This is a genomic window from Ferrimonas sp., assembly GCF_048263965.1.
Classification (GTDB): Bacteria; Pseudomonadota; Gammaproteobacteria; order Enterobacterales; family Shewanellaceae; genus Ferrimonas.
In genome coordinates this window covers 1-100,666 of record NZ_JBLXDO010000014.1, presented here as the reverse complement: position 1 = coordinate 100,666, position 100,666 = coordinate 1, and the positions used below count along the sequence as shown (strand labels likewise).

General features: G+C 61.1%; 102 protein-coding genes and 1 pseudogene. 37 read left to right on the top strand and 66 right to left on the bottom strand.

Translation table 11 applies throughout. From position 1 onward, the window contains the following. Window positions 1-350 precede the first annotated feature (350 nt). Entirely contained in the window at window positions 351-1,136 is a 786-nt protein-coding gene (murI, locus tag ACN0RV_RS13330; RefSeq protein ID WP_417348197.1) for a glutamate racemase, read from the bottom strand. 133 nt (window positions 1,137-1,269) lie between these two features. Between murI and trmA the strand changes: the two genes are divergently transcribed. Continuing rightward, window positions 1,270-2,370: a tRNA (uridine(54)-C5)-methyltransferase TrmA gene (gene trmA, locus ACN0RV_RS13325; protein ID WP_417348195.1), complete on the top strand. Its 1,101-nt coding sequence runs from the start codon at window positions 1,270-1,272 to the stop codon at window positions 2,368-2,370. A gap of 34 nt (window positions 2,371-2,404) precedes the next feature. On the opposite strand, the gene fabR is transcribed toward trmA, so the two are convergent. Beyond that, window positions 2,405-3,040 carry an HTH-type transcriptional repressor FabR gene (fabR, locus tag ACN0RV_RS13320; RefSeq protein ID WP_417348194.1) on the bottom strand — a complete coding sequence of 212 codons (636 nt, stop codon included), beginning with the start codon at window positions 3,038-3,040 and terminating at the stop codon, window positions 2,405-2,407. 144 nt (window positions 3,041-3,184) lie between these two features. On the opposite strand from fabR, the gene ACN0RV_RS13315 reads away from it, so the two are divergent. The 4 genes from ACN0RV_RS13315 (at window position 3,185) to mnmH (ending at window position 7,424) form a co-directional block, all read left to right on the top strand. Continuing rightward, on the top strand, window positions 3,185-4,291 hold the full coding sequence (locus tag ACN0RV_RS13315) for a fatty acid desaturase (protein ID WP_417348193.1): 1,107 nt from the start codon (window positions 3,185-3,187) through the stop codon (window positions 4,289-4,291). A gap of 8 nt (window positions 4,292-4,299) precedes the next feature. Continuing rightward, on the top strand, window positions 4,300-5,163 hold the full coding sequence (locus tag ACN0RV_RS13310; RefSeq protein WP_417348191.1) for an alpha/beta fold hydrolase: 864 nt from the start codon (window positions 4,300-4,302) through the stop codon (window positions 5,161-5,163). 129 nt (window positions 5,164-5,292) lie between these two features. Continuing rightward, entirely contained in the window at window positions 5,293-6,330 is a 1,038-nt protein-coding gene (gene selD / locus ACN0RV_RS13305; RefSeq protein WP_417348189.1) for a selenide, water dikinase SelD, read from the top strand. Then, window positions 6,330-7,424, top strand: a complete 1,095-nt coding sequence (gene mnmH / locus ACN0RV_RS13300; RefSeq protein ID WP_417348187.1) for a tRNA 2-selenouridine(34) synthase MnmH — start codon at window positions 6,330-6,332, stop codon at window positions 7,422-7,424. The genes selD and mnmH overlap by 1 nt, the downstream gene beginning before the upstream one ends. Window positions 7,425-7,449: 25 nt before the next feature. On the opposite strand, the gene cysQ is transcribed toward mnmH, so the two are convergent. The 14 genes from cysQ to gspC all read right to left on the bottom strand — a co-directional run bounded on the left by cysQ (window position 7,450) and on the right by gspC (window position 20,408). Further along, window positions 7,450-8,265 (bottom strand): 3'(2'),5'-bisphosphate nucleotidase CysQ, encoded by an 816-nt coding sequence (cysQ, locus tag ACN0RV_RS13295; RefSeq protein WP_417348185.1) that lies wholly within the window; start codon window positions 8,263-8,265, stop codon window positions 7,450-7,452. A 25-nt stretch (window positions 8,266-8,290) separates the two neighbouring features. Next, window positions 8,291-8,842, bottom strand: coding sequence for an ADP compounds hydrolase NudE (gene nudE, locus ACN0RV_RS13290; protein ID WP_417348183.1), 552 nt, complete (start codon window positions 8,840-8,842; stop codon window positions 8,291-8,293). A 104-nt stretch (window positions 8,843-8,946) separates the two neighbouring features. Further along, window positions 8,947-9,702, bottom strand: a complete 756-nt coding sequence (locus tag ACN0RV_RS13285) for a type II secretion system protein N (protein ID WP_417348181.1) — start codon at window positions 9,700-9,702, stop codon at window positions 8,947-8,949. Window position 9,703: 1 nt separating this feature from the next. After that, the gene (gene gspM / locus ACN0RV_RS13280) at window positions 9,704-10,183 is read right to left on the bottom strand and encodes a type II secretion system protein GspM (protein ID WP_417348180.1); all 480 of its coding nucleotides are present in this window, start codon (window positions 10,181-10,183) and stop codon (window positions 9,704-9,706) included. Then, window positions 10,183-11,379: a type II secretion system protein GspL gene (gspL, locus tag ACN0RV_RS13275; RefSeq protein ID WP_417348178.1), complete on the bottom strand. Its 1,197-nt coding sequence runs from the start codon at window positions 11,377-11,379 to the stop codon at window positions 10,183-10,185. The genes gspM and gspL overlap by 1 nt, the downstream gene beginning before the upstream one ends. Then, on the bottom strand, window positions 11,376-12,371 hold the full coding sequence (gspK, locus tag ACN0RV_RS13270; RefSeq protein ID WP_417348176.1) for a type II secretion system minor pseudopilin GspK: 996 nt from the start codon (window positions 12,369-12,371) through the stop codon (window positions 11,376-11,378). The genes gspL and gspK overlap by 4 nt, the downstream gene beginning before the upstream one ends. Further along, window positions 12,371-13,150 (bottom strand): type II secretion system minor pseudopilin GspJ, encoded by a 780-nt coding sequence (gene gspJ, locus ACN0RV_RS13265; RefSeq protein ID WP_417348174.1) that lies wholly within the window; start codon window positions 13,148-13,150, stop codon window positions 12,371-12,373. Before gspJ ends, gspK begins: the two co-directional genes overlap by 1 nt. Then, the gene (gene gspI, locus ACN0RV_RS13260) at window positions 13,131-13,499 is read right to left on the bottom strand and encodes a type II secretion system minor pseudopilin GspI (RefSeq protein ID WP_417348172.1); all 369 of its coding nucleotides are present in this window, start codon (window positions 13,497-13,499) and stop codon (window positions 13,131-13,133) included. Before gspI ends, gspJ begins: the two co-directional genes overlap by 20 nt. Next, entirely contained in the window at window positions 13,496-14,080 is a 585-nt protein-coding gene (gspH, locus tag ACN0RV_RS13255) for a type II secretion system minor pseudopilin GspH (RefSeq protein ID WP_417348171.1), read from the bottom strand. The genes gspI and gspH overlap by 4 nt, the downstream gene beginning before the upstream one ends. Further along, window positions 14,080-14,517: a type II secretion system major pseudopilin GspG gene (gene gspG, locus ACN0RV_RS13250; RefSeq protein WP_417348169.1), complete on the bottom strand. Its 438-nt coding sequence runs from the start codon at window positions 14,515-14,517 to the stop codon at window positions 14,080-14,082. The genes gspH and gspG overlap by 1 nt, the downstream gene beginning before the upstream one ends. A 21-nt stretch (window positions 14,518-14,538) precedes the next feature. Next, complete coding sequence (gspF, locus tag ACN0RV_RS13245; protein ID WP_417348168.1) at window positions 14,539-15,762, bottom strand: type II secretion system inner membrane protein GspF; 1,224 nt, start codon at window positions 15,760-15,762, stop codon at window positions 14,539-14,541. A 3-nt stretch (window positions 15,763-15,765) separates the two neighbouring features. Then, window positions 15,766-17,313, bottom strand: coding sequence for a type II secretion system ATPase GspE (gene gspE, locus ACN0RV_RS13240; RefSeq protein WP_417348167.1), 1,548 nt, complete (start codon window positions 17,311-17,313; stop codon window positions 15,766-15,768). 3 nt (window positions 17,314-17,316) lie between these two features. Next, the gene (gene gspD / locus ACN0RV_RS13235; RefSeq protein ID WP_417348166.1) at window positions 17,317-19,461 is read right to left on the bottom strand and encodes a type II secretion system secretin GspD; all 2,145 of its coding nucleotides are present in this window, start codon (window positions 19,459-19,461) and stop codon (window positions 17,317-17,319) included. Between the two features lie 20 nt (window positions 19,462-19,481). Further along, window positions 19,482-20,408 (bottom strand): type II secretion system protein GspC, encoded by a 927-nt coding sequence (gene gspC, locus ACN0RV_RS13230; protein ID WP_417348164.1) that lies wholly within the window; start codon window positions 20,406-20,408, stop codon window positions 19,482-19,484. 253 nt (window positions 20,409-20,661) lie between these two features. Between gspC and hslR the strand changes: the two genes are divergently transcribed. From hslR to ACN0RV_RS13210, 4 genes are all read left to right on the top strand, one after another. Further along, entirely contained in the window at window positions 20,662-21,066 is a 405-nt protein-coding gene (hslR, locus tag ACN0RV_RS13225; RefSeq protein WP_417348162.1) for a ribosome-associated heat shock protein Hsp15, read from the top strand. 14 nt (window positions 21,067-21,080) lie between these two features. Then, window positions 21,081-21,941 (top strand): Hsp33 family molecular chaperone HslO, encoded by an 861-nt coding sequence (hslO, locus tag ACN0RV_RS13220; RefSeq protein WP_417348160.1) that lies wholly within the window; start codon window positions 21,081-21,083, stop codon window positions 21,939-21,941. Window positions 21,942-22,133: 192 nt separating this feature from the next. Next, window positions 22,134-23,675, top strand: coding sequence for a phosphoenolpyruvate carboxykinase (locus ACN0RV_RS13215; RefSeq protein WP_417348159.1), 1,542 nt, complete (start codon window positions 22,134-22,136; stop codon window positions 23,673-23,675). Window positions 23,676-24,069: 394 nt separating this feature from the next. Next, on the top strand, window positions 24,070-25,863 hold the full coding sequence (locus ACN0RV_RS13210; protein ID WP_417348157.1) for a S8 family peptidase: 1,794 nt from the start codon (window positions 24,070-24,072) through the stop codon (window positions 25,861-25,863). Between the two features lie 61 nt (window positions 25,864-25,924). On the opposite strand, the gene ACN0RV_RS13205 is transcribed toward ACN0RV_RS13210, so the two are convergent. The 4 genes from ACN0RV_RS13205 to greB are packed head-to-tail and all read right to left on the bottom strand — an operon-like array spanning window position 25,925 to window position 29,243. After that, entirely contained in the window at window positions 25,925-26,737 is an 813-nt protein-coding gene (locus tag ACN0RV_RS13205) for a hypothetical protein (RefSeq protein WP_417348155.1), read from the bottom strand. Continuing rightward, window positions 26,719-28,023, bottom strand: a complete 1,305-nt coding sequence (envZ, locus tag ACN0RV_RS13200) for a two-component system sensor histidine kinase EnvZ (RefSeq protein ID WP_417348153.1) — start codon at window positions 28,021-28,023, stop codon at window positions 26,719-26,721. The genes ACN0RV_RS13205 and envZ overlap by 19 nt, the downstream gene beginning before the upstream one ends. Continuing rightward, window positions 28,024-28,749 (bottom strand): two-component system response regulator OmpR, encoded by a 726-nt coding sequence (ompR, locus tag ACN0RV_RS13195; RefSeq protein WP_417348151.1) that lies wholly within the window; start codon window positions 28,747-28,749, stop codon window positions 28,024-28,026. A gap of 11 nt (window positions 28,750-28,760) precedes the next feature. Beyond that, complete coding sequence (gene greB / locus ACN0RV_RS13190) at window positions 28,761-29,243, bottom strand: transcription elongation factor GreB (protein ID WP_417348150.1); 483 nt, start codon at window positions 29,241-29,243, stop codon at window positions 28,761-28,763. 97 nt (window positions 29,244-29,340) lie between these two features. Between greB and ACN0RV_RS13185 the strand changes: the two genes are divergently transcribed. Beyond that, window positions 29,341-31,671, top strand: coding sequence for a Tex family protein (locus tag ACN0RV_RS13185; RefSeq protein WP_417348148.1), 2,331 nt, complete (start codon window positions 29,341-29,343; stop codon window positions 31,669-31,671). Here ACN0RV_RS13185 and ACN0RV_RS13180 read toward each other — a convergent pair. Continuing rightward, window positions 31,661-32,116 carry a hypothetical protein gene (locus ACN0RV_RS13180; protein ID WP_417348147.1) on the bottom strand — a complete coding sequence of 152 codons (456 nt, stop codon included), beginning with the start codon at window positions 32,114-32,116 and terminating at the stop codon, window positions 31,661-31,663. The genes ACN0RV_RS13185 and ACN0RV_RS13180 overlap by 11 nt on opposite strands. Window positions 32,117-32,189: 73 nt before the next feature. Next, window positions 32,190-32,978: a pimeloyl-ACP methyl ester esterase BioH gene (bioH, locus tag ACN0RV_RS13175; protein ID WP_417348145.1), complete on the bottom strand. Its 789-nt coding sequence runs from the start codon at window positions 32,976-32,978 to the stop codon at window positions 32,190-32,192. Here bioH and ACN0RV_RS13170 point away from each other — a divergent pair. After that, the gene (locus ACN0RV_RS13170) at window positions 32,977-33,699 is read left to right on the top strand and encodes a phosphoribosyltransferase family protein (RefSeq protein WP_417348143.1); all 723 of its coding nucleotides are present in this window, start codon (window positions 32,977-32,979) and stop codon (window positions 33,697-33,699) included. The genes bioH and ACN0RV_RS13170 overlap by 2 nt on opposite strands. Before the next feature lie 6 nt (window positions 33,700-33,705). On the opposite strand, the gene ACN0RV_RS13165 is transcribed toward ACN0RV_RS13170, so the two are convergent. Further along, window positions 33,706-36,192 carry a M14 family zinc carboxypeptidase gene (locus tag ACN0RV_RS13165; RefSeq protein ID WP_417348142.1) on the bottom strand — a complete coding sequence of 829 codons (2,487 nt, stop codon included), beginning with the start codon at window positions 36,190-36,192 and terminating at the stop codon, window positions 33,706-33,708. A gap of 175 nt (window positions 36,193-36,367) precedes the next feature. Between ACN0RV_RS13165 and nfuA the strand changes: the two genes are divergently transcribed. Further along, on the top strand, window positions 36,368-36,946 hold the full coding sequence (gene nfuA / locus ACN0RV_RS13160; RefSeq protein WP_417348140.1) for a Fe-S biogenesis protein NfuA: 579 nt from the start codon (window positions 36,368-36,370) through the stop codon (window positions 36,944-36,946). A gap of 44 nt (window positions 36,947-36,990) precedes the next feature. On the opposite strand, the gene ACN0RV_RS13155 is transcribed toward nfuA, so the two are convergent. After that, window positions 36,991-38,319 carry an MATE family efflux transporter gene (locus ACN0RV_RS13155; RefSeq protein ID WP_417348138.1) on the bottom strand — a complete coding sequence of 443 codons (1,329 nt, stop codon included), beginning with the start codon at window positions 38,317-38,319 and terminating at the stop codon, window positions 36,991-36,993. A gap of 18 nt (window positions 38,320-38,337) precedes the next feature. On the opposite strand from ACN0RV_RS13155, the gene ACN0RV_RS13150 reads away from it, so the two are divergent. Beyond that, window positions 38,338-39,387, top strand: a complete 1,050-nt coding sequence (locus tag ACN0RV_RS13150; RefSeq protein ID WP_417348136.1) for a polysaccharide deacetylase family protein — start codon at window positions 38,338-38,340, stop codon at window positions 39,385-39,387. Here the strand turns inward: ACN0RV_RS13150 and ACN0RV_RS13145 are convergent. From ACN0RV_RS13145 to ACN0RV_RS13120, 6 genes are all read right to left on the bottom strand, one after another. After that, window positions 39,377-40,363, bottom strand: a complete 987-nt coding sequence (locus tag ACN0RV_RS13145; RefSeq protein WP_417348134.1) for an alpha/beta hydrolase — start codon at window positions 40,361-40,363, stop codon at window positions 39,377-39,379. The two genes, ACN0RV_RS13150 and ACN0RV_RS13145, sit on opposite strands and share 11 nt — an antisense overlap. Before the next feature lie 65 nt (window positions 40,364-40,428). Then, on the bottom strand, window positions 40,429-41,052 hold the full coding sequence (locus tag ACN0RV_RS13140) for an SCO family protein (RefSeq protein WP_417348132.1): 624 nt from the start codon (window positions 41,050-41,052) through the stop codon (window positions 40,429-40,431). Next, window positions 41,049-41,954: a heme o synthase gene (gene cyoE, locus ACN0RV_RS13135; RefSeq protein ID WP_417348131.1), complete on the bottom strand. Its 906-nt coding sequence runs from the start codon at window positions 41,952-41,954 to the stop codon at window positions 41,049-41,051. The genes ACN0RV_RS13140 and cyoE overlap by 4 nt, the downstream gene beginning before the upstream one ends. Then, window positions 41,948-42,934 carry a COX15/CtaA family protein gene (locus tag ACN0RV_RS13130; protein ID WP_417348129.1) on the bottom strand — a complete coding sequence of 329 codons (987 nt, stop codon included), beginning with the start codon at window positions 42,932-42,934 and terminating at the stop codon, window positions 41,948-41,950. The genes cyoE and ACN0RV_RS13130 overlap by 7 nt, the downstream gene beginning before the upstream one ends. A gap of 8 nt (window positions 42,935-42,942) precedes the next feature. After that, window positions 42,943-43,476, bottom strand: coding sequence for a hypothetical protein (locus tag ACN0RV_RS13125; RefSeq protein ID WP_417348127.1), 534 nt, complete (start codon window positions 43,474-43,476; stop codon window positions 42,943-42,945). 48 nt (window positions 43,477-43,524) lie between these two features. Continuing rightward, window positions 43,525-44,244 carry an SURF1 family protein gene (locus ACN0RV_RS13120; protein WP_417348125.1) on the bottom strand — a complete coding sequence of 240 codons (720 nt, stop codon included), beginning with the start codon at window positions 44,242-44,244 and terminating at the stop codon, window positions 43,525-43,527. A gap of 40 nt (window positions 44,245-44,284) precedes the next feature. On the opposite strand from ACN0RV_RS13120, the gene ACN0RV_RS13115 reads away from it, so the two are divergent. After that, the gene (locus ACN0RV_RS13115; RefSeq protein ID WP_028109386.1) at window positions 44,285-44,500 is read left to right on the top strand and encodes a DUF2909 domain-containing protein; all 216 of its coding nucleotides are present in this window, start codon (window positions 44,285-44,287) and stop codon (window positions 44,498-44,500) included. 13 nt (window positions 44,501-44,513) lie between these two features. Here ACN0RV_RS13115 and ACN0RV_RS13110 read toward each other — a convergent pair whose 3' ends face one another. From ACN0RV_RS13110 to lexA, 6 genes and pseudogenes are all read right to left on the bottom strand, one after another. After that, a complete protein-coding gene (locus ACN0RV_RS13110; RefSeq protein ID WP_035385268.1) occupies window positions 44,514-45,386 on the bottom strand; it encodes a cytochrome c oxidase subunit 3 in 873 nt (290 codons plus the stop codon). 4 nt (window positions 45,387-45,390) lie between these two features. Continuing rightward, window positions 45,391-45,939 (bottom strand): cytochrome c oxidase assembly protein, encoded by a 549-nt coding sequence (locus ACN0RV_RS13105; protein WP_417348122.1) that lies wholly within the window; start codon window positions 45,937-45,939, stop codon window positions 45,391-45,393. Beyond that, complete coding sequence (gene ctaD, locus ACN0RV_RS13100; protein ID WP_417348121.1) at window positions 45,939-47,552, bottom strand: cytochrome c oxidase subunit I; 1,614 nt, start codon at window positions 47,550-47,552, stop codon at window positions 45,939-45,941. The genes ACN0RV_RS13105 and ctaD overlap by 1 nt, the downstream gene beginning before the upstream one ends. Window positions 47,553-47,577: 25 nt before the next feature. Continuing rightward, window positions 47,578-48,690, bottom strand: a pseudogene (gene coxB / locus ACN0RV_RS13095) (cytochrome c oxidase subunit II); the annotation flags it as partial. Window positions 48,691-49,077: 387 nt separating this feature from the next. Continuing rightward, on the bottom strand, window positions 49,078-49,527 hold the full coding sequence (locus ACN0RV_RS13090; RefSeq protein WP_417348119.1) for a SulA-like leucine-rich domain-containing protein: 450 nt from the start codon (window positions 49,525-49,527) through the stop codon (window positions 49,078-49,080). Further along, on the bottom strand, window positions 49,527-50,147 hold the full coding sequence (gene lexA, locus ACN0RV_RS13085; protein WP_028109381.1) for a transcriptional repressor LexA: 621 nt from the start codon (window positions 50,145-50,147) through the stop codon (window positions 49,527-49,529). The genes ACN0RV_RS13090 and lexA overlap by 1 nt, the downstream gene beginning before the upstream one ends. 211 nt (window positions 50,148-50,358) lie before the next feature. Between lexA and plsB the strand changes: the two genes are divergently transcribed. From plsB to ACN0RV_RS13065, 4 genes are read left to right on the top strand one after another with little or no spacing between them, the layout of a single operon-like run. Further along, a complete protein-coding gene (gene plsB / locus ACN0RV_RS13080; protein ID WP_417348203.1) occupies window positions 50,359-52,743 on the top strand; it encodes a glycerol-3-phosphate 1-O-acyltransferase PlsB in 2,385 nt (794 codons plus the stop codon). Between the two features lie 56 nt (window positions 52,744-52,799). Then, window positions 52,800-54,035: an aromatic amino acid transporter gene (locus ACN0RV_RS13075; RefSeq protein ID WP_417348117.1), complete on the top strand. Its 1,236-nt coding sequence runs from the start codon at window positions 52,800-52,802 to the stop codon at window positions 54,033-54,035. 2 nt (window positions 54,036-54,037) lie between these two features. After that, window positions 54,038-54,781 carry a tRNA-uridine aminocarboxypropyltransferase gene (locus tag ACN0RV_RS13070; protein WP_417348115.1) on the top strand — a complete coding sequence of 248 codons (744 nt, stop codon included), beginning with the start codon at window positions 54,038-54,040 and terminating at the stop codon, window positions 54,779-54,781. Then, window positions 54,765-55,667, top strand: a complete 903-nt coding sequence (locus tag ACN0RV_RS13065) for a LysR family transcriptional regulator (protein ID WP_417348114.1) — start codon at window positions 54,765-54,767, stop codon at window positions 55,665-55,667. The genes ACN0RV_RS13070 and ACN0RV_RS13065 overlap by 17 nt, the downstream gene beginning before the upstream one ends. On the opposite strand, the gene ACN0RV_RS13060 is transcribed toward ACN0RV_RS13065, so the two are convergent. Then, window positions 55,626-56,813 (bottom strand): adenosylhomocysteinase, encoded by a 1,188-nt coding sequence (locus ACN0RV_RS13060; protein ID WP_417348112.1) that lies wholly within the window; start codon window positions 56,811-56,813, stop codon window positions 55,626-55,628. The two genes, ACN0RV_RS13065 and ACN0RV_RS13060, sit on opposite strands and share 42 nt — an antisense overlap. Before the next feature lie 151 nt (window positions 56,814-56,964). Here ACN0RV_RS13060 and ACN0RV_RS13055 point away from each other — a divergent pair, with 151 nt between their 5' ends. Together ACN0RV_RS13055 and ACN0RV_RS13050 are read left to right on the top strand one after the other, a co-directional pair. Continuing rightward, complete coding sequence (locus tag ACN0RV_RS13055; protein WP_417348110.1) at window positions 56,965-57,291, top strand: hypothetical protein; 327 nt, start codon at window positions 56,965-56,967, stop codon at window positions 57,289-57,291. A gap of 51 nt (window positions 57,292-57,342) precedes the next feature. Then, window positions 57,343-57,768: a DUF2057 family protein gene (locus ACN0RV_RS13050; protein WP_417348108.1), complete on the top strand. Its 426-nt coding sequence runs from the start codon at window positions 57,343-57,345 to the stop codon at window positions 57,766-57,768. A 147-nt stretch (window positions 57,769-57,915) separates the two neighbouring features. Here ACN0RV_RS13050 and ACN0RV_RS13045 read toward each other — a convergent pair whose 3' ends face one another. The 7 genes from ACN0RV_RS13045 to ACN0RV_RS13015 form a co-directional block, all read right to left on the bottom strand. Continuing rightward, window positions 57,916-58,308: a MerR family transcriptional regulator gene (locus tag ACN0RV_RS13045; RefSeq protein WP_417348106.1), complete on the bottom strand. Its 393-nt coding sequence runs from the start codon at window positions 58,306-58,308 to the stop codon at window positions 57,916-57,918. Beyond that, entirely contained in the window at window positions 58,305-61,445 is a 3,141-nt protein-coding gene (locus ACN0RV_RS13040; RefSeq protein WP_417348105.1) for an efflux RND transporter permease subunit, read from the bottom strand. Before ACN0RV_RS13040 ends, ACN0RV_RS13045 begins: the two co-directional genes overlap by 4 nt. A gap of 8 nt (window positions 61,446-61,453) precedes the next feature. After that, the gene (locus ACN0RV_RS13035; RefSeq protein WP_417348103.1) at window positions 61,454-63,088 is read right to left on the bottom strand and encodes an efflux RND transporter periplasmic adaptor subunit; all 1,635 of its coding nucleotides are present in this window, start codon (window positions 63,086-63,088) and stop codon (window positions 61,454-61,456) included. Between the two features lie 134 nt (window positions 63,089-63,222). After that, window positions 63,223-63,576 (bottom strand): hypothetical protein, encoded by a 354-nt coding sequence (locus ACN0RV_RS13030; protein ID WP_417348101.1) that lies wholly within the window; start codon window positions 63,574-63,576, stop codon window positions 63,223-63,225. A 155-nt stretch (window positions 63,577-63,731) separates the two neighbouring features. Beyond that, entirely contained in the window at window positions 63,732-64,400 is a 669-nt protein-coding gene (locus tag ACN0RV_RS13025) for a heavy metal-binding domain-containing protein (RefSeq protein WP_417348099.1), read from the bottom strand. 55 nt (window positions 64,401-64,455) lie between these two features. Further along, window positions 64,456-64,806: a hypothetical protein gene (locus ACN0RV_RS13020; protein WP_417348097.1), complete on the bottom strand. Its 351-nt coding sequence runs from the start codon at window positions 64,804-64,806 to the stop codon at window positions 64,456-64,458. Between the two features lie 101 nt (window positions 64,807-64,907). Continuing rightward, entirely contained in the window at window positions 64,908-65,471 is a 564-nt protein-coding gene (locus ACN0RV_RS13015) for a chorismate--pyruvate lyase family protein (protein ID WP_417348096.1), read from the bottom strand. Between the two features lie 272 nt (window positions 65,472-65,743). Here ACN0RV_RS13015 and ACN0RV_RS13010 point away from each other — a divergent pair, with 272 nt between their 5' ends. Next, window positions 65,744-66,166, top strand: coding sequence for a flagellar basal body-associated protein FliL (locus ACN0RV_RS13010; protein WP_417348094.1), 423 nt, complete (start codon window positions 65,744-65,746; stop codon window positions 66,164-66,166). A gap of 36 nt (window positions 66,167-66,202) precedes the next feature. On the opposite strand, the gene glpG is transcribed toward ACN0RV_RS13010, so the two are convergent. From glpG to ACN0RV_RS12985, 5 genes are all read right to left on the bottom strand, one after another. After that, entirely contained in the window at window positions 66,203-67,042 is an 840-nt protein-coding gene (gene glpG, locus ACN0RV_RS13005; protein WP_417348092.1) for a rhomboid family intramembrane serine protease GlpG, read from the bottom strand. Further along, window positions 67,039-67,359, bottom strand: a complete 321-nt coding sequence (gene glpE, locus ACN0RV_RS13000) for a thiosulfate sulfurtransferase GlpE (RefSeq protein ID WP_417348090.1) — start codon at window positions 67,357-67,359, stop codon at window positions 67,039-67,041. The genes glpG and glpE overlap by 4 nt, the downstream gene beginning before the upstream one ends. Window positions 67,360-67,493: 134 nt before the next feature. Next, complete coding sequence (gene tdh, locus ACN0RV_RS12995) at window positions 67,494-68,519, bottom strand: L-threonine 3-dehydrogenase (protein ID WP_417348201.1); 1,026 nt, start codon at window positions 68,517-68,519, stop codon at window positions 67,494-67,496. 8 nt (window positions 68,520-68,527) lie between these two features. Then, complete coding sequence (locus tag ACN0RV_RS12990) at window positions 68,528-69,724, bottom strand: glycine C-acetyltransferase (protein ID WP_417348088.1); 1,197 nt, start codon at window positions 69,722-69,724, stop codon at window positions 68,528-68,530. 244 nt (window positions 69,725-69,968) lie between these two features. Beyond that, the gene (locus tag ACN0RV_RS12985) at window positions 69,969-70,628 is read right to left on the bottom strand and encodes a TetR/AcrR family transcriptional regulator (RefSeq protein WP_417348086.1); all 660 of its coding nucleotides are present in this window, start codon (window positions 70,626-70,628) and stop codon (window positions 69,969-69,971) included. A 107-nt stretch (window positions 70,629-70,735) separates the two neighbouring features. Here ACN0RV_RS12985 and waaA point away from each other — a divergent pair, with 107 nt between their 5' ends. Next, on the top strand, window positions 70,736-72,001 hold the full coding sequence (gene waaA, locus ACN0RV_RS12980) for a lipid IV(A) 3-deoxy-D-manno-octulosonic acid transferase (protein ID WP_417348084.1): 1,266 nt from the start codon (window positions 70,736-70,738) through the stop codon (window positions 71,999-72,001). Here the strand turns inward: waaA and ACN0RV_RS12975 are convergent. After that, a complete protein-coding gene (locus ACN0RV_RS12975) occupies window positions 71,981-72,727 on the bottom strand; it encodes a 3-deoxy-D-manno-octulosonic acid kinase (protein WP_417348082.1) in 747 nt (248 codons plus the stop codon). The genes waaA and ACN0RV_RS12975 overlap by 21 nt on opposite strands. A gap of 106 nt (window positions 72,728-72,833) precedes the next feature. Here ACN0RV_RS12975 and ACN0RV_RS12970 point away from each other — a divergent pair, with 106 nt between their 5' ends. The 3 genes from ACN0RV_RS12970 to hldE all read left to right on the top strand — a co-directional run bounded on the left by ACN0RV_RS12970 (window position 72,834) and on the right by hldE (window position 76,414). Next, window positions 72,834-73,889: a glycosyltransferase family 9 protein gene (locus tag ACN0RV_RS12970; protein WP_417348080.1), complete on the top strand. Its 1,056-nt coding sequence runs from the start codon at window positions 72,834-72,836 to the stop codon at window positions 73,887-73,889. 33 nt (window positions 73,890-73,922) lie between these two features. Continuing rightward, window positions 73,923-74,921 (top strand): NAD-dependent epimerase, encoded by a 999-nt coding sequence (locus ACN0RV_RS12965; RefSeq protein WP_417348078.1) that lies wholly within the window; start codon window positions 73,923-73,925, stop codon window positions 74,919-74,921. A 65-nt stretch (window positions 74,922-74,986) separates the two neighbouring features. Then, the gene (gene hldE / locus ACN0RV_RS12960) at window positions 74,987-76,414 is read left to right on the top strand and encodes a bifunctional D-glycero-beta-D-manno-heptose-7-phosphate kinase/D-glycero-beta-D-manno-heptose 1-phosphate adenylyltransferase HldE (protein WP_417348076.1); all 1,428 of its coding nucleotides are present in this window, start codon (window positions 74,987-74,989) and stop codon (window positions 76,412-76,414) included. Window positions 76,415-76,477: 63 nt separating this feature from the next. Here the strand turns inward: hldE and lpcA are convergent, their stop codons facing one another. The 3 genes from lpcA to ACN0RV_RS12945 all read right to left on the bottom strand — a co-directional run bounded on the left by lpcA (window position 76,478) and on the right by ACN0RV_RS12945 (window position 79,154). Next, the gene (lpcA, locus tag ACN0RV_RS12955) at window positions 76,478-77,053 is read right to left on the bottom strand and encodes a D-sedoheptulose 7-phosphate isomerase (protein WP_417348074.1); all 576 of its coding nucleotides are present in this window, start codon (window positions 77,051-77,053) and stop codon (window positions 76,478-76,480) included. Between the two features lie 74 nt (window positions 77,054-77,127). Beyond that, window positions 77,128-78,162, bottom strand: a complete 1,035-nt coding sequence (locus ACN0RV_RS12950; RefSeq protein WP_417348072.1) for a glycosyltransferase family 4 protein — start codon at window positions 78,160-78,162, stop codon at window positions 77,128-77,130. Between the two features lie 47 nt (window positions 78,163-78,209). Further along, window positions 78,210-79,154, bottom strand: coding sequence for a polysaccharide pyruvyl transferase family protein (locus ACN0RV_RS12945; protein WP_417348071.1), 945 nt, complete (start codon window positions 79,152-79,154; stop codon window positions 78,210-78,212). Between the two features lie 168 nt (window positions 79,155-79,322). Between ACN0RV_RS12945 and ACN0RV_RS12940 the strand changes: the two genes are divergently transcribed. Then, window positions 79,323-80,417 (top strand): glycosyltransferase family 4 protein, encoded by a 1,095-nt coding sequence (locus tag ACN0RV_RS12940; RefSeq protein ID WP_417348069.1) that lies wholly within the window; start codon window positions 79,323-79,325, stop codon window positions 80,415-80,417. Window positions 80,418-80,471: 54 nt separating this feature from the next. Here ACN0RV_RS12940 and ACN0RV_RS12935 read toward each other — a convergent pair whose 3' ends face one another. From ACN0RV_RS12935 to rfaD, 3 genes are read right to left on the bottom strand one after another with little or no spacing between them, the layout of a single operon-like run. After that, window positions 80,472-81,236 (bottom strand): glycosyltransferase family 2 protein, encoded by a 765-nt coding sequence (locus ACN0RV_RS12935; protein WP_417348067.1) that lies wholly within the window; start codon window positions 81,234-81,236, stop codon window positions 80,472-80,474. Beyond that, the gene (gene waaF, locus ACN0RV_RS12930) at window positions 81,233-82,255 is read right to left on the bottom strand and encodes a lipopolysaccharide heptosyltransferase II (protein WP_417348066.1); all 1,023 of its coding nucleotides are present in this window, start codon (window positions 82,253-82,255) and stop codon (window positions 81,233-81,235) included. The genes ACN0RV_RS12935 and waaF overlap by 4 nt, the downstream gene beginning before the upstream one ends. A gap of 10 nt (window positions 82,256-82,265) precedes the next feature. Continuing rightward, window positions 82,266-83,207, bottom strand: a complete 942-nt coding sequence (gene rfaD, locus ACN0RV_RS12925) for an ADP-glyceromanno-heptose 6-epimerase (protein ID WP_417348064.1) — start codon at window positions 83,205-83,207, stop codon at window positions 82,266-82,268. Here rfaD and ACN0RV_RS12920 point away from each other — a divergent pair. Together ACN0RV_RS12920 and coaD are read left to right on the top strand one after the other, a co-directional pair. After that, window positions 83,206-83,397 carry a hypothetical protein gene (locus ACN0RV_RS12920; protein WP_417348062.1) on the top strand — a complete coding sequence of 64 codons (192 nt, stop codon included), beginning with the start codon at window positions 83,206-83,208 and terminating at the stop codon, window positions 83,395-83,397. The genes rfaD and ACN0RV_RS12920 overlap by 2 nt on opposite strands. A 39-nt stretch (window positions 83,398-83,436) precedes the next feature. Further along, entirely contained in the window at window positions 83,437-83,925 is a 489-nt protein-coding gene (gene coaD, locus ACN0RV_RS12915; RefSeq protein ID WP_417348061.1) for a pantetheine-phosphate adenylyltransferase, read from the top strand. Window positions 83,926-83,941: 16 nt separating this feature from the next. Here the strand turns inward: coaD and mutM are convergent, their stop codons facing one another. The 5 genes from mutM to radC all read right to left on the bottom strand — a co-directional run bounded on the left by mutM (window position 83,942) and on the right by radC (window position 86,505). After that, the gene (gene mutM / locus ACN0RV_RS12910) at window positions 83,942-84,754 is read right to left on the bottom strand and encodes a bifunctional DNA-formamidopyrimidine glycosylase/DNA-(apurinic or apyrimidinic site) lyase (RefSeq protein WP_417348059.1); all 813 of its coding nucleotides are present in this window, start codon (window positions 84,752-84,754) and stop codon (window positions 83,942-83,944) included. Further along, complete coding sequence (locus ACN0RV_RS12905) at window positions 84,747-85,199, bottom strand: hypothetical protein (protein WP_417348057.1); 453 nt, start codon at window positions 85,197-85,199, stop codon at window positions 84,747-84,749. Before ACN0RV_RS12905 ends, mutM begins: the two co-directional genes overlap by 8 nt. Before the next feature lie 98 nt (window positions 85,200-85,297). Further along, window positions 85,298-85,468 (bottom strand): 50S ribosomal protein L33, encoded by a 171-nt coding sequence (rpmG, locus tag ACN0RV_RS12900; RefSeq protein ID WP_028109347.1) that lies wholly within the window; start codon window positions 85,466-85,468, stop codon window positions 85,298-85,300. 11 nt (window positions 85,469-85,479) lie between these two features. Further along, complete coding sequence (gene rpmB, locus ACN0RV_RS12895) at window positions 85,480-85,716, bottom strand: 50S ribosomal protein L28 (protein WP_028109346.1); 237 nt, start codon at window positions 85,714-85,716, stop codon at window positions 85,480-85,482. A gap of 114 nt (window positions 85,717-85,830) precedes the next feature. Then, a complete protein-coding gene (gene radC / locus ACN0RV_RS12890; protein WP_417348054.1) occupies window positions 85,831-86,505 on the bottom strand; it encodes a RadC family protein in 675 nt (224 codons plus the stop codon). 103 nt (window positions 86,506-86,608) lie between these two features. Between radC and coaBC the strand changes: the two genes are divergently transcribed. From coaBC to slmA, 3 genes are read left to right on the top strand one after another with little or no spacing between them, the layout of a single operon-like run. Beyond that, a complete protein-coding gene (gene coaBC, locus ACN0RV_RS12885) occupies window positions 86,609-87,814 on the top strand; it encodes a bifunctional phosphopantothenoylcysteine decarboxylase/phosphopantothenate--cysteine ligase CoaBC (RefSeq protein ID WP_417348199.1) in 1,206 nt (401 codons plus the stop codon). A gap of 9 nt (window positions 87,815-87,823) precedes the next feature. Next, window positions 87,824-88,282 (top strand): dUTP diphosphatase, encoded by a 459-nt coding sequence (gene dut / locus ACN0RV_RS12880; RefSeq protein ID WP_286341098.1) that lies wholly within the window; start codon window positions 87,824-87,826, stop codon window positions 88,280-88,282. Window positions 88,283-88,298: 16 nt separating this feature from the next. Continuing rightward, window positions 88,299-88,892, top strand: a complete 594-nt coding sequence (gene slmA, locus ACN0RV_RS12875; protein WP_417348052.1) for a nucleoid occlusion factor SlmA — start codon at window positions 88,299-88,301, stop codon at window positions 88,890-88,892. A gap of 72 nt (window positions 88,893-88,964) precedes the next feature. Here the strand turns inward: slmA and pyrE are convergent, their stop codons facing one another. Beyond that, complete coding sequence (gene pyrE / locus ACN0RV_RS12870; protein WP_286341096.1) at window positions 88,965-89,606, bottom strand: orotate phosphoribosyltransferase; 642 nt, start codon at window positions 89,604-89,606, stop codon at window positions 88,965-88,967. Window positions 89,607-89,673: 67 nt separating this feature from the next. Further along, a complete protein-coding gene (rph, locus tag ACN0RV_RS12865) occupies window positions 89,674-90,393 on the bottom strand; it encodes a ribonuclease PH (protein WP_417348050.1) in 720 nt (239 codons plus the stop codon). 148 nt (window positions 90,394-90,541) lie between these two features. Between rph and ACN0RV_RS12860 the strand changes: the two genes are divergently transcribed. The 4 genes from ACN0RV_RS12860 to ACN0RV_RS12845 all read left to right on the top strand — a co-directional run bounded on the left by ACN0RV_RS12860 (window position 90,542) and on the right by ACN0RV_RS12845 (window position 97,016). Further along, the gene (locus ACN0RV_RS12860) at window positions 90,542-92,173 is read left to right on the top strand and encodes a mechanosensitive ion channel family protein (protein WP_417348048.1); all 1,632 of its coding nucleotides are present in this window, start codon (window positions 90,542-90,544) and stop codon (window positions 92,171-92,173) included. A 90-nt stretch (window positions 92,174-92,263) separates the two neighbouring features. Continuing rightward, complete coding sequence (locus tag ACN0RV_RS12855; RefSeq protein WP_417348046.1) at window positions 92,264-93,127, top strand: YicC/YloC family endoribonuclease; 864 nt, start codon at window positions 92,264-92,266, stop codon at window positions 93,125-93,127. A 138-nt stretch (window positions 93,128-93,265) separates the two neighbouring features. After that, window positions 93,266-94,138 (top strand): glycoside hydrolase family 18 protein, encoded by an 873-nt coding sequence (locus ACN0RV_RS12850; RefSeq protein ID WP_417348044.1) that lies wholly within the window; start codon window positions 93,266-93,268, stop codon window positions 94,136-94,138. Between the two features lie 847 nt (window positions 94,139-94,985). Continuing rightward, complete coding sequence (locus tag ACN0RV_RS12845) at window positions 94,986-97,016, top strand: methyl-accepting chemotaxis protein (protein ID WP_417348042.1); 2,031 nt, start codon at window positions 94,986-94,988, stop codon at window positions 97,014-97,016. Window positions 97,017-97,101: 85 nt separating this feature from the next. Here the strand turns inward: ACN0RV_RS12845 and ACN0RV_RS12840 are convergent, their stop codons facing one another. After that, the gene (locus tag ACN0RV_RS12840) at window positions 97,102-98,040 is read right to left on the bottom strand and encodes a hypothetical protein (protein WP_417348041.1); all 939 of its coding nucleotides are present in this window, start codon (window positions 98,038-98,040) and stop codon (window positions 97,102-97,104) included. Between the two features lie 109 nt (window positions 98,041-98,149). On the opposite strand from ACN0RV_RS12840, the gene ACN0RV_RS12835 reads away from it, so the two are divergent. Further along, window positions 98,150-99,154 (top strand): adenosine deaminase, encoded by a 1,005-nt coding sequence (locus ACN0RV_RS12835; protein ID WP_417348039.1) that lies wholly within the window; start codon window positions 98,150-98,152, stop codon window positions 99,152-99,154. Window positions 99,155-99,200: 46 nt separating this feature from the next. Here ACN0RV_RS12835 and ACN0RV_RS12830 read toward each other — a convergent pair whose 3' ends face one another. Then, complete coding sequence (locus ACN0RV_RS12830; RefSeq protein WP_417348037.1) at window positions 99,201-99,683, bottom strand: Dps family protein; 483 nt, start codon at window positions 99,681-99,683, stop codon at window positions 99,201-99,203. A 91-nt stretch (window positions 99,684-99,774) separates the two neighbouring features. After that, complete coding sequence (locus ACN0RV_RS12825; protein ID WP_417348035.1) at window positions 99,775-99,996, bottom strand: (2Fe-2S)-binding protein; 222 nt, start codon at window positions 99,994-99,996, stop codon at window positions 99,775-99,777. Between the two features lie 255 nt (window positions 99,997-100,251). On the opposite strand from ACN0RV_RS12825, the gene ACN0RV_RS12820 reads away from it, so the two are divergent. Further along, the gene (locus ACN0RV_RS12820; RefSeq protein WP_417348033.1) at window positions 100,252-100,590 is read left to right on the top strand and encodes a nitrite reductase (NAD(P)H) small subunit; all 339 of its coding nucleotides are present in this window, start codon (window positions 100,252-100,254) and stop codon (window positions 100,588-100,590) included. Window positions 100,591-100,666 lie beyond the last annotated feature (76 nt).

The window sequence follows — 100,666 nt, the reverse complement described above, 5'->3', positions numbered from 1 at the left end:
CGAAAATTCCGACTCAATGAATTACTGAATTAACTTGTTATAGTCACTCAGTGCAACATTGATATATGAGATATCAATCCTGCGCGAGTGCCCACACAGATTGTCTGACTAATTGTTAAAGAGCAGTGCAACGTTGTTTTCGTTGCTGAGGCTGCGCATTCTACGCTTTCCTCATCCCCCGTCAAGCCCTATTTTCAAAGGTTTTTCCGGGTGTCGATGTTTTGCTCAGCGCGGTGTTTGATGACCCGCTTTGCCCCGTCGACAGGAAGCGCATTATAGGGGGAGAATTTTCTGGCGCAACCCCTTTTTGGATCAAAAAGATCCTTTGCGATCTTTTCCATCAATCCGGCTTAGGAAGCAGCGACCTTAGTCGATAAAACCAGCCCTCGGGCCTTGAGACCGGCCGACAGCTCATTTGAGGGGCCGAATCCTGTATAGAAGTAGCTGCCTGGTTCGGTTCCTGGCGTAACTTCCGACTCACTGATCAAGGTACCGACGCGCCGGGCGATGGCACTGCCTGAATCCACCAGCCTCACCCGGGGGCCCAGGATCCGGCCAATCTCCTCATTAAGCAGAGGGAAGTGAGTGCAACCCAGTACCACCACATCCAGAGAGGGCTCTAGGGTCAACGGAGCCAGCACCGCCTGCAAGGCCACACTGTCACACCCCCTCCCCGCCAGTTTGTCTTCGGCCAGCCGAACCAGATCGCTGCTGCCCAGACGAATCACCCGGCAATGAGGTGCAAAGTCCTGGATCAGACCATCGGTATAGCTGCGACACACAGTGCCGGGCGTCGCGAGAAGTGCAATGGTCCCTGTATAGGACAACGCGGCCGCAGGCTTGATGGCTGGCACCACACCGATGACCGGAATGGACAGGGCACTGCGCAGGGCAGGCAGAGTCAGGGTACTGGCAGTATTGCAGGCCACCACCACCAGGGCAGGCTTCAGCTCTCGCACCAGGGTGGTAATGAGTTCCACACAGCCGTCGATCAACTCCTGTTCGGGTAACTCCCCATAGGGGAACCTGGCATCGTCCGCCAGATAGTGGACAGGCCACTTAGGGAAAGCGTCACGGACATGCTCCAGAATGGAGAGACCACCGACACCCGAATCAAACAGAAGAATGGAGCTCATCGACAGGGAACTGTTGCTATACCGGAATAGGCGTTGATTCTCACACAGAGCCCGCCATTTACCAAGGGGACTGGACTTAAGCTTTGGCTTGGTTAGAATTCCCCCTCTCTAAATCCAGACACCGGAGTACTACATGGATCTGAAAGCCCTTGATCCGGCGAACTACGAAAAGCAGTTAGCCGAAAAATGCGAGCGTATGAGGTCGATGTTCGCCCCATTCAATGCTCCGGAACTGGAAGTGTTTCCATCTGAGCCCCAACACTACCGCATGCGCGCAGAGTTTCGCGTCTGGCATGACGACGACGATCTCTACTACATCATGTTTGACCAGGCGCAGGGAGAGAAGGTGCGCACCGATCAGTTCCTGCCGGCCAGTGAACTGATCAACCAGTTCATGCCCAAACTGATGGAAGCCCTGCGCCCCAATGAGCATCTGCGCCGCAAGATGTTCCAGGTGGACTTTCTCTCCACCCTCAGCGGCGAGTTGCTGATCTCCCTGCTTTACCATCGCCAGCTCGACGAAGCCTGGGTGGAAGGAATCAGGGAACTTCGCGACAGCTGGCGCGCAGAAGGCCATAAGGTGGACTTCATCGGACGGGCGCGCAAACAGAAGTGGTGCCTGGACCGGGAGTTTGTGGATGAAACCCTGCAGGTGCATGATCGCCAGATGCACTATCGCCAGATTGAGAACAGTTTCACCCAACCCAACGGCAAGGTGGCAGAGAAGATGTTGGAGTGGGCGGTTGATTGCACCCGCAACAGCACAGGTGACCTGCTGGAGCTCTACTGCGGCAACGGCAACTTCTCCCTGGCCCTGGCGCAGAACTTTAACCAGGTACTGGCCACCGAGCTGGCCAAGCCCTCGGTCGAAGCGGCCCAGCACAACATCGCCGCCAACAACATCGACAATGTCACCATCATTCGCATGTCCGCCGAGGACTTCACCGATGCCATGAATGGGGTGCGTGAGTTTAACCGACTGCGGGGCATCGACCTTAAGAGCTACAACTGCAACACCATCTTCGTGGATCCACCTCGGGCCGGATTGGATAAGGAGACCGAGAAGATGGTGCAGGGTTACGAGAAGATTCTCTACATCTCCTGCAACCCGGACACCCTGCTGGACAATCTGCAGACCCTGGGACAAACCCACAAGGTCACCCGCCTGGCCCTGTTCGACCAGTTCCCATACACCCACCATATGGAAGCGGGTGTACTGCTGGAGCGTAAGTGACAAATAGAAAAAGACCGCCAACCGGCGGTCTTTTTTATTTTGGCAGGTTTTCCAGTTCCGGTTCCCGGCCACTGCGCTGCAGCGCCTCCGAACCCTTGGCAATCATCTTCAGCTGCACGATGAGACGCTCGGCCAGAGCCTGACGCTCCTTCTTATTCAGATCCAAAGCTTCGGCACCACTGGCAAACACCAAGGTCACCAGGGCTTCCGCCTGGGCATAGGCCAGATCCGGGCGACGACAGGTCTTCGCCTGCAGGTAGTCACTGAGCTCATCAATAAAGTGTCGGATCTCCCGGGTCACCGCCGCACGAAACGCCGCCGAGGTCCCGGAGCGCTCCCGCAGCAGCAAACGGAATACGTTGGGGTTGCTGTCGATGAACTCCATAAAGGTCTCTATGGACGCACGGATGACACTGCCCCCCTCTTCGGCCCTCTGGCGCCCTTTGCGCATCAGTTGCCTCAGGGTCAAGCCACCCTCATCCACCATAGTCAGGCCGAGCTCTTCCATATCTTTGAAGTGGCGGTAGAAAGACGTAGGGGCAATGCCAGCTTCCCTGGCCACCTCTCGCAAACTCAGGTTGGAGATGCTGCGTTCTGCGCTCAGCTGATTAAACGCAGCATCCAGAAGGGCGCGACGTGTGCGCTCCTTTTGCTGTGCTCGAATCCCCATTACTTACTACCCTTAATTAGAAACTTATGCATTCTAACTTGAATAGAGACAAAGCTCACCTGCGAGCTGGATCAACCATGGCTTGCGTTATTGGACAAAGATCACCAAAATAGCGCACAGATGTACGCTCAAAGAGACGCAAGGATGAATTCTAAGCCACCACTGATTCTCATCAATACCCTGATCTTCAGCCTCACCGCCCTGGCGGCCGTGACTCTGGCCCCACTCCACGGGATCCTGGTGGGGTACCAAACAGAAACCCTGGTTCTGGCCTTACTGTTCTGGGCCTGGAATGGCCTGTCCATCACCGCCGGTTACCACAGACTCTGGTCCCATAAGGCCTACTCCGCCCACCCTGCCGTTCAATGGTTTCTCGCCATCGGTGGCGCCATGGCCCTGCAGAACAGCATTCTTCACTGGGCCTCCGATCACCGTCGCCACCACAAGTTCGTGGATGACGACAACAAGGATCCCTACAGCGCCAGCCGAGGCTTCTGGTACAGCCACATTGGCTGGATGCTCAGGAACTACCAGGGCGAGCCGGATTACACCAATGCCCGCGACCTGCAGAAGAACCCCATCGTCATGTTCCAGCATCGCCACTACGCCATGCTGGTCCTGGTCACCAATGTGATCACGCCACTGCTGGCCGGCGCCTTGATTGGCGACATCTGGGGCACCTTCCTGATGGCAGGGGTGGTGCGCCTGGTCGCCATGCACCACGGCACCTTTTTCATCAATTCTCTGGCCCACATCTGGGGCAGCCAGCCCTACAGTGATAAGCAGTCCAGTCGGGACAACGGCGTGCTGGCCCTGTTCACTTTTGGCGAGGGCTACCACAACTTCCACCACACCTTCGAACATGACTGGCGTAACGGCATCCGCTGGTTCCACTTCGATCCTACCAAGTGGCTCATTGCCCTGTTTGCCAAGTTCAAACTGGCCAACGGATTGAGAGAGGTGCCCACAGAGCGGATCGAAACCGCCAAGCTGCAGATGCAGCTGAAGCGAAGCCAGGCGATGGCTCAGGATCGCGGCCTCTCCGACGAATGGCTGCAGCAACTTGAGCAGCAGTATCAGAGTGTTGCCGAGCGGATGGGCGACTACTATCAAGCCAAGCAGGCACTGCTGAAGCAGACCCGGGCGCAACTGGATGCCTCGGCCAAAACGAGGCTGAAGGAGCTCAAGCTGTGTTTGAGGGAGCAGCAGCAGCAGTGGCTGGAGCTGCGCCAACAGTTGGCTAACGCCTAGGGACTGATATGACTCGGCTGAGGGAGTGGCAAGCACAGGGCGACTGGTTTCAGCATCAGGAACATCGACTCTTCTTCCTGGACCAGGGCGAAGGAGAAACGCTGCTGCTGATCCATGGCTTCCCCTCGGCCAGTTGGGATTGGCATAAACTCCTGCCGGAACTGAGTCAGCGCTACCGGGTGGTGTTGATGGATCTGTTGGGCTTCGGCTTCAGCAGCAAGCCCCACCCTCATGACTACCACATCGCCGACCAGGCTCAGATCCTTGAGGCCCTGCTCAGTCAGTTGGGTATCCAGCGCTGCCATCTGCTGGCCCACGACTATGGGGATACCGTCGCTCAGGAGTTGCTTGCCCGGGATCCCCAACGCTATCTCAGCTGTGTCTTCCTCAATGGCGGTCTGTTTGCCGATGCGCACCGGCCGCTGATGATTCAAAAGGTACTGGCCTCTTCGCTGGGGCCCCTGCTGGTTCCGTTCCTGGGGCAGCGGCGCTTCCGTGCCAGCTTAAGGCGGATCTGGGGCGCTCACCCCCTGGAGGATGGCAAGGTCAACACCCTATGGCGGTTGCTCAGCCACAACAATGGCCAGCGCGTGATCCCGGCCCTGCTGCACTACATGACCGAGCGCCGTCAGTTCAGTGAGCGCTGGAGCCGCCCCCTGACTCATCCCCCCTGCCCGCTGATGCTGATCGATGGCACCCAGGATCCCATCTCAGGCCGCAGCCTGGTTCAGGCCTATCGGGAGCGGGTCCCCGAACCCAGGATCGAGGCCCTCGACGATGTCGGCCACTATCCACAGCTGGAAGCCCCACAGCAGGTGTTACAGCATTACCTGGCTTTTCGTAACCAGATTCAGGCCAGAGAGAGTGAGTGACCACTCACCGACTCTACTCATCCCTGCCAGGAAAATTCCGGGTTTTGCCTGTCATGCAGCCCCAAACCCCACTCCCTTGGGGTATTATCTTGCCCCTGACTAAAAGATTCACAAGCAACAGAGCCCCAGATGAGCAATGCGATCAAACTGACGGAGTACAGCCACGGCGCCGGCTGCGGCTGTAAAATCTCCCCTAAGGTACTGGATACCCTGCTGACCAGCCAATTGACCCCCCTGGACGATGCCCGTCTTGTTGTGGGTAACGCCAGCCGGGATGACGCCGCCGTTTATGACCTGGATGGCACCACCGGCATCATCAGCACCACCGACTTCTTTATGCCCATCGTCGACGACCCCTTTACCTTCGGTCGCATTGCCGCCACCAACGCCATCAGCGACATCTACGCCATGGGTGGTACGCCCATGATGGCCATCGCCATCTTCGGCTGGCCCGTAAATCTGCTGCCGGCAGAGGTGGGACAACAGGTGATCGAAGGGGGACGGGCCGCCTGTCGTGATGCGGGTATCCTGCTGGCCGGTGGACACTCCATCGATGCCCCGGAACCCATCTTCGGCCTGGCGGTCACCGGTCAGGTGCCTCTGTCTCAGCTCAAACGCAACGATACCGCCAGTTCGGGCAGCAAGCTCTATCTGACCAAGCCCCTGGGCATCGGCATCCTCACCACCGCCCAGAAACAGAAAAAACTGGCGGATGCGCATGACCAGATTGCCGTAGACGCCATGTGCCAGCTGAACAAAGTGGGGGCACAGCTGGCCCGGATCGAGGGTGTCAGTGCCATGACCGACGTCACCGGTTTTGGCCTGGCTGGGCACCTCACCGAGATCTGTGAAGGCGCCGGCCTGAGCGCCACCCTCGAGATGGACAAGTTGCCCCTGCTGGACCAGGTGGATCATTATCTGGCCCAGGGGTGCATCCCCGGCGGTGCAGGCCGCAACTTCGACAGCTACGGCCATAAGCTGACCGAGCTGGATACCCGCACCCGCACCCTACTGTGTGACCCCCAGACCTCAGGAGGCCTGCTGGTGGCCGTAGAGCCTCACGCCTGCCAACAGGTGGAAGAGATTCTCCACGCCGCCGGACTGGGGGTTCACCCTATCGGCGAGCTCCAGGCTCCCCAAGCCGGCCCCATGGTCAAGGTGGTGTGATGAAGAGCCTCAGTGCCGACCATTATCGGGAGCTGCTGCTGTCCGAACGCCCGCTGATCGATCTGCGCGCTCCTGTAGAGTTCGCCAAGGGCGCCTTTCCCAACAGCGTCAATCTGCCGCTGATGAACGATCAGGAGCGAGCGGCCGTCGGCACCTGCTATAAGCGCGAGGGGCAGATGGCCGCCATCGAACTGGGTCATAAGCTGGTTCAGGGCAAGGTGAAGGTGCAGCGTCAACAGGCCTGGAAAGCCTTCCTCGACAGCCACCCCGATGCCATCCTCTACTGCTTTCGCGGCGGACTGCGTTCCGAGTTGAGCCAGCAGTGGATCGCCGAAGTGGGCCATGAGCGCCCCTTTATCGAGGGCGGCTACAAGGGGATGCGCACCTTCCTGATGGAACAGACCGACAGCATCACCGCCACCACCCCCATGTGGATCATCGGCGGCATGACCGGCTGTGGTAAGACCGACTTCCTGAAGCTGCGCCAGGATATGGTGGATCTGGAGGGGCTGGCCAACCACAGGGGGTCCAGCTTCGGCCGCCAGGTTACCGAACAACCGAGCCAGATCGACTTTGAAAATGCTCTGGCAGTGCAACTGATGCGCCACCAGCAGGCGGAAAACCGTCACCTGGTGCTGGAGGATGAGAGCCGGTTGATCGGCCGGGTGTCATTGCCTCTCGAGATGCATGAGCGCATGCAGAGTGCACCTCTGGTGCTACTGGAGGTCAGTCAGCAGGATCGCATCGAGCGGATTCTTCGCGACTATGTCATCAACATTGCCGCCGACTTCATGGCGCGGGACGGTGAAGAGCAGGGGTTCCTGAACTTTAGAGAGCACCTGCTCAGCGCCATGGATCGCATCAGGAAACGTCTGGGAGATGAGCGTCACCGGGAGCTGCGCGCCACCATGGAGCAGGGGTTTGACGACCAGCAGCATGGCAACATGGATGCCCACCGCCACTGGATCGATGCCCTGCTCAGCCAGTACTACGATCCCATGTATCGCCACCAGCTGGAGAAGCGCCGGGAGAGGGTGGCCTTCAGCGGTGACCACCAGGCGGTTCACCAATGGCTGGACCAGCAAGCAAAATAACAAAACGGCCCCGAGGGGCCGTTTTTTATTGCGGGTTCTGCAGAATCTGGTGCCAGGGCAGAGCCGGCGCTCCCAATACCAGATAGTTGGGGTTCTCCAGGCTCTCCCGCTCATTATAGGAGAGGGGGTTCAGCTCGATATCCAGGATACGTCCGCCCGCCTGTTCGACGATGCATTGCGAGGCGCCGGTATCCCACTCACCGGTAGGCCCCAATCGCAGATACAGATCCGCTTCACCCTCGGCCACCATGCAGCTCTTGAGCGAAGCGCTGCCAAAGGGAACAAAGCGATAGTTGCGACCCGGCTCCAGCAGCTTGGTCACCGCATCCAGTCGCTGGCGGCGGCTGACCGCAATCACCATCTCCTGCTCCGCCTCACTGGCTTGCCGACTGTGGATGGGGGTATCCCGACCATCCTGACGCTTAAAGGCCCCCTTGCCGTCCACCGCAAAGTAGCAGGCCCGGGAGATGGGCGCATACACCACCCCCAGGATCGGCTTGTGGTTCTCCACCAGGGCGATGTTCACCGCGAAATCACCGCTGCCGGCGATAAACTCCTGAGTCCCATCCAGTGGATCGATGAGCCAGTACCTGTGCCAATTCTGGCGGTCTGCCAGGGGAATGTCTGCGTCCTCTTCGGACAGGATGGGGATCTCCGGCGCCAACCTGGTCAGTGCCGAAACGATCAGATCGTGAGCCGCCAGGTCCGCCGTGGTCACCGGGGTGTTGTCGGACTTGGTGATCTCCTGAAACTGGCCCTCTTCGTAGATCTCGCGGATCCGTTCCCCCGCCTGGCGGGCAATCTCTATGGCGGGTTCCAACAGGGTGCTAATGCTTTCCAAAACCTCTACCTACTGCGGTCGTACTTCAATTAAGTTTCAGCGCTTTCCTTGCCAAAAACAAGGCGCTGATGGCTCTGGACTCGTTAAAGTCGGGCCGAGCCAGCAGGCCATCCAGATCCTCAATGGGCCAGGGCACCAACTCCAGGGGCTCCGGCTCATCACCTTCCAGCTTACTGGGCGACAGTCCCTGCGCCAGTAAGATCTGCATCTTGCTAGAAAAATACCCGGGTGCCAGGGCCACCTCCATCAGGTGAGTCAGGCTGTCAGCCCGAAAGCCCGCCTCCTCCTGAAGCTCCCGATTGGCCGCCTCGACGGCACTCTCGCCGGGGTCGATCAGGCCCTTTACGAAACCCAGCTCGTAGGTCTCTGTGCCTACGGCGTACTCCTTCACCAGCAGCACGGTGTGTTCGTCCAACATCGGCACCACCATGACCGCACCGCGGTTGCCGCCCTGCATGCGCTCATACACCCGCTCCTCACCATTACTGAACTGCAGGTGGACCTGTTCCACCCGGAAAAGCAGGCTGCTGGCCACCAATTCAGTGTTAAGGATCTGGGGTTTCTGTTTCGAGCTCATAGGGTCCTGAGTAGTCTGACTGGAGTGGAACTAGAATACACATTCACACACCGATTTGATATCGGTCACAAAACAAAAGGGGCGCCTGAGCGCCCCTTTCCGATTCAGAAACCCGGCACGCGTCCGGAGTATCGAAGTGGGTAGACACCGTTGCCATCTGGCTGACCGAGAAATGCCAGAGACTTGGCCATGGCGTCCGGCTGATCGGCGGTCGCCCTGATGCCGGCGTTCACCTCTACCTGCATATTGTCCTTGAGCAGGGCAGTCCCCGCCACACCGATGCGGTTGTCCTGCTCGGTCATGGTCAGCTGCAGATTGCCCTGACTGCAGCTGAGGGTGCCTGCCAGGTTGCCCAATGGGAAGGCGCCAAACTGGTTGTTTACATCCAGCTGCTGCACCGTAATGCGACCGTTGAGGCTGTCACACCAGGGCTCGCCCTGACTGCCTTGCAACAGATTCAGCTTGACCTCACCGGCCACCTTGGTTCGAAACGGCAGACGACGATTGCCCACCAGCACTGAGATTGGGCTCTCCAGGCGAAGCCCATCCACCTCCAGGCCGGAGAAGCCATAACGCACTGTCCCGCGACCCTGTACATCACCGGAGACTGACACCACGGCTTCCACCTGGCCGCCAATCAATGCCCACCAGGGATCCAGATCCCAGGTGAGGTTTTCCAGCCGGCGGCCTGCCACCGTCATGGTGTCAGCACGGCCAGCCCACAAGGTGCCCTCCAGGCCAGACACCTGCACACCTTTCGGCTTGGGAGAAAATTGCCACACCAGAGACACCGGCACGGTCACCGCCAGAAACACCAGGTAGAGTACCAGTGCACCCAGACCAAACTTCAGATAACGCATCTTAACCCTTAATCAGCTGTAACCGTCTTACTTCCACTCTACCTGCGGTGTCCGCCGCAGCCAGGTCCACGGCCTCGACCCGAACCCCCTGCTCCGACAGGTAGGCCAGCCAGTTGAGCAACCCTTCGAAGCTGCTCTCGGTCAGCCAGACCTGCAGTTTGTCCCCCTGAGGCTGCATCCGATCAATGCTCAGGGCAAACTGCTTGGCACTCTCGGTAGCCAGTTGGCTGAGGCTGCCGGTGGCCATGTTGTTGCCGGAACCACCCTGGCCCAGGCTCAGGTAGCGATTGGCATCCGCCTTCAGGCTGGCCTGACGGCTCAGTTCGCTGTTGAGGCCCTGCTCCGCTTTGGCCACGGCGCCACTCAGAGGCTGCCAGATAAGCCAGTAGAAGCCACCGATCAGGATGAAGGGGGCCGCCAGAGTCAGCATCTGTCGTTCACGGGGGTTAAGTTTGTGCCACCAGGCTTTCAGGGCATCCATCATTTCACCTTCACCGTCAGGGCGCCACTGACCCCCTGTTCCTCGTTGTTCATGGCACCGGTATCCACCTGGAAGCGGCCGCCGGCGGCTTTCTGGAACTGCTCAAACTGGGCAAAATTGGCCGCCCGGACCTGCAGTCGCAGTTCTCCACGATCGGCGTTGTAGCGCAGTGACACCGGCTTGAGTTCAGGGATCGCCGCAAAGGCGGGCTGCAGTTGGCTGAGCATGGAAAGCAGTTCCCCCTGACCTCCGCCGCCGCCCAGGCCGCGGACCTTACCGGCCAGACGCTGAGCAGGGTGAATGGCCGGATTGACTCTCTCACCGGGGAACAGACGCTTATAGATGGCGTCGGACTCGGCCCGAACCTGCTGGCGCTTGGTGTCGATCTGATACCACTGCATCCCTTGGTACACCAGGGTCAATACCAGGGCGATGCCAGCCATGATGGCGACCTTGCCCCAGATCTTCCACACCTTGCCCAACTCGCGCTTGGGGGCATAGACTCCGCTGAGCAGATTGCACCGTGACTGGGCCATCCCCTGAGCCAGAACCTGCATCGGCAGTTCCAGAGACTGAGGCTGCCACTGGACCCCCTCCAGCATCAGGTCCACCGGAGAGAAATGCGCCAGGCTAACCTCACCCTCTTCCGCCTTGTCGGCCAGGATGATGGGCAGCCAGTCTGCATCAACACTGGACCCTTCCAGGCCAAAGCGACACAGCCACTGGGCTTCCAGTTGCACCAAGGCACCGTCGCAGCCCGCGGGCTGCGGCAGCGCCAGTACATCAGGCACCATCCGCGCCGCCTGAAGGTTGGCATCCTTCAACCACTGGCGCCACAGTCCCATCTGCTCATGGCTGACCACGGCCACGGCCAACTGATCGCCATCGCGGCGACCGGTGACAAAGTGCAGCTTATCCACCTCCTGGGCCAGTTCATCCTCCAGCATGAAGGGCAGCCCCTTCAGTGCCTGGCGGGCCATCTTGGCAGGCAGATTCACCTGAGTCAGGGTCAGGGCGCTGGAATCCACCAGCACCTCCACGGGTCGGCCGCCCGCCCGCTCCGTCAGGCTGGAGAGGGCCTCTGCGCCGGGCAATACCCCGGAACTGATGACACTCTTCTGCTCTTCGGACCAGGTGATCCAGCTAATGGGTGTGTCGGCTCTCTCGCCCAGACGCACCACCAATCGTTCGCTCACTGTTGGCCTCCATACTGTCGGGTCAGCGCCACAAAACGGGTGCCTCCCGACCGCTGTAAAACTGTTTCGAGCCGGAACAAGGTGTTGTCCACCTTGGCCGCCGCACGCAGGCGAAAATGCTTGCTGTCTACCACAAAGCTGCTCTTGGCCTTGTCGTCCAGCTTCACGCCCTGAACCAGGGACTCCTGCCAAAAATCATTAATCTCGTCCCAGCCGTCCGCCGGACGGTTGGCGATCAAATCTTCCACCTGCCCCTGGCTCAACTTGCCGTCGAACATCCCCACCAGCAGGGACGCCCGCTCTACCGGGACGGTGTTGACGTTCACCACCTGGGTGGTATCACCCGGGATCACGCAGACATACTCTTTGAGGACCTCATACATCGGCTGACTGATCCCCAACACGGCCCGCATCTCGCTGTGATGCCACAGAGGCTGGTTCGCGGCCCGGTAGGGTACCTCCCGCGCCTCATAGTCCGGATCTTCTGCGCCATAGCTGCCCTCGGCGCGGTCATCTTCATCGATGTAGTCGTGCAGCCTCTCGGTGGCCATCTCCGCCAGATAGAGGTCCATCCCCAGGTCCTCCAGCAACGCCTGGAACTGTTTCTGCACCAGCGGCTTCTGGTTGGGGTTCTCGTTTTTTTCAGCCTGGGTCAGCTCCTGCCCCAGGGCATTAAGGTTGAAGCAGCTGCGCATATCATCGATATGACCAATCAGCTGACCGCCCTCTACCGGGTAGATGACATCTGTGGTGGCCCAATACTGCTGAAGGTGCACCGTACCGTCGGCATCTTCCATATCCTGCTTCAGGGCACGCTTGGCCAGCTCCTCCACCGACAGGGCAAACCAGTAGGCCTGGGTCATCTGGTGGTGGTTGACGGTGCGCCTCACCGCCAGGCGACTGCGCTCATTGAAGCTGGCGGCGATGGTGGTCATCACCGCCAACACCAACAGTACCGTCAGCAGGGCCACCCCTTTCTGTCTGGAGGCCATCAGTTGCCCTCCTGAGGCGTGCCGCCTTCGACACCACCGGTGCCATTGTTACCGCCGCTGCCGCTGTTGCCGCTGTTGCCGCTATTACCGTTATTACCGTTATTGCCGCCGTTGTTGCCACCGTTATTGCCCGAGCCATTACCGTCGTCAGCCTCTGGCTTGGCGCTGCCCACGCCATCGGGCAGCAGGAAACGGCGTTCGACCTCACCGAAATCTTCCAGCTCCAGTTTCACCGACACCGCGCGGGCCAGGGGGCTGCCCTCCAGCTTGGTTTGCCACTTGCCGTCCACATAGAAGGCCAGTTTGAAGTCCAGCACCCTGTCCAGCAACATCAGCTCCTCGGGATCGGTATCCACCACGGGATCCGGGTAGATATGGTGCAGCCGCTGCAGCTCATTCTTCTGTATCCGGTAGCCCACCTGCTGCAGGCTTCCCCGCGGCAGCTGTCCCCTGGGATTGAGCCACCCCAGGCGGAAAAAACTGATGCCGTCGGCGTCCGAGTCCAGCCAGCCATCGCCAAACTGATAGTTGGAGTCACTGGGTTTGCTGCCCGCGCCCCGCACAGGCCGCATCACCAGCTGACTGAAATCCCGCTCCATCATCGACATCGCCCGCTGCACCTGTTTCAGGCGCAGATGGTGAGTCTCGCTGGTCTCACTGATGTTCAATATGTTGGAAAGCACCGCGGCGGTGGCCACCCCCAAGAGGGCGAAGATCGCCATCGCCAGCATCATCTCCAGCAAGGTAAAGCCAGACGCCTTAGTCCGGTTTGGCCACATAGGTGGTTACCTCACTGATTACATTGTCAAAATCGTCATCCAGGCTCACCTTGACCCGGATGGCGCGAAATTCGGCGTCACTGGTTTTCACCACTTCCTGACGCCAGTGCCACTGGCGTCCGGCCAGCTCAACCCGGCCCTTCTTGCTGTTGCCCAGTTCGGGGAACTCCGATTCCAGCCGGGCGTCCACCAGGCGGTTATGGGCCACATAGTCCGCAAAGGTCTTCTCTCGCAGGATAGGCACGGCACTGAGCTGCTCACCGGCGCTATTGACCACGGCCACGGCGGCCAAAGCAAACACCGCCAGGGCCACCATCACCTCCAGCAGGGTAAAGCCGCGCTGCCTCATGACTCCTCCCCGGTGCGGCGGATGTCGCCTATGGCGTTGCCTTCCAGCTCAATCACCAGGGTTGGGCGGGCGCTGACCTCTTGAAACTGCAGGGTAAAAGGGGTGATCTCCCCGGAGGGAAGCAGGATCAGCTGAGGCTCCGGCGTCTTGCGCTTCTCCTCATCACTCTTCTCAAACAGGGAGCGGTCCAGACCAAACTCGCTCTCCTCATCTTCGTCTGACTGCTTCAGGGGCATCCCCTCCACAGACAGAGTCAGAATCACGCCCTCAGGCATGCGGCGCTCCCGGTAGAGTCGGTCCCCCACCAGCAGCTCCCAGTCATTCTTATCCAGGTTGAATCGGGTAAACAGGTAGTGGTCATCCTCCACCACCAGCCCCAGCTCCTGGCCGGAGATCACCGACTCCTCCAGAGCCATGGACACCACGGCGGCAAACTCATTGGCCGCCTTGTCCAGGGTCTCCTGGCGGGGGTCGCCCCCCACCGTCAGGGTGACCGACATCGCCGCCACCCCGATAAGCAACAGCACCAGCATGATCTCCAGCAGGGTAAATCCTGCCTGGCGCCGCGCCCGTTTCATCATTACTGGTATTCCGTCAGGTTCCAGTTACAGATGTCATCATCGGTGCCCAGCTGGAAGTCGGGACCGGAAGAACAGAGATCGTAACGGCCCTTTTCGCCCGGGCTCAGCAGCACATAGTCGTTACCCCAGGGGTCCTGTGGCAGACGCTTGATGTAGCCGCCCTCACGGTAGTTGCGAGGCTCGGGGGAGTAGTTGGGACGGTTCACCAGGGCGACCACCCCCTGCTCAGTGGTGGGGTAGATGTTGTTGTCCAGGCGATACATGTCCATGGCGCCCTCCAGAGTCACGATGTCCGCCACCGCTTTCTGGATATCCGCCTTGTCTTTGGAACCCATCAGGTTGGGGGCGATCAGGGAGGCCATAATGCCGATGATCACCAGTACCACCATCACTTCCAACAGGGTAAAGCCGCGCTGGCGGTTATGTTTTTTACTCATGTCTAACCTCAAAAGGCGTTATCAGATAAAGGTATTCATTGCCATCATGGGCTGCATGATGGCGACAACAATAAAGAGCACCACGCCGGCCATGGTCACCACGATCAGCGGTTGCAACACCGCCATGGCCACGCTGACCAGGGTCTCAAACTCACGATCCTGGTTGTCCGCCGCCCGAGACAGCATGTTGTCCAGTTCTCCGGACTTTTCGCCGGAGGCGATCATGTGCAGCATCATTGGCGGAAACAGGCCGGTATGCTGCAGGGACGCCCTTAAGCTGGCCCCCTCACGTACCTTGGTGGTGGCTTCCGCCACCGCCTCCCGAACCCGCAGGTTCAGCAGCACGTCCGAGGCGATCCCCATCGCCTCCAGCAGGGGAACCCCGGAGGAGGAGAGGGTGCTCAGGGTGCGGGCAAAGCGGGCGGTATTCAGCCCACGGGCCACCTTGCCGATCACCGGCATGTGCAGCACCGAGTTGTGCCACTTCAGCTTAAACTCACGGTTGCGCTGAGCCTGCTTGAACAGCACCAGAGCCACAACCACAGCCCCTACAATGTAGAGACCCCAGGCCTGCAAAAATTCCGATGCGTCGATCAAAAACTGGGTGGTCCAGGGCAGAGATTGTCCCATGGAGCTGAACTGATCCACCACCTGGGGCACCACGGCCACCAGCAGGAAGGAGACCACGCCTATGGCCACCAGCGTCAGGATGATGGGGTAGACCATCGCCTGGATCAGCTTGGAGTTCAGCTCCTGCTGACGCTCCTTGTAGTCCGCCAGTCGCTCCAGCACCACCTCGAGGTGGCCCGATTTCTCCCCTGAGGCCACCATGGCCACATAGAGTTCATCGAAGATGTGGGGAAACTCCTTCATGGACTCTGCCAGGGAGTAACCCTCCACCACTTTGGAGCGTACCGCCATCACCATACCCTTGGTGCGGGGCTTCTCGCTCTGCTCCGCCACCGCCTTGAGGGCTTCCTCGATGGGCAGGCCGCCGGCCACCAGGGTGGCCAGCTGGCGGGTCAGCAACGCCAACTCTGTGGTGGAGATTCTGGGTTTGAACAGAGACAGGGAGAACCCCTGACTGTCACTGCGCTTCTCCTGGGCTGCCGCCTCCTGGAGATCCAGGGGCACCAGCTGCTTCTCCCGAAGCAGGCTGCGGGCCTGGCGGGGGGTGTCCGCTTCGATCACCCCCTTGACCTGACGCCCCTTGCTGTTGAGCGCTTTGTATTCGAAGGCCGCCATGGATTACTCCTCCCGGGTCACCCGGAGCACTTCCTCCAGGGTGGTGCGACCTTCCAGAACCTTGCCACAGCCATCGGCACGAATGGAGGGTACGTTGTGGCGCACATACTTCTCAATGGCCAGCTCGCCCCTGCCACCGTGAATCAGTTCGCGGATCTGATCGTCCACCACCAGCAGCTCATGGATGCCGGTTCGGCCACGATAGCCACTGTGGTTACAGGCGTCACACCCACAGGCTCGGTAGATGGTCACAGGCTGGGACAGGCCCAGCAGCTCCATCTCACGGGCGTCGGTCTGGTGGGGGATCTTGCACTCGTCACACAGGGTTCGTACCAGGCGCTGGGCCAGCACCCCAAGCAGGGAGGAGGAGACCAGGAAGGGTTCCACCCCCATGTCCTGCAAACGGGTGATGGCACCGGCTGCGGTATTGGTGTGCAGAGTGGAGAGCACCAGGTGACCGGTCAGGGAGGCCTGAACCGCAATGGAGCCGGTCTCCAGATCTCGAATCTCACCCACCATCACCACATCGGGATCCTGACGCAGGATGGCACGCAAACCCCGGGCAAAGGTCATGTCCACCTTGGTGTTGACCTGGGTCTGACCTATGCCTTCAATCTCATATTCGATGGGGTCTTCAACGGTCAGGATATTGCGGTCGCGGCTGTTGATCTCGGTCAGGCCAGCGTACAGGGTGGTGGATTTACCTGAACCTGTGGGGCCGGTCACCAGCAAAATGCCGTGGGGCTTGCGGATCAGGGCATCGAACTCTTTTCGGATGGAGGCGCTCATTCCCAGTTGACGCAGGTTGAGCATCGCCTGGTTCTTATCCAGCAGACGCAGCACCACCCGTTCACCACGGGAGCCTGGCATGGTGGACACCCGCACATCCACGGCTCGGCCACCGATGCGCAGGGAGATACGGCCATCCTGGGGGACCCGCTTCTCGGCGATATCCAGACGGGCCATTACCTTGATACGGGATACCAGCAGGGAGCTGATCTTACGCTGCTGCTTGAGCACTTCGCGCAGCACCCCATCCACCCGGAAACGCACTACCAGCTCTCGCTCATAGGTTTCCACGTGGATATCCGAGGCCCCCACCTTGATCGCCTCGGACAACAGGGCGTTGATCAGGCGGATGATGGGGGCATCATCCTCTGCATCCAGAAGATCTTCTGTCTCCGGCAGTTCATCCGCCAAAGAGGTCAGGTCATCGTCCTTGCCGATGTCTTCCATCAGCTGCTGAGCTTCCGAGCTGTCCTGTTGATACACCTCGGTCAGTTTCAGGTCGAAGGTGCTCTGATCCAGGGGTTGCAGGCTCACCTGGCCACCGGCCAGGCGACGGGCTTCCAGCAACGCCTTGGGCGGGCAATTGGGGCCGTAGCTGAGCACCAGCTCGCCGCTGTCGGCATCGCTCAATACCAGACTGAAACGCCGGGCAAAGGCGAAGGGCAGGCGATGTTCGGGGCCTTGATGCTCCTCCTCCATCGCCTCCAGGTCCGCTTCCTGAGCTGCCTGCTCCAGAGCCTCGGTGTGAGTCACTTCGGCCATGGATTACTCCTCCACCGGCGGAACGCCGTTGGTCTTATCCTTCTTGAGACGATCCATCTGATCGTTCATCCAGCTGGAATCATCGCGGATGGGCGTCTCCATATCATTGCCCTTCTGGTAGTTCTCCAGAATCTGCAGGGCTTCCGGGGTCAGGTTGTTGGGCTGAACCCACTCGGGCAGCACGGGCACCGAGGTGTTGGGCATCAGGGCCACACCTTCCTCATCCTGAGCCAGCTGGGCGGCACGGATGTAGTTGTACTTGCGACCGGACAGACCGTTCATGGTCACCCCATCACGGATGATGGTCGGCTTGATGAAGATCATCAGGTTACGCTTGGTCTTCTTTGAGGAGGTGGAGGTGAACAGGGCTCCCAGGTAGGGGATGTCACCCAGCAGAGGGATCTTGGAGACACTCTCCTGAACATCCTCGTTGAGCAGGCCGCCCAGAACAATGGTCTCGCCGGAGTCCGCCAGAACCGTGGTCTTCAGTTCACGCTTGCCGAAGGTGACGTCCACCGAGGTGCGGCCGTTGACGTTGGAGGTCTCCTGAACGATCTCCATCTGTACCGCGTCCCCTTCGTTGATCTGGGGCTTGACGGTCAGCTTGATGCCCACCTCTTTACGATCCACAGTCTGGAAGGGGTTGTCGTTGCCGGAACTGGCGGCGGCACCGGTGATCACCGGCACTTCGTCACCCACAATGAAGCTGGCTTCCTGGTTGTCCAGGGTGGTGATACTTGGGGTGGCCAGTACGTTGGAGTTGGAATCGGACGCCACCGCCTGCAGCAGGGCACCGAAGTCACCCATCTGCACACCCCAGGCCATGCCGTTGATCTTGGCCAGGGCACCGGCCAGGGTGGAGATGTCTCCGGGAGTGTCCGGGTTCTCGGTACAGGTATCACCGGTACAGACCTTGCTGCCCTCAGTCTCCTGGGCATCCCACAGGCCGGCAGCGATCTCGCCGATGGTCACACCGTTGCCGTTGTTGAACTGGGTCAGGGCACCGGACTCGTGGTACATCTGCACGCCGAAGCTGATGTCGTCACCCTCGGCGATCTCAACGATGATCGCCTCAACCAGGACCTGGGCACGGCGGATATCCAGCTGACGGATAACGCTCTCGATCTCCTGCATCTGATCCGGCTTGGCGTTGATCACCAGGGCGTTGGAGTCGGCGTGGGCCATGATGGTGATGCCCTGATTCGGCTTACCCCGGCTGCCACCCTTGGCGGCGTCCTCGGCCTGCTCCAGGCTTTCGGCGAAACCGGACAACACCTCCTGCAGCTCCTCGGCCTGGGCATACTTGAGGTAGAACACCCGGGTGTTACCGGAGTTGCGCATATCCTGATCCAGGGAGTGCACCAGCTGCACCGCGCGCTTACGGGCCTTCTCGTCACCGGAGATCACCACGGAGTTGGTGCGCTCGTCCGCCACCACCTTGGGCACGGAGCCGGCCGCGGTGGACTGCTGGGCACCACTGCGGTACAGGGCGTCGATGATGCGAACCATCTCGGCCGCAGAGGCGTACTGAAGTTTCACCACCTGAACCTTGGTGTCACCCTGCAGGTCGACCCGCTTGACGATCTCCACCAGCTTGTTCACCGTCGCCGCGCGACCGGTGATCATCAGCACGTTGGAGGGGTCGTAGTTCACCACGTTGCCGCCGTCACTGTTGTCGTTCAGCTGGCGCAGCAGAGGAGCCAACTGCTTGGCCTCGACGTTGTACAGGGGAACGATGCGGGTCACCATCTCGTCACCGGCACCGGGCTTGTTCTCATCGGCAACCCGGATGGCGGCATTCTTGGCATCTTTGCCTTTCACCACCTTGATGACATTGCCATCCATCTCCACCACGGCGTAGCCATAGACCTCAAGCACCGACAGGAAGAACTGGTAGTACTGATCGTCATTGAGCAGGTCATAGCTGCGGACGTTGATCTTACCCCGCACCGTAGGGTCGACGATGATGGTCTTCTGCAGGTTCTTACCAACGATGTTGATAAACTCCTGGATGTCGGTGCCCTTGAAGTTGGCGGCATACTGGGCGGCCATCGCTGGCATTCCCATGGCCAGTACAGACGCTCCGGCAATCAGGCCAGCGGCAATCCGGTTGCGAATCCAGGGCATCCGGCGTGTTTGTGTCTTCATTCTCATCCCCATAGCCATGATCAGTTTTGGTTTGGCAGGCTAAACATGATTTCCGTAAGTTGACCTTCCCTCTCCACCATCACCGACATTTCGGTCAGCTCCGGCAACTCAGCGAGTACCTGCATCGCCTCGGACATCTGGGTCAGGTCGTAGCCATTGATGGCCACTGCGAGATCGCCGGCCTTCAGCCCGGCTTGGGTAAACAGAGCCCGGTCTTTGCCTGGGTTCAGTCGATATCCCTTCAGTCCCCCCTCCTGGGTTTTCACTGGACTGATAGAGAGGTAATCGGTCAGTTTGCCCGGATCGCTCAGCAATGCGCTGCGAGCTTCATCCAGCTGACGGGAAACGGCCTGGTTTTCCCGCAGATCCTGCTGTTGTGGTTCAGTTGGAGTCTGCTTTAACCGTTTCGTTTCATCGGTGATGGTTTTGCTGTACTCAATGCCATCCAGCATCACAGTTTCGTAACGGCCGCGATTGACGATGATGGCCCGATCCGCGTAAACCTCATGCAAGCTGGCTGAGGTGCCTTTGATCTTGTCGCCGATGCCGTAGGTTTCCTGGCTGCCAGCGCTTTCGATGATGGCAATCCCCCGCTCCTGCTCCGAACTGGCCACCAGGCCGGTCAGCAAGATTCTCAGGGTGGTCTTGGGGGCGTCGGTGATCAGGTTGGTTTCCACCACAGGCTTCTTGGTGGCCTGAGTTTTCTCCGCCTTGCCGAACAGATTCAACGACTGGACCTGGCTCATGTCCCGCCCCTGGGTCTGGGTACCCTGTTGGGTCTGGGGACGCCAGGCCTGCTGGGGGCCACTCTCCTTGGGCACCATCATCCAGGTCAGCTGCGACGCGAGATAGATGGCGTAAACCGCCAACAGGACAGTCAGGACGCGAGCGATGGCCGCTTGAGGCAGTTTGGCAAGGCCATTGAGTCCCTGCTGCAGATAATCCATAAATTCAGTGCTCTTTACTCTTAGTGCCGGCAGCGTATCGAGTTAGAAATAATAAAAAAATTCGTGAAGTTCATGCTAACCCACCACCAAGGGCGCAACAACCCTTAACCATACTCGGTGGTAGCCTGGCTGTCATGGTCAAATTTGGCTAGTTATGCTACCCTTGGCGGCCCCATCACGCTGTGAGGCTCCCCCAGTTTTTGATCTTCATAGTCCGCGCGACCTCTCGCTTTAGATAGTAGAACATCGAATCATGTCCAAAAAACAATCTCATACCGAATTGACCTCAGTCCGCATCGATAAGTGGTTGTGGGCAGCAAGGTTCTACAAGACCCGGCCTCTTGCTCAGGAGATGGTCAGCGGCGGCAAGGTCCACTATAACGGTCAGAGATGCAAGCCGAGTCGACTGATTGCCATTGGCGGAACCATCACCCTGTGGCAGGGCAATGATGAGCGGGAGGTGGTGATTCAGGGCCTGTCTGAAAAGCGCCTCTCTGCCCCACTGGCGCAAGAGATGTATCAGGAAACGGAAGAGAGCTTGAAAAAGCGCGAAGCCGCCTCCACATCACGGAGACTCGAGGCTGCGGGTCAACCCCTCACCTCCTCACGGCCGGACAAGAAACAACGCCGCCAGATCATGAAGCTGAAGCAGCAGTAAGCAAAGAGACCATCATGAGCCAAGACAAGTTATATCGTTACCTGTTTGACCAAGCCGATGTGCGCGGCGAGATCGTACAACTGGAACAGAGCTACCAGCAGATGCTGGCAGGCAAAGAGTACCCCGATGCGGTAGCCCGCCTGTTGGGCGAGACCCTGGCAGCCACCTCTTTGCTGACCGCCATCCTCAAGTTCGAGGGTGAGATCGCCGTGCAGCTGCAGGGCACCGGCCCCGTCAACCTGGTGGCCATCAATGGCAACCACAACCAACAGCTGCGCGGTATTGCCCGCTGGGAAGGCACGCCCGAAGGCGACCTGAAACAGCTGGTGGGTCAGGGGCACCTGGTGATCACCATCACCCCGGATAAGGGTGAGCGTTATCAGGGTATTGTCGCCCTGGACCAGGATACCCTGGCGGGTTGCCTGGAGCAGTACTTTGCCCAATCCGAACAGTTGAAGACCCGCCTGTGGCTGCACGCCGACAATCAGCACGCCGCTGGCATGCTGCTGCAGATCCTGCCTGAGAGCGCCAAGGAGCAGGAGGTGGAATTTGAGCACCTGGAGTCTCTGACCGGCACCATCAAGGCCGAAGAGCTGTTCTCCCTGGACGCGGAAGAGGTGCTGCATCGCCTCTATCACCAGGAGAAGGTGCGCCTGTTCGATCCTGCCGAGGTCAGCTTCAAATGCGGCTGCTCCCGGGAACGCAGCCTGTCCGCCCTGTCCACTCTGCCCAAAGAGGAGCTGGAGAGCGTACTGGAGGAGCAGGGCCAGATCGCCATCAACTGCGACTACTGCGGCGCCGGTTACCGCTTTGACCGCATCGACATGGAAGCCCTGTGGGCCGGCTCCTCCGCCAGCTCCAGCCAGAGTCACTGATAGCCATCATCAATCAGTAGATAAGGGCGGCCACTGTGCCGCCCTTTGATCTTCATCACAAATATCGATTTTTTGCCCCATCGACGCTACACTCCCCCCGTTGAACACAAACTGTTCACACCCTACAGACCCCCTCTATAAATAGAAATCAGGCGGACGGCAGGAGCCCCGACGCCAAGGAGTCAAAACAGTATGACTACATGCAGGATGCGTGTACTGAGCAACCTCTCCACCGCCGAGCTGGTCGAGCATGCCCTCGACCGTGGCGAAGGCACCCTGGCCGACAACGGCGCCCTCTGCGTCGAAACCGGTCAGCGCACCGGCCGCTCCCCCAACGACCGCTTCATCGTCAAAGAACCCTCCACCGCCAGCGAAATCGACTGGGGAAAGATCAACAAACCCTTCGATGCCGACCAATTTGATGCCCTGTGGTCCCAGGTTGAAGCCTACCTGGCTGAAAAGGAGTGCTTCCAATCCGAATTGGAGGTGGGCGCCGACCCCGAGCACTATCTGCCGGTTCGGGTGACCACAGAAACCGCCTGGCAACAGCTGTTTGCCCGCAACCTGTTTATCGTTCCCAAACGCTACAACCAGGGCAACAAGACGGAATGGCAGATCTATAACGCCCCCGGCTTCCAGTGCGTCCCCGAACGGGATGGCACCAACTCCGACGGGGCGGTGATCATCAACTTCGCCCAGCGCAAGGTGCTGCTGGCGGGCATGCGCTACGCCGGCGAGATGAAAAAGTCGATGTTCTCCGTTCAGAACTTCCTGCTTCCCGCCAAGGGCGTACTGCCGATGCACTGCTCCGCCAACGTGGGAGAGATGGGTGACACCACCCTGTTCTTCGGCCTGTCCGGCACCGGCAAGACCACCCTGTCTGCCGATCCCAAGCGCGCCCTGATTGGTGACGATGAGCATGGCTGGGCTCCCGGCGGCGTATTCAATGTCGAGGGCGGTTGCTACGCCAAATGCATCGATCTGTCCGCCAAGAATGAGCCGGTGATCTGGAACGCCATCCACTTCGGTACCGTGCTGGAGAATGTGGTGCTCAATGGAGAGCGCACCCCGGACTACCACGATGACAGCCTGACCCAGAACAGCCGGGCCGCCTACCCGCTGGAGCACATTGTCCGCCGCATCGAAGCCAACCGGGGGGCCGAACCCCATGCGGTGGTGTTTCTCACCTGCGATGTGTCCGGCGTCCTGCCTCCGGTCTCCTGCCTGAGTAAGGAGGCGGCGGCCTACCACTTCCTCTCTGGCTACACCGCCAAAGTGGGCTCCACTGAGATGGGCAGTGCCGCGGGCATTCAGTCCACCTTCTCCACCTGCTTCGGCGCGCCCTTCTTCCCCCGCCCTGCCGGCGTCTACGCGGAGCTGCTGATGAAGCGCATCGAAAGTTTCGATACCAAGGTGTATCTGGTGAATACCGGCTGGACCGGCGGCCCCTATGGCGTTGGCCAGCGTTTCGATATCCCCACCACCCGGGCCATCATCGATGCCATCGTTTCCGGTGAGTTGGCCGACGCCAAGACTCGGCACCTGCCCCAGCTGAACCTGGAGGTGCCCCTGGCCATCGCGGGCGTCGACAGCAAACTGCTCAACCCCAGAGACACCTGGAAAGACGGTCAGGAGTACGATCGCTACGCCGCCAAACTGGCCGCCGAGTTCAAAGAGAACTTCGGCAAGTACGAGGTCTCCGAAGGAGTACGGCAGGCAGGGCCTCAGGGATAAACCTGAGCCAGCTTCAAAAAAGACAAGGGCCGCCAATATGTTAGCGGCCCTTTTGCATTTCTATTCAAACCAAAAATAATTCACCGGTCGGTGAATTATTTCGACGCACATTCGTCCTGGACAATCTCCTACGGAAAAACGCGGAAACCCGCTCTTCGACCCGGAATAGCCAAGCCCAAAATTTCCTTTGCAAACCCCAACTTAGTGAAATTGCGACTCTTTATGCCTTCCCAGGAACCAAGATAAAAACAAGTTAAGAATGTAATGTAATTGTTACTGGGTGTTGCCTTTTTAAGCGAAAAGCAATTGAGAGTTATTTCCGGTGGTGATAGGTTCAGCAAAGTCAGCGTATGGAAGGCGTTGATAATAAAGCAATCACAATTAGGAAATAACAATGATTCAAGGAAAAGACTTTACCAAGTTGGCGCTGTGCGTTGCCCTGGGCTCCGCCGTCGCCGCTCCGGCCATGGCCTGGGAGCCTGCCGGACAAGGTGGATTCAAGAGCTTCAATCTGATGCTGGAAGATCAGAGTGCAACCGGGCCTCAGACCCGATTTATCGTTCGCTACAAACAAGAGAGCAACGCGCCCTTTCTGTTCTCCTTCATGGACAACGGCAACCAGACCAGCCTGATGAAAGAGAAGGCCCGCTCCATGGCCGCCCAACTGGGCAATGATATGCGCTTCGTTCGCAGCATGGCCCTGGCCAAGCACCATGTGTTTGCCATGAAGGGCGCCATGAGTAAACAGGAAGCCAAGCAGGTGATGGAAACCATGCTGGCCGCAGACAGCAACATCGACTCCATCGAACTGGACCAGATGCTGCGCCCCATGGCCACCCCCAACGATCCCCGCTACGGCGATCAGTGGCACTACTTCGAGTCTGCCGCCGGCATGAACCTGCCCACCGCCTGGGACAGCGTGACCGGTGCAGGTACCGTGGTCGCGGTCCTGGATACCGGTTATCGCCCCCATGCCGATCTGAATGGCAATATCCTGCCTGGCTACGACATGATCAACGACACCTTCGTTTCCGTAGACGGTGATGGCCGCGACAGCGATGCCACAGATCCCGGTGACCATGTCCAGGCCGGTGAGTGCGGCAACGGCTACCCCGAGCAGGATCAGGGCAGCTCCTGGCACGGCACCCACGTCGCCGGTACCGTGGCTGCGGTGGCCAACAACAACACTGGCGTGGCCGGTGTGGCCTACGGCGCCAAGATCGTTCCCGTGCGTGTTCTGGGTAAGTGCGGTGGTTACACCTCTGACATCGCCGACGGCATCATCTGGGCCTCCGGCGGCAGCGTGCCCGGTGCACCTGCCAATGCCAACCCGGCCGACGTGATCAACATGAGCCTGGGTGGTGGCGGCAGCTGCTCCTCCACCACACAGAACGCCATCAACACCGCTCGCTCCAACGGTGCGACCGTGGTGGTGGCCGCCGGTAACTCCAATCAGAATGCCGCCAACTTCAACCCGGGCAACTGTGACGGCGTGGTGAACGTGGCCGCCCTGGGTCGCGACGCAACCCGTGCCTACTACTCCAACTACGGCAGCGCCATCGACGTGTCAGCCCCCGGTGGTGCCATGAGTTTTGCCGGCGACGCCAACGGCATCCTCTCCACCCACAACAGCGGCAGCCTGGCTCCCGCCTCCGACAACTACGACTACCTGCAGGGCACCTCCATGGCTGCCCCTCACGTGGCCGGCCTGGTTGCCCTGATGTATGAAGCGGATCCCTCCATGGACCCCGACAAGGCAGAGGGCATCCTCAAGTCCACCGCCCGTGCCGACAGCTGCTCCAACTGTGGTGTTGGCCTGGTCGATGCTGCAGCCGCGGTGGCCGCCGCTGCTGGCGGAGACACCGGGGGTGGTGACGGCAACGGTGAAGGCAGCAGCTGGACCTTCGACAACCTGTCCGCCTCCCGTCGTGACTGGCTGATGTACGAAGTGGAGGTGCCTGCCGGTGCCACCAACTTCACCGTCACCATCAGCGGCGGCAGCGGTGACGCAGACCTCTACACCCGCTTCGGCGCCCAACCGACGACCCGCTCCTACAACTGCCGCCCCTATGAGTCCGGCAACAACGAGAGCTGCGTTGAGCCCAACCCCAGCGCCGGCACCTGGTATGTGGGCATTCGCGCCTACCGCGCCTTCTCCGGCGTTACCCTGAACATCAGCTACGAGTAATATCGACGCTGGAAACGAAAGAGGACTCCCTGGGGAGTCCTCTTTTTTGTTGCGGTGTCCTCTACAGCGGCGGCTGCCACAGCTGCCAGCCATGGTCGCTGACGTCACTGGACTCCTTGCCCAGCAGCAAGGTGGTGGGAGAGACCCAGGTCAACGCTTCCCACTGACCATCCTCAAGGGGGGTGTAGCTTTTGGCCGTGTCCCAGTCCACTCCGCTCTCGTCCATCTGAGCGATCCAGATAAAGGGACGAAACGCCAGACCACCACGGTACCCCAGCAGGGCGATGCGGCCGGTGTCAGGCTGCCAATCCGCCGCGGTAATCTGGCCGTGGACCGCCAGAGTCTGCACCGCTTCCGGGGTGTACTCACCCGGCTCTTTGGGCAGACGGTATACCCGACTCTGACCATCTCCCCAGTTCTTGGAAAACACCCAAAGAGCGCTGTCAGTCGCGGCGATCGCCTCACAGTCAAAGTTGTGAATGTAGCCTTTGCGGCTGAAATCCTTCTGTTCGGCAAAGGAGAAGCGAATGGGCACCGCGCTGACCTTGCTGCCCTCCTCTGCGGGGACTGGGGTGCGGTAGATGGTCAGATCCCGGCGATTGCCCCTGTTGTTGCCGCAATCGGCCACGAACAGGTGCTCGCCATCACTGGTCATATCCTCCCAGTCCCGGGCATCGGCGCCGTGAAATCCCACCCGTCCCAGGTAACGTCCCTGGCCGTCAAACCGGTAGATCCTGGGCCCATCGCCACTGTCGTTGTGGGCCCACAGGTGCTGACCATCAAAGGCCAGGCCGGAGATCTCCTCCATCAGGGCAGGCAAAGGTTCCATGGGGGCCGCCAGGGCAGCGGCCAACATCAGGATCGGGGTAACCATACGGTTGCTCGTAAGCCTCCATGACTGCGGTTGGCCAGCTCAACCCGGCCACCTTCACTGTCCACCACTCGTTTGACGATGGCCAGGCCCAGGCCGGAGCCTACAGATCCTCGAGCCACATCCCCCTGGGTGAAGGGTTCAAATAAAGATTCAATCTGTTTGGGGGGGATACCCGGCCCATTGTCGGACACGGCGAACCACACCCAGCGGCCATCGAAGCCGGAACTCAGCTTGAGATCGCCCCCGCCGTAGCGCACACCGTTCTCAATCAGGTTGGCCAGCACCCGCTTGATGGCGATCACCGGCATGGCAACCGGCGGCACCTTGCCCAGACTCAGCTCCACCTTGGTGTGGCGAAGACTCTCCTGCTGGGCCGCCTCCTGCAACAGATCATCCAGGCTGATTCGGCTGTGCTCCTCCGCCGGGCTGCCGCGGACAAACTCAATAAACTGATCGATGATGTTGTTCATATCATCGATGTCATGCTCTATCCCCTCTTTCAGGAAGCTGTCCTGGTCGCTCATCATCTCACTGGCCAGACGGATTCGGGTCAGGGGGGTACGCAGATCATGGGACACCCCGGCCAGCAGCAATTGCCGGTCGGTCTCCAGCTGCTTCATGGAGCGGGACATCTGGTTGAACGCCTGGGTTACCGCCACCACCTCCGCGGGCCCCTTCAGTGGCAGGGGATCGGGAAACTTACCGCGGGAAACCGCCAGGGCCGCCCGCTGCAGGCGCCTCAGGGGCCGACTCTGTTGACGGGCAAACCACCAGCCTCCGGCCACTGACAGGGCGCCGATCACCATCAGGTAGACGGTCAGGGGGGAGATCACCGACTCATCGAAGCCGGTCAGAGGCACCCTCAGCCACACCGTAGGTGCCTGAGGAGGGCGAATCCAGATCAGGTACTGCTCACCGAAGGAGATGCGCACCTCGGCTTCGCCGCCCAGGTACTGGGACATCTGATCCGACAACACGTAGTAGAGCCGCGCTTCCCTCAAGCCATTCTGGCGGGCCTCAGGGAGGGTAAACACCTCCATGTAGTTGTCGTCCGCCAGCTTGTCTCTCAAGGCGTCCACCACGGTCAGCTTGGTGCGGTCCAGCTCCAGATCGCGGAACAACAGCTCAACCTGGCGGGAGAGCAGCTGGTTGATCTGCTGGGTGGAGGGACGCACCACATAGATGTCCATGGAGATGTAGGACACCAGCTGGTTGATCAGCAACAGGCAGCCGATCAGCAGAACGGTCTGGCCGAAGTTGCTGCGGGGCAGCAGTCTGGACACCATCTACTTGGCTGAGCTGCCGTCGGGGACGAAGACGTAGCCCAGGCCCCAGACGGTCTGAATGTACCTGGGGTTACTGGGATCCTCCTCGATCAGGCGGCGCAGGCGCGACACCTGCACATCGATGGAGCGCTCCAGGGCACTGTAGTCCCGGCCACGGGCCTGGTTCATCAGCTTATCCCGGCTCATGGGCTCCCTGGGGTGGGAAACCAGCACCTTGAGTACGGCAAACTCACCGGAGGTGAGGGAGATGGGTTCATCCCCCTTGAACATCTCCCGGGTGGCTAGATTGAGGCGGTACTCGCCAAAGGCCACCTCCTGCTCCTTGAGGGAGGGGGCGCCGGGGACCTCACCGGGGCGGCGTCGCAGCACCGCCTTGATGCGGGCCAGCAATTCGCGGGGATTGAACGGCTTGGGCAGATAGTCATCGGCGCCCAGTTCCAGGCCGATGATCCTGTCCACCTCATCCCCCTTGGCGGTGAGCATCACTATGGGGATCTCATTGTTGGACTGGCGCAGACGGCGGCAGATACTCAGACCATCCTCTCCGGGCAGCATTAGGTCCAGCACCAGCAGGTGAAAGTTCTCCCGCTCCAGCAATCGATCCATCTGCTCGGCATTGGCGGCCGCCCGCACCTGGTAGCCCTGCTCACCTAGGTAACGTTCAATCAGGCCCCTGAGCCTGAGGTCGTCATCTACCACCAGAACCTTTGAGGTTTCCTGAGTCATCTGCCTCTCCCTTATTCCGCTGCCTTATAGCGTATCTCATTGATATAGTAGACCTGCTCGCCTTCGGGCGTACGAACAATTACCTCGTCGTCCACCTCTTTGCCCAGCAGGGCCCTCGCCAGGGGGGAGTCGATACTGACTTTTCCCTCACTGACATTGAATTCATCCGGGCCAACCAGCCTGTAGGTACTCAGGCCGCCCTCTTCCGCCTCCAGGACCACCCAGGCCCCGAAGTACACCTTGCCCTCCTGGCGGGGATCCGGCTCGACGATGCGCAACTGCTCCATCCGTTTGGAGAGGAAGCGCACTCGGCGGTCGATCTCCCTCAGTCGCTTCTTGCCGTAGATGTATTCGGCGTTTTCGGAGCGGTCCCCCAGGGCCGCCGCCTCCTGCACCGCCAGGGTCACCCGCGGACGCTCCTCCTTCCAGAGGTACTTCAGTTCCTGTTCCAGGGTGTTCCACCCCTCTCGGGTAATAAGATTGGCTTTTTTCATTCAGTCGCTAAGGTGTTGTGGGTAAAACCGGGAAGGTCTGTGATAGATTCCGGTTTAGTTTTATCTCGCATAACCATTAAAGGCAAATTCAACCGCTATGCAGACTCTTGCCCAACGACTCGCACAGGAACTGGAGGTGCGAACCCAACAGGTGGACGCCACCATCACCTTGCTGGATGAAGGGGCCACCGTCCCCTTTATCGCCCGTTACCGAAAGGAGGTCACCGGCGGCCTGGACGACACCCAGTTGCGCCAGCTGGACAGCCGGCTCACCTACCTGAGGGAACTGGATGCCCGTCGTCAGACGATTCTGCAAAGCATTGAGCAGCAAGGCAAGCTGGATACATCCCTGCTTACAAAGATTAACTCGGCGGCCACCAAGACCGAACTGGAAGATCTCTATCTGCCCTACAAACCCAAGCGACGTACCAAGGGGCAGATCGCCATCGAGGCGGGGCTGGAACCTCTGGCCGACAAACTGCTGGATCAGCGCCAGCTGACGCCGGATAACGAAGCCCAGGCCTTCCTCAACGGCGACGCCGGTTTCGATTCCACCAAGGCGGTGCTGGACGGGGCCAGGGCGATCCTGATGGAGCGCTTTGCCGAGCAGGCGGAGGTGATCGCCGCGGTGCGGGATCATATGCGTCGCCAGTCTCAGGTGGAGGTTCGGCTGATCCCCGGCCAGGAGCAGGCTGGGGCCAAGTTCCGCGACTACTTCGAACACGATGAGGCCCTGACCAAGGTGCCCTCCCACCGCGCCCTGGCGATGCTGCGCGGCCGTAACGAAGGGGTGCTGGCCATCAGCCTCAATGCCGATCCCAACCGGGAGGAGGGGCAGAAGCACAGCATCTGTGAGTCCCTGATCGCCCAGGCACTGTCACTGAACCTGGGCAGCCAGCCGGCGGACCTCTGGCTCAAGAGCGTGGTGCAGTGGACCTGGAAGGTGAAACTGAGTCTGCAGATGGAGAGCGAACTGCTCACCACCCTGAGAGAGAAGGCGGAAACCGACGCCATCAAGGTGTTTGCCGACAACATGGGCGATCTGCTGATGGCCGCCCCAGCCGGCCCCCGTGCCACCCTGGGCCTGGATCCCGGTCTGCGCACCGGGGTCAAGGTGGTGGTGGTGGATCACACCGGCAAGCTGGTGGCTACGGACACCATCTATCCTCACGCTCCCCGCAACCAGTGGGATCAGTCGATCCAGTCCCTGGCCAGGCTGGCCAAAGCCCACAAGGTGGAGCTGGTGGCCATCGGCAACGGCACCGCCTCACGGGAAACCGACAAGCTGGCGGCGGACCTGCAGAAGCGTCACCCCGAGCTGAAACTGGAACGGGTGATGGTCAGTGAGGCCGGCGCTTCGGTCTACTCCGCCTCGGAAACCGCCGCCAAGGAGTTTCCGGATCTGGACGTCTCCCTGCGCGGCGCGGTCTCCATTGCCCGCCGTTTGCAGGATCCCCTGGCGGAACTGGTGAAGATCGAGCCCAAATCCATCGGTGTGGGCCAGTACCAGCACGACGTCAACCAGACCCACCTGGCCCACTCCCTGGACGCCGTGGTGGAGGACTGCGTAAACGCCGTCGGGGTGGATCTCAATACCGCCTCCGCCGCCCTGCTCACCCGGGTGGCCGGGCTGTCCCGCACCCTGGCTCAAAACGTGGTGGATTTTCGGGACCAGAACGGCCGCTTCGACGAGCGCAAACAACTGCTGAAGGTGCCTCGCTTGGGGCCCAAAGCGTTTGAGCAGTGTGCCGGCTTCCTGCGCATCAATGGGGGCAACAACCCCCTGGACGCTTCCGGGGTTCACCCTGAGAGCTACTCCCTGGTGAAGCGCATTGCCGACCACACCGGCCAGGGTATTGAGGCCCTTATCGGCAATGGTGGCGTCCTCAAGAGCCTGAAACCGGCCCAGTTCGTCAGTGACCAGTTTGGCCTGCCAACAATCACCGACGTGCTGGCGGAACTGGAAAAGCCTGGACGGGATCCCCGAGGCCAGTTTGAAACCGCCCAGTTTGCCGACGGCGTGGAGACCCTCAAGGATCTGGAGCCGGACATGGTACTCCAAGGGGTGGTCACCAACGTCACCCACTTCGGTGCCTTCGTGGACATCGGCGTCCATCAGGACGGCCTGGTGCACATCTCCGCCCTGTCCCACCAGTTTGTGGATGACCCCCGCAAGGTGGTCAAAACCGGCGACGTGGTGAAGGTGAAAGTGATGGAGGTGGAGATCGAGCGCAAACGCATCGGACTCTCCATGCGCCTGGACGATGAGCCGGGTCAGCAGAAGAGTCCCAGACGGGAGAGTCAGCCCAAGGGCGGCCAGGAGCGTCGCAGTCAGCGCAGCCGCAATGACCGGCAGACCCAGACTCAGTCCGGCAACAGCGCCATGGGCAACGCTTTTGCCGACGCCTTCAAGAAGGCTAAGCGTTAGTCTGGAAGGTCGGTGGCTCGGCGGGCCGGGCCACCTGACTGTAGTGACGATGAAGGATGCGGGTAAACCTCTGGTACTCGTTGTCGCTCAGCTCCAGTGAAGGAGAGCCGCTCTCCCTGGGCACTACGCCCGTGCCCTGCCGGCGGACGCCGGGGCGATCAAAGGTCGGCGGGCGCCACAGCTCAAACAGACCGGCTTTCTGATGCTGCTGCTCGGGGGACTCCTCCCTGGGCTCCTCACCCTCGGCGTCACGCCGCTTCAGCTTGCTGCCACCGGGCAGCTGCACCGCATCATGCTCAGGATCCAGCGCCCGTTCCGACGCCGACTTCTCCGCTTCCCTGGCCGGCACCACAGGAGCACGCGCCAACGCCTGCTGACGGAGATCGTCCGTGGCAGGATTGGTGGTCACTATGGGCACTTGAGGGTAGTTGGAAACCAGGAACATGGGCTCTCCTATTCCTGGTTAATTATTCAACAATCCAGTTGAAATGTAAAAGAACTCTCTGTTCTATAACGGATTAGGCACGCCCTAAGAAAGCCTCGATGCACTCCAGGGTGTCGCTGGGGTGTGAGATAAAGGGGGCATGAGCCGCCTTGGGCAACACCACCTGCTCGCTGGCGGGAGCCAGGGCGGCCATCGCCGGCAGCGATTCCGCCGGCACCAGGGCATCCAGTCGGCCGTAGAGTCGCAGCCAGGGCTGGCTCAGATTCTGCAACTGAGGACGTAAATCCGCATCCCGCAGGATCGCCAGCCCCTGGGCCAAAGCGCTGCCATCGGGCTCCGGCGCCTCTGACAACAGGGTACGAATCGCCTTGGTGTCCTTGCGGGCACTGTCGCTGCCCATGGCCTGCAACGCCACAAAGCGCTCCAGGGTACCGGCCAGATCCTGGGTCAGGGCCTGGGCAAACCCGGCCAGCACCCTGGGCTTGATGCCCGCCCACTCATCCCGGGCACTGAAGCAGGGAGAACTGGCCAGGGTGATCAGATGACTGACCCGCTCTGGGCAATCCAGGGCCAGTCGGGTGGCCGCCATCCCTCCCAGGGACCAGCCCACCAGGACACAGGCATCCGGCAGCAGCGGCGCCAGGGCCTGACTGATCCCCTCCAGCGTCAGGCCGTCACTCAGCGGCGCACTGTGGCCGAAACCGGGCAAGTCGACCCGGCCCACCCGAAACCCCCGCTCCGCCAGCAACTGGGCAAAGGGTTCGAACACCTGGCCATTCATGCCCCAGCCATGAAGCAGCAGCATGGGCTGCCCCTCACCCTGCCAGTGAATATGAATGGATTCGTCTAGGCTTAATGACATGTTGACCCTCTCCCATGCCCTGTCGTCGATTCTGGCGGCCAGTCTACCCAACCGCTGCACCCTGTGCCAGCAACCCCTGGCCCGAGGAGCTGGGCTGTGCGACGTCTGCCTGGGGGACGGCGCCCTGGGCCAGGTGTGCCTCCACTGTCACCGTCCCCTGACCCTGGCCCCGCCCCACCGCTGCGGCAGCTGCCTGACCCGCAAGCGGTGGCGGCCGGTGGTGAGCGCCTTTCACTACCACGGTCCCATCGGCCCCTGCGTCGCCCAGATCAAGACCCAGGCAAAGCCTCAGCTGGTGAGCGTCCTGGCCGGGACATTGGCCAACCGCATCTTAGCCTACCATGAGCAGGGACACCTGCCCCTGCCCCAGGCGCTGGTGCCCGTCCCCACCCACAGGTCCAGGCTGCGGCAACTGGGGTTTAATCCCGCCTGGCTGGTGGCCCGGGCCCTCTCCAGGGAGCTGAAGCTGCCACTGCTGGACCAACTGGTGGTCAAGGTCCACCCCACCCGGCTGCAGCACCAGCTGGATGGCCAGGCGCGACGGGACAACCTCAAGGGTGCCTTTAGCGTGTCAGGAGAGGGAGAAGGGCAACAGGTGGCGCTGGTGGATGACATCATCACCACAGGCTCCACCCTGAAAACAGTGACCCGCACCCTGGGCCAGGCCGGGGTGCGAGTCACGCAGTTCTGGACCCTGGCCAGCGCCCTCAACAGGCGCTAGCTTGGGTCAGTGCAGGGCGGGGATCAGGAACAGACTGTTGGCCACCAGGCGCTCTCCCCCTAACCAGAAGTTACGGAACAAGGGGTTGTCCGCCAGCAGCACCACGGCGCCTTTGCCGTTTTTGACCACCACCGCACTGCCCTGGCTGGCCAGGGACTGGCGATACTCCGGCGCCATAAAGCCGGACAGCAGAGGCTGGTCGCCATAGCGTCCCACCACCACTCCGCCCCGGGCCTCAAGCACCATCTCCCGATCCTTCATCATTGGCAGGGTGGGTCTCAGGCCAAACGCCAGGGGATGGCTGACGTCCAGGTCCCAGCCGACGATGGCGCCGCCTATGGTACGACGGGCATCCTCATGGTGGCGCTCGGCGAACTGGATCGGGTGCTCCTCAAACTCACGGCCCAGCTCCTCCCTGCCCTGGATATCCACAGGCACCATGCCCCAGTCCGACACCTCTCGGGCACCGCCCTGCCAGGCCACCAGCACCCCGCCCCGGCGGACAAAGGTCTGAATGCGACTGCTCAGGGCCGGCGTCAGGCTGCGGTAGCGGCCATCCACCAAAAACAGATGGGTAAACTCCTCCATGGGCACCCGCTCGGCATACTCGCCGTCGATCAGGGTGGGGGCGACCCCCAACTGCTGGTCCAGGTAGTGCCACAGCTGGCCCACCTCATACTGGGAGACATTGCGTCCCACCAGGATCATCGGTTTCACCTCGCTCACCGCCCGGAAGGTGCGGCTGCCGAGGTCAGGGCCGTTCAGGGCCTGACCCCGGATTACCGCCTTGGCCACCAGGCCAAACTCCTGCTGCACCTGCTGCAGCGCCTGGGCAACACCCGGCTGACGGCCGTTGATCACCAGGGCACCCGGGGCCAGATCCAGCTCACCCTCACTGCCCTGCAGGCGACTGGGCAGCTCGCTGAAACGCACCTGAATGCCCGCCTTCAGCAGGCGCTGCAACGCCGCCGGAGAGTATCTGTCGGACCAGGGGATCACCCAGGCCAGGGCACTCTGCTGCAGCGGCTGTGCCTGCTGGGGTCGCTGCTTCATCAGTTTGGGCTGTCGCTTCAAGGTGGCGACATCCAGATCAAAGGCCAGGTCCACCGCAAAGGCGGAGACATCGTAGAAGGTGTTGTCCTCAAACTCGGTGCGCTTGTCGAACAGCGCTTCCACCAGGGCGTAACGACTCTGGGCGAAGGGGATAAACAGGCTGCCCGGTTCAAAGGTGCGCTGCTGGGCAGAAACGGTTTTGGCCAAATAGCCGTAACTGACCCTGTGGGCATCCAGCACCCGGGTCAGGGCGTTCAGCCTGCCCTGGTCACCCTGAGCAGCAACGATGAAACCGGCGCCACGGCGGTCCTGGCCACGCTCCAGGGAGTCGGCAAAAAAATCGTACTGATACTGCTGCAGTGCCTTCTGCTGATCGAAGCTGCCCCTCACCGTGGAGAAGGAGGTGGCCAGCTGATTGCGAATCGCCTCACTGAAGGTGCGGGGGCCATAGTCGGTCTCCCGCAGATGGCCGCGTACCGTCGCCTGCTCAAACAGAATGCCGACGCCGCCGTTGATGTCCGGGTAAGTGGAGCCCTTGCCATAGTAGAAGTCGTCGAACGACTCCCGGGAGAAGTAGGGCTGGCCCAGGGCATCTAAGGCATCGGCATGGTAATTGCCCAGTGCAGAGGTGAGGGACTGGTTCTGGGAAGGGGTCAGCGGGTGGGTGCGGCTGGGCACGCCAGGCTGGAAGAAGTAACTGCTGTTGTGTCCCATCTCGTGGAAGTCGCCCACCACATGAGGCTGCCAACGCTGGAACACCTCCACCCGCCCCCGGCTTTCCGGGTGCCTCATGTAGAGCCAATCCCGGTTCAGATCCGCCAGGAAGTGGTTCACCCGGCCGCTGGGCCAGGACTGAAAATGCTCCCTGTGCCAGCTGGAGCCATTGAGGGTGTTGCCGGTAAAACCGTTCACCCAGTTGGCAAAGCGGTCATTACCATCGGGATTCTGGCTGGGGGTGATCAGAATCACCATCTCCTTGAGCCAGTCGGACACCTCCTGAGACCGGGAGGCCGCCAGGTAGTAGGCAAACAGGGTGCCCGCGTGCAGGCCACTGGCTTCATCACCATGGATGCTGTAGGCCAGCCACACCACAGTGGGCCCGGCAACCCGTTCCCCCTGAGTCACCCTGACGCGCTGGGCCAGGATACTGTCCAGCTGCCGCTGATTCTCCGGTGAGGTGATCACCGCGGCGATCTGCTGTCGTCCCTGATGGCTGAAACCGGCGGATTCCAGAGTCACCCGGTCCGACTCCCGGGCCAGGGTCTGAAAGTAGCTGAGCACCTGATCGTAACGCAGGTGACGCTCCCCCACCGGGCGGCCAAACGCCTGTTGTGGGGTCTGAATGGTGGTCAGGTACGTCTGGTCCTTGGGGAGCAGGGCAGAGGGGGCGGCCCAGACGCATCCGGCTATCATGCTGAATAGTAATAAAAAATATCTCATCTTCCGTGAGGTTCTTCTGCTTTTACAGTAGGCAAATGCTAACAGTGGGGCCGGTCATGATCCAGCCAAAGCGTGACTGGGATCGCCCTTCAAGGGTGTTATCCGACTTCGCATCGGAGTATGATTCGGATATCCGACTCCACTACTCAGGCTTTAGCCGCCGCAGAGAGCAGTTATGATCACCATTACCGAATCCGCCCAGGGCCACTTCAAGAAGCTGCTGGAGCAGCAGGCCGACGGCACCAACATCCGTGTATTTGTCATCAACCCCGGCACCCCTCAGGCTGAGTGCGGCGTCTCCTACTGCCCAGCAGATGCGGTGGAAGAGGATGACATCACCCTGCCATTTGATGGCTTTGACGCCCTGGTGGATGAGAAGAGCGCCCCCTTCCTGGAAGAGGCCCTCATCGATTACGTGACCGATCAGCTGGGTGCCCAGCTGACCCTGAAAGCACCCAACGCCAAGATGCGCAAAGTTGCCGACGACGCTCCCCTGAAGGATCGCCTGGACTACATCATCCAGTCCCAGGTTAACCCGCAACTGGCCGGCCATGGCGGCTTCATCACCCTGATGGAGCTGACCGACGACGGCGTGGCCGTGATTCAGTTTGGCGGCGGCTGCAACGGCTGTTCCATGGTGGACGTGACCCTGAAAGATGGCATCGAGAAGCAGCTGCTGGAGGCCTTCCCCGGCGAGCTGAATGGCGTGAAGGACATGACCGAGCACCAGCACGGCGACCACTCCTTCTACTGATCTGCCCCAGACACGACAACGCCCGGCCTGTGCCGGGCGTTTTTTTATGCCTGCCAGTGGACTTCAGGTTTCAGTCTCACCAGGTAGTGCCAACCCAGGGTCACTCCCCGCAGCAACATGAAGCCGCAGAGTGCCAGCCACAGCCCATGGTTACCCAGCTCCCGGAAGCCCCACCACAACAGGAAAAAACCCAAGGCGGAGATCAGCATGGCATTGCGCATAGGCCGCCCCAGGGCGGCGCCGATGTACACGCCGTCAAACAGGAAGCAGCTGAACGCCAGCAGCGGCAGTGCCACCACCCAGGACAGGTAGTGCAAGGCGTGGCTGCGCACCGCCTCGATGTCAGTCAGCATACGAATCATCCCCTCACCGGCCAGGGCAAACAGCAGGGTAAACAGCAGGGCAGTCACTCCGGACCAGAACCAGCCCAGAACCACCGCCTGGCGCAACCTGCTTCTGTCCCGGGCGCCCCAGGCGCGACCCACCTCCACCTCGGCGCTGTAGGCGAAGCCATCCAGGGCGTAGGAGATCACCAACAGGAAGTTCATCAGAACCGCGTTGCCCGCCACCACCGAATCACCCAGCCTGGCCCCCATCAGGGTGACGAAGCTGAAGCAGAGCTGCAGACACAGGGTGCGCAGGAAGATGTCCCGGTTCAGCTTCACCAGTCGCCCCATACCCAGCAGCTGAGGCTGCCAATGCAACTGCTTGCCGTGTCGCAGCTGACGCCATACCAGCACCGCCGCCAGGGCCATGGTGCCGTATTCCGCCATCAGACTGGCCCAGGCCGCGCCGGCCACCCCCCACCCCAGACCAACCACAAACAACAGATCCAGCACAATGTTCAGTCCATTGCCCAACAACAGCTGCCACATGGCCACCTTGGGTTGTCCCCTGCCCAGGAGGAAGCCCAGCAACACCAGGTTGGTCAGGGCCGCCGGCGCCCCCCAGATACGAATGGCAAAGTACTGAGCGGCATACTGCTGAACGTCACCGCTGCCTCCCGCCAGGGGGATGCCCCAATGAAGGATGGGCCACTGCAACAGCAGCACGGCCAGGGCCAGACCCAATGCCAGCATCAGCCCCTGCTTCAGTACCTCGAACTGGGCCTGCAGATCGTCTGCCCCATGCCCCTGGGCCACCAGGGCGGTGGTGCCCATGCGCAAAAAGCCCAGCATCCACATGAGAAAGGTTATAATCATCGACCCGACGGCCACGCCACCCAGGTAGTAGGCCTCATCAAGATGACCAATTACCGCCGTATCCACCAGCCCCAGCAGAGGGATGGTGATATTGGACAGAATCATCGGCCAGGCCAGGGCAAAAGTACGCCGGTGGGCCTGACGCCGGGAGAGGATGGCGGTAAGGGTCATGGAAACTTGGAACCTGTTATGAAACGAATGACAACACTGGTGTCCCTGCTGGCATTGCTGTGGGTACAGAGTGCAGCCGCGGCGGTGATTCTCCAGTATCACCATGTTAGCGAGGATACCCCCGCCAGTACCAGCGTCACCCCTGCTCAATTCCAGGCGCAGATGGCCTACCTGGCCCAGAATGAGTTCAGCGTGGTGCCCCTGTCCGAGGTGATCGACGCCATACGCAAGGGTGAACACCTGCCGCCGAAAACCGTGGCCATCACCTTCGACGACGGTTATCAGAACGTGGCCGACAACGCCCACCCGGTGCTGAAAGCCCACGGATTCCCCTACACCCTGTTTGTGGCCATCGAGCCCATAGAGCGCAACTTTGCCCGGATGATGAACTGGGACACCCTGCGGCAGCTGTCATCAGAGGGCGCCGTCATCGCCAACCACAGCTGGGGACACGAGCACCTGATTCGCCGCCTGGATGGAGAAGATGAAGCCGCCTGGCTGGAGCGCATCCAGGCCAACCTAGAGCGCACCGAGGCGGCCATCGAAAAGGAGCTGGGTTACAGCGTCCGCCAGCTGGCCTACCCCTATGGGGAGTTCAACCAGGCCCTGCGTCAGCGCCTGGAGCAGATGGGTTATGTGGGCATAGGTCAGCATTCAGGGGCCGCGGGTCCCTACTCCAGCCTGACGGCAGTCCCACGGTTCCCGGTGGCCGGCCCCTACGCGGACATGGACGCCCTCAAGGTGAAACTGCACAGCCTGAACATGCCGGCGGTAAAACTGGAAGGGGATGAGTCCGAACTGAAGGAGCGCCCCCGCCCCATCCTCACCGTTACCCTCGAGGGCGAGGACCTGCGTCGTGACGCCCTGATGTGTTACATCCAAGGCCAGGGTGGCAAGGCCCCCACCTGGCTGGACGAGCACAGCTTCACCATCCAGGCGGACCTGCCCCTGCCCGCAGGGCGCTCCCGCTACAACTGCACCGCCCCCAGCCGCAGCAGCGGCGGCTACTATTGGTTCTCCCAGCCCTGGGTTCAAGCCAGGGCCGACGGCAGCTGGCCTAAGGAGTAGCCTGCTCTGGGCTGCCGACCAACTTCGGAACCATGAGCCCGGGTTGCTGACGGGCCATCCAACGACTTATCGGTCCATGCTGCCCGGGACCGATGAGCCCCATCTGCAGATGGTCCTGGCCGGGGAGGTTTACCACCTCAACCCTATCGTCCTGAAGTGGCTGCAACGCCCCGAAAGGGGCAAAGGGATCCTGGTCCGAGGCCAGAATCAGGGCAGGAAGTGAGCTCTCTCCCATCAGTTGTCGAAAGCTCAGCTGAGACGGGCTCAGGCCCAGGTTCTGCAGGGCCAAACCTACCCCCTCCTTGAGATCCTCGTCGTCGATCAGCCGCATGGGGGCACTGGCAAAACTCTGCTGATACGCCCGGACACCGGTCTCCAGATCCAGCATGGGCGCCTGGAAAATCAACCCGGCCACATCCTCGCGGACACTGGCCAGGTGCAGGGCCGCCACCGCGCCCATGGAGTTACCGAACAGATACAGCGGCCGCTCCAGCTCCTGCTGGGCATCCAGCCATTGGCTCAGCAGCCGGGCATCCTTCACCCCGAAGCTGAAGGGGCCATCACTCTGACCATGGCCCCCCAGATCCGGCACCAGCACCTGATAACCCAAAAACCGCCAGTAGGCCGCATTGAGGACCATCGCCTCTTTGTACATCTGGTAGCCGTGGAGCAGCACTACGGTGCCTTTGGCGTTGGGTTCCCTGTCCCACTTCAGAGTCAAATAGTCTGTAGTTTCATCAGCCGCATGGACTTTGACCTTCAGCTGCTTCGCCCCAGGAAAGCCTGCTCGAGTACGGAGGTAACTCAGGCAGCGATTCGGCGCGCAAAAGCGTTGAGACTCAAGCTGGGCAATCTCGACCAGTCTCATCTCATCCTCACCGGGCTGAGGCGCAGGAAAGTCGGCGATCCGGTTGGCCACCAGGGAGACGCAGCCACCCAGGAGCAGGGGCAACAGTAAAGGGAGGAACCGCAACATGATACATCCTTGTATCCACTGAAGATTAAGTCAGTACATCATACTCCGGAGGATGGACTCAACCACTAGCCACCATAGGCGGCGATCTTGGGCAGGTCGTCGCGGATGTGCCCCATGGAAACCAGTCGGAGTTCGCCGGGTTCTCCCTGGGGCCGGAACAGGGCTTCCAGTTCGCCGTTGGGATTGATCAGGGCGATGTCCGCGCTGTGGTCCACCGAGTAACCGTCCGCCCCGTCGCTCTCCACCATGGCATACACCAGGCCCATGCTACGGCTCAGGCCATACAACTGGTCGTGGGGACCGGTGATGCCGCGGAACTGCGGATTGAAATAGGTCACGTACTGATGCAGCCGCTCGGCGGAGTCCCGCTGAGGGTCCACCGACAGCAGCACCACCTGCAGCGGTACCGTCTGAGACAGCTCGCCATAAATGGCGGCGAGGCGGGCCATGGTGCCCGGGCAGACATCAGGGCAGGAGGTAAACCCCATAAACAGCAGGGTCCATTGGCCCTGGAAGCTGTCGTTATTGAAGGGGCGCCCCATGTCGTCGGTCAGCTCAAAGGTAGCCAGGGGCCTGGGCTCGGGAAGCCACAGGGCCGAGACCTGGGGCGGCTTGCTGCTCCACAGGGCCAGCATGGCTCCAGCAGCCAGTGCCACCAGGGCGATGGCCAGGGTCAATGCGCGACTCACAGTGCCACCCCCAGGTAGTGATCCACCAGGATGAGTACAAACAGCGCCAGCAATTGCCAGATGGAGAGCAGGAACAGCTTGATGGCCGAGTCCGGTTTAGGGGCAAACTTGAGTTGCCAGGCACGGGCCAGGAACCACAGGCTCAGCAGGGTGGAGCCCGCCAGATAGAAGGCCCCGCTCATGCCCACCAGCACAGGCAGCATACAGGCGATCACCAGCAGGAAGCTGTAGAGCAAAATGGAGGTCTTGGTGTACTCCACCCCATGGGTTACCGGCAACATGGGGATGGCGGCCTTGGCATACTCTTCCCGGCGGTGAATGGCCAGGGCCCAGAAGTGCGGTGGCGTCCAGGTGAAGATGATGATCACCAGCAGCAGGCCGTGACCATGGAGGTCCCCGGTGACACTGGTCCAGCCCAGCAGCGGCGGCATAGCCCCCGCCAGCCCGCCTATGACGATATTCTGCGGTGTCGCCCGCTTGAGGAAACCGGTGTACACCAGGGCGTAACCCACCAGGCTGGCCAGGGTCAGCCAGGCGGTCAGCGGGTTGATGAAGCCATAGAGGATGACAAATCCCAGGGTGCCGATCACCAGGGCAAACACCCCACCCTGAAACGGCGAAACCCGGCCGGTGGCCACCGGCCGCTTGTGGGTCCGGGCCATCTTAAGATCGATCTGCCGGTCCAGCAGGTGATTCACCGCCGCCGCCGCACCGGCCATCAGGCCGATTCCGGTCAGGCCCAGGATCAGTACCCTGGGGGAGATCATCCCTGGGGAGGCCAGGGCCATGCCCACCAGGGCAGTGACCAGCATCAACAGCACCACCTTGGGCTTGGTCATCTCCAACAGATCCCGCCACGCCAGTCCCTGACGCCCTTTACTCCATCCAATTGTCTTCAGCATGGCACCTCCTCCCCCACAGGGCTTGAACTGGGGGCCCGGGCCCGCAGCAGATAATTGGTACTGACCAGCAGCATCGCCAACAGGGCGCCGCCACCGTTGTGCGCCACCGCCACCGCCAGAGGCAACTGAAACAGCACATTGGCAAGACCCAGCCCAACCTGCAGCAGGGTCATCAGGGCGATGGCCAGGCCCAGGGGACGCCACAGAGGCCGACGCATCAGCTGCCAGGCCAGATAGAGCAGCAGGACTGCCGTTACCACCGCCCACAACCTGTGGGTCACATGGATGGTCATTCGTGCCGAATAATCCAGGGTGCCGAACTCATAGCTGTCGGCCCGGGGCTGAATCAGGCGAAACGCAGAAATGAAATCCAGGTTCTGCCACCAACTCCCTTCACACACCGGCAGAGTGGTGCACACCACCGCCGCGTAGTTGGCAGAGGTCCACCCCCCAAGGGCGATCTGCACCACCAGCGCCACCAGTGCCAGGGCCGCAGGCATCGCCAGGGCGGGCAAGGCCGCCGGCAGATGGGGCCGGCGCCTGAGCCACAGCAGAATCAGCAAACAAAGCAGCGTCAAGCCACCGAGCAGGTGGCCCATCACCACCGCCGGCATCAGATTGAGGGTGACGGTCCACATTCCCAGAGCCCCCTGAAACAGCACCAGGGCCGCCAGGGCCAGGCCGTGTCCCCGCTGAGGGGTGCGCCAACACTTGACCGCAATCACCAGAATCAGCAGGCCGAGCAGGGAGGCCACGTACCGGTGGCCCATCTCAGCCCACGCCTTGGCCACCTCCAATGGCCTGTCCGGATAGCGGCTCAGCGCCAGATCCGCATTGGCCTGAGCCGCCGTGGGCGTCAGGAAGCCATAGCATCCGGGCCAATCCGGGCACCCCAGGCCGGCATCGGTGAGGCGGGTAAAGGCCCCCACCAGAATCACGGTAAAAGCGAGGGCGGCGGTGGCCAGTATCAATCGATTCATCCTGCCTCCTATCCGATGCGGGACAGCTTGAGCATCTTGCGCAGGTCCGTCAGCAACGCCTTGCCCTGGGCAATCTGCTGATCACGGCCCTCGGCGGGCTCATAGCCCATGACCCACTGCCCCATAGGGTCGACAATCACCAGGGGATAACGTTGGAGCAACTGACTGATCTGATCGTTGGCTTTGGCCGTGGTAAAGCCTCGCTCGCTGAGCAGGCGGGTGGCCTCACTCTGGCCCTGCTGCAGATAGAGCACGGGCACCACCCGGGTCTTCTCCCGCCCCAGGGCCACATGGATCTGTTGCAGCGCCGTCAGTCGGTCTTCACATTGGGCATCGCATCGGGCGGGAACCAGGGTAAGCAGTTGCCAATGACGCTCCACCGGGTTTGGCTGAGCCATGGACCGGTAGTCAAGACTGGTCAGCAGGGTCCCCTTGTTGGTACTGCCCCCCTGATACCATCCCTGGTTGAGCACCAGATAGGCAGCCGCAACCGGAACCACAAAGGCGAATAACAATAGAATCAATGGTGCTCGGGAGTTCATAGGCTCTCCTCTCGTGATCGCCCATCGTCGGTTGAGGGCAGATTAAGTTCAGGACTCAATGGATTCAGGCTCCTGAACACGTCTTGTTGGGCGCCGCCACACCAGGGCCACCACCACCACCCAGGCCAACGCCAGGCCAAACCACTGCATGGCGTAACCGTGATGCCGCTCCGGTGACAGGGTCACTGGCCGCCAGTGACGCTCAAAACCCAGGTCGGCAGGCTGATCCACGAACAACAGCCAGGGGTGCAGCGGTCGCTCCAGCCAGGCGGTCAGTTCCTGAAAGTTCACCGCCTGGATTCGGGTAACCTGCCCCTCCTCCGGCAGCAGCCGGTTTGCCAGGGGGTTGTGCCCCGGGCGATAGAGCCGCCCCTTGAGCAGCAACTGCTGCGGCACGGCAGGCAGCTGTGGCAGTATGGCTCTGTCCTGTCCCGATGGCACAAACCCCATGTCCAGCAGCAACCAGGGCTCCCCCGAGGCCACTTCCAGGGGCAGCAGCCATTGATAGCCCACCCGACCTGACAAGGTGCGATTATCCAGCAGCAGACTGTGCTCGGTCCGGGGGGTGCCGCTGATGGTCATCGGTCGCCCGGTCAGGGCAGGCTCGTCACTGAGCTGCGCCCAATGCAGCTCCACCCGGCCGTTCTGGACCATCTGAGCCAGCAGATCCCGCTTCTCCTCCGCCCGCTGCAGTTGCCACCAGCCCAGCTTGACCAGTGCGCAAAATGTCAGCAAAGTAATCAGAGGAACAAGGATCTTCTTTATCATCCGCTTCCATCACCTGGGGCGGTTACCACGGGACACTGCCATGGAACTCGCCATCAAACTGCTGATCGTTGCCCTGCTGCTGTTCATCATCTTCAATCTGGGTCGGGCCCTGGTGATGATGCTCAGGAGCAAGGACGCCCCTAAATCCATGAGCCACTTTCTGGGGCGGCGGGTGGCTCTCTCCGCCTTTGTCATCATCCTGCTGATCCTGGCGATGATGGGGGGCTGGATCGCACCCAACCCCCGCCCCTACTGATCTCCGACTGCGTTTACAGGATGTAGACAAACACGAACAGCATCAGCCACACCACGTCCACAAAGTGCCAGTACCAGCTGGTGGCCTGGAACCCAAAGTGGTTTTCCGGGGTAAAGTGGCCTTTGACCACCCGGAAGAACATCACCAGCAACATGATGGTCCCCAGGGTCACGTGCAGTCCGTGGAACCCGGTCAGCAGGAAGAAGGTGTTGCCGTACACCCCGGAGCTCAGGGTCAGGTTCATCTCCTGATAGGCGTGCACATACTCCTCCGCCTGCAACACCAGAAACGCCAGCCCCAGCAAAATGGTTCCCCCCAGCCACAGGGTGAGCGCCTTGCGCCGGTTCTGTTCCAGCCCCAGATGGGCAAAGTGCAGAGTGATGGAGGAGGTCAGCAGGATCAGGGTGTTGTACAGCGGCAGTCCCTGCCAGCCCATGGCTTGTGTGGTCTGCCCGGACGGGGTGGTCTCCAGGGGCCATATCGCCTCAAATCCCGGCCAGAGCACCTCATTGGTCATGGCGTTGTTGCCCTCGCCTCCCAGCCAGGGCACGGCGATCATCCGGGCGTAGAACAGGGCACCGAAGAAGGCGGCAAAGAACATCACCTCGGAGAAGATGAACCAGGACATCCCCTGTCGGAATGAGCGGTCCATCTGCTTGGAGTAGAGGCCGGCCATGGACTCATCGATGACGTTGCGGAACCAGCCCACCACCATCACCACAATCACGGCAATGCCGGAGAGCAGCACATAACCAAAGATGCCGGTGTCTCCGGATTTCAGGCCCCCGACATAGTTGCCGGCCCCCAGGGCAATGAGAAACAGCCCCACCGCGCCCACAATGGGCCAGTAGCTCTGTTCAGGTACATAGTACTTTTCGTGCTTCATCGGATTACACTCCTTTGCCACGCTCTTGCACCTTATCGGTGACGTTGTAGAGGGTGTATGACAGGGTCAGGGTCTGAATCTCCTCCGGCAAGGCCGGATCCAGGTAGAACAGCAGCGGCATCTTGGTCTGCTCGCCCGCGCCCAGGGGTTGGTGATTGAAGCAGAAGCACTCGATCTTGGAGAAGTAGAGTGCTCCCTGGCCCGGGCTCACCGACGGGATCGCCTGACCGATGATCTCGTCGCCGGACAGGTTCCGCGCCAGGAAGGCCACCTGCTTGGTCTCCCCCGGGTGCACCTGAATGCGGTTGACCTCCGGCTCAAACTCCCAGGGCATGGCGCTGTGGACCGAGGTGACAAACTCCACGGTCACCAGGCGATCACGGTTGACCGGCGACACCTGGGCCGTGGCCGGGCCGCCGGTTTTGCCATTGATGCCGGTCACCTCGCAGAACACGTCATAGAGGGGCACCAGGGCAAAACCGAAGCCGAACATCCCCAGGGTGACCAGCAGCAACCGGGTCACCAGGGCACGGTTCGCGTCTCGGCCAGCCATCACTTCACCTCGGGCGGGGTATCGAAGGTGTGCAGCGGCGCCGGCGACGCCACGCTCCACTCCAGTCCTTCGGCGCCGTCCCAGGGTTTGGCCGGGGCCTTCTCGCCGCCACGAATGCACTTGATCACCAGGGCCAGGAAGATCAGCTGTGACAGGCCAAAGGCAAAGCCGCCGATGGAAACAATCTTATTGATGTCGGCAAACTGCAGGGCGTAATCGGGAATCCGTCTCGGCATCCCGGCCAGCCCCAGGAAGTGCATGGGGAAGAACAGCAGGTTGACCGAGATGATGGAGCACCAGAAGTGCCACTTGGCCAGGGTTTCGCTGTACATATGGCCGGTCCACTTGGGCAGCCAGTAGTAGGCCGCCGCCATGATGGAGAACACCGCGCCACTGACCAGTACATAGTGGAAATGGGCCACCACGAAGTAGGTGTCGTGGTATTGGAAGTCCACCGGGGTGATCGCCAGCATCAGCCCCGACAGGCCGCCAATGGTGAACAACACGATGAAGGCCAGGGCAAACATCATCGGCGCTTCAAAGCTGATGGCCCCTCGCCACATGGTGGCCACCCAGTTGAACACCTTCACCCCTGTGGGCACCGAGATCAGCATGGTGCAGTACATGAAGAACAGCTCCGCCGCCACCGGCATCCCGGTGGTGAACATATGGTGCGCCCAGACGATGAAGGAGAGCAGGGCGATGGAGGCGGTGGCGTACACCATGGAGGCATAGCCAAACAGCCGCTTACGGCTGAAGGCAGGCACGATGGCGGAGATGATGCCGAAGGCCGGCAGGATCATGATGTACACCTCGGGGTGACCGAAGAACCAGAAGATGTGCTGAAACAGCACAGGATCCCCGCCGCCGGCCGCGTCGAAGAAGCTGGTACCGAAGTACTTGTCGGTCAGCACCATGGTCACCGCGCCTGCCAGCACCGGCATCACCGCGATCAGCAAAAAGGCGGTGATCAGCCAGGTCCAGACGAACAGGGGCATCTTCATGTAGGTCATCCCCGGTGCCCGCAGATTGACTATGGTGACGATGACGTTGATCGCCCCCATGATGGAGCTGATCCCCATGATGTGTACCGAGAACACAAACAGGGCGGTGGAATCGCCGCTGAAGGTGGTGGACAGCGGTGCATAGAAGGTCCAGCCGAAGGCGGGGCCGCCCCCCTCCATAAACAGGCTGCCCAGCAGCATGGCGAAGGCGAAGGGCAGGATCCAGAAGCTCCAGTTATTCAGCCTGGGCAGGGCCATGTCCGGCGCCCCAATCATCATGGGGATCATCCAGTTGGCCAGACCGGTGAAAGCGGGCATCACCGCCCCGAACACCATCACCAGGCCATGTACCGTGGTCATCTGGTTAAAGAAATTGGGCTCCACCAGTTGCAGACCAGGCTGAAACAACTCCGCCCGGATCACCATGGCCATGGCCCCGCCCACCAGGAACATGGTGAAGCTGAACCACAGATAGAGGGTACCGATCTCCTTGTGATTGGTGGTGAGCAACCAGCGCTTCAGTCCCCGGCGGGGGGCATGATGGTGCTCCTGTTCAGGGGTCTCGATGTGGCCGACGTCGGCCTGATTCTCTCGCGTTGCTAAAGTCATTGGCCTGCCCTCACTGTCCCTTGGAGGCAGCCACATCCGCCGCCTGAATCACGTCGCCTACGTTGTTGCCCCAGGCGTTTCTCTCATAGGTCACCACCGCCGCCAGCTCCTTATTGGTCAGCTGCGCCGCGAACGCCTGCATGGCGGTGCCCGGTTTACCGTGCACCACGATGTCGATGTGGGGTTTGGGATCGCCCAGGGCGATGGGGCTGTCCTTCAATGCCGGGAACACCCCCTGAAGTCCGGCGCCATTAGGCATGTGGCAGGCGGCGCAGCGGGAGAGGTAGACCTGCTCCCCCAGGACCATGGACTCCTCCATGGTCAGGGTCTCGGTCAGGGCCGCGGTCTCCGCCTGGGCGGCCGCTGCGGCCGAGTCCTGCTGCTCCGCCAGCCAGATGTCGAACTCCGCCTCAGGCAACACCTCCACCACCACCGGCATGAAGCCATGGTCCTTGCCGCAGAGTTCGGCACACTGACCACGATAGGTGCCGGGCTTGTCCACCTTGGTCCAGGCCTCGTTGATGAAGCCCGGGTTGGCGTCTTTCTTCACCGCGAAGGCGGGCACCCACCAGGAGTGGATCACATCGTCGGAGGTCATCAGGAACCGAACCTTGCGGTTGGCGGGGATCACCAGGGGCTTGTCCACCTCGAGCAGGTAGTTTTCCCCCTTGGCTTCGGCGTTCTTAATCTGCTCCTGAGGAGTGGACATCAGGCTGAAAAACTCCACGCCCTTGTCGAAGTATTTGTAGTGCCATTTCCATTGGGAACCGGTCACCTGGATGGTGAGATCCGACGCACTGGGATCCTCCATCGCCACCAGGGTCTTGGTGGCCGGGACCGCCATGACGATCAGGATGATGAAAGGGATCACCGTCCACAGCACCTCAACCTTGGTGCTCTCATGGAAATTGGCGGGCACTGCACCCTTGGACTTGCGGTGACGGATCAGCGAGTAGAGCATGATGCCGAACACCACTGCCGCAATGGCACAGCAGATGTAGAAGATGGTCATATGCAGGCCATAGACCTGCTCGCTGATGGCGGTCACCCCGGGTGTCAGGTTGTAGTCTGATTCCGTGGCCAGCGCCAGGGTTGGCATCAGCACCAGGCCGATCACCAACGAAAAGTAACGTCTCACAAATACTGCTCCTCTGTGTATTGCAACCTGCAATATCCAGAAGAGAGCCAGCACAGTAATTCACAGCCCTATGAAGCTCCCCTCCCCCTCAATAGGTTTGGGCATACCGCGGAACCGCTTAATCCGGAGTCACTCCGCCGCACACGATTCTGCGATCGTGTCTTTTCCTAACCTAATGAGACAAACTCATTTGATCAAGATCAAGAATAGCACTCAATGAAACAATGGAAGGGCAAAACAGAGGAAATACCTTATATGCAGGCCTGATCGGAATATAAGTCTAAGCAGATGAAAGAATGAGCGAATTATCGCAGGAAGGGAGCGAATTAGATTCAAAAATCGGGATTGGGGCTAAATACCGCCTAAAGCCCCCCTTTTTCCCGAAAATCAGTGGATCCAGTTGCTGACCAGGGCAGGAGTCATGGGGTGGCGCTGAGGCTGGAACAGATAGCCACAGCAATCGGCCCGGCGACTGGCCAGCTCCAGGCGGCGCCAATCACGGGCGGCGATGGTAGGCAACCAGGCCAGCACCGCCGAACAGGTGCGGCCGCTCAGGGCCTGCTCTACGGCCCACTGACCCTCCACCTCGTCCTGGCAGCGCACCAGCAGGATGCGATCCATGGCCACGCCGGCCTCCCGAAGGATCCCTTTCCAGCCGAAGGCGGGCGGGTTAACCAGCACCAACCAGCGCTCTTTGCGGCTGAGTTCGGCCAGTTCAGGGGCGAGACGGGTCAGGGTCTCGATGCCATCTTCCAGCTTGTTGAGGCTGGCACCATGATTCCAGTTTCCCTGCCACAGGCCGGGGTGACGGTATTGTGTTGCCTGGCGGCTTTTCATCAGTGCAATCCTCCATTTCGAATCACCCCCACTGCCAGACCCTCGATGCACATGTACTCCTGCTCCAGGTCGACCACTATGGGTTGATACTCTTGGTTTTCTGCGTGCAGATAGACGACGTTACCCTTACGTTCGAAGCGCTTTACCGTCACATCCTCTCCAACTCTGGCCACCACCACCTGACCATTGCGGGCGTCCTTCTGACTGTGTACCGCCAGCAGGTCTCCATCCATGATGCCAATGTCCACCATGGAGTCCCCACGTACCCGCAGCAGGAAATCGGCGCTGGGGTGGAACATGGCCGGATCCATCTGGCAGTGCTGTTCGATATGCTGTTGAGCCAGGATGGGTTCACCGGCGGCCACCTGACCGATCAGGGGCAGACCCAACTGCTCCGGCTCAGGCCCGCTGTCCAGCAGACGGATGCCTCGGGAAGTGCCGGGAACAATCTCGATAACCTGCTTGCGGGCCAGGGCCTTGAGGTGCTCCTCGGCGGCATTGGCACTGCGGAACCCCAAGCTCTTGGCGATCTCGGCCCGGGTGGGGGGCATGCCGGTCTCCTGCATGTGACTGCGGATAAGCTCCAGCACCTGGCTCTGTCTTGGGGTTAACGGCTTCATAGTTCTACCTGTTTATCTATACAGTACCACTGTGAGTATATACAGGTAGGCGATTAATTCAACAGTTATTTGCAGACAGGGGTCTTGGAACAGTTTGAGACAACTGAATATCTGAGCCACTGCCGTACCGAGCTCTTTCGGTGTAGAATCTACGTCAATTGAAGAACAAGAAGCGAACTCAACGGTGACTCAAGACTACCTTTCACCCTGGATGCAGGGTGCACGCTGGCTCCAGAAGCCGGTAGTGACCACCCGCCTGGTGCCCGAGGACCCTATCTCAGAGCTGGATATCGATCCCTCGCGGCCCCTGGTGTACGTGATGGCCCACGAATCCCACTCTGATCTGCTGGCGCTCCACGAAGCCTGCCTGAACAGTGGCCTACCCAGTCCCCTTGAGCCCCTGGAGGTCAAAGGGGAGAAGGTAAGCCGGGTGGTGTGGCTCAACGGCGCCACCCCCCTGTTTGGCAAACGCAAGAAAGCGGACTTTATGGCGCGCTTCGAAAAGCTGCTGGGCCTGCACCGCACTCACGATGAACTGGATGCCCAGGTGGTGCCGGTGTCTCTGTTCTGGGGCCGGGATCCAGGCAAGGAGGAGAGTGTCTCCGCCACCCTGCTGAACCGGGATCACCCCACCTGGCTGCGCAAGTTCTTTATCCTGATGATGCTGGGCCGGGACAACTTCATCCGTTTCTCCCGCCCTGTCTCCCTGCGCTACATGGCCGACAACCACGGCACCGATGAGGGGATTGCCCAGAAGCTGGCCCGGGTTGCCCGGGTGCATTTCGGTCGTCAGCGCACCGTGGCCACCGGCCCGCGCCTGCCCGACCGCCAGGCCCTGTTTGCCAGCCTGCTGGCCTCCAAGGGGCTGCAGCAAGCGGTCGCCGACGAGGCAAAGAGCAAGGGGATCAGCGAAGAAAAGGCCCGTGAAAAGGCCACAGAGTACCTGGAGGAGATCGCCGCCGATTACTCCAGCAACCTGATTCGCATCGGTGAGCGCATCCTCTCCTGGCTGTGGAACAAGATCTACAACGGCATCAACGTCCGCGGTGCCGAGCAGGTGCGTCAGTTGTCCCAGGATGGCCACGAGATCGTCTTTGTGCCCTGCCACCGAAGCCACATGGATTACCTGCTGCTCTCCTACATCATCTACCAGCAGGGGATGGTGCCGCCGCACATCGCCGCCGGGGTGAACCTGAACTTCTGGCCTGCCGGCCCCATCTTCCGCCAGGGCGGCGCCTTCTTTATCCGCCGCTCCTTCCGTGGCAACAAGCTGTACGCCGACGTCTTCCGTGAGTACCTGCACCAGCTGTTTGCCCGGGGCTACTCCATCGAGTACTTCTGCGAAGGGGGCCGCTCCCGTACCGGTCGCCTGCTGCCACCCAAGACCGGGATGATCGCCATGACCATCCAGACGGTGCTGCGCGGCATCGAGCGTCCGGTGACCCTGGTGCCCATCTATCTTGGCTATGACCATGTAATGGAGGTATCTACCTATCACAAGGAGCTGAAAGGTAAGAAAAAAGAGAAAGAAGGGATGGGTCAGGTGCTGTCCGCCATCAAGAAGCTGCGCAACTATGGTGAAGGCTACGTCAACTTTGGCCAGCCCATTACCGTGCACCAGTTCCTCAACGACAAGGTGCCCAACTGGCGTGAGGACACCCAGGACGATCCGGAGCAGCGTCAGCCCTGGCTGACCCCGGCGGTAAACGAGCTGGCCAATCAACTGATGTGCAACATCAACGATGCCGCCGCCGTCAGCTCAGTGACCCTGACGGCCACTACCCTGCTGGCCACCCCGCAGCACGCCATGCCCAGGGCCACCCTGGAGCAGCAGCTGGATTTCTACCTGAAACTGCTGCAGGCGGTGCCCTATACCCCCTACACCACTCTGACCGAGGGTGATGGCAAGCAGGTGCTGCAAACCGTGCTGGATCTGGAGAAGTTCCAGCTGAGTCAGGATGACCTGGGTGAAATCGTCAGCATCGCCGACCATCAGGCGGTCACCATGACCTACTACCGCAACAACATCCTGCACCTGATGATCCTGCCGAGCCTGCTGGCCTCGCTGGTGGTGAAGAGTGCCAAGCCCAGCCGCAAGCAGTTGATCGAAGACGCCCACAAGCTCTATCCCCTGCTGCAGGCTGAGCTGTTTATGGGCCTGGACGGCGAACTGGACGAGTATCTGCACGCCCTGATCAATGAACTGATCAACCATGGTCACCTGCTTGAGGACGACGATGGCCAACTGACCATAGTCGAGAGCCAGCGCAACAGCCTGATGCAACTGGCGGCCATCAGCCAGGAGACCCTGCAGCGCTACGCCATTCTGCTGGCCCGGCTGCAGGCCGAGCCCCAGATCGAACGGGGCTCCCTGGAGAAGGAAGCCACCAAGCTGGCTGAGCGTCTGTGCAAGCTCCACGGCACCAGCGCGCCTGAGTTCTTCGACAAGAAGGTGTTCAACACCCTGACCCTGAGACTGAAGGAGATGGGTTGCATCGGCGACACGCCGGACACCGACCTGATCAAGGAGCTGGCCCAGTTGGTGCTGACCCAGCTGCCGGTCAGCATGCGCGCCTCCATCAGCCAGGCGGGCTAACCACGGCTTCACTGTTCAAGGGCCCTTCGGGGCCCTTTTTGAGTTTGGAATACCCAATGACACACCGCTCCTCCCCCGGCCTCCTCGGCGGGGCCATGATCATCGCCGCCACCACAGTCGGGGCCGGCATGTTTTCCCTTCCGGTCACCGGTGCCGGCATGTGGTATGGCTACAGCCTGCTGATGCTGGCTTTTGCCTGGCTGTGCATGCTGCTCTCCGGCCTGTTCGTGCTGGAAACCAACCTGCACTTCCCCGTTGGCGCCAGTTTTGACTCCATGGTGGGCGAGACCCTGGGACGCCCCTGGCGGGTCGCCAACGGCATCTCCATCGCCTTCGTGCTCTACATCCTGACCTACGCCTACATCAGCGGTGGCAGCTCCATCGTCAGCCACGGCCTGTCCGCCACCCTGGGGCTGGAGTTGGGCGCCAAACCGGCAGCCCTGTGCTTCGCCGGGGTACTGGCAGTCATCGTCTGGCTGGGAGCTGCGGCGGTGGATCGCCTCAGCACCATCATGATCGGCGCCATGCTGCTCACCTTCGCCGCCTCCACCCTGGATCTGGGCCCTGGCATCGAAGCCGCCAAGTTGTTCCCCGCCCCGGAGGAGGGCAAAAGCTACGCCATCTTCGGCCTGGCGGCCCTGCCCTTCATGCTGGCCTCCTTTGGCTACCATGGAAATGTGCCCAGCCTGGTGAAGTACTACGGCAAGCAGCCCAAGCGCATCGCCCTGGCACTGCTGCTGGGCACCGGTCTGGCTTTCACCATCTACCTGCTGTGGCTGACCCTGACCTTTGGCAACCTCAGCCAACAGCAGATGCTGCCGGTGATCCAGGCCGGGGGCAACATGGGAGATCTGGTGGCCGCCCTGGAGCACAACGACGGCGGCAACCTGGGCACCATGCTCTCCCTGTTCGCCAACCTGGCGGTGGCCAGCTCCTTCCTGGGCGTGACCCTGGGCCTGTTTGACTTTATCGCCGACCTGTTTGGCTTCGACAACTCGGTCTCGGGACGCAGCAAGACCGCCGCCATCACCTTCCTGCCGCCACTGTTGCTGGCCCTGGCCTGGCCCCACGGCTTTATCTACGCCATCGGCTTTGCCGGCCTGGCCGCCACTTTGTGGGCCGCCATAGTGCCGGCGCTGATGGCCCGGGCCGTGCGCCGCAGCCGACCGGAAGGCGGCTACCGCGCCCCGGGCGGTCAGGGTGCCATCTGGCTGGTGGTGGCTTTCGGCCTGACGGTGGCCCTGTGCGAGATTGCCGGTAAACTGAAACTATTGCCGGTATTCGGACAGTGACGATGGAGAACGCGGTACTCACCTTGCGGACCAGGCTGGTGGCCGAGTCCAGTAGGCCCTATCAGTCCAGGGGCGCCACCATAGTGCGCTGCCCCCGCTGCCAGATCGCCCAGACCCACTGTGTCTGCGACTACCGTCAGCCTCAGCAGGTGAATCCGGCGTTCTGTCTGATCATGCACCGCAAGGAACCGATGAAGCCCACCAACACCGGCCGCCTCATCGCCGAGATCCTGCCGGACACCGCCGCCTTCGTCTGGGACCGCACCGAACCGGATCCCCGGCTGCTGGACTACCTGGCCGACCCCAGCTGGCAGCCCTACCTGGTGTTTCCCGATGCCTATGTGGAGGATCAACCTGTGGTGGAGGCCCCGCGGCCCTGCCCACCAGGCAAGCGGCCACTGTTTGTCCTGCTGGACGCCACCTGGGCCCAGGCGCGTAAGATCTACTTCAAGAGTCCCTACCTGAGGCAGATGCCGGTGCTCAGCATCAATCCAGAGCGACTGAGCAACTACAAACTCAGGGAAGCGGTGCACGATCACCAGCTGGCCACCGCCGAAGTGGCCGCCATGGTGCTGGAGCTGGCGGGGGAGGCCCATGCCGCCGAGGTGATGGACGCCTTCTTCCAGGTGTTCTCCAGCCGCTACTACGCCGGCAAGCACCAGCTGCCGGCCCCCTGTGAAGGGAAAGCGTTTGACCGTCTGGCCGCCTGCCAACAGAGGGAACAACAGGATGCGACATCGCTTTGATCAATGGCTTACCTTCCGTACCGTGGCAGAACGGGGCAGCTTCACCGCGGCCGCCGAGGCTCTGGATCTCTCCCGCGCCCTGATCTCAGGTCATGTGCGCCAACTGGAGGAACACTATGGTGTCCGCCTGCTCCACCGCACCACCCGATGCCTCTCCCTCACCGATGAGGGACAGCGGCTGCTGAAACAGATCGCCCCGCTGCTGGATGAGGCGGAGCGAACCGATCAGCAGATGGCCGACCAGGCGTCGGAGGTGCGGGGTTCTTTGAGGATTCAGGTGCCGGCGGTGCTGGACGCCGAACCCCTGCACCATTGCCTGGCACAGATGCTGCTGCAACACCCCGGCGTCAAACTGGAGGTGCTGATCGGGGAGTCGGTGGAGGATCTGGTGGGCCGCGGCATCGACCTGGCGCTGCAGATCGGGCGCCTGGAAGACAGCTCCATGGTGTGCCGCCCCCTGTGCCAGCTGGACACCAAGCTGGTGGCCAGCCCGGACTACTGGCGCCAGGCCGGGGTACCCACCACCATAGAGCAGTTGGCCGGACACCGCTGCATCCACTATCGCCACTGCCTCACCGGCCGCAACTGGGACTTTATCGATGAATCCGGCCAGCCGGTGTTGGTCAAGCCCCAGTTCGTGGTGGAGACCGACAGCGAAGCCATGGCTCTGCGCCTGGCCCGCAGCGGCGTCGGCATCACCACCGCCCTGGAGTTTCTCTGCCGCAGTGAACTGAAACAGGGCACCTTGCAGGCGCAGATGGATCAGTGGCTGCACCCGGTTCCCCTGTCTGTGGTCTACCCCGCCCGGGAGAACAAGCCCCCCAGGCTGGAGCGACTGCTTGAGTTACTGGGGCGCACCTTTGCGGATCCAGTGATCCACCGCTAGCCTGGCTACCTGCATCTCGATGGGCCTTGGCACCGGCTGAGGCTCTTTGGGATACTCTTGGCCGCGACGGGCCACCGCCGCCAGGCTCAGGGCCTGCATCGCCAGCCCCAGGTCCATGATCTCCACCGGGTTGCCATCCCCGGCTGCCAGGTTCACCAGGTTGCCGCCACTGAGCAGATAGAGGGTCTTGCCCTTGTAGCGAAACGCCTCCACCTGTTCCCGGATGCGACTAACGCTGTCCGACGCGTCCCGCAGATAATCCAGCTCCATCTCCCGGGCAAAGTGGCCCGCATTGGCCAGGATCGCCCCATGCTTAAGCAGGGCAAAATGCTCCCGGGTCAGCACCCCGTCACAGCCGGTCACCGTCACCACCAACTCGGCCTGGGCCAGGGCCGGCTCCAGATCTTGTGTGGGGAACCCCTCCATGTGAGCCTCGAGACGGATGAGAGGATCCTGCTCCACCACGGTGACGTGGGCGCCCATGCCCCGCAGACGCATCGCCACACCGCTGCCACAGTAGCCATAGCCGATCACCAGCGCCCGTTTGCCATGCAGCATCACATTGGTGGCGCGCATGATGCCATCCACCACCGAACTGCCAACGCCGTAGCGATTCTCGACGATGCGCTTGGCCTGGGTGTCGTTGATCACCAGGGTGGGAAACCCCTGCTCCGGCGCCAGCTGACGCAGCCGGGTCGCCCCTGTGGTGGTCTCCTCGGTGGCCCCCACAATGCTGCCGCGTAGAGGCGCAAACTCCGCTTCGGTGAACAGCAGGCTGTGCAGGTCGGCACCATTGTCCGACAGGATCTGTGGCTCGGCCCTGAGCACCTGGCGGCACTGCTCGATGTGGTCCTCGAAACTCTCGTTCCTGTGCCCCAGCACCTGCACGCCATAGTCATGGCGGATCGCCTCGGCGGTGTCATCCTGAGTGGTACCGGGACTGCCGGTGATCACCACCCTGGCGCCCCCCTTGGTGAGGGTTTCCAGCCAGACCCCGGTTTTGGCCTCCACATGCAAACAGATCCCCAGGGTCAGACCCTCGAAGGGCCGGGTGCGGGCAAACTCCTCCCCCAGGGCACGAACGATGGGCATATGGGCCCGGGCCCACTTGATGCGGTTGCGGCCGGATTCCAGTAACTCGGTCATGGTGTGTCTCCTTAGCGATTAGGTCGCCGCCATTGTGGGCGGCAGCAGCCGGAGGAAAAACCAAGGGGAGTGAATGGAGTGTTCAGCCAAATTGGCAGCAGAACACTCAAGGTCTTGACCCTCCTGCTGCGGGAGGCTTTACCCTGGCCACATGATTAGGAACACTTCCCGAAAACCGGGGTTGTGGCTCGCCCTGCTGTTGACACTCCTGACCATCAGCCTGGCGCAACCCACCCTGGGCCAACCCACTCACAGGATGCCTGCCGATATGGCGGTCACCTGCGAGCAGGCGATGCATCATGCAGGGACGACACTGTGCCAGCAGTGTCAAACGGGATGTGTGTGGGTGGCTGTGGCAACTCTGCTGCCTGTGGGCATACCTCAGCCTCCGGTGCCGGGAAGTGTTCCACTCCCTTTCAAGATGCCGGCAACCTACCCGACCCCTTATCCGGAGCCCCTGCGCCCTCCCATCTCTTGATGATTCGTGACCCTACCCCACTCAATTAACGAATTTTCTGGAGAAAACCTTATGAAAACCCTGATTTCCGCCGCATTGATATGCCTGCTGCCCGGCCTGACCAACGCCGCTACCCTGGAGCTGCCCTCCTCCATCTGGGCCAATAAAGTGAATGGCGAAGCGGTCCCTAACTACCGCAGCTCCTTGCCCCTGAGCTCTGGGCTGCAGATCCTCGAGCTGCGCTACGCCGAGCTGCTGCAACTCAATGCGGAAGACCATGAGTACGTGAGCTCCGAGCCCCTCTACCTCAGCTTCGAGGCCCAGGGCGAGCAAAGCTACCGACTCCAACTGCCGGAGCTGCGCAGCGATACGGAGGTACGCGAATTCGCCCGTCGACCCGAAGTCAGCCTGCGCAGTGACGCCGGGCCGGTGGAGAGTAGGCTGCTGACCCAGAGCCAACTGCTGGCCCTGGTGGTCAAAGCCAGCGTCAATTTCTGACCAACCTTGGCGGCTTCGGCCGCCTTTTTTTGGCCTGCTCCCCGCGCCTTGACGGCGACTCAGCCCGTCCAGGTTCACGGCAACCAGGCCAGACAACCACAAAAAAAGAGGCGCCGAGGCGCCTCTTTTCGTTTAGTCGGTGCGGCGCTAGCACGCGCCACCATTCAGGCTGTCCAGGATGCTGCACTGGCTCCCATTGCCTCCAGAGCAGCCTCCAACCAACCCCGACAAGCGTTTTTCCAAAGACCGAAGCCGATCCAGCTTGTCGCGCACCTGATCCAACTGTTTCCACGCCATCGCTTTCACCTCTGCGGCTGTGCGACGCTCATTGCCATTGAGGGCCAGCAGGGTGGCGCACTGCTCCAGGGAGAACCCCAGGTCCTTGCACCTGGCCACAAACTGCAGCTGAGCCAGCTGTACCTGACCATAGCTGCGGTAGCCGTTGTCTCCCCGGGGTGCGGCCACCAAACCGATGTCATGGTAGTAGCGGATGGTCTTGACGCTGAGCCCGGTCTCCCGGGCCACCTCCCCTATCTTCATGACACCTCCTCTTTCAGCTCCCTGCGATAGATCAGCAGGTAGAGGGCAGGAATCACGAACAGCGACAGCAGGGGTGCAGTCACCATACCGCCCACCATGGGGGCGGCGATCTTCTGCATCACGTCGTTGCCGGATCCGGCTCCCCACATGATGGGCAACAGGCCGAAGAAGATGGTGGCCACGGTCATCGCCTTGGGACGGATGCGCATCACCGCCCCCTCCATCAGCGCCTCACGCAGATCCGCCACCGATGAATAGGCACCGGATTTGCGCCTGGCCTTGATGGCGTTGTTCAGGTAGACCTGCATCACCACCCCGAACTCCGCCGCTACCCCGGCCAGGGCGATCATCCCCACGGCCACCGCCACCGACAGGTTGTACTCCAGCAGATAGAGCAGCCAGGCGGAACCCACCAGGGCAAAGGGCAGGCTGAGCATGATGATCCCCGCCTGCAGGGTGGAGCCGAAGGTGAGCATCAGCAGCAGGAAGATCACCGCCAGGGTCATGGGAATCACCTGGACCATCTTGGCCTCCACCCGCTGCATGTACTCATACTGGCCGGCGAAGCTGACGCTGTAGCGGGCCGGCAGCGTCAGCTCACTGTCCAGGGCCTGACGGGCCTGGTCGATGTACTCACCGATGGACAGCCCCTTGATGTCCACAAACACCCAGGAGATCAACCGGCCGTTCTCGCTCTTGAGCATGGGAGCGCCATCGCTGATGCTGATGTCGGCGATGTTGGACAAGGGAATATAGTGACCTTTGGCGGTCACCACCGGCAGGGCCCTGAGCTTGTCGATGTCGTCCCGAAGCTCCCTGGGGTAACGCAGGTTGATGGGATAGCGCTCTGCTCCCTGCACCGACTCACCAATCTGCATGCCACCTATGGCCAGGCGCACCACGTTCTGTACATCATCCAGGCTGAGGCCATAGCGGGCTGCCGCCGACAGCTTAGGTTCGATATCGATGTAGCGACCACCCCCCACCCGTTCGGCAAAGGCGGAGACGGTACCGTCCAGAGGCGTCAGGATCGCTTCAATTTCGCCGCCGATGCGCTGCAGTTCGTCCACGTCGGCACCGGAGATCTTGATGCCGATGGGCGTCTTGATGCCGGTGGAGAGCATATCGATGCGGGTCTTGATCGGCTGCACCCAGGCGTTGGTCACCCCGGGCACCTTCACGGTGCGCTGCAGCTCGTCGATGATCCCTTCCAGGGTCATCCCCTCCCGCCAGCTCTCCCTGGGGTTGAGCATGATGGTGGTCTCCAGCATGGTCAGCGGCGCGGGATCCGTGGCAGTCTCCGCCCTCCCCACCTTACCGAACACCCGCTTGACCTCGGGGATGGTCTTGATCAGCCGGTCGGTCTGCTGCAGCAGCTCCGCCGCCTTGCCGGCGCTCACTCCGGGCAGGGTGGTCGGCATATAAAGCAGATCCCCCTCCTCCAGCTCCGGCATAAACTCCGATCCCAGCTGGCTGGTGGGGTACCAGGCGCTCGCCAGGGCGACAATGGCCAACACCAGGGTGATCCTGGGGAAACGCAACACCACTCCCAGAGACGGGCGATACAGGGCAATCAGCAACCGACTGATGGGGTTCTTGCGCTCATCGGGGATGCGACCCCGAATGAAGTAACCCATCAGCACCGGGATCAGGGTGATCGCCAGCAGGGCCGACGCGGCCATGGCAAAGGTCTTGGTGTAGGCCAGGGGGTGGAACAGTCGCCCCTCCTGGGCCTCCAGCACGAACACCGGCATGAAGCTCAGGGTGATGATCAGCAGACTGAAGAACAGCGCCGGCCCCACCTCCACCGAGGCCTCCTTCATCAGCTGCCAACGCTCCTGCTCCAGAGGCTCGCGGCCGTTGTCGGCCCGGAAATGCTCCAGGTGTTTGTGGGCGTTCTCCACCATCACGATGGCGGCGTCCACCACCGCCCCGATGGCGATGGCGATTCCCCCCAGGCTCATGATGTTGGCGTTGACCCCCATCCAGCCCATGACGATAAAGCTCACCAGGATGGAGAGTGGCAGGGTGATCACCGCCACCAGGGTGGAGCGGGCATGCAGCAGGAACAGCAGGCACACCAGGCCCACCACCGCCATCTCCTCGATCACCTTGCCTTTGAGGTTATCCACCGAATTGAGGATAAGCTGGGAACGATCGTAGGTGGTCACCACCTCCACCCCTTGAGGCAGGCCCGCCTTGAGGGTGGCCAGCTTGGCCTTGACTGCGTCGATGGTGGCCAGGGCATTTTCACCATAGCGCATGACGATGATGCCACCCACTACCTCGCCTTCGCCATCCAGCTCCGCCATGCCGCGGCGGGAGGCCGGCCCCAGACGCAGGGTGGCCACATCCTTGAGCAGCACGGGGTTGCCGGCGTCGGACACCACCCCAAGGGGGATCTCGGCGAAGTCTGCCAGGCTCTGACGGTAGCCCTTGGAACGGATCATGTATTCCGCCTCGGCCATCTCCACCACGGAGCCACCCACCTCGGCATTGGCCCGGTCGATGGCCATCTTCACCCGACCGATGTCCAGCTTGTAGAGGGCCAGTTTGTGGGGATCCACCACCACCTGGTAGCTCTGCTCCATGCCGCCGATGGTGGCCACCTCGGACACCCCGGCCACACTCTGCAGCTCCAGCTTCAGGTACCAGTCCTGCAGGCTGCGCAGCTGGGCCAGATCGTGTTTGCCACTGCGGTCGACCAGGGCGTATTCGAACACCCACCCCACCCCGGAAGCGTCGGGCCCCAGTTCGGGCCGGGCGGCGGCGGGCAGTTGCCCCTGAACCTGGGAGAGGTACTCCAGCACCCGGGAGCGGGCCCAGTAGATGTCGGTACCATCCTCGAAGATCACGTAGACATAGGAGTCGCCGAAGAAGGAGTATCCGCGCACCGTCTTGGCACCGGGCACCGCCAGCATCGCCGAGGAGAGCGGGTAGGTCACCTGCTCCTCCACCAGCTGAGGCGCCTGTCCTGGATAGGGGGTCTTGACGATCACCTGTACATCGGACAAGTCCGGTAAGGCGTCCAGGGGGGTGGTGCGCAGCGCCTGCCAGCCCACCAGGGCGATCACCGCCATCACCACCAACACCATCACCCTCTGGCGGATGGAGGCTTCAATGATTTTTTCCAGCATGGGGCCTCCTAGTGGCTATGGCCGCTGTGGGCACTGCCACTGGTCATCCGCATCAGGCTGCCCTTGAGGCTGGCCTCCGAGTCCAGCAGGAACTGGCCGGAGACCACCACCCGCTCACCCGGTTCGATCCCGGAGAGGATCTCCGCCTTGCCCCGGGCGATCATCCCCAGGGTCACCTCCTTGACCACAAACTCGGTGTCGGCGCGCTGCACCACCACCCGGTTGCTGCGGCCGGTCTGGATCAGCGCCTCGGTGGGCACCAGGGTCAGACCACGCTTGGCGGTGCCGTAGAGCTCCACGTCCACCAGGGAGCCGGGACGCAGCTTGCCTTCCGGATTGCCCAGGCTGACCCGGACCTGCATCGCCCGGGTCACCGGATCCAGCTCGGGGTAGATGTAATCGATCTGCCCCTCCAACTCGAACAGTCCCAGGGCAGACGCGGTCACCGCCGCATCCTGGCCCACCTTGAACCAGCCCTGCTGGTTCTCAAACACCTCGGCGATCACCCAGACTCTGTCCAGGTTCACCAGCTTCATTATCTCGGTGGCGGGCTGGATGTACATGCCGTCGCGGACATTGAGCTGGCTGATGTACCCATCCTGCTGGGCGTAGAACGGCACCCGGTAGAGGCTCTTGCCTGTGCGCTCCAGTCGCTGAATCAGCCCGGAATCCATGCCCAGCAGCTCCAGACGCAGTCTGGCCTTGCGCATCAGCTCCGGCCCGCGAATGGTGTCGCTCTTGAGACTGCTCATGGCCAGCAGGTAGTCGTCCTGGGCGTTGATCAGTTCAGGACTGTACAGCTCAAACAGCAGGTCACCCTTTTTCACCGGGTCACCGACGGAGGCGACCCCCAGCGTCTCGATCCAGCCGGAGACCCGGGCGTGGATGTGACTGAGGGCATCCTGGTCGTACTCCACCGTGCCTATGGTGTTGATGTAACGCCACAGAGTGCCCTGCTCCACGGTTTCCACCCGCATCCCCAGGGCCTGCTGCATGCCGCCTGGCACACCCACCACCACCTCTTCGGTACTGACCCCCAGCTCCACCGCTTCCAGATCCATGCCGCAGATCGGGCAGGAGCTCGGCTCATCGGAGACGATATGGGGGTGCATGGGGCAGACATACTTCACCCCACCGCCGCTGGACTGCAGGGGCGCCGGTTGTGCCACCGGCGATGACATGGGCATCTCCATGGCGCCGTGGTCATGCCCCTCATGGGACTCCCCTTCCAGTGGTTGCAGGAACATGTTGCAGATGGGGCAACGATCCCCTTCCCCACCGGTCTGCTCAGGATGCATGGGGCAAGCGTAGGGCTGGGACGCCATCGCCTCCTCTTCATCCTCCTCCGGGGTCAGATACATATTGCAGAGGGCACAACGGTCGCCTATGGCGCCGGTCTGCTCGGGGTGCATGGGGCAGGCGTAGGGAACGTCCACCGGGGTAAGAAACATCTTGCACTCGGGGCAACGGTCGCCCTCGTGACCGGTCTGGTCCAGGTGCATGGGACAGGCATAGGGCTCAGACTGAGCGCCGTGGCTGTGGGCAGGCTCGCTGGCCTGCTGGGCATGGAGTGGCATGGCCAACATCGGCAGCACCAGCACCAGTGCCAGCAGCCAACGGGCGGAAAAGTTGTCACCAAACATCTTGGCTTCTCCTCAACTCCGGCTCTATCGCGGGGACAGGCCGGAAACCTCTTTATAGTCGGTTGGCCCGGTCAACGGGCCTGGCAGGGTGCCGGTCAGGGCACCCTGGGTGTCAAAGTCGTCGCTATAAAGGGTCAGGCGATGGGAGGTCGCTCATCGGACTCAAGGCAGACAGAGTCGAAACTGGAGAGGTAGGCAGGGGGCTCCTCATGCTGAGGGGCTCGACCAATCTGCAAAGGGGTGGCCGGCGTCGAACTGTAGTGGAAACAGTCCTGGCACTGGCTGCAACCGCTGTCGCAATCCATGGTCATGGTTCCGGTCATGGCCCCGCCATCACAACAGCAGCGCTCCTCATCGGCCTGGGCCGAATCGGACATCTGACTGTGGCAGTCCATGGTGACCATTGTCTGAACCGAGTCTCCCATGGGCATCATCGGCATGCGCGCCACTGCGCCCTGGCTTATCAGCGCCAGTGCGAGTAACAGCATGCTCAGTACTCTGCTCAATTGGGTCATGGTCGATTCAGTTCTTTTTACCTGTGGCCACCATTATGAACGACTTCCCGAACAAAAGTTCACTTTTTTCAGGGCCTCGTCAGAGGCCCGGTCCAACTCCTTGACGAGTTTTCAGCGAAACCTGTTGATCAGTGGTGGCTATGCCCCTTGCCCAGCTTGGCCATGGGCTCCAGATCCATGCCGCACTTGGGGCAGCTGTCACCCTTGAATCCACGGATCTTGGGGTTCATGGGACAGGCGTGGGTGTAAGCCTGACGGTCCGCCTCGGCGACTGGTTCCAGATCCATGCCGCACTTGGGACAGCTGTCTCCCTCGAAACCGACGATCTTGGGGTTCATGGGGCAGGCGTGAGTGTAATGAGCGCCTTTGCCACTCATCTTGGGGCAGTTGTCGCAATCGTGCTTATGCTGGTGATTGGCATGCTTGGCCTTATTGGGGCAGTTGGCCTTGTCGCAGTCATGCTTAGCGTGTTTGGCCTTGTTGGGGCAGTTGGCCTTTTTGCAGTCGTGCTTGGCGTGCTTGCCCTTGTTGGGGCAGTTGGCCTTGTCACAGTCGTGTTTGGCGTGCTGATGCTTATGATGGCCATGGCCCTTGACGGCCATTGGGGTCAATGCCATGCCGCACTTGGGACACTCATCCCCGGCTACCCCTTTCACCTTGGGGTGCATTGGGCAGGCGTGGGTGGCTTCAGCCACGGCATGGGCGCCATGGCCCTCGGCATGGGCCTGAACCTGGGCGGAGAATGGGGTGGCGATCAGGGCGGCCATCAGGGCCACTGCAGCAAAAAACTTGTTCATGGATACTCCAAAATTTAATTAAATCGGTGACATTCTGTCGAGTTGAGAACTGGAGTTAACCGATGGGAGGCCGCAGTGCCCGCTCCGGCGGACACGAGTCCACGTGCATCAGGGGGGGCGCCAGGGGCGGCGAGTGCCGCGCCACCGCCATCACCCCCTGAGAGGTCACCAGGCTGGTGGGCGGAATCAGGATCTGGCAGTGGCCGCACTCCCCTTCGCAGTAGTGCTCCACGCCATGGCAAGGCACCGGGTGACAGTCGGCCTCGGACTGCTCCATGGCAACATGATGGCCATGCCCATGCTGCTCCCCCGAGGGTGGCGCCATAAGATGGATGCGCGCTACCGCCCCCTGGCACACCAGGGTCAGCAACAAGATCAACATCATCGGCACAGAGCAGCGAGTCACCCTCACCCCCTTATATTAGACACTTCGCATATTATGCCTGAATGAAGCAGATGAGAATGAGTGCAGGTTCACATTTAGTGAATAGAAAAAGACCAATAAAATCAGGCTGAGAGAAGCAGAGTCTCGTAGGCAGGAGGCAGAAAGACTTCGGAGACGCGCAGGCTTCGACCCGCCAGTTCAAACTCCCGTTGACGGCCCCAGAGACCTTCGGCCACCGGGTAACCCAACCGTTTCGCCTGGGTGCCGGCACTGCTTCGCTCCCCATAGCGGCACACCTGCAGCGGGCCCCTGACCAGATTGACGGAAGCAAACAACCTCTCTCCCAGGGGCTGATTGCCCAGGTTGGGAAAATCGATCTCTGAGCACTCCAGCGTCGCCCGGGGCACTTCTGTGATGGCGTACACCCAGGGCACCCCGTCGAGTTTCAGCAGCACCACCCGCTGCCAGATGGGCTGTCCCAACTCCCAGCCGGGGCCGGGCTGAACTGCGGGCCCAACCCCTTCCTGCAACAACTCCACCTCGAAGCGCCGACAGAGCGCCTTGAGCTTGAGCGTCAGGGAACCCTTGTCCTGCAGCCAGGGCAGCAGCTTGGCCGGCGGCTGGGTCATCTCAATGACCGGGTGCACGTCCGCCTGGTTCAGGGCTTCTAGGGTGGTTGCCGTCATTCCGACTCCTTTGCAGTGACTAGGGGGTGTTGCTTTTTGAAGGTGAAACTTCAGAACCGCAGGGCGCAGCGTACCTCTGGACACCGACCCGCCTCATGCAGCCTCTAAGTGCCTTGATTTCACCAGTGACAACCGCTGGTGAAAAAACACCCAGCAAAGACCAACACACCCTTCGACATAGTATCAAAACTAGATTTGGAGCCAAGGGATACTCTGTATTAGAGTTGTTAGGCTAACCACTCGCACATGTGAATATGGAGACCCAAGGGATAATGCGTTTAGCCAACTACCTGCTGGTCCTGCTTTTGGTGTTGTCACCCTGGGCCAAGGCCGAAGAGGCCCCAGAGCAGGGGGCACAAAGTGCGATCACCGATCAATACGGTTACTACGGCCTGGAGCCGGAAATCGTCACTAACTATGTTACCGACAGCAGTCGTCTGGGCTATATCCGGGTCAGCATCGAGTTGATGCTCGAAGACGCCAATAACCTGGCCATTGTGGAGCACCACGCACCACTGATCCGCAGCACCATCATCGAGATCCTCGGCGAACAGAGTAAAGAGAAGATCCAGTCTCTCACCGGCCGGGAAGAGATTCGTCGCTACTGCTTCGAAACCGTCAACCAGTTGCTGGAGCAGGAGGTGGGGGAGCCCTTGTTGGTCAACCTGCTGTTTACCAAGTTCCTCTACCAGTAACCGCCATAGAAAAGGGGAGCCACTGCTCCCCTTTCTTTATGCCCGACGAACCCGGCCACCGCTGTCCATCAGCGCCTGAGCCAGCCCCACCAGCAGGCCCCCAAGGTGGGCCCAGTTGGCCATATTCATAAAGCCCATGAAGCCCATCACCAGCCAGAGAATCAGGAACATCATGTAGGAGTCAGGCAGGACTATGCCGCGCTGGGGTGCCAGCCTGCCCATCAGCCAGCAGTATCCCACCAGGGCATACACCACCCCGGAGAGACCGCCAAACGCCGGCCCTACCATGGCAAACTGAATCAGGTTGGGCAGGGCCGCCCCCGCCAGCAACAACACAAACAGCTTACCGCTGCCGAGACGCTGCTCCACCTGCCCGCCCAGGAACCACCACCACAGCAGGTTGAAGACGATGTGCATCGGGTCGAAGTGCAGCAGTATGGGGGAGAACAAGCGCCAACCCTGCTCCAGGGAGAACGCGTCCCAGCTCTCGAAGAAGTGCAGGGCATAGAACAGCGGTTGCTGCCAGCGCAACACACCCCAGGGGATGTAGATGGCGATGCAGACCAGCATCACCAGCAGGGTCACCGGGCCTGCCCGGCTGAACATGGCCCCCATCATCTGCTTCAAAGGTTTGCCATAACTCAGACGGTTATCGGTACTGCCGTTGTTCCAGGAAGCTTCGTGGTATCTGGGGTGATGGGGGTCCGCCAGGAACCGCTCAAACTCCATGCTGGCCCTGGGTTGATCAGCCTCGGGCACCCAGATCTCCACGCCCTGCTCACTGCGACTCAGCTCGGCTTTGACGCCCAGTCCCGCCAGGTAATCCACAAAGGCCTGGGCCGCCCTGGGGTTGTTCAGTACACCCAGGGCAATCATCCCGCTTCCACCTCGGCACCGGACTGAGTCCAGGCTTGCATGCCGCCTACCAGGCTGTAGACCTGCTCAAACCCTTGTTCCGCCAGGTACTGGGCCGCACTCTGACTGCTGATGCCGTGATAACACACCACCACCAGGGGATCGTCATACTCCCCCTCCATCATAAACTGGGCCAGATTGCCCTGATGCAACCTCAGGGCGCCGGGAATGCGTCCCCGGGCATAGGACTCAGGGTCCCGGATGTCCACCAGTTGCACCTCTCCCTGCTGCTGCAGTTGGGAGAATGCCCCAAGGTCGATGTTCTGATAGTTGGCCACACACTTCTCCTTTGGACCTGCTGACCTCTGTTGAATCGCTTTGCACCCTAGAGCGCCAGAGCCTCAGTGTATCGAAAAACCCTGGCGGATAAAAAAGGGCCGGTAAACCGGCCCTGTTCATCATCTGTACGGGATCAATCCCAGTTGAGGATCACCTTGCCGGACTGACCACCGCGCATCACATCGAACCCTTCCTGGAAGTCGTCGATGTGGAAGTGGTGGGTGATGATGGGGGTGATGTCCAGGCCGGACTGGATCAGGCTGGCCATCTTGTACCAGGTCTCAAACATCTCACGACCATAGATACCCTTAAGAATCAGACCTTTGAAGATCACCTGGTTCCAGTCAATTCCCATGGAGCCGGGAGGAATACCCAGCATGGCGATCTTGCCGCCATGATTCATGGTTTCCAGCATGGAGTTGAACGCGCTGGGGACACCGGACATCTCCAGGCCCACATCGAAGCCTTCGGTCATCTTCAGTTCCGACATCACGTCTTGCAGCTTCTCCTTGGCCACGTTGACCGTGCGGGTGGCACCCATCTTGGCAGCCAGCTCCAGGCGGTAATCATTAACGTCGGTGATCACCACATGACGGGCACCGACATGACGCGCCACGGCCGCGGCCATGATGCCGATGGGGCCGGCACCGGTGATCAGCACATCCTCACCCACCAGATCGAAGGAGAGGGCGGTGTGCACCGCATTGCCGAAGGGGTCGAAAATGGACGCCAGATCATCGCTGATGTCGTCAGGGATCTTGAAGGCGTTGAAGGCGGGGATCACCAGGTACTCGGCAAAGGCGCCGTCCCGGTTCACGCCCACACCCGAGGTGTTGCGGCACAGGTGAGTGCGGCCGCCACGGCAGTTGCGGCAGTGACCACAGGTGATGTGGCCTTCACCGGAGACCCGGTCACCCAGCTCAAACCCACGCACCTCCTGGCCCATGTCCACCACTTCACCCACGTACTCGTGGCCCACCACCATGGGCACGGGGATGGTCTTCTGGGACCACTCGTCCCAGTTGTAGATGTGCACATCGGTGCCGCAGATGGCGGTCTTCTTAATCTTGATCAGCAGATCGTTGTGCCCCAGCTTGGGTTTGGGGGCATCCACCATCCAGATCCCCATCTCGGGCTTGAGTTTAGACAGCGCTTTCATGGTGGTCATCAGATGATCTCCAGCTCTTTACCGATGCGGATAAAGGCGTCGATCGCCTTATCCAGCTGTTCGCGGGTGTGGGCAGCAGACATCTGGGTACGGATGCGCGCCTGACCCTTGGGCACCACGGGGAAGGAGAAGCCAATCACATAGATACCTTCCGCCAGCAGGCGGTCGGCGAACTCGGACGCCAGGGAGGCATCGCCGATCATCACCGGGATGATGGCGTGGTCAGCACCAGCCAGGGTGAATCCGGCTTCGCTCATGCGGCTGCGAAAATGGTTGGCGTTGTCCCACAGTTGGGCACGCAGTGCCTGACCTTCGGCAATCAGGTCCAGCACCTTGAGGGAGGCGGCCACGATGGCCGGTGCCAGGGAGTTGGAGAACAGGTAGGGACGGCTGCGCTGACGCAACCAGTCAATCACCTCTTTCTTGCCGGAGGTAAAGCCACCGGACGCGCCACCCAGGGCCTTACCCAGGGTACCGGTGATGATGTCCACCCGCTCCATCACCTTGCAGTGCTCATGGGTGCCGCGGCCACCTTCACCGACGAAGCCCACGGCGTGGGAGTCGTCCACCATCACCAGGGCGCCATACTGATCCGCCAGGTCACAAATGCCTTCCAGGTTGGCGATCACGCCGTCCATGGAGAACACACCGTCGGTGGCGATCAGGATGTTGCGGGCACCGGCCTCACGGGCCTGCTTCAGGCAGTTCTCCAGCTCGGCCATGTCGTTGTTGGCGTAACGGAACCGCTTGGCCTTACACAGGCGCACGCCATCGATGATAGAGGCATGGTTCAGGGCGTCACTGACGATGGCATCCTCTGGACCCAGCAGGGTCTCAAACAGACCGGCGTTGGCGTCGAAGCAGGAGGAGTAGAGGATGGTGTCTTCCATGCCCAGGAAGGCAGACAGTTTGGCTTCCAGCGCCTTGTGGATGTCCTGGGTACCGCAGATAAAGCGAACGGATGCCATGCCGAAGCCGTGATCCGCCAGCCCCTGCTGAGCCGCGGCTACCAGTTCCGGGCTGTTGGCCAGGCCGAGGTAGTTGTTGGCGCAGAAGTTGATGACCTGCTCACCGGTGTTGACCTCAATGGCGGTCTGCTGGGGTGAAGTGATGACTCGCTCGTGCTTATAAAGCCCATCGGCCTTTACGTCCTCCAGTTGCTGCTGGATCTGGGCGTAAAATGCTGAAGATGACATGCTGCCTCCCATTGGCATCCTTGATTATTGTGGGACGCGCCGCGCAGCTGGACACAGACACTTCCCAGATTCTAGCCCCTCTGAGGGACAGGGTGGGGAGGATGTGCGACGCGGCGGCCCGCCTTAATTATTGGCGACATTCTAACGGGGGATGGGGCAGCTTGCAGCAGCAATCTGCCCCTTGGGGTATTTAAAACTGTAAAGGGTGGGCTGGCGCAAAGACAGCCAGCCTGGGTCAACGCAGTTAAGTTGGATCGCCACCCATGCTCTCGTAGAGCTCGCGATACTTACGCTCGATGCGGTCGAACTCGGGCATCGCCGCATCGGAGACGATTCCCCGGAAGGTGATCAGCACCCGAATCACCCCTTTGTAGATCTCACGCTTGGTGATGCTGCTCTCCAGCATCTGGGCGTTTCGGTAGGAGATCCAGCAGGTGACGATCTGTTTCAGGGTCTGAGCCAGATCATCGATGTACTTGTCTTCCACCACCACGGTGCCGTTGTCCCGCAGCAATCTCAGGTTATCGCCAGCCACCTTGGTCATGCGGCTGTGCACCTCCAGGTAGCGCTGGTGCAACTCCTTGTCCCGGGCCAGGATGTCGGTTAGGTTGGCGTAGAAGAAGCGGAAGCGCCACATCGCCTGGAACATACCGTCCAGGTAACGAACCAGGAACTCCAGATCACTCTCGTTCTCCACATCCAGAGGCCGGAACGCCTCAACGATGTAGTTCTCATACTCCTTGTAGATGCAACGAATGATCTCTTCCTTGTTGCGGAAGTGGTAGTAGAGATTGCCGGGACTGATCCCCATATGGGCTGCGATGTGGTTCGTCGTGATCGCCCGCTCACCATGTTCATTGAACAGTTCACGGCTGGCGAGAATGATTCTGTCTTTAGTCTTCATAGTTTTATCTTCTCTCTGACTTGGCCTAGCTTAACAGACACCGGTGGATTTGAAACAGCCCTGCCCCTGCCTTATGATGCGGGCTCCGACCAGTCACAGACCCGGCCATGAACCGAATACTCTACAGCCTGCTGCTGATCCTGCTCACTCCCCTGGTGCTGGCTTACCTTGGCTGGCGCGCCCTGCGCAGCCCGGATTACCGCGGCCGCCTCGGTGAACGCTTCGCCCTGGGCCTGCCTCAGGTCCGGGCACCGCTGATCATCCATTGCGCCTCCATGGGGGAAACCCTGGCAGCCCTGGGACTGATTCGCACCCTGAAACGCCAGCGACCCGAGACCCCGATTCTGGTGACCACCACCACCCCCACAGGCTCGGCCCAGGTGAAACAGCATCTGGGCGATCTGGTGCACCACTGCTACCTGCCCCTGGATCTCGGCCCGGTGATGGCCTGGTTCCTGGGTCGACTGAAGCCGGTCGGAGTGGTGCTGATGGAGACGGAGCTGTGGCCCAACCTGGTGCATCACTGCCATAAGCGGCAGATCCCGGTGATCCTGGCCAACGCCCGTCTGTCTGAGCGCTCCGCCAGGGGCTACGGTCGCTTCCCTGCCCTGGTGGGGCCGATGCTGGCACAACTGACCGCCGTGGCCGCCCAGAACAGCACCGACGGCGCCCGCCTGGTCAAGCTGGGGGCTGCCCCGGCAGGCATGACCGACTGTGGCAGCCTGAAATTTGATATTGCCGTGGACGACGCCGAGAGAGCGCACGCCAGCGCACTGCGCCTGCAACTGATGGGCGAACGCCCCTGCTGGCTGGCCGCCTCCACCCACCCGGGCGAATTTGAGCTGGCCCTGGCGGCCCACAAAGCACTGCTTGAGCACTTCCCCGATCTGCTGCTGATGCTGGTGCCCAGGCATCCGGAGCAGTTCTCTCGCGCCGCCGACTTGAGCCAGGCGGCAGAACTGAGCCTGACCCGGCGCAGTGAGGGCGGCCCCGTACCCGACACCACCCAGGTGCTGATTGGCGACACCATGGGTGAGCTGAAGACCCTGTGCGGCATGAGCGACATCACCCTGGTGGGTGGCAGCCTCATCGAACGAGGTGGCCACAACCCGCTGGAGCCGGCGGCCTTTGGCAAGCCGGTGCTGATGGGCCCGCACTACTTCAACTTCAAGGAGATCGGCGACCAGCTCAAACAGGAGGGGGTAATGCTAGTGGTGGAGGATGAACACAGTCTGGTGCAGGCACTGGATCAGCTGCTGAGCGACCACAATGGCCGTCAACGCATGGGGGATGCGGCGCTGCAGTTTGTGGCGCGCAACAGTGGCGCCACCCAGCGTCAGGCTGACGTGATCCTAGGCGTGGTACCCGGATAGCAGCGCCTGCCAGTGGGACTCCTGCCAATGGAGTCCCTCGACCCGTCCCTGCTCCTTGCGGAATGAGCGCAGCAACCGCTGCAGATTCCCCTGTTGCCAGCCGCTGTCCGGCGGACGAATCTCGCCCCGGTCAAAATCGATAAGGTAAAACTGCTCATCGTCCATCAGGATGTTGCGGGCATTGAGATCCGCATGATAGACCCCAGCCCGGTGGAAACGGGCCAGCAGGGCACCCAGCTGACGCCACTTCTGCTCAGGCAGAGGGCCATCCACCAGACACTTCACCAAGTCCTTACAGCCCTCGAGACGTTCGGTGATGAGATCCGCCCGATAAACCGGGCCTATGCGCACCACCTGGGCCGCCACCGGTCGGCTCACCGGCAGCTCAAGGGCCACCAGTCGCTCCAGCAGCGCCAGCTCCCGGTAGGCCCGGGTCTGCTCCAGACCAGGCCACAGGTAAAGGTCCTTGATCAACTTGCCCGGCAGGCCACCCCGGTAGTAGTGACGCAACACACAGCGAAAACCATCCACATTGAGGAACCAGGCAGGATTGCGGCCACTGGCATCGGAGTGCCCCTCCACCCTTCCCGCGGCTTCCAGAGCCTGACGGTCAAACCAGGCAGCATCGGCAGGACTGGCGTCCGCCAGCAGCAGGCTGGTGTTGTGGTTCTGAATCAGCTGCATGGGACCGGTCTCCGCATTAATGACCTGAAAAAGTGCGCTCATTGTGACCCTGGTCCGGGGCGAAGGCAACACGGGGGGTAAAGAGACTTGGTCACAGCGGAGAATTTCATTAAAATTGCCGCTTTATCGGCCGGAAACCGTCCTGCTTATGCACTCCAGTTCGCCAATCCCCTCATCACCCAGCTCCATCTGCATCATGCGCCTCTCCGCCATCGGTGACGTCTGCCATGCAGTCGCCATGGTGCAGGCCCTGCAGCGCCGCCACCCTCAGGCCAGCATCACCTGGGTGGTGGGCAAGGTGGAGGCCACCCTGCTGGAGGGGCTGCCCGGTGTCGAGCTGGTGGTGTTCGACAAGCGCAAGGGCTGGGAAGGGTACAAGGCCTTATGGCGCACCCTCAAAGGCCGCCGCTTCGATGTCCTGCTGCACATGCAGGTGGCCCTGCGCGCCTCCATCGCCACCCTGGGCATTCGCGCCAGGGTCAAGGTGGGCTTCGATAAGGCCAGGGCCAAAGAGGGACAATGGCTGTTCACCAACCACAAGATTCAGCCCCAGGCCGAGCCTCACGTGCTCGATGGCTTTATGAACTTCGCCCGGGAGCTCGGCGTCACCGATACCTGGCCAAAATGGCAGATGCCGCTGTCAGACGAGGACCTGAGCTTCGCTCGGGAGCGGATTCCCCAGGGGCAGCGCACCCTGATCATCTGCCCTGCGGCCAGCAAGGGCGAGCGCAACTGGCTGCCGGAGCGTTACGCCGCCGTGGCCGATCACGCCGCCCGCCACGGACTGACCGTCCTGCTGTGCGGTGGCCCGGCCCCCCAGGAAAAGCTGCTGGCCCAGGAGATTCAGCACTATGCTGAAGCTGAGGTCTGCAACCTGGTGGGCCAGACCAGCCTGAAGCAGCTGCTGGCCCTGCTGGGACGCGCCACCCTGGTGCTGGCGCCAGACACCGGCCCCGCCCACATGGCGGTCACCCAAGGCACCCCGGTGGTGGGCCTGTACGCCCACTCCAATCCGGGACGCACCGGCCCCTACACCAGCCAGGAGTGGGTGGTCAGCGCCTACCAGGGGCATGTGGAGGCTCAACAGGGCAAGCCCCTGTCGGCGATCCCCTGGGGTACCCGGGCTAAGGGCCAGGAACTGATGCACGCCATCGAGGTCGATGCAGTAACCGCCAAGGTGGATGCCCTGCTGTCGCAGGCCTGAATATTGGTCCCACGAGGACAAAGGAAAACACTTATGAGAATTCTGGTTACCGGCGCCGCCGGTTTCATCGGCTTCTACACCAGCAAACGACTGCTGGCCATGGGCCACCAGGTGGTGGGGCTGGACAACCTCAACGACTACTACGACGTGGCCCTCAAGCGTGCCCGCCTGGAGCAGCTGCTGCCGGAGGAGAACTTCAGCTTCGTTGAGCGGGATCTGGCAGACCGGGAGGGGATGGCCCAGCTGTTTGCCAGCGACAAGTTTGACCGGGTGGTGCACCTGGCCGCCCAGGCCGGGGTGCGCTACTCCATCGACAACCCCATGGCCTACCTGGATTCCAACCTGGCGGGGATGATGACCATCCTCGAGGGCTGTCGTCAGCAGAAGGTGCCGCACCTGGTGTACGCCTCCTCCTCCTCGGTGTACGGCATGAACAAGAAGGTGCCCTTCAGCGAGAGCGACGCGGTGGATCATCCGGTGAGCCTGTACGCCGCCACCAAGAAATCCAATGAGCTGATGGCCCACACCTACAGCCACCTGTATGACCTGCCCACCACCGGGCTGCGGTTCTTCACCGTCTACGGCCCCATGGGCCGTCCGGACATGGCCTACTTCAGCTTTACCCGCAAGATCCTCGCCGGCGAGCCCATCGACGTGTTCAACCACGGCAAGCTGTCCCGGGACTTCACCTACATCGACGACATCGTCGAGGGCGTGGTGCGGGTGATGGAGGCGATCCCCCAGCGGGACGACGACAACGACTGCGCCACTCCGGACCAGTCCAGCGCCCCCTACCAGCTGTTCAACATCGGCAACCATCAGCCGGTGGAACTGCTCACCTTCATCCAGACCCTGGAGCAGGCCCTGGGGGTCAAGGCCAAGCTGAACATGAAGCCGATGCAGCCCGGCGACGTCTACACCACCTTCGCCGACACCGATAACCTGCAGCAGGCGGTGGGCTTCAGCCCGGACACCTCCCTGGCAGAGGGACTGCAGCGGTTCGCCGACTGGTACCGCGGCTTCTACGGCTAATCGGGCCTCCGCGGCGTCAACATGATAAGATTTTTCCAATTCAATGAACTAAGGGTTCCCAGGCAATGAAAGTATCCCTGCCCTCCTTTAATCAATCCCGGGTGCTGGTCGTCGGCGACGTGATGCTGGACCGCTATTGGGATGGTCCCACGGGTCGCATCTCTCCGGAAGCCCCGGTCCCCGTGGTCAAGATCAATGAGATCGAGGACCGCCCCGGCGGTGCCGCCAACGTGGCCCTGAACATCGCCGCCCTGGGAGGCCAGAGTGAGCTCATCGGCCTGGTGGGCCAGGATGAGGCCGCCGACACCCTGATCAACAAGGTGCAGGGCCTGGGGGTCACCCCCAACCTGGTGGCCCTGGACAGCGCCCCCACCATCACCAAGCTCAGGGTGATGTCCCGCAACCAGCAGCTGATCCGCCTCGATTTCGAGGAGGCCTTCGGCACCGGTGGCGAACAGGCGATCAACGACAAGACCGAACAGGCGCTGGAACGTGCCGGCGTGGTGGTGGTCTCCGACTACGCCAAGGGCGCCCTCTCTGACGTCCAGGAGATTCTGCGTCTGGCCCGCAAGGCCGGGGTTCCCAGCCTGGTGGATCCCAAGGGCACCGATTTCGAGAAATACCGCGGCGCCACCCTGCTCACCCCCAACATGGGCGAGTTTGAAGCCGTTGTCGGCAAGGTGACCGACGAAGCAGACCTGGTGGCCAAGGGGCTGGCCCTGATCGAACGGTTTGAGTTCGACGGCCTGCTGGTAACCCGCTCCGAGAAGGGGATGACCCTGCTTCGCCCTGGTCAGCAGGAGCTGCACCTGCCCGCTATGGCCCGGGAAGTCTATGATGTGACCGGCGCCGGTGACACGGTGATCGGCACCCTGGCCGCCTCCCTGGCCGCGGGCAGCGATCTGGCCCAGGCCTGTGCCCTGGCCAACGCCGCCGCCTCCGTGGTGGTGGGCAAACGCGGCACCTCCACCATCTCTGCCGTGGAGCTGGCCTCCATGGTGGCCTCAATGCACGACGAGAGCGGCTTCGGCGTGATGAGCGAGAGCCAGCTGCTGTACGCGGTGGCCGATGCCAAGGCGCGGGGGGAGAAGGTGGTGATGACCAACGGCTGTTTCGACATCCTCCACGCCGGCCACGTCAGCTACCTGATGCAGGCCCGCAAGCTGGGGGATCGCCTGATTGTGGCGGTCAACAGCGATGACTCGGTCAAACGCCTCAAGGGGGAGGCCCGCCCGGTGAACAACCTGGAACGCCGCATGAGCGTGCTGTCCGCTCTGGGCGCCGTGGACTGGGTGGTGCCCTTCGGTGAGGACACCCCGCAGCGGCTGATCGCCGAAGTCCTACCCGACCTGCTGGTCAAGGGGGGCGACTATCAGGTGGAGCAGATCGCCGGCCACAAAGAGGTGATCGCCAACGGTGGTGAAGTGAAGATCCTCGGCTTCGAAGATGGGGTCTCCACCACGGAGATCATCAAGAAGATCAACAGCAATTGATCTCCTTACCAGAAAACAGAAAGAGGCGCCAAGGCGCCTCTTTTTTTGTTTTTAAAGCGGAGCTCAGCCCGCCATCTGCTCCTCGATGAGCATGATCAGGATGTGAATCACCTTGATGTGCACCTCCTGAATACGGTCGGCATAACCGAAGTGAGGCACCCGGATCTCCACGTCCGCCAGGTTGGCCATCTTGCCGCCATCCTTGCCGGTGAGCACCACGGTCTTCATTCCCTGGGACTGGGCCGCCTCGATGGCGTTAAGGATATTCTGAGAGTTGCCGCTGGTGCTGATGCCGAACAGCACGTCCCCTTTGCGCCCCACCCCTTCGATGAAGCGGGAGAACACATGCTCGTAGCCGTAGTCGTTGCTGACGCAGGAGAGGTGGCTGGGGTCGGACACGGCGATTGCGCCATAGGCGGGGCGGTTGTCGCGATAGCGGCCGGTCAGCTCTTCGGCAAAGTGCATGGCATCACAGTGGGAGCCACCGTTACCGCAGGAGATCACCTTACCCTCCAGCTTGAGGGAGTCGGCAATCAGTCGGGCCGCCGCTTCAATGGCCGCCAGTTGGGCCTCATCGTTGAGGAAGCCGTCCAGCACCTGAGCCGCTTCAGTCAGCTCTCGAAGAATACTCTGCTTCATAACGCAGTCCTTTAGTCTTGGCCATCCCTGACCGGGTTAAGGGCCCGCCCACTCCGGCGGACTCAAATCGAAACTTAGCTCAACAGCTCGTGATACAGGGCCTGGTAGCGCTGGGCCACACTCTGGGGGGTAAAATCCGCCAACCGCGTCTTGGCACCAGAGGCCAGCCTGGTTTGCAATTCGGCGTCACCGGCGAGGCGCACTATGGCCTGTTCCAGGGCCTGGCTGTCACCGGCGGGCACCAGTAGGCCGGTCACCCCATCTTCAATCATATCCGGAATGCCGCCGGCATCACTGCCAATCACCGGGGTACCATGTTGCCAGGCTTCCAGCACGGTGGAACCCAGTCCCTCGTTGAGGGAGGGGAACACCATGAGATCCATCGCCGCCAGGTAGTGACCCACCTCCGCCTGATGCCCCAGGAAACGCACATTGTCCAGCCCCTTAGCCTGGGCCTTGAGCTCCTGCTCATCAGCGCCGGCTCCCAGGAAGATAAACTGCATCTGCGGGTGGCTGCTGCCCAGGCGCGATGCCGCCTCTATGGTCAGCTGGTAACCCTTGTGATGGATCAGCTTGCCCACCTGGCCAACAATCACTTTCTCGGGGAATTGGCGGCGAATGTCGGCCACCTTATCAGCATCAGCTTCAAACGCCGAGTAACTGCTGGGGATGATGCTGGTGGCAATCTCGCCGGAGAGTTTGGCAACCTGGGCGGCAATGGCCCGACTCAGGCACACCACCCTCTGAGCCCGGCTGTAGCCCATTCGGGTCAAACGATTGGACTTGAGTGGATTGTCCACCCGGCGGGTGATCACATAGGGGTTGCCGTGCAGCAGGTTCTGCAGGGCACACCAGTAGACCGCCTTGCCGTCATGGGCGTGCAGCAACGTCCCCTTGGGCAGGCGCCGCCGCAGGTGGCCGGTCAGGTGATGATTGATGTGGATGATGGTGACATCCAGGTCTGCCAGGTGCTGATTCAGCGGCGAGTCTGCCCGGATCACCGCACTCTGACGCACCTCTCCCCGGCGGGCCAGGGTGCGGATCAGGTTCAGGGTCTGGCGTTCGCCGCCGCTGAACCCTTTTGCCAGGTTTACATGGCAAATATGCATCTTCAATTCCCGTCGTTCACTAACATGCCGGCGAGCCGGCACAGTCATTATTTGTGGAACTTGCCTGCCAGGAAGTCCGCGTACAAACCGTCGAGGCACTGGGCCAGACGCTCGGTCACCTCCTCGACCACGGCATCGCTGCTCTGATGCACCTTGCCGTCGCGGCTGACCGCCATGATCGCCTCACACAGCCCATCAATCTGGGCTGGCGTCGCCTTGGTGTAGGCATTGGGCAGACGCGCCCACTTGCTGGGCCCCACACCCAGCTTGCTCATGCCTCGCTTGAAGCCGTGCTCCACACTCTGCCCCAGATTCAGGGGATAGTGGGCCACGAAGGGCAGAGGGGTTACCTCCAGATCCATCTTCAGCGCCCGGGTAAAGTCGCGCCACTTCTCCGGCATAAACTTGGGGCTGAAGCTCACCGGTACCCAGGGCACCCTCAGGGCATCGGAGACAATGGCACCGTGCATCGCTTCGGTGATCACCAGCTCGGAAGCCAGCAGCTCCTCCAGGAAGCTGTCCACGGGCTGACGGGCGGTGATCATCTTGATGCCGCACTGGTCGCAGATCGCCTGCCAATCCGCAAAATCCTCACTGCTGTGGTGAGGAATAAAGGCGATCTTGTGCTTCTTGACCGGGTTGCGGTACTCCACCAGGTTGCGCAGCAGGTAGGCGCCGTCGGCGATCACCTTGGAAGCGTCCACCCCCAGTTGACGGGCGGTGTGCTCGCCCCGGACACAGTAGATGTGCCAGCTGTCGTTGATGGCCGGAGGCGTGCCAAAGCCCGCGCCTGAGCTGAAGACGATATTGGCTCGATTGGCGTTGAGATTGCTTCGATCGATGCGCTTCTGGTCCAGAATGGTTCCGATTCCCAGGAAGGCGACCTTGTCGGATTCATCTTCAAAGGCTTTGGGCATCAGTTTGGGGAACATCCACGGATTGAGATCATCCCCAAAGTTACCCAGCTTACTGTGACAGTACTCTAAATACACGGCAGACTCGAATGGTGACGGGAAAAGAGGAAAAGTGTACCACGGTATCTTCAGCCGATCCCATGCTCCCTGATTCCAGGTTCAGTCAACATTCATTAATCTCCCTCTACCCTGCTCATTTTCATTGGTATAATGCGCCCTTCTCCACCCCTAAGCCAAGGTAACTCCATGTCATTCAAACTCCTTATCATCAGCTCCTACAAGGACACCTGGAACAGCGTGCGTCCCGAAGCGGAGATCTTCATTGGCATGGCCAAGCTGGGGGTGGACGTCACCCTGATGACCCAGGGAGACGCGGATTATGTGCCCAGGTTCCGGGAAAACGGGGTTAAGGTGATCGACTTCCACCCCAAGAAGAAGTTCCAGTGGAGCGCCGTCAAGCGGATTCGCCAGGAGCTGAAGCAGGGCGGCTACGACGCCGTCTACATGTTCAACAACAAGGCGATCACCAACGGCCTGTTTGCCGCCATCGGCCTGGACGTCAAGATGGTCAGCTACCGGGGTCAGACCGGCAACATCAGCCGCTGGGATCCCAGCAGCTACCTGACCCACCTGCACCCGCGCCTGGATGGCATCCTGTGTGTGGCCAATGCGGTCCGCGACGACCTGCGCAACCACGTCTGGATCAACCCGGACAACGTGGCCACCGTCTACAAGGGTCACAGCCTGGAGTGGTATCAGGATACCCCGGCGGACCTGAGTCAGTTTGGGGTGCCCAAGGACGCCTTCACCTTCGGCTGTGTGGCCAACGCCCGCCCCCGCAAGGGTCTGCCGGTACTGCTGGCAGCCACCCATCACCTGCCGGCGGACAGCAACATCCATCTGCTGCTGGTGGGCGGTGGCATGGACACCGACGAAGTTCGTGCCCTCATCGATGCCAGCCCAATGAAAGACCGCATCCACCTGGCGGGCTTCCGCACCGACGCCCCGGCGCTGATCGCCTCCTGCAGCGCCTCCATCCTGCCCTCCACCAAACGGGAGGGCCTGCCCAAGACCGTCATTGAAGCCATGGTGTATGGGGTGGCCCCCATCGTCTCCGACACCGGCGGCAGCGCCGAGCTGATCGTCGATGGCGAGAGCGGCCTGGTGGTGCAACCCGGCGACGACGCCGGCCTGGCCCAGGCGATGCAGACCCTGTGGCAACGCCCTGAGCAGACCCTGAAGATGGGCAGCTTGGCCAAAGAGCGCATCGAGGCGCACTTCCACACCGACCAGTCTGCCCAGCAGACCAAGGCCTACTTCGAGCGACTGTTGGGCCGCTAACCTCCAGAGACAAGAAAGGCGCCCCAGGGCGCCTTTCTGCTTTTGCTCTCCACCTCAGCGGCGGTTCTGCATCACCCACAGGGCGAAATATTTGTTGAACACGTAGTGGCTGGATTGCAGCGCCAACAGCAGGCCGTGGCGCCCCTCCAGGCACCCCAGCTGCAACAGGTACTTGCGAATAAAGCACCACAGACTGCTGCCGACGATCCCCGCCACGCTGGTGCGCTTGCCCTTGGCATGACGCGCCTGTGCCCAGGCAGTAGCGTAGTTCAGGGACTTGCCCATGTAGCCCTGAAAATCGTCCGAGGTGTAGTGGAGCAGATCCCCTTTGAGGGCGCGCACCTTCTCCTTTGGCGCCGCCACCGCCTCATGGACCATGGCATCGTTGTAGCGATAGCTCTCCCGGGCGTGCAGCCGCACCACCGCATCCGGGTACCAGCCACTGCGGCGGATGAAGCGGCCAAAGAAGTCACTCAGCCGGTTCACCCGGTAGGCAAGTTGAGGATCCGGGTCCGCCAGCACCGCTTCGATGGAGGTGCGCAGCTGTGGGGTGACCACCTCATCGGTGTCCAGCCACAGAATCCAGTCGGCGGTCACATGCTCCTGGGCCCGCTGACGCTGAGGGCCGAAGCCGGGCCAGTCACTGCTGTGAAACACCCTGGCACCCGCCTGCTCCGCCAGCTCCAGGGTGGTGTCGGTGCTGCCACTGTCGAGGATGACGATCTCATCCACCCAGTTGACGCTCTCCAACACCTGGGCGAAGCGGGGGCCGGCGTTCTTGGTGATCATGGCACAGGCCAGGCGTACGCTGCGGCTCATGCTGGGTTCTCCACCGCCTCAAGCACCTGGTCGACACTGATGCCAGTCAGACACTTGTAGTGGCCATAGGGGCACTCCCGCTTGAAGCAGGGGGCGCACTCTGTGGGCACCGACACCACCACCGCCCGGTCACTCAGGGGCGGGGTAAACTCGGCGCTGGAGGAGCCGTAGATGCCGATGGTTTTCACCCCGGTGGCGGCGGCCACGTGCATCAGGCCCGAGTCATGACTGACCACGGACGAGGCCAGGCTGAACAGGTCGATGGCGTCCACCAGTTGGGTCTTGCCACAGAGGTTGAGGATGTGGGGGCTGTCAGCGGCGGCGATGGTGTCACCGGCGGCGGCCTCCTTGGGCGAGCCGATCACCCATACCTGGTAGCCCTTGTCCACCAGGGTCCGGGCCAGCTCGGCGTGACGCTCCAGGGGCCACTGCTTGGCCGGGCCGTACTCGGCACCGGGACAGAGACAGACCACCGGGCGACTGAGGTCCAGCCCCAACTTGGCCACCACCTGGTCACGATTGTCCTGGTCTATGTCCAGAACCGGGTTAAGCACCTCGATGGGCTGACGTGCCTGCTCGGCGGTCAGGCCGAGGGAAATAAAGCGGGTCACCGTCTGGTCGGCGATGCGTCCATCGATCTCCCGGGGCAGGCGCTTTCTGGCATCGGTCAGGATCCAGCTGCGCAGCTCACCGCTGAAACCCACCCGCTCGGGAATGCCGGCAAAGAAAGGGGTGACCGCGGTCTTGAAGGAGCGGGGCAGAACGATCGCCTTGTCGTAGCCGCGGCCCTTGAGGCTGCGGCCCAGCTGCGCCCTGGGGCCCAGAGCGGTTTCACCATGCTTGAACGGCAGGTCCAGCGCTTCGTTCACCTCGGCCATCCGCCGCACCACGGGCAGGGAGAAGGTGGGGGCGAGCACGTCGATCACCGCCTCGGGATCCTGCTTACGCAACTGGCGCAGCAGGCTGTGGGCCATCACCATGTCGCCAATCCAGGCGGGCCCCACTACCAGATATTTCATCAACGCCGTCCTACTGGTTCAGCCAGGCCAGGTACTCAGCCACGCCCTGGGCCACGGTCTTGAAGGGACGGTCGTAACCGGCCGCGCGCAACTTGGCCATGTCCGCTTCGGTGAAGCTCTGGTAACGGCCCTTCAGCTTGTCGGGGAAGTCGATGTACTCCACCTGGCCCTTGCCATGGAAGTCGATCACCGCATCGGCCACCGCCTGGAAGGGCTCGGCGGCGCCGGTGCCCAGGTTGTAGATGCCGGACTCGGCCTTCTCCTGCCAGGCCCACAGGTTCACCTGGCACACATCGCCGACGTAGATGAAGTCACGGGTCTGGCCGCCGGCCTCGTAGCCGTCGTAGGCGCCGAACAGTTTGGGGTTCTCGCCCTTGTGGATCTGGGTGTTGAGGTGGAAGGCCACGCTGGCCATGCCGCCCTTATGCTGCTCGCGGGGACCGTAGACGTTGAAGTAGCGGAATCCCACCACCTGGCTTTCGAAGGTGGGCAGCAACCGGCGCACATACTGATCGAACTGGAACTTGGAGAAACCGTAGACGTTCAGAGGCTTCTCGTGGGCACGATCCTCCTTGAACACCGGTCCCATGCCATACACCGAGGCAGAGGAGGCGTAGAGGAAGGGGATCTTGCGATCCAGGCAGTAGTGCAGCAGCACCTTGGAGTACTCGTAGTTGTTCTCCATCATGTAGCGGCCGTTCCACTCTGTGGTGGAGGAGCAGGCGCCTTCATGGAATACCGCTTCCACGTCACCGAAGTCGTGTCCCGCCTTCATCAGATCCAGGAAACGATCCTTCTCCAGATAATCGGCAATATCACAGTCCGCCAGGTTGACGAACTTGGTGCCATCTTCCAGCTCGTCCACCACCAGGATGTCGGTACGTCCCTGGTTGTTGAGCATCTTCACCAGGTTGCTGCCAATAAACCCGGCTCCACCGGTCACAATAATCATGATCTCTGTCCAAACCTCTGTTCGGGGCCACCGCAGCGCCGACGCCATGCCGGAGGGGGGCCAAATTCAACTGGGGGCAGTATACCCTGCCCAAGTTTTCCGCACCAATGGCACGGTGCCCAAGGTGATCTTCGCCGCCCTGACCCGAGTCGATTTTTCCCGTCCCGGGGTGATCTCCGGCGTCAATTGACTTAGCATCAATATTTCAATCCTTTCCACTTGAATACCTATGAAACGAATTGCCATCTATCCCGGAACCTTCGACCCCATCACCAATGGCCACCTGGACCTGATCAAACGCAGCGCCAAGCTGTTTGACAAGGTGGTGGTGGGCATCGCCGCCAGCGCCAGCAAACGACCGCTGTTTGACCTGGAAAAACGGGTAGATTTGGCTCAGGCGATCACTGCCGACATGGACAACGTGGAGATTCAGGGGTTCACCGGACTGTTGGTGGACTTTGCCAAGGATCAGAACGCCGATGTGCTGATCCGCGGCCTGCGGGCGGTGGCGGATTTCGAATACGAGTTTCAGCTGGCGGGGATGAATCGCCACCTGCATCCGGAGATGGAGACCATCTTCCTGACCCCGGCCCAGGAGTACACCTTCATCTCCTCCTCCCTGGTGAAGGATGTGGCCTTCCACGGCGGCGACGTCAGCAACTTCCTCCACCCCATCGTGGAGCAGGCGGTGGCCGAGGAGATGGCCAGCCGCCAATAATTCAAGGTGCCAGCGCTCAGCGCTGACAACTGGGGCAGTAGGTGGTGGTGCGCTGTCCCAGCTTCACCGTTTTCAGCTCATTGGCACACACCGGACAGGGCTGGCCCCCTTTGCCATACACCAGCAGCTCCTGGGCAAAGTAGCCGGGCTTGCCATCGGCCTGGGTGAAATCTTTCAGGGTGGTGCCCCCCTGGGTGATCGCCCGGTTCAGTACCCCCTTCACCTCGGCCACCAACCGCTCGATGGCCGCCGGTTTGAGTTCTCCCCCGGGCTTGCGGGGATCGATGCCGGCACCGAACAACGCCTCGTTGGCGTAGATGTTACCGACCCCCACCACCACGTGATTGTCCATCAGCGCCAGTTTCACCGCCTTGGTGCGTCCCTTAAGGCAGTTTGCCAGGTGTTGGGCATTGAAGGCCGTAGAGAGCGGTTCAGGGCCCAATTTGGCGATGAGGGGGTGCGCCTCCAAGGGCAGAGTCCACCACAGGGCGGCGCCGAAGCGCCTGGGGTCGTTCAGACGCAGAACGGCACCACTGTCCAGCTCGATGTCCAGGTGATCGTGTTTCTCCGGCGGCGGGGCCGGCGACAACACCCTCAGACTGCCGGACATCCCCAGGTGCAGGATCAGCACCCCGGCCTGGCTCTCCACCAGCAGGTACTTGGCCCGGCGGCTGACACCGGTGATCACCTGACCCTCCAGCTGCAAAATCTCCGGCGGCACCGGCCAGCGCAGCTTGGGCTGGCGCACCACCACCCTGGCCACGGTGCGCCCCATCAGGTGGGGGGTCACTCCCTGACGGGTGACCTCAACCTCCGGCAGCTCAGGCATCCTTCCCTTCCCGGTTCAGCAACGCCTCTCCCTCGGCGGACAACAGCTTCCACCACTGCTCCTGCCCCAGCAGCTTCAGATAACCCAGCTCCGGATAGAGCAGCACGGTCACCGGCGCCTCGCCGTTGTCCAGGTAGAGATCCACCTGTACCGGTCCCCTGGGCAGAGGCTCGGGCGCGTTGATGGGCAGCAGCCGGGCGTCGCTCCACAGAGCCATCAGCCCATCAAGCCGCTTCACCTCCAGCGCTGGCGCAGAGCGCCAGCCATCGCCGTCACGGCGCACCACCAGCTCCTGGAACACCAGGGCCTCGATGCTGCTGCCCTCGGGCAACAGCGGGTAGCTGCTGGACTTGGGGCTCACCAGACTGGTGACATAGAGCAACAGCATGCCAAACAGGGAGAGGGCGATGATCAGCGCGTTGTTCCAGGTGCGTCGTTTGGCCATGACGGGCCTCGGGGTAGCCAGTATTAAATTCGATTGTAGGTTTTTGGCGGGCATAAAAAAACCCGGCAGATGCCGGGTTTTCTCAAGGTGCCGATCAATTACTTGATCTTGGCTTCCTTGTACAGAACGTGCTGACGTACCTTAGGATCGAACTTTTTGATTTCGAACTTTTCAGGCATGTTGCGCTTGTTCTTGTCAGTAGTATAGAAGTGACCAGTACCAGCAGTGGATACCAGACGGATCTTCTCACGACCACCTTTAGCTGCCATGATTTATCTCCTTAAACCTTCTCACCGCGGGCACGCAGTTCAGCCAGAACTACATCGATACCCTTCTTATCAATGATACGCATACCTTTGGTGGATACGCGCAGCTTCACAAAGCGCTTCTCGCCTTCAACCCAGAAACGGTGGGTCTGCAGGTTGGGCAGGAAACGACGCTTAGTGTGGTTTTTTGCGTGGGAAACGTTGTTCCCGGTTACCGGACGCTTGCCGGTAACTTGACATACTTTAGACATTTCAGTCTCCAAAATATTGCTCGAGCATCATTGTACCTCGTATGGCCGTCGCCCGAGGCACACGAAGGGCGCATTTTATACAAGATAAAGAAGCAAAGATCAAGCAAACTGAGCTTATAGCCATCCTCTTTCGGCAAATGAGCAACACTCACCGTGGCCGATGACCAAGTGATCAAGCACCGATACGTCGATCAGTGCCAAGGCATTCTGTATCCGTTTGGTGATGGCGCGATCGGCCTGGCTGGGCTCACTCACCCCGCTGGGATGGTTATGGGCCAGGATCACCGCGGCGGCATTGGCAGACAACACCGTCTTCACCACTTCCCGGGGGTACACGTTAGCGGCGTCTATGGTACCACGAAACAGCTCGGTAAGTTCCACTACTCTGTGCTGACTGTCGAGCAACAGCATGGCAAACACCTCATGGTGGCGATGACCCAGGGTCGCCTGCAGATAATCCCGGGCGGCGTGAGGGCTGTTGAGGGCGCTTCTGGCCTGACTGCGCTCCCCCAGGCAACGTCGTCCCAATTCCCTGGCCGCCTGCAACTGCACGTACTTGGCCGGCCCCATGCCGTGGATGGCGGTGAAGCTGTCTGGGGTCATTCCCAGCAGGGCGTTAAGGCTGCCCGCCCGACCCAGGGCCTGCCTGGCCAGCTCCACCGCACTGACGCCGCTGTGGCCGGTGCGCAGAAAGATCGCCAGCAACTCCGCATCGCTGAGGGCCTGGGCCCCGCGTTCCATCAGCCGCTCCCTTGGCCGCTCCGATGCAGGCCAGTCTCCAATTGCCATAGGGTTCCCTCCCTGATGCTGCTGCAGTTAGTGACCCGGTCGTCACCGACCCGGTCCGCCATGTGTTATCTTAGGCGCCACTCTCAGAAAACGACCAATGGCCATGAGCAAAATCACCCGAAATATCGTGCTGGGGATCTCCGGTGGCATCGCCGCCTACAAGGCCCCCATCCTGGTTCGCCGCCTCAAGGAGACCGGCGCCGACGTCCGCGTCGTCCTCAGTGGCGGCGCCAAGGCGTTTGTGACTCCCATGTCTCTGCAGGCGGTCTCCGGCCACGCCGTGGCCCATGATCTGCTGGATCCGGCCGCCGAACTGGGGATGGGCCACATCGAACTGGCCCGCTGGGCCGATGAGGTGATCATCGCCCCCGCCAGCGCCAACTTCATCGCCCGTATGGCCAGCGGCATGGCGGATGAGCTGATCACTGCGGTCTGCCTGGCCACCGAGGCCCCGATTCGGGTCTGCCCGGCGATGAATCAGGTGATGTATCTGGCCCAGGCCACCCAGGCCAACCTCGCCACCCTGAAGAGCCGTGGCGTCACTCTCTGGGGCCCGGCCAGCGGCGACCAGGCCTGTGGCGAAGTGGGCCCCGGCCGTATGCCTGAACCGGAAGAGATCACCGCCCTCTCCCTGGCTGCCGCCCAGGCGGACGCCGAGCCCGGCCCCCTGGCCGGCAGGAAGCTGCTGCTCACCGCCGGTCCCACCCGGGAAGCCCTGGATCCGGTGCGTTATCTCTCCAACCACAGCTCCGGCAAGATGGGCTTCGCCCTGGCCCAGCAGGCCGCCCGCCTCGGGGCCGAAGTGACCCTGGTCAGCGGCCCGGTCAACCTGGCCACCCCGGCCGGCGTCACCCGCATCGACGTGGACTCCGCCCAGCAGATGCTGGACGCGGTAATGGCCGAGGTGGAGCACCATGAGATCTTCATCGGCTGCGCCGCCGTGGCCGATTACCGCCCGGTGAGCGCCGCCTCGGACAAGATCAAAAAGTCCCAGGAAACTCTGACCATTGAGATGGTGCGTAACCCGGACATCCTTGCTACAGTAGCCGGCCACAGTAAGCGACCGTTCACTGTCGGCTTCGCCGCCGAAACCCGGGATGTGGAGCACTACGCCCTGGATAAGCTGGCCCGCAAGAAGCTGGACATGATCGCCGCCAATGACGTCTCCAAGCCTGGCCAGGGGTTCAATGCGGACAGCAATGCCCTGACCCTGTACTGGCCCGGAGGCAGCAAGGATTTGGGCCACAGCGACAAGGCCACCCAGGCTGAGGCACTGCTGCTGACCATCGCAGAGAAACTGACGAACTAAGAGACAAGAATGAAAACACCCATCGAGCTTAAAATTCTGGACGCCCGCCTGGGCAGCGAGTGGCCCCTGCCCGAGTACGCCACCCCGGGGTCTGCCGGCATGGATCTGCGCGCCATGGTGGATGAGCCTCTGGTGCTGGAGCCCGGCCAGAGCCAGCTGGTGCCCACCGGCATGGCGATCCACATCGGCGACGCCAGCCTGGCCGCCACCATCCTGCCCCGCTCCGGCATGGGCCATAAGAAGGGGATCGTCCTGGGCAACCTGGTGGGTCTGATCGATTCCGACTACCAGGGGCCACTGATGTGCTCCCTGTGGAACCGCAGCAGCCAGACCGTCACCATCGAGCCCGGTGAGCGCGTGGCTCAGCTGGTGTTCCTGCCCGTGGTCCAGGCCGCCTTTACCCAGGTCGAGTCCTTCGACGCCAGCGAGCGCGGCGAAGGCGGTTTCGGCCACTCCGGTACCAAGTAACTCCGGAGTCACGACCATGAGCAGTAACAACAAAAGCAACCGTCGCGAGCAGATCCTGCAGTCCCTGGCCAAGATGCTGGAGACCTCCCCCGGAGAGCGGATCACCATCTCCAAGCTGGCCGCCGAAGTGGGCGTGTCCGAAGCGGCCCTGTATCGTCACTTCCCCTCCAAGGCGCGGATGTTCGAGGGGCTCATCGAGTTCATCGAAAACGCCCTGCTCTCCAGGATCAACCTGATCATGGAGGAGGAGGAGGACACCATGGTGCGCTGCCAGCTGATCCTGCAGCTGCTGCTGACCTTCGCCGAGCGCAACCCGGGGATCACCCGACTGCTGACCGGCGACGCCCTCACCGGGGAACAGCAGCGTCTGCGTGAGCGGATGAACAAGCTGTTCGCCCGCATCGAGACCAACCTCAAGCAGGCCCTGAGAGAGAAAGCGATTCGCGAAGGCTCCGGCTTCTACCTGGAGGAGGGGATGCTGGCCAACCTGCTGCTCTCCTACGCCGAGGGTCGCATCGCCCAGTACGTGCGCAGCGAGTTCAAGGTGCTGCCCACCGAGCGCTTCAGCGAGCAGTGGGCCTTCATCCAGCGCCAGCTGCTGCAAAGCTAAACGGTCGCGAAATGAGACAAAAGCGGCGCCATCTGGCGCCGTTTTTCGTTGAACTTCGGAAAAGCCTGAGGCTTAGATGCCGTACTGGGCGCGGTAGGCGCTCACCTGTTCCAGCTCCTGTTCACGACCCGGCTGCTCCTGCAGATAGGCGATGAGATCCCCCAGGGTGACGATGGCGATGATGGAGCAGCCGTAATCCCGCTCCACCTCCTGGATGGCAGACAGCTCGCCCTTGCCCTTCTCCTGACGGTCCAGGGCGATCAGCACCCCGGCCAGGGAGGCGTCATTGGCCTGGATGATCTCCATGGACTCACGGATGGCGGTACCTGCGGTGATCACGTCATCCACCAGCATCACCCGGCCGGCCAATTCGGCACCCACCAGGTTGCCGCCTTCGCCATGATCCTTCTTCTCCTTGCGGTTGAAGCAGTAGGGCTTGTCGGTGCCGTGATGATCCGCCAGGGCCACCGCAGTGGTGGTGGCGATGGGGATCCCCTTGTAGGCGGGGCCGAACAGCAGGTCATACTCGATGCCGGAGTCCGCCAGCGCCGCCGCGTAGAAGCGACCCAGGCGCGCCAGGTCGCCACCGGTATTGAACAGGCCCGCGTTGAAGAAGTAGGGGCTCTTGCGGCCAGATTTCAAAGTAAACTCGCCAAAACGCAGCACGTTACGTTCCAGGGCAAACTCGATAAATTCACGTTGGTAAGCTTTCACTCTATTCCGACCTTATTCTCGTGTGGGTACAAAAAAGGCGACCTCTCAGTCGCCTTCAATAAAACAGTTATCCTTCGGCCAACGCCGCCTTCTGGGCCTCGACGATGTCGTGGATCCCCGACTTGGCCAGCGCCAGCATCTCCAGCAGCTCCTCGTGGGTGAAGGGTTCGCCCTCGGCGGTGCCCTGCACCTCGATCATGCGGCCATCCTCCGCCATCACCACATTCATGTCTGTTTCGGCGGCGGAGTCTTCCACGTACTCCAGATCGCACACCGCCTGGCCATCCACCACGCCCACGGACACCGCGGCTACCATGAACTTCAGGGGATCCACGGTGAGCTTCTTGTCACGCTGCAGGCCATTAAGGGCATCCACCAGGGCCACGCAGGCGCCGGTGATGGAGGCGGTACGGGTGCCACCATCGGCCTGGATCACATCACAATCCACGGTGATGGTGTATTCACCCAGCTTCTCCAGGTCCACCGCCGCACGCAGGGAGCGGGCGATCAGGCGCTGAATCTCCAGGGTGCGGCCACCCTGCTTACCGCGGGCCGCTTCCCGGCCGCTGCGGCTGTGGGTGGCGCGAGGCAGCATGCTGTACTCGGCGGTGACCCAGCCCTGACCCTTACCCTTGAGGAAGCGGGGCACGCCCTCTTCGACGGTGGCATTACACAGCACCTTGGTGTGGCCGAACTCCACCAGTACGGACCCTTCCGCATAACGGGTGTAGTTACGGGTCAGGGTAATGGGACGAGTCTGGTTGGGGGCTCGGTTGTCTGGACGCATGAATAGTGCCTTGGCTCTGAAAATGTGCGGCACATTATACCGATCCGGCCCCCTGGACGCGAGGCTCTCTCCAGCCGGGTGGAGTTGGTTGTTTAACCAGCATTATCTGATATAACTGAACCATAGCCCGAGCAAAAAACAGACGATGATGATGCGACTTGGACATGGATTGCTGTTGCTCTGCCTGCTGCTGCCTCTGAGCCTGCAGGCCGAACCCCCGACGCTGAAGAATATGATGGAGCAGGAAACCCCTGCAGAAACCGAGGAAACGGCGCCGGACAAGCCTGCTCCGGAGCCCACCATAGTGGACGAGTATGAGCGGGGCTCCCCCCGTTCCTCCATGGAGGGGCTGCTGCACGCCCTGCGCCACAACGACTTCGAACGAGCCGCCCACTATCTGGATGGCCGCAACCTGCCCAGGGGGGTGGCCGAACTGTCCCTGCCGCTGCTGGCCGAGGAGTTCAAACTGATCCTCAACCGCACCCTGTGGGTCGATCTGGACACCCTGAGCGAATCAAAAAACGGTCTCGCCGGCGACGGCCTGCCCCCTTACCGGGATCTGGTGGGACGCGTCCCCTTAGGGTCCCGTCAGATCAGTGTCTATATGCAAAGGGTTCCCCGGGGGGATGGTCAGTACATCTGGAAAATCTCCAACGCCACCCTGGGTGAGGTCCCCAACCTCTACGAACAGTATGGCGACGGCCCCATAGGGGAGTACCTCAGCGACCACCTGCCGGAATTTGAGATTCTGGGGCTGCAGAGCTGGCAGTTTGTGGCGGTGCTGCTGATGTTCCTCATCGCCTATCTCATCAGCCTGCCACTGTTTGCCATCAGCAAGTGGCTGGTGCGAAGGCATTACCCGGACAATGCCCAGTTGCAATGCTTTATCAGTGGCCCCCTGAGGCTGTTGTTTGTGGTGCTGGCGGTGCGGGAAGCCTTCCCCCTGGTGCGCCCCTCCATCGAAGCCAGGGCCATAGCCGAAGGCCATGCCCTGATGATCCTGGCGCTGGTGTGGGTGATGGTCTCCGGCATGGAGTTGGCCCGGGAGCGGCTCAACCGCAGCTTCCAGGAGAAGGGCAAGGATCAGGGCGCCCAGTTGCTCAAACCCCTGTTCACCATCGGCAAGATCCTGATCATCATCATCGGTCTGTTGATGTGGCTGGAGAATCTGGGGTTCAAGGCCACCACCATACTGGCCGGTCTGGGGATCGGCGGCCTGGCGGTGGCACTGGCGGCGCAGAAATCGGTAGAGAACCTGATCGGCGCCATCACCCTCTACCTCTCCTCCCCGGTGAAGGTGGGCAACTTCTGCAAGTTTGGCACCCAGATGGGGGTGGTGGAGGAGATCGGCCTGCGCTACACCCGGGTACGCACCCTCGACCGGACGGTGATCCACATCTCCAACGCCACCTTCGTCGACCTGCAACTGGAAAACTTCTCCGAACGGGAGAAGATCCGCTACAGCCCGGCGCTGAACCTGCGCTACGACACCCCCGCCAGCAAATTGCGCGGGGTGATGGACGAGATCACCCAGGTACTGAAAGATCACCCCATGACCCATGAATCGCCGCTGAGGGTTCGCTTCCACAAATTTAGCCCCAATGCCCTGCAACTCAATGTGCTCAGCTACATCCAGACCACCGCCTTTCCCGAGTATCTGGAGGCGGCGGAGGAGCTGAACCTGTCGATCCTCTCCATACTGGAGCAGCACGGGGTGGCGATGACCGACACCACCCAGCACCGCTGGCTGGACACCCCCAAACCACAGCAAGGGCAATGAACCTAAGCCCCTGGAATCTCCGGGGGCTTTGCCGTCTCCCCTCGCTCGTGGGTATAATCGGACCACTGACACTTTACAAGGCCACTTCCAATGATCCACAGCATGACCGCCTATGCCCGCAGCGACGTTAAAGCTGACTGGGGCAGCGCCTCCTGGGAGATCCGCTCCGTTAACCAGCGCTACCTGGAAACCTACCTGAGACTGCCCGAGCAGTTTCGCTCCCTGGAGCCCATGCTGAGAGAGCGCCTGCGCAAGCGCCTGGCGCGAGGCAAGGTGGAGGTGAACCTGCGCTTCGAGCTGACCGAAAACGCCGGCGACACGGTTCAGATGAACGAACAACTGGCGGCCCAGCTCATCGAGAAGGCTCAGCACCTGCACACCATGGCCGGCATCGGCCAACTGAACCTGGTGGAACTGATGCGCTGGCCCGGCGTTCTGGAAGCCAGTGAACGTGACATGGACGCCATCGGCAAAGAGCTGCTGCAGAAGTTCGACGACACCGTGGATCAGTTCCTGGAGGCCCGCGGCTCCGAAGGCCAGGCCCTGGAGAAGATGATCACCGACCGCCTGGATGGGGTGACCGAGCAGGCCGCCTTTGTCCGCAGCCGCATGCCGGAGATCATGGAGTGGCAGCGCCAGAAGCTGAACGACCGCCTGGCGGAAGTGAAAGAGGACATGGATCCCGGCCGCATCGAGCAGGAGATGATTCTGCTGGCCCAGAAGATGGACGTGGCCGAGGAGATCGACCGCCTGGACACCCACGTCAGCGAGACCCGCAAGGTGCTGAAGAAGGGCGGCGCCTGTGGCCGTCGTCTGGACTTCATGATGCAGGAGTTCAACCGCGAGTCCAACACCCTGGCCTCCAAATCCATCAGCACCGACATCACCGCCGCCGCGGTGGAGCTCAAGGTACTGATTGAGCAGATGCGCGAGCAGATCCAGAACATCGAGTAAGCCCAAGCGCACTCAGCCAAGCCCCGCCATGCGGGGCTTTTGTTTTTAAAGACCTTTTTTGGCATAACCGCCGGCTCTCTCCTATAGTTGCAACTGGGCATGGAACCGCCCTCGACTCGGCAACACAAGGAACAGGTTATGAGCCAACCCAAGCTGGTCAGCTATTTCTCCAGTGGCGCCATTCCACTGCAGCGGGCGGTCGAGCGCCCCTACTCCCACATCATTCTCGCGTTCCTCAGCTGCAGCGAACACAGCCCCTTTACCCTGGAGCTGTCCGGGGCCATCGCCGCCCAATCTTCCCCGCCCATCCTCACCCAGGGCACCAAGCAGGCAGTCCGTCAGCTGCAGCAACAGGGGATCAAGGTGATGATCAGTTTTGGCGGCGCCACCATGACCAGCGCCGCCTACCGACAGCTGGCGGGACAGGAGAGTTATCTGGCCTACATCCTGGCCCAGTTTGTCACCCACAATGAGCTGGATGGCATCGACATCGACTGGGAAGACAGCGCCGCCTTTGTCGGTCGGGCCGGCTATGACGGCATCGAGTTTCTGGTTAACCTGACCCTGGCCCTGAGGCGCGAGCTGCCCAGTGGCCGATACCAGATCTCCCACGCACCCCAGCCCCCCTACCTGGAGCCCGGCTACGGCATGAGTGGCTACCTGAAGGTGTTAGAGCAGGCCGGCAGCGCCATCGATATGGTGAACATCCAGTTTTACAACAACCGTCCCTGGAGCGGCGATCCTCTGCGGATACTGGAGTCCTACCAGAGGTACTGCCAACTGCCGGGAATGAGCGCAGAGAAGGCGATACTGGGCCTGCCGGTCACCCGACACAATGCTCAGGCCAACAGCTACATTCCGGTGGATCGCATAGTGAAAGAGCTCGTCCAGCCCCTGAAAGCAGCCCACTACCTGGGAGGGTTGATGAACTGGGAGTTCGCTTCAGACACCGAGGGCCACTGGAGTCACCCAATCAGCGAAGCACTGGAGACCCAGAACGTCATCAGCTAGCCGGTCAGGCGCATAAAGCCGCTTGCCCCTCTCCACCAGAACATCGATCAGCCCCCTGACCCGGCGGGCCTTCTGACTGTTCTGAACGAACTAGAGATAGAGGCCGGAATAGGGGTCCAGCTTTGCTCCAGCCAGTTGGAGGCGATAGAGCAATACTGCACCAGCCTATATATTGCTGAAACTCATCAGGATAAGTAGGACAACCGTGACGCTCGGTGTACTCGGGCGAGGCAAACAGCGCCTCCCTATTGGGAGCGGTCAGTTGGCGGGCCGCACCTCGAATGCTGCCCCCCCGGACTATGCTCTGAAATATCATCTGTTGGTTATAGGTCGCCCCCTTCATCGTCCGGCCTCTCGTTAGGTAACTGCGAACAAAGATTCGGCGACTATACGCCATTAACCACCAGCCACTACAATTCAACTGCGCAGTTTATAAATTGGAGATGAATTAGAAAGGTGACAAAGAGTCTGTGTTTAGATAAATTAACTCTCAGGAGTTAGGTATATTTCCATCGCCGATCATGACGTCGGTCACTTATTAGATTCATTGCAACCAATGACCAATCACAATATTGTGCATTTTGATAATCTTTTCAAAGTCTGAGTCTTTAGCGATTTTGTCTCTTTTGTTCGAAATTCCTTCACCGGTCACACATCCCCCATCTTCAGAGATCTGCCATATTGACATCTCATTGATACCTTTGATTTTATGGCGCTCCCCAACGATGACTGCTTCTAGCGCAACGGTCTGGTCTATCGGCGTTCTTTGACACCAAGTCTATTCTGGTCATGGGGCAGAAAATCTTTAGCTTTATTTAACTGGCGTCATTAACTACGGATAAATAATATGTCCACCCTCAATGTACAGAATAAAAGCATCGGCTTTCAGCTTTGCTCCATTATTACTGTTCTTATCGTAATAGCCTTTTCTCTTACCGGGTATCTGGTCTACCGGGAGAGTTATCAAACCCTACTGGACAAGGCGCTCTCTGAGCACCAATCCAAGGTGCAGGCCCTGAGTGCCACTCTGAAACAGAGTTTTGACGGCTACCTGAAGGAAGCCAAAGTGCTGGAAACCGCCTTCCAGAACCAATATCTGGATGGTCTGCAACCGGCTGCCTCCAGAATCGAGCTCAAAGGACGCTCCCTGCGGGATCTCAGCGTCTATGGCGAGCCGGTCAGCGACAATCGTCTGGTGGATGCCTTCACCCGGGATACCGGTGCAGTGGCAACGGTGTTCGTCAAAGAGGGCAACGACTACGTTCGCCTCTCCACCTCCCTGACCAACCTCAACGGCGATAGGGTGGTGGGCACCGAACTGACCCAAACCAGCGCCGCCTATCAGGCTCTGAGTCGTGGCACCAGCTATTACAACAAGGTCACCCTGTTCGGTAAGCAATACCTCACCTATTACGCCCCCATCGAGGGTAACAATGGCACCCAGATTGGCGCCTCCTTCGTGGGTCTGCCTGTGGATCAGGCATCCCAGGATCTGTTCGACAACCTGGCCACCATCCAGTGGGGTGACACCGGCTACTCCATCGTCTTCGATGACAGTGAAGCCAAACGGGGGATGTACATTCACCACCCGCTGAAAGAGAACCTGACCAAGAACATCATCGAGCTGGCCACGGAAGAGAAGCCGTTCCAGAAGCTGTTCGAGGGTGATACCGGAGTAGTCCGCTACCCTCACATCTACAACGGCATCACAGGTGAAAAGTACCTGGTGTTTGCCAAGGTGCCCGGCTGGAACTGGGTGCTGTCCGGAGGCACCTTCCTGGATGAGGTCACCAAAGAAACCGGTTCCCTGCTGACCACGATCGTGCTGGTGGCCTCACTGGCGGGCCTGTTCACCATAGTGGTGGTCACCTGGGTACTGCAGCGGATCCTCCGCCCCCTGGGTCAGGCCAGCGACTGCATGGCCGCCCTGGGCGAAGGCCGGGTCAGCATCGACATTCCCCAGGTCAATGGCGACAGCCGCAACGAGATCACCCGGCTGACCTTCGCCATGGGGCAGATGGCCAAGCAGCTGAACCAACTGGTGGGCGAGATCAAAACCACCAGTAACGACTCCAACGCCGCCGCCCGTCTGGTGGCCGAGCATGCCCAGTCCAACCTGGGCCAGTCTGAGCAGCAACAGCAGCAGGTGGACCAGATGGCCACCGCCATCGAAGAGATGGCCTCCTCCGCCAACGCCGTTGCCGAGCAGGTGGAGGCGGTGGCTCACAGCGTCCAGACCGCCAACCAGGACAGCAATGCCGGCTCGGTACTGGTCACCGACATGGAGCAGGATATCAACGGCCTCAGCGACCAGCTCAACGACTCCACCGACGCCATTCGTCAGGTGCACGAAGAGAGCCGCAACATAGAAAGTGTCACCACCATGATCGACACCATCGCCGAGCAGACCAACCTGCTGGCGCTGAACGCCGCCATCGAAGCGGCCCGCGCCGGCGAGCAGGGCCGGGGCTTCGCGGTGGTGGCCGACGAGGTCCGCCAACTGGCGCACCGCACTCAGAGCTCGGTTCAGGAGGTGGTCTCCATCATCAGCCAGCTGCAGCAGCGCATCGAGTCTGCGGTGTCCATGATGAACGCCAGCCAGAACACCAGTGTGTCGGTGAAGGAGAAGGCCCTGGCGGCCGGAGGGGCGCTGCACAACATCACCGGTCAGATCAATGCCATTGCGGATATGGCACAGAGCATGGCCGCCACATCTGAGCAACAAGCCCAGGTATCCCAGGAGATCGCAGCCAATGCAACCTCAGTCAGCGAACTTAACCGCATGACCCGCGACACCTCGGCGCAAACCGCCGACAGTGCTGCCGAGCTGCAGCAGCTGTCCGATAACCTGGACAAACAGGTGGCCTACTTCAGCTAGGCCCCAGGGAAAGAGAGAAGCAAGGGGAGCTCAGCTCCTCTTTTTCATGTCTGACCGACGCCTCAAAAATAGTTGACTGAGAACCCTAACGACTCAATGTCGACAAGGCGGGAGGGGCCACGTCTGCCACCAGTCGCTGCCGTCTCTCCCGCCAGGGGGAACCGGAGTTCAGGGTCAGACCGGCGTCGGTGCGCACCAGCCCCAGGTACTCATAGGGGCGGCTGAGGTCCGGAAATCTGGTCTGAGGCATCATCATCGCCCTGGTGTCGGTAAACAAAGTGGTGCCACTGAGACGGTCAAACGCCTGCACCAGGCTGTCCACCGTCCAGTGACGATTCTGCTGACGACAGCAGGCGACGAACTGCCCCAGCACCTGAGTCAGGGACCCCTTGCCCCGTCGCCTGAGTTCGGTATCCACCGCCAGGAAATAGGCGGCGCCGCTCCAGTACACCCGCCGATAGGCGTGACGGCGCCACATCTCCCGGGAGAGGGTTTCCAAGGCGATGTCGCCATGAGCGTCATCGTCGACGCCTCGCCGAAACCCCCGATCCAGCCGTTTGATCGCCTCATCGGGGGAGAGGATGTCCGCCCTGGCCATCAACAGATATTGCAGATAGCTGGCCAAGCCTTCGCTGAACCAGGGTTGATCATTGCCGGGAAAGGGGATCAGCAGATGGCTGAATTCGTGCATGGCGGTCCAGTCGCTCCGCAGGGTATTGAGAGGCAAACGGTAATCCACGTAGAAGCGGATCCCTTCCCGGGCACCGCGGTCTATCTGGGCCCAGGGTACCGCCCCCCGTCCGCGGCCACCGTCGTACACCCGGATGCGGGCGCAGGGGGCCGGGTGCTGCCCCGCCAGATCCGCCACCGCCCAGGCCGCCTCCCCCAGCCAGCGGCTGAGCTTGGCCCGCTCACCATTGGGAATGCGCTGATCAAACTCAAAGCTGGGGGGACCTTCGCAGCCGGCATCCGCTTGCCAGGCGCCCAGCCACACGGAAACCAATAAGAGTTTCAACCAGTTCACTTTTGCCTCCCTGCGCCCAGTCCCCAGATAACTTCTAACTCAAATACGGGATTTGAGTTAGACTAGATGGGCATAACCTCCTAACAATGACTACAAAGAGATTATGCCTATGACCCTGGCCACCGATTTTCTCCACGCCCTGCCCAAAGTCGAACTCCATATGCACATCGAAGGCTCGCTGGAGCCCGAGCTGATGTTTCGGCTGGCACAACGCAACAACATCACCCTGCCCTACGATTCCGTGGACGCCCTCCGCCAGGCTTACGACTTCAGCAATCTGCAGTCCTTTCTGGACCTCTACTACCAGGGCGCCAATGTCCTGCAGAGCGAACAGGACTTTTTTGACCTCACCTGGGCCTACCTGCAGCGCTGCCGCGAGCAGAACGTCGAACACGTCGAGATCTTCTTTGACCCCCAGACCCACACCGACCGGGGCATCCCCTTCGAAACGGTGATCAATGGGTTGACCCGGGCCCTGGAGAAGGGTGAGCAGCAGTTGGGGATAAGCCATGGCCTGATTCTCTGCTTCCTGCGCCACCTCAGTGAGGAGTCCGCCCTGGCGACCCTGGAGCAGGCAAAGCCCTTCAGGGAGAAGATCCTCGGCATCGGCCTGGATTCCTCCGAACTGGGTCATCCGCCGGAAAAATTCCAGCGGGCCTTCGCCGCCGCCCAGGCTCAGGGGTACAAGCTGGTGGCCCACGCCGGCGAGGAGGGCCCGGCGGAGTACATCTGGCAGGCGCTGGAGCTGCTCAAGGTACAGCGTATCGATCATGGTGTGGCCTGCCTGCAGGATCCTGAGCTGGTGACCTACCTGGCGGAGCATCAGATTCCGCTGACGGTGTGCCCCAACTCCAACGTCCGCCTGCGGGTGTTTGACACCATGGCAGACCACAACCTGAAAGACCTGCTGGACAAGGATCTTAAAGTCACGCTGAATTCGGACGATCCGGCGTATTTCGGCGGCTATATGCTGGAAAATTACGCGAACGTGCAAAACGCCCTGAACCTGAGCAAGGAGCAGTGGCTGAAGTTGAGTGCCAACGCCATCGACGCCAGCTTTGCCTCGGATGCCCGCAAGGCCGAGCTCTACCAACAGTTGATGGAGCTGTTCTGACCATCAGGCAGTAAAAAGCCCAGCCGATTGGCTGGGCTTGTAGTTATCAGGCGCTGCGGCCGCGGTAGGCTGCCAGCATCCAACTCTCCTTCTCCTGCTGAGACAGGTAGTCACTCATCAGCGACGCGGTCCCTTCATCCCCCAGCTCACCGGCGGCCTCCAGGATGTTTCGCTGCTTGGCGATCAGTACCTTGTAGCCGTCGAGCAGCAGGTCGATGCCTTCACTGCCACTGCTCACCTGCACCGCTTCGCGGATCTCGCTGTGCTGCAGGTAGTCGGAAAACGCGTGCAGCGGCTGATGTCCCAGGGTCAGAACCCGCTCGGCGATCTCATCCACCTTCTCCAACAGGACGTTGTAGATCTCCTCAAACTTGGTGTGCAGCTCGAAGAAGTCGGCACCCTTGATGTTCCAGTGAAAACCGCGGACGTTCATATACAGAATCTGGTAGTTGGCCAGCAGGTCGTTCAGTTGACCGGCCAGTTGCTCGGCGCCCAGGCTGTTCAGCCCAATCAGGTTGGTGTTGTTCATGGCGATCCTCTCATCTCAATTTTTGGGCCACGCTGTGTGGCGATTGAGTTCAGAATAGTCCCGCCGCAAAAACGAATAAAGCGAACAATTGTTATCGCCGCAATCTATTTTGTGAATTACCCGGGGTGTCAGCGGCGAGGACGCGGCAGCGCTGGCTGATCTCCGACCGGCAGGAGCCGCATCCTGTGCCCGCACCGCAGGCGTTGGCCACCTCGTCGGCGGTGGTCGCGCCGGCACGGATCACCTCGTCCACATCCTGCTGCGTCAGCCTCAGACAGCAGCAAAGCAGGGTTGGGGGGGTTGGCTGAGTCATCGCAATCTTCACCTTTTCAATGGGATGGCCGCGCCAAAATAGGGCGCTGTGCGCCAATGCCGCGCAGTATAGCAGTTGACCGCATTGATTCTGCTCAGACCAAAATCTCAGATTTTTCTACATAAGGCCATGATTATTAAAGATTTACTAAATTAGGCTGTGGTAACCCTTCTGCCCGGCCCCCATCTTGCTTTGTCACCTTAGGGTCACGGCGAACCACTAACATGGACGAAATGTGAAGGGTAAGGAGGGGTTATGAGTCGTTATCACACGGACTGGCAGGATATCTGTGCCCTGTCGGAGCTCAATCCCGGCGAAGGGGTGTGTGCCCTGGTACGGGATCAGCATCTGGCGCTGTTCCTGCTGCGCTCCGGGCAACTGTTCGCCCTGGACAACCATGACCCCCTGGGTAAAGCCAACTCGGTCTTTCGTGCCCAGGTTGATGAGGAGTCTCGAACCCTGGCCCTGGAAGCCGCCGGCCAGCGGCGCCGCTACTGCCTTCACAGCGGGCGCAACCTGGAACAACAGGAGGTCTCCCTGGCCACCTTCCCGGTAAGAGTGAAGAACAATCGAGTGCAACTGGCGCTGGGATAAAAAAAGGTTCATCGCGCATTACCGGGAAAAGCGGCTCGTATCTTCAGGAAGAAGTAGTCGCTGTCCCGGTATCCGT

Coding starts and splice junctions, on each gene's coding strand:
- murI (WP_417348197.1), bottom strand. CDS start 1,136: ATGAGCTCCATTCTTCTGTTTGATTCGGGTGTCGGTGGTCTCTCCATT.
- trmA (WP_417348195.1), top strand. CDS start 1,270: ATGGATCTGAAAGCCCTTGATCCGGCGAACTACGAAAAGCAGTTAGCC.
- fabR (WP_417348194.1), bottom strand. CDS start 3,040: ATGGGGATTCGAGCACAGCAAAAGGAGCGCACACGTCGCGCCCTTCTG.
- ACN0RV_RS13315 (WP_417348193.1), top strand. CDS start 3,185: ATGAATTCTAAGCCACCACTGATTCTCATCAATACCCTGATCTTCAGC.
- ACN0RV_RS13310 (WP_417348191.1), top strand. CDS start 4,300: ATGACTCGGCTGAGGGAGTGGCAAGCACAGGGCGACTGGTTTCAGCAT.
- selD (WP_417348189.1), top strand. CDS start 5,293: ATGAGCAATGCGATCAAACTGACGGAGTACAGCCACGGCGCCGGCTGC.
- mnmH (WP_417348187.1), top strand. CDS start 6,330: ATGAAGAGCCTCAGTGCCGACCATTATCGGGAGCTGCTGCTGTCCGAA.
- nudE (WP_417348183.1), bottom strand. CDS start 8,842: ATGAGCTCGAAACAGAAACCCCAGATCCTTAACACTGAATTGGTGGCC.
- ACN0RV_RS13285 (WP_417348181.1), bottom strand. CDS start 9,702: ATGCGTTATCTGAAGTTTGGTCTGGGTGCACTGGTACTCTACCTGGTG.
- gspM (WP_417348180.1), bottom strand. CDS start 10,183: ATGGATGCCCTGAAAGCCTGGTGGCACAAACTTAACCCCCGTGAACGA.
- gspK (WP_417348176.1), bottom strand. CDS start 12,371: ATGGCCTCCAGACAGAAAGGGGTGGCCCTGCTGACGGTACTGTTGGTG.
- gspJ (WP_417348174.1), bottom strand. CDS start 13,150: ATGTGGCCAAACCGGACTAAGGCGTCTGGCTTTACCTTGCTGGAGATG.
- gspI (WP_417348172.1), bottom strand. CDS start 13,499: ATGAGGCAGCGCGGCTTTACCCTGCTGGAGGTGATGGTGGCCCTGGCG.
- gspH (WP_417348171.1), bottom strand. CDS start 14,080: ATGATGAAACGGGCGCGGCGCCAGGCAGGATTTACCCTGCTGGAGATC.
- gspG (WP_417348169.1), bottom strand. CDS start 14,517: ATGAGTAAAAAACATAACCGCCAGCGCGGCTTTACCCTGTTGGAAGTG.
- gspF (WP_417348168.1), bottom strand. CDS start 15,762: ATGGCGGCCTTCGAATACAAAGCGCTCAACAGCAAGGGGCGTCAGGTC.
- gspE (WP_417348167.1), bottom strand. CDS start 17,313: ATGGCCGAAGTGACTCACACCGAGGCTCTGGAGCAGGCAGCTCAGGAA.
- gspD (WP_417348166.1), bottom strand. CDS start 19,461: ATGAAGACACAAACACGCCGGATGCCCTGGATTCGCAACCGGATTGCC.
- gspC (WP_417348164.1), bottom strand. CDS start 20,408: ATGGATTATCTGCAGCAGGGACTCAATGGCCTTGCCAAACTGCCTCAA.
- hslR (WP_417348162.1), top strand. CDS start 20,662: ATGTCCAAAAAACAATCTCATACCGAATTGACCTCAGTCCGCATCGAT.
- hslO (WP_417348160.1), top strand. CDS start 21,081: ATGAGCCAAGACAAGTTATATCGTTACCTGTTTGACCAAGCCGATGTG.
- ACN0RV_RS13215 (WP_417348159.1), top strand. CDS start 22,134: ATGACTACATGCAGGATGCGTGTACTGAGCAACCTCTCCACCGCCGAG.
- ACN0RV_RS13210 (WP_417348157.1), top strand. CDS start 24,070: ATGATTCAAGGAAAAGACTTTACCAAGTTGGCGCTGTGCGTTGCCCTG.
- ACN0RV_RS13205 (WP_417348155.1), bottom strand. CDS start 26,737: ATGGTTACCCCGATCCTGATGTTGGCCGCTGCCCTGGCGGCCCCCATG.
- envZ (WP_417348153.1), bottom strand. CDS start 28,023: ATGGTGTCCAGACTGCTGCCCCGCAGCAACTTCGGCCAGACCGTTCTG.
- ompR (WP_417348151.1), bottom strand. CDS start 28,749: ATGACTCAGGAAACCTCAAAGGTTCTGGTGGTAGATGACGACCTCAGG.
- greB (WP_417348150.1), bottom strand. CDS start 29,243: ATGAAAAAAGCCAATCTTATTACCCGAGAGGGGTGGAACACCCTGGAA.
- ACN0RV_RS13185 (WP_417348148.1), top strand. CDS start 29,341: ATGCAGACTCTTGCCCAACGACTCGCACAGGAACTGGAGGTGCGAACC.
- ACN0RV_RS13180 (WP_417348147.1), bottom strand. CDS start 32,116: ATGTTCCTGGTTTCCAACTACCCTCAAGTGCCCATAGTGACCACCAAT.
- ACN0RV_RS13170 (WP_417348143.1), top strand. CDS start 32,977: ATGTTGACCCTCTCCCATGCCCTGTCGTCGATTCTGGCGGCCAGTCTA.
- bioH (WP_417348145.1), bottom strand. CDS start 32,978: ATGTCATTAAGCCTAGACGAATCCATTCATATTCACTGGCAGGGTGAG.
- ACN0RV_RS13165 (WP_417348142.1), bottom strand. CDS start 36,192: ATGAGATATTTTTTATTACTATTCAGCATGATAGCCGGATGCGTCTGG.
- nfuA (WP_417348140.1), top strand. CDS start 36,368: ATGATCACCATTACCGAATCCGCCCAGGGCCACTTCAAGAAGCTGCTG.
- ACN0RV_RS13155 (WP_417348138.1), bottom strand. CDS start 38,319: ATGACCCTTACCGCCATCCTCTCCCGGCGTCAGGCCCACCGGCGTACT.
- ACN0RV_RS13150 (WP_417348136.1), top strand. CDS start 38,338: ATGAAACGAATGACAACACTGGTGTCCCTGCTGGCATTGCTGTGGGTA.
- ACN0RV_RS13145 (WP_417348134.1), bottom strand. CDS start 40,363: ATGTTGCGGTTCCTCCCTTTACTGTTGCCCCTGCTCCTGGGTGGCTGC.
- cyoE (WP_417348131.1), bottom strand. CDS start 41,954: ATGCTGAAGACAATTGGATGGAGTAAAGGGCGTCAGGGACTGGCGTGG.
- ACN0RV_RS13130 (WP_417348129.1), bottom strand. CDS start 42,934: ATGAATCGATTGATACTGGCCACCGCCGCCCTCGCTTTTACCGTGATT.
- ACN0RV_RS13125 (WP_417348127.1), bottom strand. CDS start 43,476: ATGAACTCCCGAGCACCATTGATTCTATTGTTATTCGCCTTTGTGGTT.
- ACN0RV_RS13120 (WP_417348125.1), bottom strand. CDS start 44,244: ATGATAAAGAAGATCCTTGTTCCTCTGATTACTTTGCTGACATTTTGC.
- ACN0RV_RS13115 (WP_028109386.1), top strand. CDS start 44,285: ATGGAACTCGCCATCAAACTGCTGATCGTTGCCCTGCTGCTGTTCATC.
- ACN0RV_RS13110 (WP_035385268.1), bottom strand. CDS start 45,386: ATGAAGCACGAAAAGTACTATGTACCTGAACAGAGCTACTGGCCCATT.
- ACN0RV_RS13105 (WP_417348122.1), bottom strand. CDS start 45,939: ATGGCTGGCCGAGACGCGAACCGTGCCCTGGTGACCCGGTTGCTGCTG.
- ctaD (WP_417348121.1), bottom strand. CDS start 47,552: ATGACTTTAGCAACGCGAGAGAATCAGGCCGACGTCGGCCACATCGAG.
- ACN0RV_RS13090 (WP_417348119.1), bottom strand. CDS start 49,527: ATGAAAAGCCGCCAGGCAACACAATACCGTCACCCCGGCCTGTGGCAG.
- lexA (WP_028109381.1), bottom strand. CDS start 50,147: ATGAAGCCGTTAACCCCAAGACAGAGCCAGGTGCTGGAGCTTATCCGC.
- plsB (WP_417348203.1), top strand. CDS start 50,359: ATGCAGGGTGCACGCTGGCTCCAGAAGCCGGTAGTGACCACCCGCCTG.
- ACN0RV_RS13075 (WP_417348117.1), top strand. CDS start 52,800: ATGACACACCGCTCCTCCCCCGGCCTCCTCGGCGGGGCCATGATCATC.
- ACN0RV_RS13070 (WP_417348115.1), top strand. CDS start 54,038: ATGGAGAACGCGGTACTCACCTTGCGGACCAGGCTGGTGGCCGAGTCC.
- ACN0RV_RS13065 (WP_417348114.1), top strand. CDS start 54,765: ATGCGACATCGCTTTGATCAATGGCTTACCTTCCGTACCGTGGCAGAA.
- ACN0RV_RS13060 (WP_417348112.1), bottom strand. CDS start 56,813: ATGACCGAGTTACTGGAATCCGGCCGCAACCGCATCAAGTGGGCCCGG.
- ACN0RV_RS13055 (WP_417348110.1), top strand. CDS start 56,965: ATGATTAGGAACACTTCCCGAAAACCGGGGTTGTGGCTCGCCCTGCTG.
- ACN0RV_RS13050 (WP_417348108.1), top strand. CDS start 57,343: ATGAAAACCCTGATTTCCGCCGCATTGATATGCCTGCTGCCCGGCCTG.
- ACN0RV_RS13045 (WP_417348106.1), bottom strand. CDS start 58,308: ATGAAGATAGGGGAGGTGGCCCGGGAGACCGGGCTCAGCGTCAAGACC.
- ACN0RV_RS13040 (WP_417348105.1), bottom strand. CDS start 61,445: ATGCTGGAAAAAATCATTGAAGCCTCCATCCGCCAGAGGGTGATGGTG.
- ACN0RV_RS13035 (WP_417348103.1), bottom strand. CDS start 63,088: ATGTTTGGTGACAACTTTTCCGCCCGTTGGCTGCTGGCACTGGTGCTG.
- ACN0RV_RS13030 (WP_417348101.1), bottom strand. CDS start 63,576: ATGCTGTTACTCGCACTGGCGCTGATAAGCCAGGGCGCAGTGGCGCGC.
- ACN0RV_RS13025 (WP_417348099.1), bottom strand. CDS start 64,400: ATGAACAAGTTTTTTGCTGCAGTGGCCCTGATGGCCGCCCTGATCGCC.
- ACN0RV_RS13015 (WP_417348096.1), bottom strand. CDS start 65,471: ATGACGGCAACCACCCTAGAAGCCCTGAACCAGGCGGACGTGCACCCG.
- ACN0RV_RS13010 (WP_417348094.1), top strand. CDS start 65,744: ATGCGTTTAGCCAACTACCTGCTGGTCCTGCTTTTGGTGTTGTCACCC.
- glpG (WP_417348092.1), bottom strand. CDS start 67,042: ATGATTGCCCTGGGTGTACTGAACAACCCCAGGGCGGCCCAGGCCTTT.
- tdh (WP_417348201.1), bottom strand. CDS start 68,519: ATGAAAGCGCTGTCTAAACTCAAGCCCGAGATGGGGATCTGGATGGTG.
- ACN0RV_RS12990 (WP_417348088.1), bottom strand. CDS start 69,724: ATGTCATCTTCAGCATTTTACGCCCAGATCCAGCAGCAACTGGAGGAC.
- ACN0RV_RS12985 (WP_417348086.1), bottom strand. CDS start 70,628: ATGAAGACTAAAGACAGAATCATTCTCGCCAGCCGTGAACTGTTCAAT.
- waaA (WP_417348084.1), top strand. CDS start 70,736: ATGAACCGAATACTCTACAGCCTGCTGCTGATCCTGCTCACTCCCCTG.
- ACN0RV_RS12975 (WP_417348082.1), bottom strand. CDS start 72,727: ATGAGCGCACTTTTTCAGGTCATTAATGCGGAGACCGGTCCCATGCAG.
- ACN0RV_RS12970 (WP_417348080.1), top strand. CDS start 72,834: ATGCACTCCAGTTCGCCAATCCCCTCATCACCCAGCTCCATCTGCATC.
- ACN0RV_RS12965 (WP_417348078.1), top strand. CDS start 73,923: ATGAGAATTCTGGTTACCGGCGCCGCCGGTTTCATCGGCTTCTACACC.
- hldE (WP_417348076.1), top strand. CDS start 74,987: ATGAAAGTATCCCTGCCCTCCTTTAATCAATCCCGGGTGCTGGTCGTC.
- lpcA (WP_417348074.1), bottom strand. CDS start 77,053: ATGAAGCAGAGTATTCTTCGAGAGCTGACTGAAGCGGCTCAGGTGCTG.
- ACN0RV_RS12950 (WP_417348072.1), bottom strand. CDS start 78,162: ATGCATATTTGCCATGTAAACCTGGCAAAAGGGTTCAGCGGCGGCGAA.
- ACN0RV_RS12940 (WP_417348069.1), top strand. CDS start 79,323: ATGTCATTCAAACTCCTTATCATCAGCTCCTACAAGGACACCTGGAAC.
- ACN0RV_RS12935 (WP_417348067.1), bottom strand. CDS start 81,236: ATGAGCCGCAGCGTACGCCTGGCCTGTGCCATGATCACCAAGAACGCC.
- waaF (WP_417348066.1), bottom strand. CDS start 82,255: ATGAAATATCTGGTAGTGGGGCCCGCCTGGATTGGCGACATGGTGATG.
- ACN0RV_RS12920 (WP_417348062.1), top strand. CDS start 83,206: ATGATCTCTGTCCAAACCTCTGTTCGGGGCCACCGCAGCGCCGACGCC.
- rfaD (WP_417348064.1), bottom strand. CDS start 83,207: ATGATTATTGTGACCGGTGGAGCCGGGTTTATTGGCAGCAACCTGGTG.
- coaD (WP_417348061.1), top strand. CDS start 83,437: ATGAAACGAATTGCCATCTATCCCGGAACCTTCGACCCCATCACCAAT.
- mutM (WP_417348059.1), bottom strand. CDS start 84,754: ATGCCTGAGCTGCCGGAGGTTGAGGTCACCCGTCAGGGAGTGACCCCC.
- ACN0RV_RS12905 (WP_417348057.1), bottom strand. CDS start 85,199: ATGGCCAAACGACGCACCTGGAACAACGCGCTGATCATCGCCCTCTCC.
- rpmG (WP_028109347.1), bottom strand. CDS start 85,468: ATGGCAGCTAAAGGTGGTCGTGAGAAGATCCGTCTGGTATCCACTGCT.
- rpmB (WP_028109346.1), bottom strand. CDS start 85,716: ATGTCTAAAGTATGTCAAGTTACCGGCAAGCGTCCGGTAACCGGGAAC.
- radC (WP_417348054.1), bottom strand. CDS start 86,505: ATGGCAATTGGAGACTGGCCTGCATCGGAGCGGCCAAGGGAGCGGCTG.
- coaBC (WP_417348199.1), top strand. CDS start 86,609: ATGAGCAAAATCACCCGAAATATCGTGCTGGGGATCTCCGGTGGCATC.
- dut (WP_286341098.1), top strand. CDS start 87,824: ATGAAAACACCCATCGAGCTTAAAATTCTGGACGCCCGCCTGGGCAGC.
- slmA (WP_417348052.1), top strand. CDS start 88,299: ATGAGCAGTAACAACAAAAGCAACCGTCGCGAGCAGATCCTGCAGTCC.
- rph (WP_417348050.1), bottom strand. CDS start 90,393: ATGCGTCCAGACAACCGAGCCCCCAACCAGACTCGTCCCATTACCCTG.
- ACN0RV_RS12860 (WP_417348048.1), top strand. CDS start 90,542: ATGATGCGACTTGGACATGGATTGCTGTTGCTCTGCCTGCTGCTGCCT.
- ACN0RV_RS12855 (WP_417348046.1), top strand. CDS start 92,264: ATGATCCACAGCATGACCGCCTATGCCCGCAGCGACGTTAAAGCTGAC.
- ACN0RV_RS12850 (WP_417348044.1), top strand. CDS start 93,266: ATGAGCCAACCCAAGCTGGTCAGCTATTTCTCCAGTGGCGCCATTCCA.
- ACN0RV_RS12845 (WP_417348042.1), top strand. CDS start 94,986: ATGTCCACCCTCAATGTACAGAATAAAAGCATCGGCTTTCAGCTTTGC.
- ACN0RV_RS12835 (WP_417348039.1), top strand. CDS start 98,150: ATGACCCTGGCCACCGATTTTCTCCACGCCCTGCCCAAAGTCGAACTC.
- ACN0RV_RS12830 (WP_417348037.1), bottom strand. CDS start 99,683: ATGAACAACACCAACCTGATTGGGCTGAACAGCCTGGGCGCCGAGCAA.
- ACN0RV_RS12825 (WP_417348035.1), bottom strand. CDS start 99,996: ATGACTCAGCCAACCCCCCCAACCCTGCTTTGCTGCTGTCTGAGGCTG.
- ACN0RV_RS12820 (WP_417348033.1), top strand. CDS start 100,252: ATGAGTCGTTATCACACGGACTGGCAGGATATCTGTGCCCTGTCGGAG.